This window comes from Streptomyces sp. ML-6, assembly GCF_030116705.1.
Taxonomy (GTDB): Bacteria; Actinomycetota; Actinomycetes; order Streptomycetales; family Streptomycetaceae; genus Streptomyces.
In genome coordinates this window covers 2993014-3105344 of record NZ_JAOTIK010000001.1, presented here as the reverse complement: position 1 = coordinate 3105344, position 112331 = coordinate 2993014, and the positions used below count along the sequence as shown (strand labels likewise).

The following is a 112331-nucleotide window of genomic DNA, read 5'->3' as shown; positions in this document are numbered from 1 at the left end:
GACCAGGAGCCCGAGCGCTCCTCGAAGCTGACGGCCCGGCTGGTCCTCGCCATGACGGTCGTCGTCGGACAGCTCTGGGGGCTGACCGTCACCATCGACGCGTGGATGGAGGGCACAACCGGCACGGCTTGGTGGGGCGCTGGTTTCCTCTGTCTGTCGTTCCTCGTCGTCCTCGGGCTGTGGCTGCTCGACCCGGAGGATCGCTGACCGTCGCCGTACCCTTGATGTATGAGTACCGCCCCCGCCCCCGGCCCGCGTGAGTCGAAGCCGTCCCAGCCGGAACAGCCGAAGCCGAAACCGGCTCTGATCTTCGATGATCCGCTGGACCAGCAGTCCGCGGACGATACGGACCGAGGGTGGGGCGAGCGGGCCCCGGCCGGTGGCAGCGCCGCCGATCTGGCGCGCTTCCTCGACGAGAAGCCGCCCCACCACATCTGAATTCCCCGCTCCGTGGTGGTTCGACGACGCCGCTGCCGGCGCTCTCGCCGCACGCAGCGCTCCCGCCGCCCGCGCCACTCCCGCTGTGCGTACCGCTCCCGCCGCCCGCGCCACTCCCGCTGTGCGTACCGCTCCCGCCGCCCGCGCCACTCCCGCTGTGCGTACCGCTTCCGCCGCCCGCGCCACTCCCGCTGTGCGTACCGCTCCCGCCGCCCGCGCCACTCCCGCTGTGCGTACCGCTCCCGCCGCCCGCGCCACTCCCGCTGTGCGTACCGCTTCCGCCGCCCGCGCCACTCCCGCTGTGCGTACCGCTTCCGCCGCCCGCGCCACTCCCGCTGTGCGTACCGCTCCCGCCGCCCGCGCCACTCCCGCTGTGCGTACCGCTTCCGCCGCCCGCAGCGCTCCCGCCGTTCCTGTCGTACGTACCGCTACTGGTCGGGACCGCGCCCGGGGTCCTGACCACGGGTCTCGCCCGTCGGGCCGCCGCGCTGGGCGACGAGGGCGTCGCGGATCTCCTTCAGGACCTCCAGCTCGCTCACCTCCAGCGTCTCCTGCACGCCCTCCTTCGCGGCCTGCATCGCCGCTCGTCTGGCGAGGTACTTGGCCATGGGCAGGACCATCAGGAAGTAGACGACGGCGGCCGTGATCAGGAAGCTGAGAGTGGCGCTGAGCACCGAACCCCACAGGATCCGGATGCCCTCGGTCGCCTCGCCCGTCTTCGGGTCGGTGACGCACGGCCCCTTGAGGCAGGAGCTGTAGCTCTCCAGATCCTTGGTGCCGAACGCGCCGACCAGCGGGTTGATGACGCCCTTGACGATCGAGTTCACGATCTGGGTGAACGCGGCACCGATGACGACGGCGACCGCCAGATCGATCACGTTGCCGCGCAACAGGAAGGCTTTGAACCCCTCCAGCAGACTGACCTTCTTCTCGCTCACGGATGAGCCTTCCTTCGCGTGTGCCGTAGGCGGAATAAATTCCTCCGCAACTTACGGCAGCACCCGACGGAATCCCCCAATTCCTGGAGTTTGTCAGGTGACTTGACCGATCGTCAGTACGAATCAGCACAGTGCCACCGCCAGTCGGGACGAGATGCCGGCACCGGCCAGCGAGGCGGCCGTCTCCCGGGGGACGGAGAGCACGACGAGCGCGCCGTCCCCCGCGGCGCCGTCCGCCGGGGCCTGCGGCACCTCCGCCACCCGCGCGCCCTTCGCCAGGACCCGGACGTCTGCTCCGGAGCCGCTCCCACCGGCGGCGATCACGTCGACGCGGTCGCCGGGCCGCAGCAACCGCACCGCCCCCGCGTCCGCGATCCGTACCGGCGCGGACACCAACCGGGTCGTCGGCCGCCGCACTTGCCCCGGAGTCGCGCCGCCCGCCCCTGCGCCGCCCGCCCCTGCCCCGCCCGCCCCGTACGCCGGGGCGCCGCCCGTGCCCGCGCCGGTACTGCCCAGCCCCGTGGCGACCAGAGCGGCAGCGGTCAGGGCCAGACCGGCCGCCAGGGCCCGGCGCTGCCGCCACACCGCCCGCCGCAGCCCGCGCCCGCCCCCGCCGCGTACCCGCAACGGCTCGAACGCGGGCACCCCGCAGGGCGGCGGCGCCGACGCCGGGGGCAACGCGTGAGGTGACGCATGGGGCGGCGGAGGCGACGCGGAGGCCCGGAACGGCACGGACGGCGACGCCGGCAACGCGCCGGGCGAGGCACTGGGCAACGCGCCGGGCACCGCGCCGGACGCTGCCGCGCGCGACGGCGTGAACGGGGGAAACAGGGGCGACGGAGGCATGGTCGACACCACCTCGGACGAAGGGATCTCGCACGGACACCCCCCACCATCCCCCGCCCGCGAACTTCCCGCCCGAGCCTGTGGACGGCCCCGGCGTTGTGGACAACTCCGTCACCCACACACGCCGCAACCGTCACGCCACAAAAGTTCAGGGAAGCCCCCAAGCCTCCCAGCCCCAAAGTCAGGGACGTCCGGAAGCCCCCAAGCCCCAAAGGTCAGGGAAGCTCGATCCCCGTCTCGAGCCCGTCCAGCGCGTGCGAGCACGGGCAGTCCCGGTCCGCCTCCGCGGGCAGCGCGGCCACCACGTCGAAGAGCACCGCGCGCAGCCGGTCCACATTGGCGGCGAACACCTGCAGCACCTCCGCGTGCGAGACGCCCTCGCCGGCCTCCGCGCCCGCGTCCAGGTCCGTCACCAGGGTCGTCGTCGTGTAGCAGAGGCCCAGTTCCCGGGCGAGGACGGCCTCCGGGTGGCCGGTCATCCCGACCACCGACCAGCCCATCGCCGCATGCCAGCGCGATTCCGCCCGGGTCGAGAAGCGCGGTCCCTCGACGACCACCAGTGTCCCGCCGTCCACCGGCTCCCAGTCCTTCGCCCGCGCCGCCGCCAGCGCCGCCCGGCGCCCATCGGGGCAGTACGGGTCGGCGAAGCCCAGGTGGATCACGTTCGGCTGCGCGCCGTCCGCCCGGGTCTCCCCGTCGTAGTACGTCTGCTTGCGGGTTTTGGTGCGGTCCACCAGCTGGTCGGGGACGAGCAGGGTGCCCGGTCCGTACTCCGGGCGCAGGCCGCCCACCGCGCACGGGCCGAGCACCTGGCGCACGCCGACGGAGCGCAGCGCCCACAGGTTGGCCCGGTAGTTGATGCGGTGCGGGGGCAGGTGGTGGCCCCGCCCGTGGCGCGGCAGGAAGGCGACCCGGCGACCGCCCACCTCGCCGAGGAAGAGGGAGTCGCTCGGCTGTCCGTACGGGGTGTCCACACGCACCTCCGTGACGTCCTCCAGGAAGGAGTACAAGCCCGAGCCGCCGATGACACCGATCTCTGCGTTCGCCATGCGCTCACAGTAGCGGCGCGGGAAAACGCGCAGGACCCCGCCGAGGTGTCGGCAGGGTCCTGGGGAAACGTAGAAGCGTGGAAGTGCGGACCGGACCGAACCGGACCGGCTCGGGCAGCCGAAGGCGCCACTCGTCGAGGAATCAGGCGGCCGAAGTACCGCTCGCCGAGGCCGAAGGGGCCGAGGAGGCCGACGCCGCGGTGGACGTGGACGACTTCGAGTCGGAGCCCTTCGAGGACGACGAGGAGTCGGCCGAGGCGGAATCGGACGACTTCGCCGAGGACGACGCCGGCGTGCTGCTCGACGAGGAGCCGCGGCTGTCGTTCCGGTAGAAACCGGATCCCTTGAAGACGATGCCGACCGCCGAGAACACCTTCTTCAGGCGTCCGTCGCAGCTCGGGCACACGGTGAGGGCGTCATCGGTGAACTTCTGCACCGCCTCGAGGCCCTCGCCACATTCGGTGCACTGGTACTGATAGGTCGGCACTTGCTCCTCCTGGCACTCTGACTCGATGAGTGCTAACGACGCTCCATAGTGACGTATTCCGCTGCGTCAGTCCACCGTGACCGGCTTCCGGTGACCGACACCACGCGCCACGGTCCGTCCCGGAGCGGTGGGTGAGAGCCGCGAACGCAGGGTCATCAGGGTGATCAGCGCCAGCACGGTCCCCACCAGCGGCACCAGGAATCCGGTCGAGGCCCCGTGGGCGTCCGCGAGCCGTCCGGCCACCGTCACAGCGGCCGCCTGGCCGAGCGCGACCGAGCCCGTCAGCCAGGTGAACGCCTCGGTCCGGGCGGAGCCCGGCACCAGGGCCTCGACCAGCGTGTATCCGCTGATCAGGGCCGGGGCGATGGACAGCCCGACCAGCAGTCCGAGCCCGGCGAGCAGGGGCACCGAGTGCATCGCCCACAGGCCGGACGCGGTCAGGGTCAGCGCCGTGTACCCGACGAGCAGGCGCCGTCGCGGGCCGCTCTTCCAGGCGATGGCCCCGCAGACGATTCCGGCCAGCATGTTGCCGGCCGCGAAGACGCCGTACAGCAGGCCGTTCACGCCGGGGCGGCCGATCTCCTCGGCGAAGGCGGTCAGCGAGACCTGCATGCCGCCGAAGACGGCGCCGATCCCGAGGAAGGCCACCGCGAGCACCCGTACGCCGGGGACGGACAGGGCGGAGGCGTGCCGCCGGTCCGTGCCGGACGGGGCGGTGCGCACCGCGGGCTGGGTGCGGTGCTGGGCGGCGAAGAGCAGCCCGCCGGCCAGCGTCAGCGCGGCCTCGGCGACCAGACCGGCCGCCGGGTGCACGCCCGTGCACAGCGCGGTGGCGAGCACCGGTCCGATGACGAAGGTGAACTCGTCCGTCACCGATTCGAAGGCGGCGGCGGTGGACAGCAGCGGCGATGCTTCGCGGCCCGGTGCCGCCCCCAGTACGGCCGCCCAGCGGGCGCGCACCATCGGGCCGATCTGCGGGACGGACGCGCCCGTGGGCACGGCCGCAGCGAACAGTGCCCACAGGGGCGCGTCCGCCAGTGCGAGGGCCGTCAGCGCCGACACCGACGCGGCGTGCACCAGGACGCCGGGCAGCAGCACGGCGCGCTGGCCGAAACGGTCGGCGAGCTTGCCGGTCTGCGGCGCGAACAGGGCCATGGCGACACCGGTCACGGCGGCGACGGCCCCCGCGCTGCCGTACGAGCCGGTGGTGTGCTGGACCAGCAGGACGATGCCGATGGTCAGCATCGCGAAGGGCTGCCGTGCGGCGAAGCCCGGAAGGAGAAAAGTCCACGCACCCGGGGTGCGCAGCAACTGCCCGTAACCGGGGCGGTCGGAGACCGTGGACGCCACGGTCCATGCCTTTCTGCCGCCTGGTGGCCGGGCTCCCGCGGGCGGGCCCGGACGGGTGGGTGCGGGCTCGTGCGGATGCGGCCGAGAGCTGTCCTCTTCGCGCGGAACTGCGGTAGATGCCGGGCGCTCAGCAGGGGCGGAGGACGCCACGACCGCCATACGGTCGCGCCAGCTCTGCATCAGGCAGAGTTGGTCGTTCAGATTTCCTTCAGGATACAGGCATTTGTCCCTGCCTGGCTGTGATTGTGTGCCGGGCCACCCTGCCAGCGCGCAGACATGGCAAAACGCACCAAGACGCAGCAAGGCCCACCAAGGCCCACTAATGCCTACCAAGACGCACCAATGGTGAGCGAAAATGCGCCAGGCCCATGAAATGCCTTCGGAGTGAAGTGCCTTCGGAGTCCGGAAGCCCCGGCTCCCCGAAGGCGTGCCTCAGCGGTGCGCCTTCGGGCCGTCGGACCTGCCGAGCCTCGTCACGGCCTTCAGCGCGTGCGCCACCTCGTGGCGCCGGTCCTGCTTCGCGTGCGGCGCCGCGGGGCCGGGGCCCTCGCCGCCCTTGGCGCCGGTGCCCAGCCAGCCCGCGAGCTTGCCGCCCTCGCCGACCGCGCGCAACCGCTCCTCCGCCGCGTCGCGCACCGGATCGGTGGTGACCACCAGCAGCTCGTCGCCGTGTCGCAGCACGGTCGACGGCGCCGGTACGAAGCTCTTCCCGTCCCGTACGACCAGGGTGACCGCGGCCCCGGCGGGCAGTCGCAGCTCCCCGACCTCCACGCCGTGCATCTTCGAGCCGCCGGGGATCGCCACCGACAGCAGATGGCCGCGCAGCCGCTCCAGGGGCGCCGACTCGATGCCCAGGTCGGCCGTCTCGGAGGGGTCCTCGGCGATCTTCAGGGCCTTCGCCAGCCAGGGCAGGGTCGGCCCCTGGATGAGGGTGTAGACGACGACGAGGACGAAGACGATGTTGAAGACGCGGGTGGAGCCCTCGACCCCGGCGACCATCGGGATGGTCGCCAGGATGATGGGCACGGCCCCGCGCAGCCCCGCCCAGGACATGAGGGCCTTCTCCTGCCAGGGCAGCCGGAACGGCAGCAGCGAGATGAAGACCTCCAGCGGGCGGGCCACCACGGTCAGCACCAGGCCCACGACCACGGCGGGCCAGAAGTCGTCGAGCAGATCGTGCGGGGTGACCAGCAGGCCGAGCAGGACGAACATGCCGATCTGGGCCAGCCAGCCGAGCCCGTCGGCGAAGCCGCGGGTGGCGGGCCAGTGCGGCAGCTTGGCGTTGCCGAGGATCATCGCGGCCAGGTAGACGGCGAGGAAGCCACTGCCGTGGACCAGGGCGCCCACGGCGTACGCGCTGACCGCGATCGCCATCACGGCGATCGGGTAGAGACCGGACGCGGGCAGTGCCACGTGGCGCAGGCCGAACGAACCGAGCCAGCCGACGGCGATGCCCACGGCGGCACCGATGGCGAGCTCCAGGGCTATCTCCCCGACCAGTACGTACCAGCTGTCCACCGGTCCCCGGGTGGAGAAGGCCACCACCAGGATCACCACCGGGGCGTCGTTGAAGCCGGATTCGGCCTCCAGTACGCCGGTGACCCGGGCGGGCAGCGGCACCTTGCGCAGTACGGAGAAGACCGCGGCGGCGTCCGTCGACGAGACGACCGCACCGATGATCAGTGCCTGCCGCCAGTCGAGACCGACCAGGTAGTGCGCCCCGGCCGCCGTGACGCCCACGCTCACCGCGACGCCGACCAGCGAGAGCATCGCCGCGGCGGGCAGCGCGGGTCTGATCTCTTTCCACTTGGTGCCCAGACCGCCCTCGGCGAGGATCACGACGAGCGCGGCGTAGCCGATGACCTGGGTCAGCTCGGCGTTGTCGAACTTGACGTCGAAGAGGCCGTCCTGCCCCATGGCGACCCCGATGCCGAGGTACAGGAGCAGGCTGGGGAGCCCGCTGCGCGAGGAGATGCGCACCGCCGCCACTGCGACGAGCAGTACGAGTGAGCAGACGAGCAGGAGTTCGTTGAGCGTGTGGACAGTCAGTGGCCGTTCCTTCCCCGCGTGCGCCTGCCGAGCCGAACGATTCGAACGAAACGACCGGATCGGGCCGGTCGAGCCTCGGTATCGGCCATGAGTGGCCGGTACTTCGTTACCTTACCTAATCTTTAACGCTTTCTTGACGCGGCCGAGCGTCCGTACGATCACTACTCAATTCGAGCCATCCCGATACCGCGTCGGAGCCGCCGGGCCGCTGCGCCTATGGTTGCTCCTGCACTCCCAGGACCACCTGCCCCTCGAAGGACAGCGATGCCCGCCAACACAACCGCCTCTTCCGGCTCCACCGGGTCCGCCGGTGCGAAGACCGGCAGGAAGAAGGGGCGACGTGCCCGCCTGATCGTGCTCGTTCTGGTGCTGGCGCTCGTCGCGGGTATCGGCTACGGCGCGTACTGGTCCGTGTCGACCGTGCGGGCCTCGTACCCGCAGACGACCGGATCGATCAAGATCGACGGCCTCGAAGGCACGGTCGACGTCAAACGCGACGGCTACGGCATCCCGCAGCTGTACGCGGACTCCGACGCCGACCTCTTCCGCGCCCAGGGCTTCGTCCACGCGCAGGACCGCTTCTGGGAGATGGACGTCCGCCGTCACATGACCGCGGGCCGGCTCTCCGAGATGTTCGGTTCCGGGCAGGTCGAGACGGACACCTTCCTGCGCACGCTGGGCTGGCACGAGGTCGCGCAGAAGGAGTACGACACCGTCCTGTCCGAGGAGACCAAGAAGAACCTCCAGTCGTACGCGGACGGTGTGAACGCCTACCTGGAGGGCCGGGACGGCAAGGACATCTCCGTCGAGTACGCGGCCCTCGGCTTCACCAACGACTACAAGCCGGGCAAGTGGACGCCGGTCGACTCCGTCGCCTGGCTCAAGGCCATGGCCTGGGACCTGCGCGGCAACATGCAGGACGAGATCGACCGCTCGCTGATGAGCAGCAGGCTGGACGCGAAGCAGATCCAGGATCTGTACCCGGCCTACCCGTACGACAAGAACGAGCCGATCGTCGACCGGGGCGCGATCTCCCCGGTCACCGGGAAGTTCGACCTGGACGCGACGCCGTCCGACGACATCGGCGCCGCGGACACCGCGCAGGACGCCACCCAGGGCCTGAACACCCAGCTCGCCTCGCTCTCCGACACCCTCGACCAGATCCCGGCGCTGCTCGGCCCGAACGGCAACGGCATCGGGTCCAACTCCTGGGTGGTCTCCGGCGAGTACACGACCACGGGCAAGCCGCTGCTCGCCAACGACCCGCACCTGGCCCCGCAGCTGCCCTCGCTCTGGTACCAGATGGGGCTGCACTGCCGCGAGATCAGCGCCACGTGCCAGTACGACACCGCCGGTTACACCTTCTCCGGGATGCCCGGCGTGGTCATCGGCCACAACCAGGACATCGCCTGGGGCCTCACCAACCTCGGCGCGGACGTCACCGACCTCTTCCTGGAGAAGGTCTCCGCCGACGGCTACCTGTACGACGGCAAGGTCAAGCCCTTCACCGTCCGCGACGAGATCATCAAGGTCGCGGGCGGCAAGGACCGGCCGATCACCATCCGCGAGACGAACAACGGCCCGCTGGTCTCCGACCGCAGCAGCGAACTGGAGAAGGTCGGCCAGAAGGCCCCCGTCACCAACGAGGCCCCGGACCGGGCCGAGGGCTACGCGGTCGCCCTGAAGTGGACCGCGCTGGAACCCGGCCGCTCCATGGACGCCGTCTTCGAGCTGAACCGCGCCAAGGACTTCACGTCCTTCCGCAAGGCGGCCGAGCACTTCGAGGTCCCCTCGCAGAACCTCATCTACGCCGACAACGACGGCAACATCGGCTACCAGGCACCGGGGAAGATCCCGGTCCGCATGGAGGGCGACGGCACGATGCCCAGCCCCGGCTGGTCCTCGAAGTACGGCTGGGAGAAGGAGCCGATCCCGTTCGACGAGCTGCCCTACGAGTACAACCCGAAGCGCGGCTACATCGTCACCGCCAACCAGGCCGTCATCGGTAAGAAGTACCCCCATCTGCTCACCAAGGACTGGGGCTACGGCAGCCGCAGCCAGCGGATCAACGACCTCATCCGGGCGAAGCTCAAGGACGGGGGGAAGATCTCGACCGAGGACATGCAGAAGATGCAGATGGACAACACCAGCGAGATCGCCGCGAAGCTGGTGCCCGAGCTGCTGAAGATCAACGTCTCGGACAAGAGCGTCCGTGAGGCGCAGAAGCTGCTGGAGGGCTGGGACTACACCCAGGAGCCCGACTCGGCCGCGGCGGCGTACTTCAACGCGGTCTGGCGCAACATCCTCAAGCTGGCCTTCGGCAACAAGCTCCCCAAGGAGCTGCGGGTCGAGGGCGAGTGCCTCAACGTTCCCCGGGCGGGCGGCTCCGGTCCGGTCGACGAGCAGAACAAGCTGGTGCGCGAGTGCGGTCAGCGCGCCGCGGACTCGGCGCAGCCGGACGGCGGCGACCGCTGGTACCAGGTGGTCATCAACCTGCTGGACGACCAGGACAACGACTGGTGGAAGACGCCGAAGAGCGGCCGGGACCTGGCGACGGAGAACCGTGACGAGCTCTTCGCCCGCGCCCTGGAGGACGCCCGCTGGGAGCTGACCGCCAAGCTCGGCAAGGACGTCAGCACCTGGAGCTGGGGCCGGCTGCACCAGCTGACGCTGAAGAACCAGACCCTCGGTACCGAAGGCCCCGATCTGCTCCGGCGGGCCCTCAACCGTGGTCCGTGGGACCTCGGCGGCGGCGAGGCCGCGGTCAACGCCGCCGGCTGGAACGCGGCGGGCGGCTACGAGGTCGTCTGGGTGCCGTCGATGCGCATGGTGGTCAACGTGGGGGACTGGGACAAGTCCCGCTGGATCAACCTCACCGGCGCCTCCGGGCACGCGTTCAGCGCGCACTACACCGACCAGACCGAGAAGTGGGTCAACGGCGAACTGCTCGACTGGTCCTTCGGCACGAACGCCGTCTCCAAGTCGACGGTCGACACCCTGACGCTCAAGCCGTAGAAGACGCTCGAGCCGTAGGACGCGTCCGCGGAGCCCTCGGGCGGCCCTCGGAGCTCTCAGGAGCTCCCGGGGGCCGCCCGAGGCCGTTCCAGGCGCCCGGGGGATCACGGAGGTCTAACGCGGTCGCTCGCGTCCGCTCCGGGCCGCTCTCGGGGCCGTTCAGGGCCGCTCGGGGTCGCTCGGGGTCGCTCAGGGCTCCACCGGGTCCGCCCGGTGGACCGCGGCCGGGGTCACCGCCACGTCCACGGGGCGGTCGTGCGGTTCCTCCGGAACCCGTGCGACCACCTCGTCGTCGTACAGCAGGACCACCAGCGCCGGATGCGCGCCGGCCGCCGCGAGCCGGGCCAGCACCCGGTCGTAGCTGCCGCCGCCGCGCCCCAGCCGCATCCCGCGCCCGTCCACCGCGAGCCCCGGCAGCAGGACCGCGTCGGCGGCCAGGACCGCGTCCGGGCCGAGGCGCTCCCCGGCGGGCTCCAGCAGCCCGCGACCGGCCCGTACGAGCCGCGCGGCCCCCTCGTAGGGCGCCCAGTCCAGGTCGTTGTCGGGAAGCAGCACCGGCAGCAGCACCCGCACGCCCCGCGCGCGCAGGGCGTCCAGCAGGGCGCGGGTGCCCGGTTCGCTCCCCACGGAGACGTACGCGGCGACGGTGCGGGCCCCGGACAGCTCCGGCAGATCCAGGGCGCGCCGGGACAGAACCGTCGCGGCGTTTTCCACGTCCTCCTTGGTCAGAAGGCGTCGCGCGGCCAGCAGTTCATGCCGGAAAAGTGTCTTTTCGGGCTGATTTGCACTCAAGGAACACCTGTGAATCACTCGAATATGCCTATAGGCGTACAAAGTTAACCGGAAACTCATCTTTCGCTCGTGCGGGGCAGTTATCGTTCTGCGCATGACTCAGTCGCCCCCCAGGATCAGCAAGGCTGTCATTCCGGCCGCGGGACTCGGCACCCGCTTCCTGCCGGCCACCAAAGCCACTCCCAAGGAGATGCTGCCTGTCGTCGACAAGCCGGCGATCCAGTACGTCGTCGAGGAGGCGGTGACCGCCGGTCTCTCCGACGTCCTGATGGTCACCGGCCGCAACAAGCGTCCTCTCGAGGACCACTTCGACCGCAATTACGAGCTGGAGTCCGCGCTCACCCGCAAGGGAGACGCCGAACGGCTCAAGAAGGTCCAGGAATCGAGCGACCTGGCCACCATCCACTACGTCCGGCAGGGCGACCCGCGTGGCCTGGGCCACGCGGTGCTGTGCGCCGAGCCGCACGTGGGGGACCAGCCGTTCGCGGTCCTCCTCGGCGACGACCTGATCGACCCGCGCGACCCGCTGCTGGCCCGCATGGTCGAGATCCAGGAGCGCGAGGGCGGCAGCGTCGTCGCGCTGATGGAGGTCGCGCCGGAGCAGATCCACATGTACGGCTGCGCCGCCGCCGACCCCACCGCAGAGGGCGACGTGGTGCGCGTCACGGGCCTGGTCGAGAAGCCCGAGGCGCACGAGGCGCCCAGCAACCTCGCCATCATCGGCCGCTACGTCCTGGACCCCGCCGTCTTCGACATACTGCGCAGGACCGAGCCGGGCCGCGGCGGCGAGATCCAGCTCACCGACGCCCTCCAGCTCCTCGCCGAGGACGAGAAGATCGGCGGCCCCGTGCACGGCGTCGTCTTCAAGGGCCGCCGCTATGACACCGGCGACCGGAGCGATTACCTCCGTGCCATTGTCAGACTCGCGTGCGAACGTGAGGACCTGGGCCCGGACTTCAGGGCCTGGCTTCGCGGGTACGTCACGGAGGAGATGTAGCACCTTGAGCGACACGCTGTGGTCGGTGGACGAGCACCTGGCAGACATTCTCGAAGCGGTGCACCCGCTCGAACCCATCGAGTTGCAGTTGCACGACGCCCAGGGCTGCGTCCTCGTCGAGGACGTCATGGTGGAGGTCGCCCTGCCGCCCTTCGACAACAGCTCGATGGACGGGTACGCGGTCCGGGTCGCCGATGTCGAGGGCGCCGACGAGGAGTTCCCCGCGGTGCTCACGGTCATCGGTGACGTCGCGGCCGGGAGCGACGGGCTGCCCGAGGGCCGCGGGGTCGGCCCCGGCGAGGCCGCCCGCATCATGACCGGCGCCCCGCTGCCGGCCGGGGCCGAGGCCGTGGTCCCGGTCGAGTGGACCGACGGGGGTACGGGTGCCGGCCCCGTCGACACCATGCGCGCCCACCGTGACGCCCCGCAGGACGCGGGCGGCGAGGTCCGGGTGCACCGCCCCGTCGAGGCCCGCGCCCACGTCCGGGCCCGCGGCAGCGACGTGAAGCCGGGCGATCTGGCGCTGAAGGCCGGGTCGGTGATCGGCCCGCCGCAGATCGGCCTGCTCGCCGCGATCGGCCGTGCGACGGTGAAGGTGCGGCCCCGGCCGCGCGTCGTCGTCATCTCCACCGGCAGCGAACTGGTGCAGCCCGGCGAGGAGCTGACCCCCGGCCGGATCTACGACTCGAACAGCTTTGCGCTCACGGCCGCCGCCAGGGACGCCGGAGCGATCGCCTACCGGGTCGGCGCCGTCACCGACGACGCCGACACCCTGCGCGCCACGATCGAGGACCAGCTGATCCGCGCCGACATCGTCGTCACCACCGGCGGCGTCAGCGTCGGCGCGTACGACGTCGTCAAGGAGGCCCTGTCCTCGGTGGGCGACGAGGACGAGCCGGGCGGCGGCATCGACTTCCGCAAGCTCGCCATGCAGCCGGGCAAGCCGCAGGGCTTCGGCTCGATCGGCCCCGACCACACCCCGCTGCTGGCGCTCCCGGGCAACCCCGTCTCCTCGTACGTCTCCTTCGAGCTGTTCGTGCGGCCCGCGATCCGGGCCCTGATGGGCCTCCCGGACGTGAACCGCCCCACCGTCCGGGCCGCCCTCGACGTCGAGAAGGCGCTGACCTCCCCGGCCGGCCGCCGCCAGTTCCTGCGCGGCACGTACGACGAGGAGGCCGGTACGGTCACCCCCGTCGGCGGTGCCGGTTCGCATCTGATCGCCGCGCTCGCCCGTGCGGACGCGCTGATCGTGCTGCCCGAGGACGTCACCTCCGCCGAGCCCGGTACGGACGTCGAGGTGGTCCTGCTCCGCTGATTCCCGGGCGGTGGCGGTACGGTATCTGCCGCTGTGCCTTCCCGGGGAACCCCTCCCGGGGCCCCGGGCCCGCACCCGGTGCGGGCCGCGCGGGGAACGGCGCCCTACCGCGAGGCGGAGTGAGTGAGTACGCAGAACAGGCTGACGCACATCGACGAGGCGGGCGCGGCCCGGATGGTCGACGTCTCCGAGAAGGACGTCACCACGCGGACGGCCCGTGCGAGCGGCCGGGTGCTCGTCTCGCCGCGCGTGGTCGAGCTGCTGCGCGGCGAGGGGGTCCCCAAGGGCGACGCCCTCGCCACCGCCAGGATCGCCGGGATCATGGGGGCCAAGCGCACCCCCGACCTGATCCCGCTCTGCCACCCGCTCGCCGTCTCCGGCGTGAAGGTCGACCTGGGCGTCACGGACGACGCGGTGGAGATCACGGCCACGGTGCGGACCACGGACCGCACCGGCGTCGAGATGGAGGCCCTGACCGCCGTCTCGGTCGCCGCGCTCACCGTGATCGACATGGTCAAGGCGGTCGACAAGGCCGCGGTCATCACGGACGTACGGGTCGAGACGAAGACCGGCGGCAAGTCCGGCGACTACCGGCGTACCGGGGCGGCCGGAGCGCATGAGCCGGACGAGCCGGACGGAGCGGACGCGTGACGGCGCCCGGACCGGGACACCCGGAGGACACCGCTCCGGAGGACACCCCTCCGGACAACACAGCTCTGGACGCCACCGCCCCGTACGCCGCCCTCGTCGTCACCGCCTCCAACCGGGCCTCGGCGGGGGTCTACGCGGACCGGGGCGGCCCGATCGTCGCCGAGGGGCTCGGCCGGCTCGGCTTTTCCGTGGACGGGCCGCAGGTGGTGCCCGACGGCGACCCGGTCGAACAGGCCCTGCGCGCCGCCGTGGCCGCCGGGTACGACGTCGTCGTCACCACCGGCGGCACGGGCATCTCACCCACCGACCGCACCCCCGAGGCCACCCGCCGCGTCCTCGACCGCGAGATCCCCGGCATCCCCGAGGCGATCCGGGCCGAGGGCCGCGACAAGGTCCCCACCGCCGCGCTCTCCCGGGGCCTCGCGGGCGTCGCCGGCGGCACGCTCATCGTGAACCTGCCGGGCTCCACCGGCGGGGTGCGCGACGGCCTCGCGGTCCTCGAACGCCTCCTGGTGCACGCCGTCGACCAACTGCGCGGCGGCGACCACCCCCGACCCGGGAGCCCGAGCTGAACGTCTCGACCTGGCCGGTGGTCCTCCGCGACGGCGATGTCGTCCTGCGCCCGATCAAGCTGCGCGACCAGCGGGTGTGGCGCGAGGTCAACCGGCGCAACCGCGAGTGGCTGCGGCCCTGGGAGGCGACCGTGCCGCCGCCGGCCCCGGGCGGCCCGGTGGCCCGGCGTCCCACGTACCGTCAGATGATCCGGCACCTGCGCACCGAGGCCAACGCGGGCCGGATGCTGCCCTTCGCCATCGAGTACCGGGGCCGTCTGGTGGGCCAGTTGACGGTCGCCGGGATCACCTGGGGATCGATGTGCTCGGGCCACGTCGGTTACTGGGTCGACCAGGAGGTGGCCGGGCGGGGCGTGATGCCGACGGCGGTCGCCCTCGTCGTCGACCACTGTTTCCGCACGGTCGGACTGCACCGCATCGAAGTGTGCATTCGGCCGGAGAACGGGCCCAGCAGAAGGGTCGTCGAGAAACTGGGATTCCGCGAAGAGGGACTGCGTCCGCGATATCTCCACATCGACGGCGCCTGGCGCGACCACCTGATCTACGCGCTCACCGCGGAGGAAGTGCCCGAGGGGATGCTCCGCCGCTGGCACCGGAAACGGCCGGGAACACCACGGGAAATAAAATAAGTGTTCGATATTGGTCGGTAGTTGGAGTCGTCGATCGGACATCGGGCGCGCACAAACCTCCACGGGCGATCCGAACATTCACAAAAAAACTCCTTGATATCAGCCGGATCGTGCGACACACCGGTCCAATTGGCGGATGCCTCCGCGCAAACCCCTCTACGGTGTGAGATGTGAGCAGCAGCGGCCTCATCTACGCAGTCATCGTCGGGGCCTGGGCCGCCTACTTGGTGCCGATGTGGCTCCGCAGGCAGGACGAGCTCAACGAAGCCCGTCCGACGGAACGCTTCAGCACCGCCATCCGGCTGCTGTCCGGACGGGCGGGAATGGAGCGCCGGTACGCCAAGGAGTTGCGGGGGCGCATTGCCGAGGAGGCGGAGCCCGACGTCGACCCGGACGCCGAAACGGACCGATTGGAATCCGTGGACGTCCGGGCCTTCGCCGCGCCCGACGCGCATACCGAGGCACGGGTGCACGACCCGGCGCGTGCGCCCGAGCACGCGGCCGAGAAGCGCCCCGAGCCGGTCCCCGCGCGGCGCGCCCGCCCGCGCCCGGGCGCGACGGACGCCGAGCGCGTCCGGCGGGCCCAGCGCCTCCAGGTCCTCGCGCGCCGTCGGCGCACCACCGTGGTCCTCTTCCTGGCCTTCACCCTCGGCGCGGTCGTGGCGGCGGTCGGCGGTCTCCACTTCCTGTGGGCACCCGCGGTCCCGGCCGTGCTGCTGAGCGCGTACATCGTGCATCTGCGGACCCAGGAGCGGCGCCGGTTCGCCTTCACCATGGACCGGCGACGGGCCGAGGTGGCGGCGCAGCACCTGCGTGAGAACCGTCACCGCGGCCACCGGCCGGCCACGGCGACGGCCCCCGTCGAACCCGACGAGGAGCCCGAGGCGCGCCACCCCGAGCCGGAACCCGCCCCCGCGGTCTCCCCGCAGGAGGCCGGCCGCCGCGCCCTGGTCGAGCAGACGGACCACGCGGAATGGGTCGACCAGCAGCGCGAGCGCGGCCGGGCCCAGGGCGACAGCTGGGAGCCGGTCCCGGTCCCGCTGCCGACCTACGTCACGGCCCCGGTCGCCCCGCGTGCCACGGGCGGCGTCGAGGTCGGCAACCCGGAGACCTGGAGCGCGGCCCGCTCCAGCGCCGCGGAGCCCAGCCAGACGGGCACCTCGCACCCCACCGTGCCCCCCGTCGAGCCGGCACCGCGCCAGCGCACCACCCAGTCCCGCCGCAATCGCGACCGCGGCCGGACCCCGCTCTTCGACCAGTACGAGGACGGGGAGCGGCCCCGTGCCGCCAACGAATGAACCCGCTCCCGGCCCGGCCGCGACACCGACTCGGCTGACCAGCACGGACCGGATTTCCGAGCACCCCATCAGGGGTGCTAGAGTTTCACTCGTTGCAAGGGCCTGTGGCGCAGTCTGGTAGCGCACCTCGTTCGCATCGAGGGGGTCTGGGGTTCAAATCCCCACAGGTCCACAACAACGCAAGATCCCGTCCGATCGAAAGATCGGGCGGGATCTTCGTCGTTTCCGGGGCCGGCCGCGATCAGTTGTCGGCATTGATTCGTCTCGTGGAGTTTCGCCGGGCGGGCTTGCATGTGGCGATCCACACATCAATGCCGGGTGCCTGGGCGAGTGGTCAACGACGCCTGGAAGGCGACATGTCCTCGATCCGGATGGCCCAGCTCATGGAGGGCACCGACCTCGCCGCCCTTGAGGCGGTGGTGCCGGGGGTGCGGCGCGGTCGCCGCGGCCCGCAGTCATGCGACGTCCCGGGGGTCCGACACCGGGCCGTAGCCCTCGCCCTGCTCTTGAGTCGGCGCGGCCAGCAGTTCGGGGTCGGAGTAGACCTCGGCATTCCGTCCGATTTGATTGAACGGGCGGGATCTTGGTGTTTCCGAAGCGTGGTTGTTGCCCGGTGGGAGACCCGGCTGCGGGAGGCACGGTGCTCCCTCCGGCAGAAGGGCTCCGAGGCCGGTGTGCGGGGTGTCCTCCTGCCCGGCGCCGAGGGCTGCCAGGCGGGTGAGGGAGAGCGGGGCTCTGCTTCGCGCGGGCTGTCGGGACGGAGACGGGTGGTCGAGCGAGGGCGACGCGGTGCTCAGGGCGCCTTGACGGACTCGATGAACGGCGTCCACGCGGACGCGTTCACGACGAGCACCGGACCCTCGGGACGCTTGGAGTCGCGGACGGGGACGATGCCGGGGTGACCGTCCGCGACTTCGAGGCAGTCGCCGCCGGAGGTGTTGCTGTGGCTGCTCTTGCGCCAGTGGGCGAACTCCTCCGCGACTTCGAGGCAGTTGCCGCCGGAGGTGTTGCTGTGGCTGCTCCTACGCCATGTGACGGCGCTCAAGTCGAACTGGCTGCAGACCATTTCGGTAGTCCTCTGCCGCTTCCTCGATCATGGTGAGGGACACCCCCGGCGGCGAGGCGGCGGCCCTCAGGAGATCGTACGACCTCCGGTACTGCTTCACGAGGGCCGGATCGTCGACGGTATTCCCGTGGTGCTGGCCCTCCATGTAGACCAGCGGGGGAGCGTCCGCGAAGTCCAGCACCATGGCGTTGCTCAGCATCAGGGCGTGCGCTCCCGCGTTCCACGGGAGGATCTGCGTGAAGATCCGGCCCCTCCTGATGAGGGCGGCGATGTGGTCCAGCTGCTCGGCCATCTGCTGCGGTGGCAGGATCGGCAGGCGCAGCAGGGATTCGGGAAGGATCGCCCAGTACTGCGGGGTCCGGTGATCGGCTTCGAAGAGTTGTGCCCGCGCCAGGCGTCCGTTGACCTTTTCGTCGATCTCCTCCGGGAGCTCCAGGATCCGCTCGGCATGGAACAGGGCCCGTGCGTACGCCTCTGTCTGGAGCAGGCCGGGGAAGACGCCCGGTGACCACTCCTCGATGGTCTCGGCGCGCTTCTCGGCATCCAGCACGCGCTCGAAGTATTCCGCGTGGCCCTTGCGCTTGGCCTTCCGTACGTCGTCGCAGCCGCGTGCGAAGTAGCCGTCCGTGCCGAGTACCCGGTCGGCGTGCTGGGCCAGGTCCGGCGGCATGCTGCGGTTGCCGTGCTCGATCTCGCTGAGGAGCGTGATGCCGTAGAAGCTGCCTTCTGCCAGTTTCTCCAGGGTCATTCCGGCTTTCTCCCGTTGGTAGCGGAGTTCCTTGCCGTAGAACTGGGGTACGCCTGCCGAGCCGTCGATCTCCTTGCGCGTAGCCACCGTTGACCACCTTTCGTGCCGTGCGTCGTGAGGCGGGAAACCCTTTCAAGGTAGGGATCCGTGTGGCAGTGCGTGAGGATTTCGTCACAAGGCGCAACGGAAGGTGTACGGCTTCTCGGGACGGCCGGACAACGTGGGGCGGAGACGGTTCAGGAACGCTATTTTTCTTGCAGGTCTTGCAGGTCTTGCAGGTCTTGCAGGTTTTGCAGGTCTTGCAGGTTTTGTTCGGAGCGCAGCCCGGGAGAAGGGGAGACGCAGTGCTGGGAGAAGCGGGGGAGCTGGCGGCGTTAGGCGCCGCGGCATTGGTCAACGCCGCATCGACCGACGTGTGGCAGACGGTGCGGACCGGCTTCATGCGGTTGTTCGGGAGAGGCGAGGGCGGGGGCGAGGGCGACGAGGAGCGCGGCCTGCAGCTCCGGAACCGGCTCGACGACACCGCGGCGGAGATCGAGGGGCTTCCGCCGGCCGACCGCGACGAGGTGCGACGGCAGCTCGAAGGTCTCTGGGCCAGCCGGTTGGGTGTTCTGCTCGCGGCCAATCCCGAAGCGGCGCAGGAGTTTGCCGCCCTGATCCGTCACGTGCAGGCGCAGCTGCCCGCGGGCCCGCAGTCGTCGGGGCAGACCAACATCGCGCAGAGCGGTGGGGTCCAGTACATCAGCCAGCACGGTGACATCCATGTCGGCGATGGCGGGGCGGCGCGTCCGTGAGCGTGGAGGAGCCGTCGTCCCAGCGCAACATCGCGGGCAGCGGAGGCGTCTCGAACGTCACGCAGTTCGGGAACATCATCAATCCCCCGCCGCCCCCTCGCCGGCGTCGTGGCGTCGTCCTGGGCGCGGTCGTGGTCGTCGCGGCCACCGCGGTGGTGGCCGTGGCGGGCGGTGTGCTGCTGCGGGACTTCGTGGGGCGCGGCAACGAGCACCGGTCCCCGTTCGCCGGCGCGCCTTCGGGCTCGTACGCCCCCACGCCCTCGGTATCGGCGTCGCCGTCCTCCAAGAAGTCGGCCACACCGCCCGATCCGCCCTCCGCCGATCCTCCGCCCGCCGATCCGTCGCCCAGGACCACCCCTTCCAAGGAAGGGAAGGCCAGGATCTCGCCGGTCGGCGAATGGATGTGCAAGGAAGCCGGTTTCAAGTACCCGACCTCGTACGGTTACGGGCTGCGGCCCTGTTTCCGCGCCGCCGACGGCACCCTTCAGTACACCGTCAGGGTCCAGGTGAAGCGCGCCCAGAAGATCACCATTCACTACTGGCTGTACCGCTTCGACAAAGGAGCGGATCAGAGTGTCGACAAGCCGGTCATCGGGAGCAGACACAGCTGCGAACTGTCCCTCGTCCCGGGCCGGGACGAGCAGTGCGGTGTGCAGTCCCTGGATCCGGCCGCGGATGACTACGCGGTGGCGGCCACCGCCGACTCCGGCAGTTACGACGGGGTCGACAGCGAAGTCAAGCACTGGACCGGCAACGACCTTGTCGCATGGGGTGGTTGACGCCACCCACGGCATCCGGCCGGTGGCCGCGCAGAGAAGGCTCAGTGCGCGGCGTCCAGGCGGGCCCGCTGATCGTCCGTCAGTTCCAGGTCGCCCGCCGCCAGGTTCTCCTTCAGCTGCGCCACCGACGACGCCCCGGCCAGGGGGACGATGGGCAGCCGGTGGCCGATCTGCCAGGCCAGGACGACCTGGTTGAGGGTGGCTCCGGTCTCGGCGGCGACCTCGCGCAGCACCGCGAGCCGGGCGGGGGTGCCGGGGTGGTCGTAGTCCTGGGGGACCGGCTTGTCGGGGCGGGTGTACGCGCCGGCGAGCAGCGGGGAGTACGCGACCAGGGTCAGCGCGGGTTCGGCGCGCAGGTAGCTGAGCAGTTCGGGCCCGGCGTGGCCGAGGCTGCCGTCCTCGAAGAGCGGGCTGGGGACGTCGTACCGGGGGCGGAGGTGGCTGTGCTGGTACTGGAGCACCTCGTAGCCCGGCAGTCCGGCCGCCGCCGCGAGCGAGCGGGCGCGCTCCACCCGCCAGACGGCGTGGTTGCTGACGCCCAGCAGGCCGACCGTCCCCTCTGCCGCCAACTCCCCGAACGCCTCGACGGTCTCGCGGAGCGGGACGGTCCGGTCCTCGATGTGGGCGTAGAGCAGGTCCAGCCGTTCCACCCCGAGCCGTTCCCGGCTGCGCTCGGCGGCCTCGCGGACCGCCTTCGCCGAGAGTCCTTCCGGGTTGTCGAGGTACCCGGTGCCGGGGGCGAGCGGCGCGGCGCCCAGCTTGGTGGCGATGACGATCTCGTCGCCGACGCCTCGGCTGCGCCGCCACTTCCCGAGCAGCCGCTCGCTCTGGCCGCCGAGGTCGTCGCCGACCCAATAGGCGTAGTTGTCGGAGGTGTCGATGAAGGTGCCGCCCGCCTCGACGAAGTGGTCCAGGACGGCGAACGAGGTCTTCTCGTCGGTCACCGATCCGAAGAGCATCGCGCCGAGCGCGAGGACGCTCACCTCGCGGCGGGTGGCGGGATCGATTCCGATGGTGCGGTACTTCATGACTGTCCCCTCCGGTCGCGGCCTCCGCCGGTCGGTGGCCGCGGGGAGAGTTTGCTTGTTGAAGTGCACTCCAACGCAAGGGCGTTGTGGCCGCGCCGGTGTGCGTGGGGGTGGAGCAGCGGGCGTGGCCTTTCGGGAGGGTTTTCGGTGGGGCCGTTCCGCGGAGGTTTTACGTGGGGGGCGTTCCGCGGGGGTTTTACGTGAGGGGCGTTCCGCGGGGGTCGTTCGACGAGGGCCGTTTCCGCCGGACGCGGCATCGGTCCCGGAGGAGGGGTCGCCTACCCTGAACGCGTTCCCCCCCGCTTTCGCTCATGAAATCTCCGTTCCGAGAGGAGCGCCCCGTGACGGTCGGCAGGCCCGAGCCCCGGATCGACACCAGCAAGCCCCATCCCGCGCGCGTCTACGACTGGCTTCTGGGCGGCAAGGACCATTACCCCGTCGATCAGGAGGTGGCGGAGAAGCTGCCCGCGGAGGCGCGGGGCAACGCGGCGCGGAACCGGGCCTTCATGCACCGGGCCGCCGCCTGGCTGGCGCGGTCCGGGGTCGACCAGTTCCTCGACATCGGTACCGGCATCCCCACCGAGCCCAATCTGCACCAGGTCGTCCAGGCCGTCGTGCCGGGCGCCCGGGTCGTCTACGCGGACAACGACCCGATCGTCCTGCGCCACGCGGAGGCGCTGCTGATCAGCAGCCCCGAGGGCGCCACCGACTACATCCACGCGGATGTGCGGCAGCCGGAGACGATCCTCGAACGCGCCGCCGAACTGCTGGACTTCGACCGGCCGGTCGCGCTGTCCCTGATCGCGCTGCTGCACTTCCTGCCGGACGACCAGGACCCGTACGGCATCACCCGCACCCTGGTCGACGCGTTGCCGTCGGGCAGCTTCCTGGTGCTCTCGCACGGCACGGCCGATCAGCACCCGGAGCTGAGGGAGAAGACCGAGGCCGCGTACCGGAAGGGAGCGATCCCGTTGCGGATGCGCACCCGGGGCGAGGTCGAGCCCTTCTTCGAGGGGCTGGACCTCGTCGAGCCGGGCCTGGTCTTCGCCACGGAGTGGTACCGGGAGGCGCCCGCCCCGGTCCAGGAGCGCAGTGGTTTCTACGTGGGGGTCGGCCGGGTGCGCTGAGCCGCCGGGGGTGGAGAGCGGCGGCGGGGAGTGGGTGCGGAGGGGAGGGGTGCGAAGGGGGCGGGCGGGGTACGGCTAGCGCAGCGGCTTGGCGTAGCAGCGGCTGCTCTCGTACGTACGGTAGTGGCCGAACTTCTCGCACGGGGTGTACCCGCTGGACGTGTACAGCGCGATCGCCTCGGGCTGCTGGTCCCCGGTCTCCAGCACCATGCGGATGCGGCCCGCAGCCCGTGCGTCGTCCTCCAGGGCGGCCAGGATGCGGCGGGCCAGCCCCTTGCCGCGGCCCTCGGGGATCACGAACATCCGCTTGAGCTCGGCGTCGCCGTCCGAGTAGCCCAGGTCGTTGCGGTCCTGGGCGCGCCAGCCGCCGGTGGCGACCGGGCGGTCCCGCGCATCGTAGGCGAGGAGGTACAGGCCGTTCGGCGGCCGGAACATCGACGCGTCGAGCGGTGTGACGTCGCCCTCGTCGCCGTACCGCTCGGCGTATTCGAGCTGCACCTGGTCGTTGAGTTTGACGGCGTCCGGGTGATCGAAAGGTCGAGGGCGAATATTCATGCGTTGAATGGTACATGTATGCGAGCGGTCGATGTCGGTATCGTGCCGGAATGCTCACTGTCACCACGGTCAATGTAAACGGGCTCCGTGCCGCCGCCAAAAAGGGCTTCGTCGAGTGGCTGGCCCGTACCGAAGCCGATGTGATCTGCCTGCAGGAGGTGCGGGCCGAGCCGCAGCAGCTCCCCGACGAGGTGCGCGACCCCGAGGGCTGGCACACCGTGCACGCGCCGGCCGCCGCCAAGGGCCGGGCCGGTGTCTCCCTCTACACGCGACGGGCGCCCGAGCGGGTGCAGGTCGGGTTCGGCGGCTTCGGGATCGCCGGGAGCGAGGAGTTCGACACGAGCGGCCGTTACGTCGAGATCGATCTGCCCGGCGTCACGGTCGCGAGCCTCTACCTGCCCTCCGGCGAGGTCGGCACGGAGAAGCAGGAGGAGAAGGAACGGTTCATGGCCGCGTTCCTGCCCTACCTGAAGGGGCTGAAGGAGCGTGCCGCCGCCGACGGGCGGGAGGTGGTGGTCTGCGGCGACTGGAACATCGCCCACCGGGAGGCCGACCTGAAGAACTGGAAGGCCAACAAGAAGAACTCCGGCTTCCTCCCCGAGGAGCGGGAGTGGCTGACCCGGGTCCTCGACGAGGCCGGGTACGCCGACGTCGTACGGGAGCTGCATCCCGACGTGGAGGGGCCGTACTCCTGGTGGTCCTACCGGGGCCGGGCCTTCGACAACGACACGGGATGGAGGATCGACTACCAGATGGCCACGCCGGGGCTGGCCGCCCGTGCGGTGAAGGGTCTGGTCGAGCGGGCCGCCACGCACGGCGAGCGGTGGAGCGACCACGCACCGGTGACGGTGGTGTTCGAGCACTGACCCCGGGTCCGCCCGGTCCGCCCGGTCCGCCCGGTCCGACCGGTCCGACCGGAGCGGTGTCGGCGAGGGCGCCGGGGAGATCGGTGCTTGACCTCAACTCTGGTTGAGGGGCGAGGGTCGGGTCATGACCACTCACGACTCGACAGTTCTCCTCTTCCGGAACACCATGCGCATCACCGACGGTCACCTGCAGGGGTTCCGCGACGCCATCGCCGGGGCAGTGGCGTTCGCGGAGCAGCACGGGCCGCAGCTGATGGTGGAGACGTTCCTGGACGAGGAGCGGATGCTCGCCCACAGTTTCCAGCTCTATCAGGACTCCGAAGCGGTCCGCCTCCACTGGAAGCTGGCGGACCCGTACATCCAAGAGGTGATGAAGCACTGCCGGGTGGAGCGCTTCGAGGTGTTCGGTGAACCGGACGCCGATGTGGCGGCGGGCGTGCGTTCGGCGCTCGGCGAGCAGTGTGAGCTGACCTTCAGTCCGCGCATCGCCGGCTTCGTCCGCTTCGGCACCGGACTCCGCCCCTAGCGGTCGGCCGCTTACCGCCCGGCTGCTTACCGCTCGGCGTCGGCGGACATGCCCGGCGTCGGCGGTCCGACCGGCTTCGATTCCGCCGGACGTCGGGGCGGGGACTTCGAACGAGGGATCGCGCGAACGTGAGTTCGTACGAACTGGAGGGCGTACGAGGCAGTCCGGGCCGGGCAGTATTCCGGCGTGCGATCAAGATCAAGGGTGGCGGCCGGTGGCCGGGACTCCGCGGTGAGGGGCCCGGCCTTCAGGAGGCGGGGCTCTGCGACGGCTCCCCGGCGCTTTCCGGGCTCTCGGGGCTTTCCAGGCTTTCCGGGTTGGTGGGGCCGCCCCGGTTCTCCCGGTTCTCGTGGCCCTCTTGGTTCCCTCGGCCCTCCCGGCCTTCTTGGCCCTCCCGGCGTAGTCGCCGGTCCAGTGCCATGGACAGTTCGGCGTCCATCACCGCCCGTGCCAGCGGCCGGAGTTGGGGCGGTTCGGCCTCGTCGCTGTGTTCCCGCAGGACGCTCACGAAGAGTTCCGCGAGGGCGTCCGCGTGCTCGCGGACCCGGCGCCCCGTCGCGAGCACGGTGGCGAGCGGCACGCCCTCCCGCACCAGCTCGGACGACACGTCCAGCAGGCGACGGCTGATGTGGACGATCTCGTCGCCGTCGGTGGCGAGGTAGCCGAGGTCGAGGGCGGTGGCGAGGTTCTCGGCGCTGGTCTCGCCCTGGAAGTAGTCCGCGAGCTGCTCGGGGGTGAGGCGGACCGGCGTCTCCTCGGTCGGCTCGCCCAGACCCAGTACCTCGGCGACGTCCCGGCCGCTCTCGAAGGTGCGGGCCAGGTCGGCGATCCCGGTGAGGGTGTGGCCGCGTTCCAGCAGGCCCGTGATGGTGCGCAGCCGGGCCAGGTGGTGATCGTCGTACCAGGCGATGCGCCCCTCCCTGCGGGGCGGCGAGATCAGTCCGCGCTCCCGGTAGAAGCGCACGGTCCGCACGGGGATGCCGGCCTCCTTGGCCAGCTCCTCCATGCGGTATTCACGGTGCTCGCGTCCTTCAGCCACAGCCGAACCCTATGTTGTACCGCCGGTAACTTTCCCGCGCCGTACCCCTACCCATCGGTACGGAGCTGTTCTACCCTCCCCACAATGCCAGTGATTGCTGGCAGAGTCGTGTGACGTACCGCGGGAGGCGGCAGCATGGCCCAGCACGAGCACGTACGGGTGGCGGTGATCGGATCCGGATTCGGGGGCCTCGGGGCCGCGGTCCGGCTGCGCCGCGAAGGCATGACCGACTTCGTCGTCCTGGAGCGGGCGGACTCCGTCGGCGGCACCTGGCGCGACAACAGCTATCCCGGCTGCGCCTGCGACGTACCGTCCCACCTCTACTCGTTCTCGTTCGCGCCCAACCCCGAGTGGCCGCGCACCTTCTCCGGGCAGGAGCACATCCGCGCCTACCTGGAGCACGTCGCGGACACCTTCGGGCTGCGCCCGCACCTCAGGTTCAATCATGAAGTAACGATCATGCGCTGGGACCGCGACGAGCTGCACTGGGTGATCGAGACGGCGAACGGGGCCACGTTCACCGCCGATTTCGTCGTCTCCGCGAGCGGCCCGCTCTCCGACCCGAAGACGCCGGACATCCCCGGTCTCGCCGACTTCCCCGGCAAGGTCTTCCACTCGGCCCGCTGGGACCACGACGCCGAACTGGCGGGCAAGCGCGTCGCGATGGTCGGCACCGGCGCCTCCGCCATCCAGATCGTGCCCGAGATCCAGCCCGAGGTCGGCAGGCTGACGCTCTTCCAGCGCACCCCGCCCTGGGTCATGCCGCGCATGGACCGGAAGATCAGCGGCGCCGAGCGCCTGCTGCACCGCGCGGTCCCCGTCACCGGCACCATCCGCCGCGGACTGCTCTGGGGCATACGGGAGTTGCAGGTCAGCGCCTTCACCAAACACCCCGGCGAACTGGGCCTGGTCGAGAAGATGGCCAGGGCCAACATGGCGCGGTCCATCAAGGACCCGGAGCTGCGCGCCAAGCTGACCCCCTCGTACCGCATCGGCTGCAAGCGCATCCTGCTCTCCAACACGTACTATCCGGCACTCGCGCAGCCCAACGTGGACGTGGTCGCCTCGGGCCTGGCCGAGGTGCGGGGCTCCACCGTCGTCGCATCGGACGGTACGGAGGCCGAGGTCGACGCGATCATCTTCGGCACCGGCTTCCACGTCACCGACATGCCGATCGCCGAGCGGGTGGTGGGCGCGGACGGCATCACGCTCGCCGAGCACTGGAAGGACGGCGTGCAGTCGCTGCGCGGGGCGACCGTCTCGGGCTTCCCCAACTGGATGACGGTCATCGGCCCCAACACCGGGCTCGGGAACTCCTCGATGATCCTGATGATCGAGTCCCAGCTGAACTACATGGCCGACTACCTGCGCCAGCTGAACGTGCTGGGCGGACGCGTCGCCCTCGACGCGCGGCCCTCGGCGCTCGGGGTGTGGAACCGCCGGGTCCAGGAACGGATGAAGCGCACCGTGTGGAACACCGGCGGCTGCAACAGCTGGTACCTGGACGCCAACGGGCGCAACACCACGGTCTGGCCGGGCACCACCGCCGAGTTCCGCAGGCTGACGCGGTCGGTGGACCTCTCGGAGTACGCGGTCGTACGGGCGCCGAAGCAGCCGGCCGCGCCGACCGTCGGACAGCAGTGCGGCGCGCAGGAGCCCGCCATCGGGAAGGCCGCAGGGAAGGCCGGCGAGGAGTCGGCCGGGCAGCCCGCCGGGAAGTCCGCGGGGAAGTCCGTCGCCGAGGAGGTCGCGGGATGAGCCGGCTGCTGCGGCGCGACGGCGCGCCGCCGGTACCCGCGCGCGAACTCACCGTCCGTTCCGCCGACGGCGCCCGCATCCACGTCGAGGTGCACGGCCCGGACGGCGCCCCCGCCGTGGTCCTCGCGCACGGCTGGACGTGCAGCACCCGCTTCTGGGACGCCCAGACCAGGGCCCTCGCGGCGGACCACCGGGTCGTCGTCTACGACCAGCGGGGCCACGGCGGTTCGCCGGTCGTCGACCGCGGCGGATACGGCACCGACGCCCTCGCCGACGACCTCGAAGCGGTACTGGCCGCCACCCTCGCCCCGGGGGAGAAGGCCGTGCTCGCCGGGCACTCCATGGGCGGCATGACGATCATGGCCGCCGCGCACCGCGCCGGGCTGCGCGAGCACGCCGCCGCCGTACTGCTGTGCAGCACCGGGAGTTCGCGGCTGGCCGCCGGGTCGGTCGTGGTGCCGATGCGGGCCGGGGCGGTACGGACCCGGCTGCACCGCGCGATCCTCGTGGCGTCGGCCCCGCTGGGACCGGTCACTCCGATTACCAGGCGGGTGCTCAAGTACGCCACGATGGGAGCGGGATCGGCCCCGGAGCGCGTGGAGACCTGCGCCCGGATCGTGCACGCGTGCCCGAGGAAGGCCAGGGCCGCCTGGGGGCGCGTACTCGCGGACCTCGATCTCGACGCGGGCGTACGGGAGTTGCGGGTGCCCACGGCGGTGATCGCGGGTACCGCGGACCGGCTGACGCCGCTCGGCCACGCACGGACGATCGCGGCGGCACTGCCCGAGGGCCTGGGACTCACCGAGCTGACGGGGATGGGACACATGACACCGGTGGAGGCGCCGGAGGCGGTCACGGAGCGGATCCGGGAACTCGTCGCCGCGTACCTCCCGGCGGGCGGCGCGAGCGCGGACACGGCTGCGGGCGCGCGTACGGGCGCGGACACGAGTACGAGTACGGGTACGAGCGCGGGTTCGGAGACCGGCTCGGACACCGGCGCGGAGACGGACGGCACGGCCGAGAAGGAGGAGGTCGCATGAGCGGCAGGCGGAGTCTCGAAGGGCAGGTCGTCGTCGTTACGGGCGCGGCGCGCGGCGTGGGCGAACTGCTGGCCCGCAAGCTCTCGGCACGCGGCGCGAAGCTCGCACTGGTGGGCCTGGAGCCGGACGAGCTGAAGAAGGTCTCCGAACGGCTGCACGCGGAGAGCGACCACTGGTTCGCGGACGTCACCGACCACGAGGCGATGGCACGCGTCGCCCAGGAGGTGAAGGAGCGGTTCGGGAAGATCGACGTCGTCGTCGCCAACGCCGGTGTCGCGGCGGGCGGTCCGTTCGTCGACTCGGACCCCGACGCGTGGCGGCGGGTCATCGAGGTCAACCTGATCGGCGGCGCGGTGACGGGGCGGGCGTTCCTGCCGGTGCTGATGGAGAGCCGCGGGTACTTCCTCCAGATCGCCTCGCTCGCCGCGATGACCCCGGCGCCGATGATGACCGCGTACTGCGCGTCCAAGTCGGGCGTGGAGGCGTTCGCCCACAGCCTGCGGGCCGAGGTCGGCTACCGCGGGGTGAAGGTCGGGGTCGGCTACCTCTCCTGGACCGACACGGACATGGTGCGGGGCGCCGACCAGGACGACGTGATGCGGGAGCTGCGGCAGCGGCTGCCCTGGCCGGCGAACCGCACCTACCCGCTGGGCCCCGCGGTCGACCGGATCGTGGCCGGCATCGAACGCCGCTCCCCGCACGTGTACGCGCAGTGGTGGCTGCGCGGGATGCAGTCCGTGCGGGGCTTCCTGCCCTCGGTGATAGGCGTCGTCGGCCAGCACGAGGTCCGGAAGTTCGGGTCGCGGCTGGACGGCGTGAGCAGGGGACTGGTGGGCGCCGGGGGCGCGGCGGACCAGGAGGCGAGGGCGGCGCGTACGCAGAGTGACTGATCGACATGCGGTGGGCGCGAGGGGCTGCGACGCTGGACGAGGTCCTCACGGACCGTCCCCCACACACCCACGAGGAGTGAACGGCATGGGTATCGCAGACCAGTTCAAGGACAAGGCGCAGCAGCTCGCCGACGAGGCGAAGCGGAAGGCGGGCGAGGGCCGGGAGGAGGGCCGCGAGCGGACGCAGGACGCGTCCGGGCGGGCCTCGGAGGCGTCGCGGCAGGGCCGTGACAGGGCCCGGGAGACCGCGGACGACCTCCGCGAGCGCCGCGACCGCTGACCTTCTCGGCGCTCCCTGACGCGTATGTTCCGTGGTCGTCGGTGTTGTCCGGCGAGCACTGGACCAGTGGACCACTGACGCGTTTCGCGACCGCCGATCCGGCCTGCGCGCTCGCGCGTTGTCCGACAGAGGTCTGGCGAAGGCCTGACGAGGGCCCGAGGAAGGCCCGACGGGGGCCTGGCGAAGGCCCGACGAAAGGGCGTGTCCGGGAGATCGGGCGCGCCCTTTCGGCATGCGTACCGGCAGGGCCGGGCGCGCCCTGGATCTCTGGCTCCCCAGCTTCCCGGCTTCCCGGATCCCTGGATCAGCCGGTGAAGCACTCGGGGCGGCTGCCCGGTACCTCCAGGCAGATCCGGCTGCCCGCCCCGCTGTCGCCCGCCGTCATCGGGGTGGCCAGGTACTGCCTGGTGTCACGGCCTCCCGTGGCCGTGACCCATTGGGTGTGCCCGGTCGGCAGGGACAGCTCGACCCGGTCGCCCGGCCGCAACCCCGTGGTGCGTACCCACAGGGTGCGGCACAGCGCGGCGTGGCGGAGTTCCAGGCGCCGCCCGCCGGACGCGGTGTGGGTGGCGAGGGTGGTGATCATCCCGGCCCCGCCGCAGCCCATGACCACGGGGTCCTTGCCCTCGCAGCCGTCGGCCCTGCACCCGGGGTTGCGCACGAGCGGCTCCGTGACGGCGTGGGACCGCCCGTCCGGCTCCGTGCCGGGGCGGGCGGACCCGGCACCGAGGAGGGCGGCCCCGGCCAGCCCGGCCGCCACCACCCCGATGACGGCCGCGCCCACCGCCCACCGCCGCATGTCCGCACGGGTGGCGGGGTCGGACGGGGTGGCGGCGGCGAGACGTTCCGGTTCGGCCTCCGCCGGCCCGGCCTCCGCCGGTTCGTCCGGAACCTGCGGCGCGGACACGGGCCGCGCCCGGCCGCTCCACTCGGCGTCCGCCAGTTCCCAGAGCGCCAGCAGCCGGCCGGACGGCGTCCCGGTGAGCGCGCACAGCGCCTCGACCGCCTGGCGGGGAGCGGGCTTCTTCCCGTTGAGGTACCGCTCCCAGGACGATTTGCTGTACGGGGTACGAGCCGCCAGCGCGGCCAGGCTCAGCCCGGACCGCTCCTTGACGCCCCGTAGTTCCTCCGCCAGTTGACCGCCCACGGTGGAAGCAGTCATTTGCGCAGCTCCCTCCAGGTGTCCGGGCCGATGATGCCGTCGACGACCAGGTGGCGGGCCTGCTGGAACTTCTTCGCGGCCTCCTTGGTCCGCTCGTCGTACAGCCCGTCGAAGACACCGGGGTCGAAGCCCTGCTCGCGCAGCAGGCACTGGGCCTCCACCACGTCGAAACCGGTGCTGTTGATGTCGAGCAGCATCTCGCGGGTGTCGCTGTGCCCCGCCCGCAGCGTGCCGCCCTTCCGCTGCACCGTGCACTCGTAGGTCTGGCCGCGCAGGTACCCCGTTCCGGCCGCCACGGGGCCGGTCTTCTTCGCCGGGGCGTCGTCGTCCCACGCCCGCGCCGTCAGCAGCCCGGCCCCGAAGGACACGGCGACGGCCAGGACCACCGCGGCGACCAGCCACCCCAACGGCACGGTGCGGCCCGGCCGTCGGGGCGTTGGCTGCTGAAGCTCCGGCTGCTCAGGCTCCGGTGTCGCCTTCGGCTCCGGAGCGGCGGCCGAGGCCGCCTCCCGTTCCTGCCCCCGGTTCTGTCCCCGGCCCTGTTCGGGCTCCTGCCGGGGCTCCGTTTCCGGCTCCATTTCCCGGGTGGGGTCGAGAGGCCGCGCGGACTCCGGGGACGCCGACGAGGGTTCGTCCGTACGCCCGGTCGCGGTCGTCCGGGGGCGGGACCGCTCGGCGACGTCGTACAGCACGAGGAGGCGCGTCGGCTCCGTACCGCAGACCTGGGCCAGTTCCTCGACGGCCTTGCGCGGTACGGGCTTCTTCCCGTTCAGGTACCGCTCCCACGAGGAACGGCTGTAACTGGTCCGGCCCGCCAGCGAGGCCAGGCTCAGCTCACTGTGGTCCTTCAGCCTGCGCAATTGGACGAGCAGTTGGCGTTCGCTGGTGGAGATCTCTGCGGGCAGCTCTTTCCATCGCGGCATGCGGCTTCCCCCCGATGCTTCTGGCTGATGCCATAAATAGTGAGGCATCGGGCCACACAGAAGAAGTCGTGGCGTGTCGGCCACGGACCACCGTCCCGCGAACGCCTCTTGAGAAGACGCGTCCCAGCAGCTCAGAACGTGGGACGTCCCACGCGAACCCAGATCGTCCAGCAGGGCTGGCCATGCGGAAGTTGGCGCATCAGAGTCGTTGCCGAGCCCGGGTCCGGGCCGCTGCCGGAGGCCGGTGCGAAGAAGGACGGGGGTCTACTTCGTACCGGCCGATCGGCCACGCGGCCGGGGACCTCACCGACGTCCACACCGCCGCCGACCTCTTCCGCGTGATCTGACGGGCCGGGCGCGCGCGAGAGCGTCGTCAGCGGCGCCTGGCGTTGATGGCCAGGGCCCCGACCACTGCCGACGGGCTCAGGAAACGCAGCGGACCGACCAAGCGGGCCGCGACAGGTACAGATGCCAGGCCGTCCACACGTCGCGCGCCGCCGTCAAGAACATCAGCCATTCCACGGGGCTGAACGGGCGGGACATGGTGTAGCCGGCGGTCAGGCGCTGGTATCCGCTCAGTCGGCGCCGGTGGGTGCGGGCGTACGCCGCGAGCGACCTGCACCGTCCGCCTGGCCGCCCGGATCAGCCCGGCGTCGGCAGCAGCGGGAAGAAGGCCAGATCGGAGTGGAAGGCCCTGTCCGGGAGCCGGATCTCGTAGCCGTACCCGTGCTCGGCGATCTGCTGATGCCAGACGGAGTTCCGGCGCTTCGTGAGCTGGTGCATCCCGTCCTTGTCAGGGGCGGCGCTGATCAGAGAATCCCGACGTCGACGGAGGCCGGACACGGAGCCCGACCGCAGGGCGGCAGCCCGGGGGAGGGGAACATTCTTGATCCCGGGCATGCCGAAAGTGTCGCGCGTTGGTAATCGCCGACGGAGGCCGACGGCAGCGGCTCCGGCTCCGACGGGTTGGCCTGTGGCGATGGCATCGAACAGGCCGTTCTCCTTCCTTCACCTGACACCCTGCAACGTTGCTGTAGGTGTGCGGTGTTGGCGTGATCTCGTCTCCTTCCGCTCAGTGGTGACAGTTTGTGTGTATCTTGTGACCGCTCGCATGGGAAGTGTGGGTGTCATGGGTCATTCGTGACTCATGAGGGGGCCCTGGGGAGGGACGGCGTGCGCATGCGCGGCGAACGGTTCGGAACAGGTGTGTCCACACGTTGGCGAGCAATCACGGTGGGGGCGCTGGGGCTGGCCTTGTCGGTCGGGCTGGTGCCCGCAGAAGCGGCTCCGTCCGCTCCCTTGTCGGCAGTGTCCACCCGGACTCAGGGCAGCACCCTCGACGACTCGCCGCCCGTTGACAGCCCGGCGGGTCCGACCGCACCTGCGGTCGTCGAGCCGGTCACGAACAACGCGGTGTACGCCTACGATGCGGCATCCCGCCTCGTCGGTGTCACGGACCCGGCCGGCGAGACCGCCCGCTACCGCTACGACGCGGCGGGCAACCGCCTTGGTGTGGACCGTTTCGCGTCGAGTGACCTGTCGGTTCTCTCCCTGGTACCGGCCAGTGCGGCAACCGGTGCGACTGTGACGATTTCCGGTACGGGTTTCGCTACGACACCGACGTCGAACACGGTCACGTTCGGGGCGGCGGCGGCCGAAGTCGTGTCCGCTGCCACAACCCAGCTCAAAGTAAAGGTGCCTGCCGGGGCGCCTGCCGGACGTGTCTCAGTCACGACCGGCGGTAAGACTGTTCAGTCCACGGAGTCCTTCAGCCCGGCCGCGCCTGCACCCTCAGTCGTCAAACTGACTCCAGCATCTGGAATGGTGGGTGCCGAAGTCGTCCTTGCCGGATCAGGTTTTGCACCAACAATGACGGACAATGTGGTCCGGTTCGGCGGGGGAGTGCTTGCCCAGGTCAAGTCCCGTACGGATAGCGCACTGACCGTAGTCGTGCCTGCGGGGGCTGTCACAGGACCGGTCGAGCTCGCCACTCCAGCCGGCACCACTGCCAGCTCTTCGAGTTATCAGATTCTGCCGAGCGGCTCCGAGATCGAGTCATCGGAGAAGACATCGGTGACAGACGAAACACCCCCTACGGTATCGGTGACGACACCGGGTAACCGTGCCGAGGTGCTGTTCGACGCTGATCAAGGCGACAACATCAGCTTCGGATTCACCGGATCGACGTTCGACGTGCCTGTTCGGGTGCAACTCATGGCACCGACCGGTGAACAGGTCGGCACCGCATCGTTCTCCAAGCCTACGGGAGACTGGCAGGTCAGAGACCTGCCAGTGGTGGGACGCTACGTCCTGATGCTGATCCCCGGCTCGAACAATATCGGCGAGGTGACCGTAACGGTCTCGAAGACCAAGACCGGTGTGGTCGACACGATTGGCCCCGCCACCGATGTGAGTCTGACCAGAGCCGGCCAGAAGGCGCTGCTCACCATCGACGCTCAGCTCGGGCAGTCGCTGAACGTGGGCGTAGACGCAGCAGCCATGACCACGTCCGTCAATACACGGCTGTATTCACCGTCCGGCAAACAACTGGATCTCCTCTACACAGCAGCCAAAGGAAAGGCATCATCGGTCATCACGTCACTGACCGAGTCCGGCCAGTACCTGTTGTCCGTCGAACCCGGTCAGGCCGGAACCGGAGCGGTCCGGATCACCGGATCCCACCCCATCCAGGCGGGCGAGCTGAGCGACACAGGACCAGAAGTCGCGATACCGATCGGAAGGCCAGGACAGAGCGGCTCCGCCACCTTCGCCGCTCAGGCAGGGCAGCGCATCTCGCTGGGCGCCACCGCGGGCGACTTCTCCTCATTCAACACGCTGGAGGTTCGGGGGCCGGCCGGGGAACTCATCGGCAGTAAGTTCGCGGTTCCGGCGAATTCACGTCTGCAGTGGGACAGTCCGAAGCTCCCGAGCTCTGGAACCTACACGGTCACCACCAAACCGGATGGGCTCGGAACGGGGACGGTCACGCTGCTTCTGTCGGCCCCAGTTGCTGTGGGAGCCGTCTCCGCCGGAGGTCCCGCAGTCTCCGTCGACATCCCGCGCTTCGGACAGGATGCAGAAGCGACACTCCAGGCTGAAGCCGGCGACGACCTGGCGCTGGGCATCAACAGCAACACCTTCACCACCGCTGTGAACATTACGGTGACGGCCCCGTCGGGACTGAAGGTCGTCAGCGCACAGTATGTAGGCCCCGGTGCCGCCAGTACGGTAGACCTGTCCGGTCTACCTGAATCCGGCACCTATCAGATCACTGTTGCCCCGAACCTGGGCGGGACCGGATCCCTTCAACTCACGCTGTCACCGGACGCCACTACAAGCCTGCAGCCCGATGGGGCCTCCGTACAGGCGTCCCTCTCACGGGTCGGCCAACGACTCCGCGTCGAGTTCACTGCCCCGGACACGGTCTCCCTGGGCTTTGCTGTCACAGCGAACACCGTCACCCAGGGCATGGACGTGCGCCTGATCGGACCGGAAGGTGGGAGTGGTAGCTCTGTAGGGACGGTGCCTGCCGCCGCGTCCGCGATCAGCTACCTTTCCGGGCTGACTCCGGGAGCCAAGTACGCCCTGCTTCTCGCCCCCGGTGGCGCGGCAACCGGCACCATGACCCTCTGGCTCTCGAAGCCCACCCTCGCTTCTCTCTCGGCATCCGACCCGAGCGCGACTGCTGAGATCACCCGGCCAGGGCAGCAGCTTGCGCTGGTCATAACGGCCGCAGCAGGCGACGGATCCGCTGTCGTGTTCACCGACACCACACTCACGGAGACCGCCCAAGTCGCGCATCAGGCGCCCGGTGCCACCACCAGCGCGTACCTCACGTCGGTATCCAGGGCGCCGTCGGACGCCGACCTCCTTGCCCCACTGGCAGCCGGCACCCACTACGTATTCGTTCGGCCCAACAAACCCGCAACAGGCAGCACCACCGCCACACTCGTACCGGACGCCGACGGAGGCACCCTTCAGGCCGATGGGCAGAAACGCCCGGCAAAACTCACCCAGGCTGGACAGAACGCGCACTACACCTTCACTGCCACCAAAGGCGACAAACTCACGCTCGCTCTCGACGCCCCACCGCATCCCTACTGGACTCTGTACGTCTACGGCCCAGACGGCAAGCCAGTGATCAACGGCCGGTACATGTCCAAGACAACCCTGACGACCGACCTGCCGGCGCTTACAGCTACTGGTACCCACACCCTCGTCGTGGAGCCGGGGCCGATGGAGACCGGTACCTACAACCTCGGCCTCAAGCCAACCGGCACCACCGTCGCACCCACCCCTGCGTCAGCCCGGAACAATAAGCCCACAGAACGGGAAAATACGACCAAAGTCTTCCCTTCCGGTAAGGATGCCTGGCAACCCGGCAAGCCTCAACTGGCAGGACAGGACTGGATCACGGCACGCGGCAAGACGTCCAAGACCCCGTCGGCCCTGCGTGCCCCGGCCCGTTCTACTGCCATGGCCGGGCATGTTCTGCGACTCGACGGCACACCACTGCCCAAGGTCACCGTAACTGTCGGCCGGAAGACAACCCGCACCGACAGCCAGGGCAGGTTCCTCCTGGCCGGAATTAGTCCCGAGGCCACGACCCTGGTAGTCGACGGGGCCAGCGCGAACACAAAGAAGCGAAGCTACGGCCGGTTCGACATCCACATCCGCCCCAGGGCCGGCACTACCACGGACCTTGGGTTCCCCGTATGGATGACACCGCTGGACACCAAGCACACCGTGCGATTCTCCGCCCCGGCCAAGGCCGAGATCGTACTGAAGACCCCGAAAATTCCCGGCCTTGAGGTGCGGATTCCCAAGGGGTCCGTGGTCCGGGATGACAAAGGCAAGCCGGTAACCGAACTCGGGATCTCGGCCATCCCGCTCGATCGACCGCCGTTCCCGCTCCCGAAGAACAGCGTGGTGCCCGTCTACTTCACCGTCCAGCCGGGCGGAACGTACGTCTTCCCCGAAGGTGCACGGGTCATCTACCCCAACTACACGCACGAAGCCCCGGGCACTCGTGTCGAGTTCATGGACTACGACCCGAGCGAGAAGGGCTGGTATGTCTACGGACACGGCGAAGTCTCCGCAGACGGCCGTCAGGTCGTGCCGGATGCCAGGACTCGCGTCTGGTCCTTCCACGGCGCCATGTTCAACGTAGGCAGTCTGGTTCCCTGGGACACGTCCTGGCTGGCGGATGTCATCGACTGGTTCTCCGGAGACCCCGTCGAGCTCACGACCGGTATGCTCACGGACTCCCGCACCGACCTGGCAGTCTCCGACCCGCGAGGCTCGGCAGAGATCACCCGCACCTACTGGCAGGGTGACACCCGTCAGCGCGCCTTCGGCATCGGCCGCGATCTCTCGTACAACGCCTTCTTCCACTCCGAGAAACAGTGGCAGGAAGTCGACCTCTACCTGCCCGGTGGCAACAAAGTCCACTTCACCAGGACATCACCGGGCACAGGAGTCTCCGACGCGGTCTTCGAACCTCTGGACACGCCAACCGGGTTCCGCGGCTCAAAGATCATCAACAACGGTGACGGCGAGTGGGAGCTGCGCTTCCGTGACGGAGCCGTATGGGTCTTCCCGCACTACTCGCCTCTGAAGGAGATCCGCGACCGGCACGGCAACACGCTCAAGCTGACCCGCCTGGCCGGGACCAAGGGCGAGATCACCCGCATCACGACACCGGGAGGCCGCTGGATCTCCCTTGCCTACGACACCGAGCATCGGGTGAAGACGGCCACCGACAACACAGGCCGCACCACCTCCTACGCCTACGACACCGCAGGCCGGCTGAGCACGGTGACGGACCCGGCCGGCAAGATCAGCCGCTACACGTACGACGGCACGTCCAACCGCATCAGGACAGCAGTGGATGCCCGTGGCATCACCTACATGTCCAATGTCTACGAGAGCGGGCGGGTCAAGGAGCAGACGCTCACCGAAGGAGCCAAGTACACCTTCGAGTACACGCTGACCGGCGCGGGCAAGGTGACCTCCACAACGGTCACACAGCCCGGCGGCTCCCTGAGGCGGGTCGAGTTCGACGCCGACGGCTACGGAGTCAAGGACACCCAGGCATACGGCAGCACCCTGGCCCGCACCACCCAATACCACCGGGGACCCCGCCACCGCGTGGACGCGGTCACCGACCCGTACGGCCGTCGCACCGAATTCACCTACGACGCCAACGGATACGTCACCCGCACCACCGAGCTCGCAGGTACGCCACAGGCACGCCAGTCCGGCACCGCGGTCTACAACGGTCCGTACGACCAGCCCACCACCCTCACCGACCCGCTGGGCAACACCACCACCCTCGGCTACGACGCCGTGGGCGACCTGCGGAAGATAACCGACCCCGAAAAAAGGGAAACCACTCTCACCTACACCTCCGACGGGCAGGTGAAGACGGTGACCGACGCCTCCGAGGCGGTGACCGAGTACACCTATCTGAACGGCGAGATGGTGTCGGTCAAGGACGCGGAGGGCCGCACCAGCGGCCAGTTCCTCGACGCGGCAGGACGGCCGTCCGCTCTGACCGACGCGGCAGGATCCCGTACGACGCTCACGTACGACTCCCTCAACCAGACCCGCAGGATCACCGATCCGCTCGGCCAGGTCACCGTCCTGGACTACGACGAGAACGGCAACCTGACCACCCTCACCGACGCCCGCCAGAACGCCACCGTCTGGGCGTACGACAATGCGGACCGGGCCAAGTCGGCGACGGATCCGCTGGGAGCGCAGGCGCTGTTCGCCTATGACGCCGCAGGCAACCTGGCGAAGGTGACCAGCCGCTCGGGCCAGGTCGCCACCACTGAGTACGACCTGCTGGGACGGGCGAAGAACACCAAATACGGTGTGAACGTGGCCGGTACGGCCGAGTCCACCGTCGCCTACGCCTACGACGCGGTCGACCTGCCGAAGACGATCACGGACACCCAGGCGGGGACACAGACCCTCGGATACGACGAGTACGACCGGACGAAGACGGTCACCGGACCCACCGGCACGGTCGCCTACGTCTACGACGCGGCGGATCGACGCAAGGAGATGACCGCAGCAGGGAAGACCACGCTCTACGGCTACGACACCTCGAGCATCCTCACCTCCGTCACCTCAGGCGACCAGACGGTCACCTTCGGCCTGGACGCGGTGGGCCGCGAGAAGACCGCCACACTGCCGGGCGGGATCACCCGCACCACCACCCTGGACAAGACCGGCACCATCAAGAACATCGGCTACACCAAGGGCACGGCCGACATCGGTGACCTCTCCTACACGAGGGACGCACGCGGCCTCCAGACCGGCCTGTCCGGCAGTCTCACCTCGGTGGCACTGCCGGCGGCAGAGACGGGCGCGGTGTTCGGGAAGGACAACCGGCTCACCACCTTCAACGGCCGCTCCTTCACCTACGACGCGGACGGCCGGCTCAAGACCGACGGGAAACGCACCTACACCTGGAACGCCCGCGGCCAGCTGGCCGGGCTCACTGCCACCGGCGGGGCTTCGAGCCTGTTCACGTACGACGCACTGGGCACACGCGCCACCACAACCCTCGGTGACACCACCAAGAAGTTCCTGACCGACGGCTCCAACCCGCTGGTGGAACAGGACGCCACGGGAGCCGAAACGGCCACGGTCGCGGCGTCCGGCCTGGACGAGTATCTGACCCGGACCGAGAACAACGCGACGCAGATCTACCTCACCGACGCGCTGGGCACGGTCGTCGGACTGGCCGACACCGACGGCACGGTCACCACCCGCTACACCTACGACCCCAACGGCCAGTTCACCGCCTCGGGCGCCGCGTCCTCCAACCCCTACACCTTCACCGGACGCGAGTCCGACGGAACAGGGCTCCTGTACTACCGCAACCGCTACTACGACCCCGAGACCGGCCGTTTCATCTCCCAGGACCCGATCGGTCACGCGGGCGGCACCAATCTCTATCAGTACGCGCTCAGTTCACCCACCACCTACACCGACCCGTCGGGCAACAGCCCGCTGCTCGCGGGCTGCGTCTTCGGCGGGCTCTCCGAGGCCGGCCTCGACTGGCTCGGCCAACGCCTGTCCGGCCGCAAGGTCGACTGGGGCCAGGTCGGCACCTCCGCGGCCATGGGATGCGCGACCGGCATGCTCGGCGCTGCGGGCGCGACCAAGTGGGCATCTCTCGGTAAGTGCCGCAAGGCCGGCAACAGCTTCACCTCGGACACCCCCGTTCTCCTCGCGGACGGCACCCGTAAACCGATCAAGGACATTCAGATCGGTGACGAGGTCCTGGCCACCGACCCCGAAACCGGCGAAACCGGCTCCCGTCCGGTCACGGCCCTGATCAAGGGCACAGGCGACAAACAACTGGTCGACATCACCCTCGACACGGGTGCGTCCCACTCCCTGACGGCCACGGACGGCCACCCCTTCTGGGTCCCCGCCCTGAACCGCTGGATCGAAGCTGACGAACTCACCGCCGGCCAGTGGCTCCGGACGAGCAGCGGCACCTGGGTACAGATCACCGCAGTCACCCGCCGCACCACATCCACCACGGTCTACAACCTCACGGTCGCGAACTTCCATACGTACTATGTGCTGGCGGGATCCACGCCGGTCCTGGTTCACAATTGCAACAAGAATCAAGGCGTCTATATATTCGACGATAAGTCGAAGCCCAGCCACGTTTATATCGGCAAGACCAACAACTTTAACGTTCGACTGAACAAGCATGCAGACTTGGGCAGGCGAGACAAGGATGGGCCTGTCATTTGCATCCATGTGTGCGGAGATGACACGGCTCTGAGAATCCGAGAGCACATCATGAAGGTTCAGTTCGAAAAAATGGGCTTTAAGCTCAGTAGCGGCATTGAGGGGTTTGGTCGAAACCTCTACAACAAGCGCCAGGCGACTCAGCCTGAGCTCCCGTTCGAGTAGGGCGATATGGGGAAATGGGGATACGGGCCATTCGATAACGATGGCGCCGCGGACTTTGCTGGCGATTTGGATGGCACTCCGCCGTCTAGGCGAATTCAGGCGATCCGAGCTGCCCTTGCCTCGGTGGCGGGCGACGGTAGCCCGCATATCGATGGTGGTAGAGCAGAGCTGGCAATCGCTGCCGCTGCGTTGACAGTCCGAGGGGTTGAGGGCGGCGATGAATTTCAATCTGCGACGTGGGGGCCGAATGCGGAGATTCCGCAGATTCCGAAAGAGCTGGTACCCCTGGCGCTCGAAGCGATTTCTCGCCTGCTCACCACAAGCAATGACTTGCGGGATGACTGGAGCGTGGAGGAGGAAGGTGCTGAATGGCTTGCAATGCTCCGAAGGCTGAAAGCAGTGCTTGACAGAGAAAGTACTGCAGGGGTTCCCCTCTCCGCTCCAGGCGCCGAAGGTCAAAAGCAAGGGCCACAGAGAGCTAGACGAGCTGCGCATGAGGATGAATCCATCCAGGAAGGTCTTTGGTAATACCTTCAAGGTGGCTATTTGAAGGCGTGAGCCGTGACTTCGTTACGTCATCTGATCATGGAGAATTCGGTAGCCCGGCAAATGCGAGGGTCCCCTCCGCGCTTCTGCGCGGAGGGGACCCTCGGGTCGTTTGACGGCAACGGTGACGGCAACGTCAGCGGACGACGGCTGTGGCGGGTGGGTCGTCGGGGTCGTTGCTGGTGAGGCTGAGCGCGTTGCTGAGGGCGTCGATGGCTTGGCGTTGGAGTCGGAGTCGTACGTGGGCATAGACGCCGGCGGTGACGCCTATGTGGGCGTGGCCGAGGAGTTCCTTGATGACGACGAGGTCGACGCCTTGTTCCAGGAGGAGGGTGGCGGTCGAGTGGCGGAGGTCGTGGAAGCGGATGCGCCGGAACCCTGCCCGGTCGAGGAAGCGGCGGGTGAGGTTGGCAGGGTCGAGAGGTCTGCCGGCCGGGGTGGTGAAGACGTGGCCGCCGTCGCTCCAGGCCGACCCAGCCGTTTCGCGCTCCCTGTCCTGCCGCTCCTTGTGCTTCTTGAGAGAGTGGAGGCATTCGGCCGGGAGCGCGATACGGCGCTCGGACGCCCGGGTCTTGGTGGGCAGATGGGTGAGTCCGCCGGTGCAGGTGCGCTGGAGCGAGTGGCGGATGCTGGCTGTTCCGGCGTTGAGGTCGAGGTCTTCCCAGTGGAGGCCGAGGAGTTCGCCTTTACGGAGTCCGGTTCTCAGGGCGAGTTCGTACAGCGCGTGCAGCCGGTCGGCGTAAGCCGCGTCGAGGAACTTGCGAGCCTCTGTCGCCGTGAGGGGCCGGAAGCGCCTGGGCCGGTGCGTGGTGGTCTTGACGTTCCGGGCGACGTTGCGCGGCAGCTCGTCTTCGCGGACGGCGTGTTCGAGGGCGGACTTGAGGACCGAGTGCACGTAGGTCACGGTCAGGGCGGACAGCCGTTTCTGGCGGCACTCGCCGATGGCGCAGCACCTCTTCCCTTCGGTGTCCAGGCCCTTGGGTGCAGCACTGGCAGGTGGTGCGGAGCCGGTCGAGGAAGGCGCGTACGTCCCTGGCCGTGAGGCGGGCGACCTTCTTGGCGCCGAGTCCGGGGATGAGGTGGAGGCGGACGCAGGCGGCGTAGCGGGTGTGGGTGTTCTTGCGGAGCCGGTGGACGGCGACGCGGCCGAGCCAGTAGGTGAGGTAGTCGTCGACGGTGCTGTCGGCGGTGGCGACGGGGAGGCTGCGGTTGCTGGTGGCGGTCTTCTCGGCGAGCTTGTCGGCCGCGTTCTTGCGCGTGGTGCCGTAGACGCGGACGCGTTTGCGGGTGCCGTTGGCAGCGAGGACGTAGCCGGCGGCTTCCCAGCGGTCGTCCTTGCGCTGGTAGATGGTGCCTTCGCCGTTGGCGCGGGCCTTCTTGCGCTTGGGGGCGGTCATCGGGCGGTTTCTTCCAGGTGGCGGGTGCGCATCAGGTCGTAGAGGGCGGAGCGGCCGATCTTGAGGCGGGCCATGGCCTCGGGGACGGTGAGGAGTTCGTCGTCACGCACCGGCTGTCACCGCCTCTGCTCGCGTCGGGCCGCCTCCGATGAGGGCGGCGAGGCGTTCGAGGTCGGGGGTGAGGCCGGTGCCGTCGTAGGCCCAGTGGGCGAGGACGAGGGTGGTCGGTGAGGGCGGAGGGGTGTGGCGGCGGTGCCAGGCGGCGCGGGCGGCCCGGAGGGCGCCGAGGGCCCAGGCGGTGATGATCACCGGCGGGTGGCAGGGTACCGCTGACGTTCGAGGTCGTTGCCGAGACCGTGCGCGAGAGGATCCGCTCCGGCGGGCTGCGGCCGGGGAACGCGCTGTCGACGCAGGCCATGCTGATGCAGGAGTTCGGGGCGTCGAGCCTGACCGTGCAGAAGGCCATGGCCCTGCTGAAACAGGACAGGTGGGCGGTCTCCCGCCCTGGCAAGGGTGCCTTCGTCGCCCACCGAGACCACGGCGTAGACGATGCTGATGGCCTCGACAGCCCGGAGGTGACCGCACTCGTCAGCGGGGCGGTGGCCCGCGTCGAGGCGTTGGAACGGGCACTGGCCGACGCCGTCGAGCAGATCGCCGACCTTTGTGTTCGTGTCGTGGTGCTGGAGTCGGGCGGTGGCGGGCGGGGCCGTTGACTCGCCGTACCGGGCGGCCCGGGCGGCATGGGCGGCCCGGGGTGTGCGTTCAGATTTTCTCTTCGAGGTTCAAGGTGGGCCCCGCCCCTCTGAGCTGGCCGAACATCGCCGCCCGACCCGCCGTCGGGCGAGCAGCCGACGCCCGCGCGAGGCGCAGGCAGACGGCCAGACCCGGGCGCGAGCGGGAGCTGACTTGGGGCCGCCGGAGCCAAGTTGTGGGCGTTGAAGCCCTCGCGCTTCGCACAGCAAGTTGTCGCCTACGACCGTCCTACGGCCGGATCGCAGGCAAGGGCCGACCAGGGGGCCGACCCTTCGCGTCCATCGTCGGCTCATCGAGGGCAGTGGCCGACGTTGCCGTCGGCGGGGAGCGCGAAGCTCCTGGTGCCCCGCCATCGGCCGATCCCTCCCCGCCCGGCCCGGAACATGCGCTCGGCCGTTCGTCGCGGTCGGCTTCAGGCGCGACCCGCAGACGCGCGGCGGGCCTTGAGCCACGACCGACTCTGGATCCGTCGACGGCTGGTGACCGCGCTGACCAGAACCTGGCTCCCGGCGTGGCAAGCCGTCCGGGCGGACGCGCCGATGTAGCAGGACCAAGTGCCTGCCCCGTTCGTTGGCCCGGTGTATGGCCCCTGCCCGTACCCGACCACACCCCCAGGCAGACCATCGGCCCAAGATCCCGCCGGCATCCGCGAGGGCCGGCGCGCACACGTTCGGAGATCGGCTGTGGGGTGAAGCCCGGTGTCGGCGCGGGGTAGCCTCCGTATGCTGGCCTCTGTAGCTGCATCCCATCCCGTGGAGGTCCCGATGAGCACACCCGACGCGGAGTACTCCGGCTACCCACCGCTTCGGCCCCGCGTTTCGGTCGAGGAACTGCTGGCCGCGAAGAACACCCAGCCGATCCGGTCCCTGGACGACCTCGCCGCCGACACCTTCGAGTCGGACGAGGAACTGGAGGAGTTTTTGGCCTTCACTTACGCCGAGCGTCACCGCGAAGTCGCCTGAGTCGCCGCCGTGCAACCCGTCATCCTCGACACCGACGTCGCCTCGCTGTCCCACAAGCGCAAGCTCACCGGCCCGCTCGCCACCAGGCTGATCGGCCGCAAGCCGCTGATCACCTTCGTGACCTTCGGCGAACTGACCAAGTGGACCGAGATCCGTCACTGGGGCACCCGCAGCCGCCAGGAACTCGCCGACTGGCTCTCCGGCATCCCGATCCTGCCCGGCGACGAAGCCGTGGCCGCAACCTGGGGCCGCCTGTCAGCCGCAGGCATCCAGCGCGGACGACCACGCCCGATCAACGACATGTGGATCGCGGCCTGTGCCCTCACCTACGACCTGCCGCTGGCCACGCTCAACCTCAAGGACTACGAGGACTTCCGAACGCACCACGGTCTGCGCATCCTCGGCACGGAGTAGCCGCCGGCGCAGCCGGACCGGGCTCCCGGACGAGGCAGCGGCCGTGACCAGGCTGACCAGAAACGGGCTATCGGCGCGTCGCCTCCGACGGGGAGCGAAGCCGGCCCTTCCAGGCGGCGAATCCGTCCCGGCCCCGCACTGCCGGACCGGCGGACGGCCGAGCCGCCGCGAGGCCCCAGCCCTGCCTGAGGGGGCAAGACCCTTGACGGCAGTAGTGACGGCAACAACCACGAACAACCCCGGCCGAACCCGCCCCTCAGCGGACTGCCGGGTATCACTTGACCTGCGAAAATGCAGGTTGGGCGGGGTTGCGTAGCACACGTACTATGTGCTGGCGGGCGCTACGCCGGTTCTCGTTCACAATTGCGGTCCGAACGCAGATGCGCTGGCGGCCTCATCTGGCGAGGCGATTGTCCATCTCGATCGCCCCAATGGGCATGCCTTGATTACCATCCGCTCTGGAGATGAGGTCTTGAGCACTCATCAGTTCGGCGGAGTTGATCTTCCGACGAACGGTGTCGCCACATTCGATCCGGCAACGCTCTCCCCGACAACGATCAACGTGAGGATTCCGCTGCCGAATACGGAAGGCTCCATGGCGTACGCCGAAGTCATGATGTCTAAGACTGCGAGAGGCGCCTATCCGGCGTACAACCTGGAAAGTCAGAGTTGCGTCACATATTGCGCTCAGGTCCTTCGAGCGGGCGGCGTTTCCGGCATACCGTTGGACACGTTCAGTGTCACGAGATGGTTGATTCGAAGGCACGGTTAGGGTGGTCGAGGTGGATTTGCGTAACTTGCAGAAAGGGGAGTGACCTCTAACGTGTCGATGCCAGAAGGGTGGGAGTGGCTCGAAGAGGTGCCTGATGAGTGGCATCCGCCGGAGGAACTGCGAGGACCCTCGAACGCTGCCGAGATCAACCTCGCCATTCAGATCCTGTCGTGCGACGCCGTCAGTCTGGAGATCCGAGCCCTCGTGGGGAGATTCATCACCGAGCAGTCGCAGTTCACATCTTGGTTCCTTCGCGAAGTGAAGGGTGCCGGACGCGACCTTCGGGAGGTCGCATTGATCTCGCAGTCGTCTCTAAAGCAAACCCGTTTGGTGTTCGAGGCTTGGAAGGCCCTCCAGGAATCTCTGAGCGCCAAGGGGCGGGATGAGGACCTTTTTCCGGTGATTGCGGCCAAGAAAGATGCTCTTGCTGGAGCTCTGACGGACGCTGCTGATGCCCTCGCGGAGGCGCAGCGACCCTGATGTCAATCCGAATTACGTGGGAGTGGGTCGCGATCCGCTTTCATGAGGAAGGCATCCTGCTTTCTTCACTTGCCTGAAGTCGATAGCCCGCTCGCCCCCGGCGCAAATGCACCGGGGGCGAGCGGGCTTCTGACGGCAACGCTGACGGCAACGTCAGCGGACGATGGCTGCGACGGGCGGGTTCTCGGGACTGTTATCAGTCGGGCTGAGCACGTGGTCGAGGGTGTCGATGGCCTGGCGTTGGAGGCGGAGCCGTACGTGGGCATAGACGCCGATGTGAGCGTGTTCCAGCAGCTCCTTGATCACGACGAGGTCGACACCTTGCTCCATAAGCAGGGTGGCGGTCGAGTGGCGGAGGTCGTGGAAGCGGATGCGGCGGAGCCGGGCCCGGTTGAGGAAGCTGCGGAAGCGACGGGTGAGGTTGGCAGGGTCGAGCGGTCCGCCGGTCGGAGTGGTGAACACGAGTCCGGTGTCCTGCCAGGCTGACTCAGCGGTCTCTCGCTCCTGGTCCTGCCGTGCGCGTGCTGCCGTAGACACGGACGCGTTTGCTGGTGCCGTCAGCGGCATAGATGATCGAGACTGCCGACGAGTTCGTACGGCTGCGCAACAGTTCAGATCCACAGGAATGCCGCAGGGCGGCAGTTGAGGAAGCGCCTGCGCAGGTATGGGTGGAGGTCGTCGATCGATATCCGGAAGAACGGGTGGCAGTTGTTCAGAACAAGACGGTGCCGTTGGCTGTTCTGGAAATACTGATCGACGACCCTGATGCTCGCGTCCGTTTCATGGTGGCCATGAAGCGGAAACTGTCACCGGACCTTCTCGAGCGCCTCGCTCGTGATGTGGATGAATCGATCAGAATTAGGGTCGCGCAGCACAGGAATACGTCGAGGGAGACATTGGAATCCCTTCGGAAAGACTCCTGGAGCGAGGTTCGCGCAGCTGTGGACGACCGACTGGGCGGCACCGGAAGTGATCTCTTTTGAGGGGAGTCGATCGGCCTGAAGAGCCCCACAGAGTTGTGTTTCGGTGGGGCTCTTCAACGGTTTGACGGCAACATCAGTGGACGGCTGCTGTGACGGGTGGGTCGCCGGTCAAGCCGAGAGAGTATGGCCGAGGATGTTGATTGCTCTTCCTGCCTCACGGGCCGCAGCATGCGCACTAGCTGAGCGTGTCGATCCACTTGTCGCCGTGCGGGGGAGCGAAAAAGTATCCGCCGCCTGTGGTCAGCAAGTACTTTGCCAGGGGTTCCCCTTCCAGGCGTTTCTGGGCCGCTTCGAATCCTTGGGCCAGGTCCCGCTGGAAACAGGAGAAGATGATTCCCGTGTCGCCGTTGCCCCGGTCGTAGCTGTAACTGCGCCGCACGATCGGTGGGGGAGTGCGGCGGTCGGGGGCTGCGAGGCGTACGTGGGAATCAAGCGGGGTGAGCCTGCCGGTCGGATCGGCCGCGAAGTTGGGCTGCTCGTCGGCCGGTGTGCCGTCGAGCCATCCTCCGTCGCGGCGGCGGCCGATGATCCGTTCCTGTTCTCGTACCGAGTCCTTGTCCCACAGGTCGGTCGCGAACCGGACGATGCGTACAACCTGATAGCTGCCGCCCACGGCCCACTGAGGTTCGCCCTGATCGGCAGAAGTGAGTGCGCGGTCGAGGCTTTCCCGCTCGGTGCCCGGATTGCCGAAGCCCTCGGTGAAGTGGAACGGGTTACGGGACAGGCCCCTGCCGTCCTCGACCCGGTTGGCGGGACGGGAGCCGTTGATGTGCCACCGAACTGTCCAGCGCGGGGAGGCGGCGTTCCTGATGCGCTCAACGGTCTTCCGTATCGCCGCGGCCTTGTCGCTCGCGACGTGGGCAAGAACGTCTCCGTGCGACAGGGTGGGATCGAGAAGGTCGCCGGTGAAGTGCGGCATCTCCTTCAGTTGGCGAGGAATCGACTTCTCGGATCCGAAAAGTGTCGCCCCGAGGGCGAACCCCACGGACGTGTCCGGATCGGCGGCGGTGCGAACCCGTTTCACCAGTTCTCTCAGCGCACCATGCGACCGCCCGACGTCGAGCGATATCAACGCCACGTATTTTTCCGGCAGAAGTCCACGCAACTGGACCGGAACATCGGCGGAGTCGTCAGAACCGGCACCGTCTCCTGCGATGCCTCCGCCGGTCAGACCGTAAGCAGCCGCGCCCCCACCTGCTAAAGCAACCGCCACGCCCGAAGCCATCAAGTTCCTGCGTCGTATCACTTCGACCTCGCTCGCTTCGATCTGGCTGATGCCTCATCAACTTCACATCCTTTCAATCAAAGTGCGTCCGCGACAGTTGTGCCCCGAGCCCGAGTCCAGGGCTTCTCGTGGGGCCGCTCAGGCGTGTCTGTCAGACCCGTCTGTCAGGCTCGGGGCATGGAGATGACCGTGCAGCTGACGATCGACTGTGCCGATCCGCAGAGGATGGTGGCGTTCTGGAGCGAGGCTCTGGGGTACGTGCCCGAGCCTCCGCCGGCCGGGCATGCCACGTGGCGGGCGTACTGGGCGGCCATGGGGGTGCCCGAGGAGGAGTTGCCCGCGGGCGCGGGTGACATACCGGAGTCGATCATCGATCCTGCGGGACGGGGGCCGCGGGTGTGGTTCCAGCAGGTTCCGGAACCCAAGACCGCCAAGAACCGCATCCACTTCGACCTGAAGGTCGGCGGTGGGCGCGACGTCCCGTTGGAGGTCCGCACGCAGCGGGTCACCGCCACGGTGGAGAGGCTGGTCAAGGCCGGGGCCACCGTGGTTCGGATCGCGGACGAGCCGGACATGGGACAGTACGCCGTCCTGCTCCAGGACCCGGAGGGCAACGAGTTCGACGTCGTCTAGACCGCGCTGTGGGGGAGGTGCCCTCGGCCTCGCTCTCGCCTTCTGGCCTGAGAGGATTACGTGCGTGGAACAAGTACATGCGGCGGTTTCCTCGTCGGCGCGGAGTGGGCCCCTTCTCGTCGTTGCGGCAGCAGTCGTCCAGGACGGGCGGCTCCTGGTGGTGAGCAAGAAGGCGGCCCCCGAGATCTTCTACCTCCCGGGCGGAAAGCCCGACGCCGGTGAAGGGGCGCGGGAAACCTTGATACGGGAATTCGAGGAGGAGCTCGGCGTCCAGCCCCTGGATCCGCAGTTCCTCGCGGATGTCGAGGCCGTCGCGGCTCTGGAAGGGGTCCCCATGCGGATGACCGTCTTCCGGGCGCGCCTCGGTGGGACGCCGTTCCCTGCCGCGGAGCTGGCACGGATGCGTTGGGTGTCCGGGCACGAGGAGGGCCTTCAGCTGGCTCCGGCCGTGCGGGATCACGTGCTCCCGCTCCTGCGGCAACGGGGTGTGCTCGCGGGGTAGGCCCGTTGGTCTGCGGAAATGCTTGGCGCGGAGAGTCGGGTGGGGGTGGGGGTGGGGGAGGGGCTGGGGGGCCGGGGAGCGGGTCAAGTGGGCGGCGGTTCACGAGCGACGACACCGATCCGAACCCGCCGCTCCGGCTCGACGGCCGGTAACCGGTGGTTCCGGAGCGGTTTCGGGCGCGGACGAGGCTGCGGGCGGGCCTGTTCGGCCTGCCGGATGGGACGATTTCCCGGCGGGTCGCCCGCAGCGTCGCGGGTCAGTGGGCCTGGTCGTGCCGGGCGAAGACCTCGCGGAGGGTGAGCAGGTCGGCTTCCTTCTGCTCCTCGTCCTCGTACCGGAAGTCCTTGTCCCGGGCCGCCACGATGGCCTCCGGGGTGAAGTCCTGGCCGAAGAGGTAGGAGCCCAGGCAGTAGTTGAAGCCGGAGTCGGCGAACAGGTTCGCGCCCTCGCTCTCGCAGTACTCCGTCAAGCCGTCGGCCACGTGCCAGCGGGTGCCGTCGTACCAGAAGACACCGCCCGCGTAGTGGATCGTCCGGCCCGTCCCGGGGTCCGTGAGGTTCAGCGACTCGTAGTTCTCGGGCTGGTCGCGGACCAGGGCGACGAGGGACTCGGGGGCGCCCTTGTAGAAGGACTCCTGGAGGTCGTAGTCCTCCTCGGCGTACAGGTTCAGATCCGACTCGTGGTCGAACGTCAGCAGCAGCGCGCGGCCGTCCTCCGCGAAGTACCAGACGGCGGACTGGCCGCCGCGGTCGTTCCAGGCCAGGCGGTCTGCGCCGGGCACCGTCACCGGTGCGACCTCGGCGAGCTCGTTCATGACGGCCGCGCGGCGGCGCACTTCCGGGAGGGGCGTCGCTGCCAGGGCGTTCCACGTTGTTGCATTGTTCATTCCCGCAGGGTAGCCACCGCCTGTGACAAGGCCCTCGTCAACCGCTCGGCACTCCCTTCGCCCGGAGAAGAGGGATCGCCCGGAGGAGCGGGGCGGGGCAATTGGATCGCGGGAGGCGGTCACCCGCTGGCACGCTTTCCTCATGGACCACGCGGAAGTGCTGCTCATCGGAGGACGGGCCGGTGTCGGCAAGACGACGGTGGGGTGGGAGGTCTCGGCGCTGCTGCGTGCCGCGGAGGTCTCTCACGCGATCATCGAGGGCGACTTCATGGGGCAGGTGCATCCGGCGCCGGAGGGAGATCCGCACCGCGCGGAGATCACCGAGAGCAATCTGACCGCCGTGTGGGCGAACTACGCCCGGCGCGGCTACCGACGTCTGATCTACACGAACACCGTGAGCGTGCTGCCCGAGACGGCGGGCATGTTCGAGCGTGCCATGGGGGCCGGGGTCGGGGTCGTACGAGTCCTGCTCACCGCCTCCGACGTCACCGCCCGCGAGCGGCTGACGGGTCGGGAACTCGGTTCGGAGCTGGAGCAGGAGCTGGAGGGCAGTGCCCGCAAGGCGCGGCTCCTGGACCGGCATGCCCCGGCGGGGACGGTGCGGGTGGTGACGGACGGGCGGTCCGTCGTGGAGATCGCGCGAGAGGTGGTGGCCGCCACCGGCTGGGTCGGGCCGGACATCGCCCGCAGAAGGTCGTGACGGTGTCGGCAGGGTGGCCTTCGTGACGGTGCCGGCGGGGCGGTCTTCGTGACGGTGCCGGTGGGGTGGTCTTTGTACGGGTACGGCCCCCGGTGCGCGTCCGAGCCTCGGGAGTCGAGCTTCGGGACTCGGGAGTCGGGGTTCGAAGTTCGGGGTTCGAGGCTCGGGGAGGGGTGTTCACTCGTTCGGGGGTACGGGGAGGGGGTCGGCGCCGGGGCTTGAGCTTCGGGATTCGGGAGCCGAAATTCGAGAGCCGGGATTCGAGCTGTGGTGTTCACGCGGTTGGTTTTACTGGGGGGTTGGGGAAACCCCCCTCCCCTCCCATACCCGTATCGGCCAGCAAGTATGACTAATCGTGACCGAGTTGCGGCGCAGAGTCGCGACTGTCTACCGTGCCAAAGGAACGACCCCGGACGCGGTGTTAGAGCACCGGCCGGGGCCTGACCCCAAGATCGAAACCGAGAGAAAGCGATCCCGTGGCTGTCTCAGACTTTAGCTCCGCCCCGTGCGCGCCCGCATCCTCGCGCGCCCCCCGGAAGGCCCGTCCGGGGTACGGGAAGCGTTCCGTTCCGGTGCAACGCCCGCCGCTCGAAAGCGATTTCGCCTTCCTTCCCGAGCGCGAGCGGCACATCGCCGGCTTCATCGACGCGTTGCCCGAAGGCGCGGTGATGGACATCAAGTCCCTGGCCAAGGTCCTGCCCCTGTACGGCCAGATGGCCGTCAGCAGCGCGTTACGCGCCCTCGGCGTGGCCGGCCACCTGCGGCGTGTCCGGGAGCGGAGTGGCAAGGCCGACCAAGGAGGCCCGGTCCGTTGGGTCACCCGGACCTACTGGTCACGCATCGCCCGCGACAACGAGTGGTGGAACGCCTTCCTCAACGACGAAACCGAGCCCGCCCCCGAGCCCGAGCCTGTACCCGTTCCCGAGTCCGCGCCCGTGTCGGCGTCGGTTCCGCAGCAGCGCACCGAAGAGCCGCAGCCGGTACGGGAGTTGGAGCCGGAACTCCGGCCCCAGCCGGAACCCCGGCCCCAGCCGGAGCCGGAGCCGGGGCCGGAAGCGGGGAGCGAGGAGCAGCGGCCTTCGAAGGCATACGTGGCCCTGGCCCGGTTGGGTCGGGCCGATTCCCGGTTGGCGCTCTCGGCGGCGGACTGCGCGGAGCTGGAGCCGTTGGCGGCCGAGTGGTTCGAACGGGGCGTGGGCGCCGAGTACCTGACGAGCGCCCTGGCCGCCGGACTCCCCGATGCCATCGGCTCACCCTTCGGCTTCGTACGCCGCCGGCTGCGCGACAAACTCCCGCCCCGCATGCCCGCCCCCACCACCAGTCGGCCCGCATCGGAGGCCCCGGTGCGCCGCAGGATGGTCGAGTGCACCGAATGCCGCGCCCCCGGCCGCCCCGAAGCGTTCCGCGACGGCCTGTGCAAGACCTGCCGCCAGTCCGGTCCCGACTTCGGCCCCGGCCCCGACCCCGTTTTCTGACCGTCACCGACCCGCCGCCCCTTCCCCTCTGCGTGGCGTGGTCCGTGCGGTGTCGGACACCGAACGGATGAAGGCGATCGTGCGTGAACGCAAGCCTTCGCGGCGTGCCTCGATGCTTTCGCCGACCGGAAGACCGAAACCTTGGCGGATCGGCTTGGCGTTCACCTTGACCGCGCAGTCGAGATCGGTGCACAGAAGAAGACCCGCCGCATTCAGGCGTTCGCGTTTGTCGCGCGACGGGCGGCGAGCGGTGAACAACGAAACCTCGTTGAACCGGCGGCTGGACCGGCACAGGTCGCACATCACCGCCCGCGAGGCGAGGGCGGCCTCGTTCGGTGCCTGCCGCAGCAGCATTCCCAACGCCTGGCCGTCGGCCTCGGTGACGAGGTAGGCGCGCTTCGGGGTGCGCAGATCCCGCCACCCCAGGTAGTCGATGCGGTCCCACCGGACCTCGTCGAACCAGGCCGGCAGCCGGAGCCTTTTTTCGGAGGGTTCCGGGTTCACGATCGCGTTGCGAACTTCTTCCCTGGTCATGGGGCGCATGGCTTCTCCTGAGGAGCTGGGCACGGTTGCGGCCGTGCACAGAAGGGAGGGGAGGGGAGGGGAGGGGACTGAAGGAATGCGTGGGTGGTGGAGGCGTCGGCGTTCTGACGCACGACGCCGGAAGGCAACGGGTCAGAGCGCGCGCAGCGCCCGATGGGCGATGCTGGTGTCCCGCAGCGGTTTGAGTGCCAGACGCACCAGTGCCAGGGCGTTGTCGTCCCCGGCGATGCGGTTGGCGCTGAGCTCGCCGCAGGCCAGGCACTGGTGGATGATCAGCCATTCGCCGTCGGGCCGTACCGACATGCTCAGGGCTTCCATCCGGCCGTGGCAGTCGGCGGCCCGGTCGCCGGGGATGCGCCGGTCGACATGCAGGCTGTCGAGGCAGTTCGGGCAGTGATTGCGGTGGGTGGTGCCGGGCGCGTCCAGGGACACGTCCAGCCGGCAGCCCACGCACCGGAAGTCGTGTCCCCGGTGGCCGCCCCGGCCGTGCAGGACGTCCTTGTGCCGTTGCGGCCTGCGTGTTCCCTGCATGCGTCCGCGGGGGTTCTTGCGTCGTGGCATGGTCAGCTCCCTGTTTCCTCGGAGCGGTTCACAGGGTGCCGAACGCTTCGAGCGGGAACGGTGGTTGTGCCAGCGGACGCACCGCCATGCGCATCAGGATGAGCTGGTTGTCGTCCGCGCAGACGGGGTTGGAGGTCAGCTCGTCGCAGCGCACGCAGCGGTGGACGACCATCCAGTCGCCGGTACGCAGCACGGCTATGGAGATCGGCGACATCCGGCCGTGGCAGTCACTGGGACCACCCTCGACGTGGTCGAGGACGTGCTGGGAGTGCAGGCACGACGGACAGTGATTGCGCCGTGTGCCGTCACCGGCGAAGGCGGACACCGTCAGGCCGCACCACGCGCACGTGAAGGTGTCGATTTTGAGGGTGTTGTGCGGGGTGGTGCTCGACGAAGGCTTGTTGCGGGTGGACACCCGGGGTGCTCCTTGCTGAGAGGGTTCTGATGACAGCAAGAGCAGGCCGAGCGGCCTCGACGAAAAGGCGACCAGCTTCACATGCCCGGATCGCGCGCTCGGACGGACCGGTAGGGAGTGAAGGCTGAGTCAGGGCACCGGAGACTCGTGTCCGGCCGCCGTCCAGCGGGACGGCTTCAACGGACGAACGGACGTTACGCGGTGCAGCGAGGCGCGCTCAGCGCGGGCCGGGTCATAAAATCTCTTTTCCAGGGCACACAGCCCAGAGCAAGCCGAAAGAACTCCGCCAGGCTAACCACCGCTCCGCAGCGGCGCCAATGAATTAATTCGGACCTTCCTCCAGCCGTTGTGAGCAGCGAAGAGCATCTCTGGGCCGCGACGCCCCCTCTGGGCGGCCCGGCTCAAGCCCCGGTCGACGGCTGTCGCTCCACCTCGGCGAGGGCGGGGCCGTCGATCCGGCCCGCGCCCGCGCCCTCCACCATCCGTAGGTGGTCAGTCAGGAAGCCTTGACGGATTCCACGAACGGCGTCCACGCGGACGCGTTCACGACCAGCACCGGCCCCTCGGCGCGCTTGGAGTCGCGGACGGGGACGATGCCGGGGTGGCCGTCCGCGACTTCGAGGCATTCGCCGCCGCTGCCGTTGCTGTAACTGCTCTTGCGCCAAGTAGCCAGGTGGAGATCAAGACCGATGCTGGCCATTCCGGTACTCCTCAGCCGCCTTCTCGATCAGGTCGAGGGACACCTCCGGCGGCGAGGCGGCGGCCCTCAACCGATCGTATGCCTTGCGGTACTGCTTCACGAGGGCCGGATCGTCGATGGTCTGGCCGTGGTACGGGCCTTCGGAGTAGAGCAGTGGTGGTTCGTCGTCGAACTCCATGAAGAAGAGCGGCAGCTCGGTGAAGGCTCGGGTGGGGCCGTTCCACGGGAGGATTTGCGTAACGATGCGGCCGCGCCGTGCCAGGGTGGCGATGTGCTCCAGTTGTTCGGCCATCTCCTCGGGTGAAAGAAGAGGGGGATGCCACAGCAAGGACTCGTGCAGGACCGCCCAGTACTCGGGCTTCCCGGGGTTGTCGAAAAGCCGGGCCCGCTCCAGCCGGGCGGTGATTTTGGCCTCGATGTCCTCGGAAGCTTCCAGAGGGTGCGTGGAGCGGATGACGGCATGTGCGTACGACCTCGTCTGAAGCAGCCCTGGGACCAAGGTGTTGGACCAATGGTCGATGGTTCGAGCCCGGGTCTCCGCCTCCACCACCGGGGCGAAGGACGGGGCATGGGCGCCTCGCTTGGCCTTTCGTACGTCGTCGCAGCCGCGCGCGAAATAGCCGTCCGTGGCGAACACCTGATCCGCGTGGTGGGCCAGGTCCAGCGGCATGCTGCGGTTGCCGCGTTCGATCTCGCTGAGAAGCGTGATGCCGTAGAAGCTGCCCTCCGCCAACTCCTCCAGGGTCAGTCCGGCTTTCTCCCGTTGGTAGCGGAGTTCCTTGCCGTAGAACTGGGGCACGCCCGCCGAGCCGTCGATCTCCTTGCGCTTAGCCACTTTTGACCACCTTTCGCGCTGTGCGCCGTGGAGCGGGAAACCCTTTCAAGGTAGAGGTCCGTGCGGCAGCGTGTGAGGGGTTCGTCACAGTGTGCAACGAAAGGTGTGCGGCTCCTCATGAACGACAAGCCCGACGGCAGGCATGACGGCGCGTCCGCGTCGGACGGCGCATCCCTGCACGACATTCCCGCCCACGATGTCGGCGCGGCCATCGACGCGTTGCGGGACGCGCTCGCCGCGCACGGCATCACGCTGCCGTCGCTCGGGGCCGATCCGCTGACCTTCGCCGGGTGGACGACCCGGCCGCCGTTGATCGCGCTCGGCAACTGCAACGCGGGCACCGCGCACCGGCTGGCCGAGGTGCTGCGTTCGGCGGCCGGGGGATGAGCCCGTTGCCGGTCGCGCTGGACCTGATCGCCGTGCCGAAGGCCGTACCGGAAGTGCGGCGGACGCTGCGGGAGCGGTGCGGAGGTGCGGGTTCGCCCGAACTGCTGCTCTGCGTCAGTGAGTTGCTGACCAATGTGATCGTGCACCTCGGGGAGGGGACGCCGGTGACGCTCCGGGTCAGCGGTACGTGCACGGGCCGGGTCCGCGTCGAGCTGAGCGATCCCCGGCCGGGGGTCTGGCCGGTGATACGGAGCGCGGCGGGCGGTGACGAGTCGGGGCGGGGGCTGGCGCTCGTGGACGCGCTGGCGTTGCGGTGGGGCGTCGAGCAGGGGCCGCGCGGCAAGACGGTCTGGTGCGAACTGCGGGCCCCCGGTCCGTCCTCCGGCGAAGGACGGACCGGGGCGGGAGGTCAGCGCAGGGTGAGCGAGGTCTCGGAGCCGACGCGGGTCAGCTTCTCCGGGTTGCGCACGTAGTAGAGGCCGGTGATGTGGGCGCCCTCGATCCGGAACGCCACGACGCCGTCGATCTCGCCGTCCAGGCGCAGCAGGAACGCCGGGCTGCCGTTGGCCAGGGTGGGGTCGATGGTGATCGTCTCGGTGGTCTTCCGGGTGCCGCCGACGAGGTAGCGGGCCACCTTGTCCGCGCCGATGATCGGCCGCCGGGACGCCTGCTTGACGCCGCCGCCGTCGCCGAGGAGGACGACATCGGGGGCGAGCACGTCCAGGAGGCCCTGGAGGTCCCCGGTCTCCAGGGCGCGCCGGAAGGAGTCCACCGCCGCCCGGGACACGCTCGCCGAGACCGCCGCGCGGGGGCGGCGGGCGTCGACGTGGCGGCGGGCGCGGTGGGCGATCTGGCGGACGGCCGCCGGGCTCTTGTCGACGGCGGCGGCGATCTCGTCGTAGTCGACGGCGAAGACCTCCCGCAGTACGAAGACGGCGCGTTCCGTCGGCGACAGGGTTTCCAGGACGAGCATCAGGGCCATCGACACGCTCTCGGCGAGTTCGACGTCCTCGGCCACGTCCGGGGCGGTGAGCACCGGTTCGGGGAGCCAGGGGCCGACGTACGCCTCCTTGCGGCGCGACAGCGTGCGCAGCCGGTTGAGGGCCTGGCGGGTGGTGATCCGTACCAGGTAGGCGCGGTGGTCGCGGACCTGTTCCAGGTCGACCTCGACCCACCGCAGCCAGGTCTCCTGGAGGACGTCCTCCGCGTCGGCCGCCGAGCCGAGCATCTCGTAGGCGACGGTGAAGAGGAGGTTGCGGTGGGCGACGAATGCCTCGGTCGCCGGGTCGGTGGTGGCGATCTCGTCGTGGTCGCCGCGGTCGTCGTTCACGTCTTGTGGCCTCTCTGCAACTCTGCGACTCTCTCGGCCGGCGGGTTTTCGGTTCTTACGCCGTACGCCCGGCGGTGGCCGGTGCCTCGTCGCGTGCGGGGCGCGGACCGTTCCGGTGTGCCTTGTGCGTCTTGTGTGCCTTGTCTGCCTCGTTCGTCAACTGCTTGACGGTGGACTTGCAGACGAACTCCTTGAGCTTCGCACCGGGGCCACCCGCCAGGAGGAGCGGGATCGCGCGGTCGCTCTTGGTGGCGAACTGGAAGATCCCGGCCCGGCGGCCCAGGCTGAGGCACTGTCCGGCGAAGAACAGCCTGAGGGGGTCGGGGCGTTCGCCCGCGATCCGGCTGAGCACCGTGCGGGCGGCGCGCGAGCCCAGCTGGCCCGCGGCCTGGCAGCTCATCCGGAACGGCATGCCGGCCGGTGCCGCCGCGTCCCCGGCCGCGATGATCCGTACGTCGCCGACGCTGGTCAGCGTCTCGTCCGTGAGCAGGCGGCCCACGGCGTCGGTGCGCAGTCCGCTGCGGGCGGCCAGGTCCGGCACGCCGAAGCCGGTGGCCCAGACGGTGACCCGGCTGGGGAGTTCGCGGCCGTCGTCGAGCCGTACGGCGTCGGCGGTGACGGCCGCGACCCGCGCGCCGGGGCCCGCGACCACGGTCACGCCGAGGCCGGCGAGGGTCCGGGCGACCGAGCGGCGGCCCCGGGGGTGCAGGTACGGGCCGAGCTCCTCGCCGCAGACCAGGGTCACGGACCGGCCCTCCTCGGCCAGTTCGGCGACGGTCTCGATGCCGGTCGGGCCGGAGCCGACCACGGTCACCGGGGCCGTCGCGGGCGCGGCGGCGAGGACCGGCCGCAGCCGCCGGGCCTCCTCCAGGGTGGCGATCGGGTGGGCGAACTCCGCCGCGCCGGGCACGTCCGGTTCGGCGCTGCCGCTGCCCACCGCGTAGATCAGGTAGTCGTAGCCGACCGTGTCGCCGCCCGCCAGTTCCAGCCGGCGCCCGGCCGCGTCGATCGTGGTGACGCTGTCGACCACCAGCCGGACGTTTCCGGCCAGGACCTCCCCGTAGCCGACGACCGCGTCGTCGTTCCCGCCGGCCAGCTGGTGCAGGCGGATGCGCTCGACGAACTCGGGGCGAGGGTTGACCATCGTCACGGTCACGTCGCCGTGGTGGGCCAGCCGGTTGGCGGCGGTGACGCCCGCGTAACCCCCGCCGATGACGACCACGTCGGTGTTCTTGTTCATGGTGTCCACGTCTCCGTCCGTTCCGTCTGTTCCATCGGTTCCGGCAGTTCCGTCGGTTCCGTCGGTCGCTTTCGGCATCAAGACACCGGGTGGGTGACGGTTGTGACGGGAAGTGAGGCAGGTCACTCCTGTCGCCGTGACGGCCGCGTACACGAGTTGCGAAGGACCTCTGGACCCGCTGCCCGGACCGGGTGGGGCAGGGGTTCCGCATGAACAGCCACACGGTCCCTGTCAAGCTCATCGGCAGCAACGGGAATGTCCTGCGGGAGCTGCCGCCGGGAGGCGGCATAGTGGGCTTCGACTGGTCGGCGGTGTGGGCGATCCGCCTCTGCTGACGGACCGTGCGGCCTGACACGGACGGTTCCGTCGCGCAGTCGCCGATCCGGTGCGCAGGCATCGGTCGGCGGACGCCCGGCCAGTGGGGCCCGTCGGTGCGGGACCGGTGGGTCCGGGGCGGGCGGTGCGAGCCCGCCCCGGACCCGTACCGCCCACCTCGGCGGATGCCCGTGCCGTCTACCTCGGGGGCAGGGGCGGGCGTCGGCGGTCCGGGACGTTGTCGTACGTCGGCGGGGTCGCCGCCGGTTGCGCGGCCAGCAGGTCCAGGGCCAGTTGTACGGCGTCGTCGAGCACCGCGTACCGGCCCTCGGCCCAGTCGAGGGGGGTGCGCAGGGCCTCCAGGTCCGGTTCGACGCCGTGGTTCTCGACCGACCAGCCGTACGTGTCGAACCAGGCGGCGTTCATCGGCACGGTGATCACCGTGCCGTCCACCAGCCGGTGCCGGCCGGTCATGCCGACCACGCCGCCCCAGGTCCGCTGACCCACCACCGGGCCCAGCTTCAGCAGCCGGAACGCGGCGGTGATCATGTCGCCGTCGGAGGCCGTCGCCTCGTCGGCCAGGGCGACCACCGGGCCCCGGGGGGCGTTGGAGGCGTAACTGATGGGCTGGGCGTTGCGGGTCAGGTCCCAGCCGAGGATCGTACGGGTCAGCTTCTCCACCACCAGCTCGCTGATGTTGCCGCCCGCGTTGCCGCGCACGTCGACGATCAGGGCCGGGCGGGACACCTCCAGGCGCAGGTCCCGGTTGAACTGGGCCCAGCCGGAGCCGCCCATGTCCGGGATGTGCAGGTAGCCGCACTTGCCGCCGCTCAACTCCCGTACGACCTCGCGGCGTTTGGCCACCCAGTCCTGGTAGCGCAGGGGGCGTTCGTCGACCAGCGGGACGACGGCGACGCGGCGGGAGCGGCCTCCCTCGGCGGCCCGGAAGGTGAGTTCGACCGTGGTGCCGCCCGCCGCGGACAGCAGCGGGTAGGGGCCCGCGACGGGGTCCACCGGGCGGCCGTCGACGTGGGTGAGGACGGCGCCCTCCCGGATGCCCGTACCGGCCAGCGGGGAGCGGGCCTTGGAGTCGGAGGAGTCGCCGGGCAGGATGCGGCGGACCGTCCAGTCGCCGTCCCGGCACACCAGGTTCGCGCCGAGCAGGCCGATCGCCCGCTGGTAGTGCGGCGGGCCCTCGTTGCGGCGGGCCGGGGACACGTACGCGTGCGAGGTGCCCAGTTCGCCCAGGACCTCGCGCAGCAGATCGGCGAACTCGTCGGGGGAGGCGACCCGTTCGAGGAGCGGGCGGTACTGGTCGAGCACGGCGTCCCAGTCGATGCCGCACATGTCCGGTTCCCAGAAGTACGCGCGGATGATGCGGCCGGCCTCCGCGTACGCCTGCCGCCACTCCGCGGGCGGCTCGACCTCGTGCAGGATGCGGCGCAGGTCCAGGTAGACCGTCGAGTCGCCGTCGGCGATCTCGGTCGCGGGCACGGCGCGCAGTTCGCCCTCGTCCATGACGACCAGCCGGGTGGCGTCGCCGCTGACCGCGAACCAGTCGAGGTGGGCGACGAGTTCGGTCCTGCGGGCCTTGGAGATGTTGAAGTGTTCGAGGGTGGGGCGGCCCGACATGTCCGCCGGGTTGGCGAAGGTCTCGCCGAGCGCGCCCGAGATCGGCCAGCGCAGCCAGACCAGCCCGCCGCCGCTCACCGGGCACAGGGCCGAGTACTTCGACGCGGAGACCGGGAACGGCGTCACCCGGTTCTCCAGGCCCTCGAACTCGACGGTGACCGTGGACGGGCCCTCGCCGGTGACGGCCTCCGGGGGTTCGTCGACCGGGTCGAGACCGCCCGCCGCCGGGCGGCCCTCGGGGGACAGGGCGAACGGGGAGGGGGTCGCCGAGGAGAGCGGCACCAGGTAGGGGCGGCAGCCCAGCGGGAAGGACAGGTCGCCGGTGTGGACGTCGTAGACCGGGTCGAAGCCGCGCCAGGAGAGGAAGGCGAGGTAGCGGCCGTCGCCCGTGAAGACGGGGTTCTCGTCCTCGAAGCGGCCGTTGGTGACGTCGACGATGACGGGGGCGCCGGTGCCCAGGATGCGGGCCAGTTTGATCTGCCGCAGCGAACGGCCGATTCCGGGGTGCGACCAGGTCAGCCAGGCGCCGTCCGGGGAGAACGCCAGGTCGCGGACCGGGCCGTTGATGGAGCGGATCAGCTCGGTGGGCTCGTCGGTGGCGGCCTCCTCGTCGGTCTCCAGGAGCAGCAGCCGGCCGTCGTCGGTGGCGATGGCCAGGCGTTCGCCGTCCGGGTCGGCGGCCATCTCCTCGACCCGGCCGATCCGGCCGGAGGCCAGCCGGCGCGGCTCGCGGGCGCCGCTGGCGCGCGGCAGGGTGGCGATCTCGACGGCGTCCGCGCCGTCCGCGTCCGTGACGTAGGCGACCTGGGCGCCGCTGCCGAGCATCTCGGGCAGCCGGACCCGGACGCCGGGGGTGTCGGCGATGGTCCGGGCGGGGCCGTCGCGGTGGGTGAGCCAGTACAGGCTGCCGCGTACGGCGACGGCGCTGGCCCGGCCCGTCTCGTCCACGGACAGCGAGTCGATGTTGCTGGAGGCCGGGATCTGGTACGTGCGGCGCCCGGTGCGCGGGCCGCCGAGCCGGACCTCCAGCTTCCGGGGCACCGCGTCCGGCGAGGCCAGGTCGTCCACCAGCCACAGGTCGCCCGCGCACTGGTAGACCACCCGGTGCCCGTCGCTGGAGGCGTGCCGGGCGTAGAAGGGGTCGTGGTCGGTGTGGCGGCGCAGGTCGCCGCCGTCGGGCCGGCAGGAGTACAGGTTGCCGACGCCCTCGTGGTCGGAGAGGAACGCGATCCGCCCGGCGACGAACATGGGCGAGTCGAGATGGCCGCCGATGTCCGGGAGCAGCCGTTTGCCGTGCAGCCACAGCCGGCCCGTCGCGCCGCCCCGGTACCGCTTCCAGGAGGCCGGTTCGTGCGGCGGGGTGCCGGTGAGCAGCAGGGTGCGGCGTTCGCCCTCGACGTCGGCGATCGCGATGTCGGAGACCGGGCCCCAGGGCAGCTTGCCGCCGGGGCTGCCGTCGGTGGGCAGGGTGTAGGCCCAGGAGACGTGCGAGAACGGCTGGCCGTGCGAGGACACGGCGAGGATCTGGGCGGCGTCCCCGGTGTCGGGGGTCCAGCCGCAGACCCGGGCGTCGGTCGATCCCCAGTAGGTGAGCCGGCGGGCCGGGCCGCCCTCCACCGGGGCGAGGTGGATCTCGGGGTCGAGGGTGCGCCAGGTCGTGTAGGCGATGCGGCTCCCGTCGGGGGAGAAGCGCGGGTGACCCACCCTGGTCCGGTCGGCGGTCACCCGCCACGCGCGGCCGGGCCGCTCGCCCTCCGGCGCGAGAGGGGCGACCCAGAGGTCGTCCTCGGCCGCGAAGCAGAGCAGGTCCTCGTGGAGGTGCGGGAAACGGAGATACGCGACGTCGTCACTCACCCTCCAATGCTTTCCGCGCGGAAGGGCCCCGGCAACTCGTGGTGCGGGGGCGCGCCGGAGCGCGGGGCGGGGGTGGGGGGCGACGCGGGCTGTGGTGCGGAACACAAGCGAAACGATTTCGTTTCGCTGGGTGGGGCGGGTACCGTCGAGGTGTACGAAACAGTTTCGTTCGACCGACTGATGTTCGAGTCGGTCGGCGAGGCTCGTGTGCGCATCCAGAACATCCGCGTACGCACCCGAGGACAGAGGAAGGAGGTCGGCACATGGCACGCACCAGACTCACGCCCGAGCGCGAGGACGAGATGTACGCCGCCGTGCTCGACCTGCTCCGCGAGGTCGGTTACGACGCCCTGACCATGGACGCCGTCGCCGCCCGTACCCGTTCCAGCAAGGCCACCCTCTACCGTCAGTGGGGGAGCAAGCCCGAGCTGGTCGCCAAGGCTCTGCGGAGCAACAAACCGGTGTCCCTCGACGAGATCGACACCGGTTCGCTGCGCGGAGACTTCCACGCCATGCTGGGCCGTGCCGACGACTGTCAGATGGAGAAGGACTCCGCGTTGATACGGGGTCTGAGCCAAGCCGTCCACGACAACCCCGATCTGCGCGAGGCCCTGCGCGAGCTGCTGATCGAGCCGGAGATGAACGGCCTCGACCAACTGCTGCGCCGAGCCGTGGACCGGGGCGAGGTGCGGCCGGACAGTCCGGCGCTGAAATACCTCCCGCACATGCTGATCGGCGCCTTCGCCGCCCGGCAACTGGTCGACGACCGCTCCGTCGACCAGGCGTTCCTGCTCGATTACGTCGACTCCGTGGTTCTCCCCGCTCTCGGAGTCTGAGGTACCGATTCCCCTCGGACCGACCCCGCGCGGCCGGTCCACCCGCACGGCCTTCTCCCCGCTCCACCTGACACGCCGCTCTCGTCGTCGGGCCGGCTCCACACGCCCTTTTCCACTCACACGACCTGACCGGGAGTACGCCCCCGTGGCCACATTCCTCTACAAACTCGGACGGCTCGCCTTCCGACGGCGCCGCTACGTCGCCCTGATCTGGGTGGCGCTGCTGGCGCTCGCCGGATTCGGCGCGGCCTCCGCGTCCACCGCCACCTCCAGCTCCTTCTCGATACCGGGCACGGAGGCGCAGCGCGCCTTCGACCTGCTGGAACAGCGCTTCCCCGGAGCCAGTGCCGACGGCGCGACCGCCCGGGTCGTCTTCAAGGCGCCCGGCGACGAGAAGATGACCGACCCGGCCAACAAGGCCGAGGTGAACAAGGTCATCGGCGAGCTGAAGTCCGGCTCGGACCAGATCGCCTCGGTCACCGACCCGTACACCGCCGGTGCCGTCAGCAAGAACGGGTCCACGGCGTACGTCTCGGTGTCCTACAAGGTCAACTCGATGGAGCTGACCGACGCGACCCGGGAGTCCCTGGAGGACGTGGGCCACGCGGCGCAGAAGAGCGGGCTGACCGTCGAGATCGGCGGTGACGCGCTCATGGTGATCCCCGAGACCGGGGCCACCGAGATCATCGGCGTCGCGGTCGCCGCGGTGGTGCTGGTCATCACCTTCGGCTCGCTGGTCGCCGCCGGACTGCCGCTGCTCACCGCCCTGATCGGCGTCGGCATCGGCGTCTCGACGATCACGGCGCTGGCGAACGTGCTCGACCTCGGCTCCACCACCTCCACCCTCGCGATGATGATCGGCCTCGCGGTCGGCATCGACTACGCGCTGTTCATCGTCTCCCGCTACCGCGCCGAGCTGGCCGAGGGCCGCGAGCGCGAGGAGGCGGCCGGGCGGGCCGTCGGCACGGCCGGGTCCGCGGTGGTCTTCGCCGGTCTCACCGTCGTCATCGCGCTGGTCGGCCTCGCCGTCGTGAACATCCCGATGCTGTCGAAGATGGGCTTCGCCGCGGCCGGCACGGTCGTGATCGCGGTCCTCATCGCGCTCACCCTGGTCCCGGCGATGATGGGCTTCGCGGGCAAGCGGGTCATGGGCCGCAAGGCGCGCAAGGCCGCTGCCGAGGCCCCGTCCGGGGCCGAGGGCAAGCCGAACATGGGCACCCGTTGGGCGCGGTTCGTGCTGCGCAGGCCGGTGGGGGTGCTGCTGGTCGGCGTCATCGGCCTCGGCGCGATCGCCGTCCCGGCCGCCTCCCTGGAGATGGGCCTGCCCGACGAGGGCTCCCAGCCCACCAGCACCACCCAGCGGCGCGCCTACGACCTGCTCTCGGAAGGCTTCGGCCCCGGCTTCAACGGGCCGCTGATGGTGGTCGTCGACACCGCGAAGAGCTCCGACGGCAAGGCTGCGGCCAAGCAGGTCTCCGACGAGATCTCCGGCATCAAGGGCGTCGTCGCCGTCACCCCGGCCCAGTTCAACAAGGCCGGCGACACCGCGATGATCACCGTCATCCCGAAGGACCGGCCCAGCTCCGTCGACACGGAGAACGTCGTCCACTCGATCCGTGACGCGGGCCAGGACATCAAGTCCGACACCGGCGCGGAGGTCCTGGTCACCGGCTCCACGGCGATGAACATCGACTTCTCGCAGAAGATGAACGACGCGCTGCTGCCGTACCTGGCGCTCGTCGTCGGCCTCGCCTTCCTGCTCCTGATGCTGGTCTTCCGCTCGGTGCTGGTGCCGCTGAAGGCGGCCCTGGGCTTCCTGCTCTCGGTCGTCGCGGCCCTGGGCGCGGTCGTCGCGGTCTTCCAGTGGGGCTGGCTCGGCTCGCTCTTCGGCGTGGAGCAGACCGGCCCGATCATGTCGATGATGCCGATCTTCATGGTGGGCGTGGTCTTCGGCCTGGCCATGGACTACGAGGTCTTCCTCGTGACCCGGATGCGCGAGGCGTACGTCCACGGCGAGAAGCCCGGCCAGGCGATCGTCACCGGCTTCCGGCACGGCGCCCGGGTGGTGACGGCCGCGGCCGTGATCATGATGGCGGTCTTCGCCGGCTTCATCGGCTCCAGCGAGCAGATGGTCAAGATGATCGGCTTCTCGCTCGCCATCGCCGTCTTCTTCGACGCGTTCGTGGTCCGGATGGCGATCGTGCCCGCGGTCCTCGCCCTGCTGGGCAGGCGCGCCTGGTGGCTGCCGGGCTGGCTGGACCGGATCCTGCCGAACGTGGACGTGGAGGGCGAGGGGCTGCGCGAGCAGCTCGGCGAGACGCCCGCGGCGGGCCGCGGTCCCGGCGGCGACGCCGAGGGCGAGCGCGAGCTGGCCCGGGTCTGAGCCGGGTCCCCGGGCCTCCGGTCTCCGGTCTCCGGGCCCGGATCGGGAACAGGGACTCCGGGGCCGCGTCCGAGCGGGACGCGGCCCCGGAAGCGCCGGTCACCTGTGGGGACGGGGGCCGGGGCGACAACGGAAGCCCCCGTGCGAGCGGCACGGGGGCTTCCGCCATGGGGGCTTGCGCCAAGCGGGTGGACCGGGCGGGGCACCTGGCGAACAGGCCATACAGGGATGTCGTGCGGCTGCCGTCCCCCGCCGGTCACGCGGGGATGTCGTGCGGCTGCCGTCCCCCGATGCCCTCGTCGTCGGCGGTCCCGTCATGGGTGCGGTGCAGGAAACGGACCAGCGGTGCGCTGTCGAACTGCACCACCTCCACTCCCTTCTCCGAGTGGAGCTCCACGACCAGCTGGGTCCGCCCGCACGGCCACACCCGGAAGCCGTCGCGCTCGGCGGGGGAGAGCAGGCCGCGTTCCAGCAGGTCGCGGCCGAAGGACCAGTCGATGCCGCCGGGGAAGGCGACCCGGACGGTGCGGGGGTCCTCGTCGGCGTCGTACAGCAGGTCGACCGGCACCGCCGGAAGGTCGGGGGTGTCGTTGACGAGCCAGGCCTCGGTCTGTTCATGAATCACGGGGGGCATGGCCAATTCCTCCTGCTTTTTCTCCTCTGTCATTAAATGTCGCACATTTTGCGCCAAGGGTGCGGGCGTTTTGCGCCAAGGGGGTGGGTGGCCAGTGGTGGCGAAGGCACTCCTGCGAGGGCTCTGCCGCAAGTCCCCGTGGTTGAGCGGTTCACGACACGTTGGTGGCGGCAGCGGGGTCGCGGAAAGCGGAGCTTCGTCATGCATGCATCCGACATGTGCCCGACATGTACCCGACATGTGTGCGACGGATTCATCGACGCATCCGTCCCGGCCGTCACCGGGGTCGTCGCCGCGTCCGTCCTCGCCGGGCGGATGCCGAACTTTCCGGCCGCAGCGGGCGCCCGTGAACGTGCCGTGACCATGAACAACGGGTGACCCGGCCCCCGCCCCACCCGTGCGGGGATGCACCATGGGGGGATGAGCGGGAGCGCGGGAGCAGACGTGGACGTACGCGGCACGGTGGCGGCCGGATTCGAACCGGTCCGGGACGCGTTCGTCCGCAACTTCGAGCAGCGCGGCGAACGCGGCGCCGCCGTCGCCGTCTACCGGGACGGGCACAAGGTCGTCGACCTGTGGGCGGGCACGAGGGACGTGGACGGCGCCGAACCCTGGGCCGTCGACACCGTGCAGATCGTCCGCTCGGCGGGCAAGGGCATCGCCGCCGCCGTACCACTGCTGCTGCACCAGCGCGGCCAGGTCGACCTCGACGCCCCCGTCGGCACGTACTGGCCGGAGTTCAAGACGGCCGGCAAGGAACGCGTCCTGGTCCGGCACATCCTGTCCCACCGGGCCGGACTCCCCGCGCTCGACTGCCCGCTGACCCCCTCCGAGGCGGCCGACGGGAACTCCGGGCCGCAGGCCGTCGCCGCCCAGCGCCCCCAGTGGGAACCCGGCACCGACCACGGGTACCACGCCCAGACCTACAGCTGGCTCGTCGGCGAACTGGTGCGCCGGGTCACCGGCCGCACCATCGGCCGCTGGATCGCCGAGGAGATCGCCCGCCCCCTCGGCCTGGACTTCTGGTTCGGCCTCCCGGCCGACGAGGCGCACCGGGTGGGCCGGATCGGGCCCGTCGAACCGCCCACCGACGGGAGCGGCGCCCTGCGGCTGCGACCCAAGCGCTCCGTCACCGAGGCGTACCGCGACCCGCAGTCCCTCACCCGCCGCGCCTTCGGCGCCATCGACCCGCTGCCCGACGAGAACGACCCCGGCTACCGGGCGGCCGAACTCCCCGCCTCCAACGGCATTTCCACCGCCCGCGCCCTGGCCCGCTGCTACGCCGCGATGATCGGCCCGGTCGACGGCCACCGGCTGTTCGCCCCCGCCACCCTCACCCTGGCCCGCACCGAGGAGTCGGCGGGCCCGGACCGGGTCCTGGTCGTCAACACCCGTTTCGGCCTCGGCTACATGCTCCACGGCCCGGCGGCCCCGCTGCTGGCCCCCGGCTCCTTCGGCCACCCCGGCCGGGGCGGCTCCCTCGGCTTCGCCGACCCCGAATCCGGCATCGCACTGGGCTATGTGACGAACGGTCTGCAGAAAGGAGTCACCGCCGACCCCCGTGCCCAGGCCCTGGTCAGGGCAGTACGGTCGGCGCTATGACTCCTCCTCGGCCTTCTCGGCCTTCTCGGCCTGCTCACCCCGCCACCCCTGCACCCTCCGCCGCAGGCCCCCGATTCGACGGGCACGCCGCGCTCATCACCGGAGCGGGCCGGGGCATCGGCGCCGCCACGGCCCGCCGACTGGCCGCCGAGGGCGCCCAGGTCCTGGTCACCGACCTGGACGGTGACCGCGCCGAACGCACCGCCGCGGCGATACGCGAGACGGGCGGCACCGCCGAGGCGCTGCCCTGCGACGTGGGCGACCGGGCGTCGGTCGAGGCCGCGGTGGCCCACGCCGTCGCCCGCTTCGGCCGGCTCGACGTGCTGGTGAACAACGCGTACTCCTGCTCCTCGGACCTCCCGCTCTTCGAGGACGAGCCGGACGAGGCGTGGGAACGCGACCTGGACATCTCGCTCTCCGGCCCGTACCGCTGCTCCCGCGCCGCGCTCCCGCACCTGATCGCCTCCGGCCGGGGCGCGATCGTCAACATCGGTTCGGTCAACGGCGAACAGGACTTCGGCAACCACGGCTACAGCGCGGCCAAGGCGGGCCTCGCCAGTCTGACCCGCACCCTCGCCGGGCACGCCGGGCCGCGCGGCGTGCGCGTCAACCTGGTCGCCCCCGGCACGGTCCGCACGGACGCCTGGGCGGGCCAGGACGTGGCGCTGGCCCGGGTCAGCCGCATCTACCCGCTCGGCCGGGTCGGCGAGCCGGAGGACATCGCCTCCGCCGTCGCCTTCCTCGCCTCCCGCGACGCGGCCTGGATCACGGGGACCACACTGCGGGTGGACGGTGGACTCACGGCCACGAACTACGGCTTCCAGCACGCGATTTCGGGGGAGTAGGCCCCCGTACCCCCGGCGCCCCGGAGCGGAGCGGCAGTTTCGTGCCGTTCCGCTCCGGGACGCCCCCACGCGGTTGTGCCGGCCCCGCCGGGAAGGAAGGATTCGTTCCGAGGACCGCTACGGGGGAAGGATCGACCGGCATGGCACGGAAAGCGATCGGGACGGTGGCCGCACTGGCCGCGGCACTCGCACTGGTGTGGTTCGGCTACCTGGCCTTCTTCGACGAGGAGGAGAAGCCGTTCGTCACCTACCGCTACCGGGCCATGTGCGAGGAGCCCCAGAAGTTCGCCCAGGCGGCCCCCCGCTCCGACAAGGGCCCCCGCCCCGTGGTCATCGACGACTACTGGCTCGAGGCGGACTCCGGCTCGGACAAGCCGACCGCCGCCGACCTCCGGGTCTGGAACCCCGCGAAGCCGGAGACGGTGCAGCTCGTCGCCTGCGTCGACCGCACCGGCCGGGGCGAACAGGTCAAGCGCTGCATCTACCAGACCATGCCCGACGTCCTCGGCGGCACGGGCAGCGGCGAGACCAGGCAGCACCCGTTCTCCCTCTACCTCTACAAGGGCGTCTACAAGGTGACCGTGTACGAGGCCGCGACCGGCAAACGGCTGGGCAGCAAGGAGATCCACGGGGAACGCTTCCGCTCGGACGACCCGAACGGATCGATGGCCGACCCGTGTCCGCCGCGCACCATCGCCCCGAAGCCGGGCGAGGACGACGAGGAGGAGTCGGAGCCGACGCCCGCCCAGCTCCGAGAGTTCCTCGACCCGTACGTACTCGGCTGAACCGGCTCGCGGATCAGGTCACTTCGGCTGTTCGCGCACGTCCACCACGGTTCCGCCGGCGTGCTCGATCAGCGTCTTCGGGTCGAGCGGGAAGACCGTGTGCGGGGTGCCCGCCGCCGCCCACACCACGGCGTGGTCCAGCAGTCCGCGGTCGGCCAGCACCCGGGTTTTCGTACGGTGGCCGAAGGGCGGCACGCCCCCGATCGCGTAACCGGTCGTCTCCCGGACCAGGCCGGCGTCGGCCCGCCCGACCTTCCCGGCGCCCAGCTCCACGCGCACGCGCTCCACGTCGACGCGCGAGGAGCCGTCCATCAGGACCAGTACCGGTACGCCGTCGGCCTCGAAGATCAGCGACTTGACGATCTCGCTGAGCTCGCAGCCGATCGCGGCGGCGGCCTCGGCGGCGGTCCGGGTGGCCTCGGGGAACGTGCGGATCTCGACGTCGAGACCCAGTTCCCGCAGGGCCTCGGCGAATCGGGGGCGGGCCTCGGCGGCGGCCGTGGCAGGGGTGGCGGTGGTGTCGGTGGTGGTGTCGGGAGCGCTCATGCCCCGCACGCTAGCGAACGCGGTACGGGGCCTGCGACGGAGTTGCCGGGACACGCGGCGGTGACCCGGGCCAGGTGTGCCGGGCCAGGTGGGCCGGGCCGGGTTCCGGACCTGTCCCGGGCCCGGCCTCTGTCCCTCCCCGCTCCGGTTCAGGGCCCGGCGCGCAGGACCGTCGCGACCACCGGGCCCGCCGCATCGCCGCCGTGGCCACCGGCCTTGACGACCGCGGCGGCGGCCAGGTCGTTGCTGAAGCCGGTGAACCAGCTGTCGGACGTCTCCTGGTTGTCCACCTCCGCCGAGCCCGTCTTGGCGCCCTTGTCGCCGCCGACCGTGGCCATCGCCGCCTTGGCGGTGCCCCAGGCCGCCGTCTGGCGCATCATCTCGGTCAGCTGCCGGGAGACGTTCGGGGACAGCGACCTGGCGGCGGTGGCGATCACCCGGCCGTCGAGGTCCCGGTCCACGATGACCGGCTGGCGGAAGGTGCCGGTCCGCGCGGTGGCGGTGATGGACGCCACGTTGAGGGCGTTCATCTGGACCGTGCCCTGGCCGATGTACTGGGCCGCCGCCTCGCCGCCGGTCGCCTCGGGGACGCTGCCGTCGTAAGTCACCACGCCCGTCTGCCAGTTCAGGCCGATGCCGAAGACCTCACGGGCCTCCTCGGCGAGCGCCGCGTCGTCCTTCGTGTCGTCGATCAGCTTGATGAAGGCCGTGTTGCAGGACCGGGCGAAGCTGGTCGTCAGGGTGCCCTGCGGGATGTCGAAGCCGTCCAGGTTGTGGAAGGTGCGGCCCTGGTACATCGCGTTCTTCGGGCACTCGATCGGCTGGCCCGCCGAGGCGAGGCCCTTCTCGATCAGCATCGCGGCGGTCACGATCTTCATCGTCGAACCGGGCGCCTGCTTGCCCTGCAACGCCGCGTTGAAGCCGTTGGCCGGGCTGTTGGCGACGGCGCGGATCGCACCCGTGGACGGCCGGATCGCGACCACCGACGCCTGGCCGTACCTCTTCACCGCTGTCTCGGCCGCCGCCTGGATCCCGGCGTCCAGGGTGGTCACCAGCTTCCCCGGCTTGCCCTTGGTGAGCTTCAGCAGGGTCTTGTCGGGGGTCTTCCCGTCCGCGTTCTCGATCCAGGTCTCGATGCCCGCGGTGCCGCCGGCCTTCTCGCCGTACTTCTTGCGCAGCGCCTCCAGGATCGGCCCCAGCGAGGGGTACTTCTCCTTGGTGAGCACCTTGCCGTTGTGGTCGACCGCCTCGATCGCCGGGGTCGACGCCTCGCCCGTCCGCAGCGAAGCGCCGTCCGTCAGATCCGGGTGGACCACCGCGGGGGACCAGTCCACCAGCGGCCTGCCGGTGGTAAGGCCGCGCACCACGGTCAGCTCGGAGGCGTACGACCAGGGCTTGGACTTCCCCCCGAACGACACGGTGGCCTTCACCGTGTACGGCACCTTCGAGCCGACCGCCGGGCCCGGCGTGATCACCGCCTCGGTGACGTGGGCCACCTCGCGGTAGGCGGCGAGGACCGGTCCGGCCTCGCCCGCGTTGTTGGTCAGCTGGGACGCGGCGGCCGAGTCGCCGCTCGCCCACGCCTTCAGGAACTTCTTCGACGCCTCGCCGATCTCCTCCTCGGTGACCGGCCCCGTCTTCACCTCGGCGGACGCGGAACGGCTCTCCGCGCCGCTGCCACCGCCCCCGCCCAGGTCGTCCAGGATGTTGTACGCCCCGTACCCCACCCCGCCGACCACGACCGCGAATATTCCGCCGACCAGGGCGACCTTCGCTCCACTGCGCATCCTGCAGTCCCCTCCCCAGGAGCCCCCTTGAACGTGTTCAAGGGGATGCTGGTCGGCACACTACGGGAGGGGAGGGGCGGTCGAGACGGTTGTTATAGGAACGGGATACGCGATACCTGCACCCTGAACACGCAGCTCGGGCACGCCATTCGGGCAGGGCATTCCGCTGCCGAACGGCATGTTTCAGATGGTTCGTGCCACTGGTCAGGACGAGATGACCTGCTGGGCCAGGAACAGCGCCAGCGGGCCGCCCTGAAGGAGAAAACGTCCTTCGGCGGCGGCCTGGATCGCGTGGGTCATGGGCCACCACATCAGCTTGAAGTCCGCTTCGCCGGGCATGAGTTGCCGGGGGCCGCAGGTGAGTCCTTCGGCCAGGAAGAGACTGATGCGGGCGGGGGAGTCGAGGGTGATGGCGTAGGAGCCCAAGTGGCGCCAGGCGGCGGCGGTGACACCGGCTTCCTCGCGCAGCTCACGCCGTGCGCACTGTTCCGCCGTCTCCCGGCCCTCCCGGCGTCCCCCGGGCAGGAACACGTACGCGCCGCCGTGCTGGGGAAAGTCCGAGGTCAGGATGGCGACCCTGCCGTCCGTGTCACGGGCCACGATGACGGAGGCGTCGGACCGTGCCCCCCGGTCGGGTGCTGTGGTCATGGCCCGTGAGCGTAGCCACTCACTCCGACAGCAGGGCTGCGTACGGCACGTCGAGCACGGTCGGGTGAGCGATGCCGCGGCCGTGCCCGTGGGCACCGACAGTTGGGGCCGTTGCCATGACAACGGCCCCCGCCATGTGGCGAGGGCCGGTCGAGCAGAAGAGGGTCGAGGTCACAGGGCGCGGAACTCATCGTGCTGCAGGGCAGTGACGAACGACGACCACGCCGACGGTTCGAAGACGAGCGCGGGGGTCTCGGGGGACTTGCTGTCGCGAACGGGGACGATGCCCGAGTCGACGTGGGACGGTGCCCACTCGACGCAGTTGCCGCCGCCGTTACCGCTGTAACTCGACTTGACCCACTCCGTGCGGGAGGGGGCAGGTGCGGTACTCATGTTGGAAGTGCCTCCATTACGGACCGGATGAACGCCGCCGAGTCCCCCGGCGACAGGGCAGAGGCCCTCAGCAGATCGTATGCCCGCTGATGGTCGACGACGCTCTCCAGATCTTCCGTCAACGTGCCGGTCGTGATGCCTTCCTCGTAGGCGATCCGGGCACCGTCGTTCAAGGTCATCAGCATGAGGGAGCCACCGACCAGCGCATGTCCCATGAGGTCGAACGGGAGGACCTGAACCATGGTCACCCGGGTATGCGTCAGTTCTACGAGGTGCGCGAGCTGTGCCCGCATTACGGCCGTCCCGCCGAAGCCCCGTCGGAGCATGGTCTCGTCCAGTACTGCTGAGTAGTCCATCAGGGGGCCGGACCGGAACACCGACTGTCGGCTCAGACGGGCGGTGACCAGCTCTTCGATCCCGTCTTCCGATTTCCAGGGGTTGGCCATTCTGAACTGGGCCCGTGCATAGTCCTCCGTCTGCAAGAGCCCCGGCACGATCTGGCCGCTGTACTCCCCGATCACTCGTGCTCGCGCCTCAAGTTCCATGCGGCGTTGGAACTGGTCGGGGTGGATCTCCTTGCTCGCAAGCCGGTACAGCTCCTGGAAGATCCCGTCCGTACCGAAGGCGGCGTCCAGTCGGGGCGGCAGGTCCGGAGGTGGCATGGATTCTGCCGTCTCGATGCGGGACAGATGGCTGCGGCTGATGTTCACCACGTTGGACAGCGCCTCAAGGCTCATGTCTGCCAGCTCTCTGTGAGTGCGCATTTTCGCGCCGAACAAGTGCCGGGCGCTTCGGTCGGGGGTCAGTTCGCACGGACGTGCAGCCATGGTGCAACTCCCATCTCCCCAGTAGCGGCAGGGGACATGAATGCCTGTTGATCTCCGTCATGGAGAGCGACGCTTGAGGCACGCAACGTAGCGGATTCCCGTCAGGGCGGCAGACGAACGCAGGGAGTGTCGAGCATGGCGACGGCAGACAGGCAGCAGACAGTGCGGGACGAGGACGTAGACGCCGAGCGGGCGCGCGACGAGTTGAGGGATGTGCTGAGGGTGGCGGGGGTGAAGCTGCCGTCCCTGTCCCTCGATGCCGTTTCCTGTGCGGGGACCGCCCCGGGTGTGCTGGTCGACCTGGGGCGGTGCAATGTGGAGACGGCCCGTGCGCTCGCTGTCGCGCTCCGGCGGGGGGTGGGGCGGTGACCCGGCGGGTGTTCCGTTACGTTCCGTTCTCCGTCGAGCAGGACGTGACGGCGGAGCCGGAGTACGGGGCGCGTTGTGTGTCCGGTGACGAGACCGAGTGCGGTGCGGAGTCCGGTGCGTACGGCGGTCCCGGGCCGGTGGAGGAGTGGCAGCGCGGGCACACGCAGGAGACGGGGCACCGGCGCTGCCGCCGGAACTTCGGCGACTACGCGGTGCTGCGGCCGTTGACCGACGAACCGGCCCGGCTCGCGCGGACGCACGGGGGCGCGCCGTGAGGTTCGCCCCTGCCGCAGGGCGGCCGTGGCGCGATGCGTGGCCGCCGGTCGCGCGGGCGGATGACGGCAACGCGTGGGTGGAGGGGGCCTGTTGGTTGTACTGCCGACGCGAGGGCGTGCGCGTGCTGTGGATCGGTTCCGTGCACACCCCCGGCGCGACGGGCGACGTGTACGCGTGCGGCCCGTGCCTGATGGAGATCGACCGCATAGTGCGAGCCCAGACCCACCACCGCGACGCAACCGACAGCCGCGCCGCACGCCCCGCACGGACCGTGCGGCCCGCGAGACTCGCCCTGCCCGCCCACACACCGCCTGCGGGCGGGCCCGGGACGACGGCGTGCGAGCACCGGCAGACCGAGAACCGCGCCGGAAAGACCTTCTGCCGGACCTGCGAACGACAGCTCTACCTGTGAAGACTCCTGTCCTGGCTGGATCATCTGTCCGAAGCACGCGGACCGGCTCAGGGCCCGGCCGCCCGTGGGTCATCAGTGGACACCGGGTGAGTGCCTACCTGAGTGACGGCGCTGACGCACACAGAGCTTCCGCCAACTTGAAGTCGCAGGTCAAAGGGCTGGTGTGATCGACCCCCGGGGTGCTCGTGCTGGTCGTGGGCGGGAGTCCGCGGAGTAGATCGTCCGTCAGCACAAGCGATTCACCGGTTTCTGCTCGCTGTGGCCGGGCGGCCTTCCACGATCCGCTGTATGGATCCCGAGCTGCTGGAACGGATCACCGCGCGGCGGGCGGAACTGGACGAGCTCGAAGAACAGCTGGCCAAGCAGTTGGCTGAGGTGCGGACAGAGCAGGACGAACTCGCCATCGCTGAGCGAGTCCTTGAACGTGTGATTGAGTAGCTCGCTGATGAGCGCGCCTCGACCGCGCTGGCGCCCGGGCAGGTGGGTGGCCGGGCAGTGATGCTGATTCCGCACCGTACGTCAGGTGCGGAGGAGGTTGTTCTCCCGCCGGACTATCAGCGCATTCTCACGGTCGTGCGGCAGGGCGCCGGACCTGTCATGGCTCGGCAGGTCGGTGAAATGCTGGGGGGTGGATGTCAGCGTGCGGGCCAAGCTGGAACCGCTTCGAGCGAAGCTAGTCCGACTGGCCGATCGGGGCTGGCTGCGCAAACAGCCCGACGGCGGTTCGCTCCTCGCCTGTAGGAAGGGGCCGGTTCTCACGGCTCCTGTCCGCCCGTCAGTGTGTTGGCCGGCGCTTCGGAGCGCAGCCACCCGCACTAGCTTTACGTAGCCAATCTGCTACTTTCCGTGCATGACCTTCGAACCAACACGCCGCCAAGCGCTCCGGGTCATGCTCGGGGGCCTTGCTGCGTCATGCCTTGCAGGCCACGGGCGCCCCGCAGTGGCCGCACCCCGCCACAAGAAGGGTCTTCCGGAGTACCAGGCTCGCTACCGCGAGCTGTTCAAAGCATGCGGTAAGGACCCGGACAAGAAGGCACTTGTCGGGCAGCAGCTACTTGACAACTACGAGCGCGACGCGCGTGCCTATCACGTACCCGATCGTGCCGCCGTGGTGCGCATGCACGCCGCTCTCGTGCGTCAGCGCCAGGCCCGCCGGACCGGCGGGAGTTCCTGCCCCGCAGAGCGGTGAAGGTTCACTTCCGGAAGTGGCTGGGGTAGTCGTTGGCCTCCGCCTTCCGCCGGAGCTCGGCGTCATCGGGGTGCAGGCTCAAGGATCGGTTGATCAGGACCTCCTCGGCCTCCACCCTGTCCGGATCCGTCAGGCAGCATTCCACCGGGCACACCGCCTGACACGCGAGCTGGTCGTAGAAACCTACGCACTCCGAGCAGGCGCTGGGGTTGATCACGTAGATCTCGTCACCCGCCTCGATCGCCTCGTTCGGACACTCGGGCTCGCAGGCGCCGCAGTTGATGCAGTCTTCGGTGATCTTGATGGCCATGACGGCTCGCTCCTGTCGCTTGGTGCAGTCCGATGACCAACGAGCGAACAGCCGGGCAGTGCCGCGTGGTGCCTCCGTATGGGGCCCGCCGGCCAGTGCTTCTCCAGCGACCACCAGGGCTGCCGGTCCGTCGTCCCGTCTGAACATCCTGTGACAGACAGGCCGCAGCCTGAACAGTGAGGCATGGGGGTAACCACAGTGCCCCCGGCAGCCGTTGGAGTTGTGTGACGAAAGCCAAGGAACGCGCCGAGAACACCTGCCCGCTTGTCTACCAGTGCCGTCTGCCGCTGTCCACGCACACCGTCAACCATCTCGCCGGCCTGCTGCGGCACCACCTGAAGGCGATACGGTCCCGGTGGCGGATCCTGCCACCCGGACGGATCGCAGTGATCGTCCTGGCCGTACTGCGCCACGATCAGCGCCTGGCCGACATGCCCGGCGGCAACGACGTGTCCGAGTCCACCGTGCGCCGCTGGCGGGACGAGCTGATCGGACTGCTCGCCGCCCAGGCACCGCGCTTGGACCGTGCCCTACGGAAGGTAGCCAAGCCGGGCGGGGAGGTGGTCCTGATCGACGGCACCCTCATCCGCACCCAGCGCCGCACCGGAAGAGCCGACCGACGGAACTACTCCGGCAAGCATCACAGCCACGGCCTGCACTTCCTCGCTCTGACCGACGAAAAGGGCCGCCTGATCTGGATGTCCGCCGCCCGCCCCGGCCGAACCCACGACAACACCGCCGCCCACCACGACCACATCCTGACCCACCTGCGCGCCGCCAGCCTCGGGGCGTTGGCCGATCTCGGCTTCCGCGGACTGGACAACGACATCCTCGACCCCGTGATCGTCACCGGCCACACCGCCGGCCGAACCCACAAGCTCACCCCAGGCGAGAAGGAAGCCAACCGCGTCCTCGCCGTCGGACGCGCACCGGTCGAGCACGGCTTCGCCCACCTCAAGAACTGGCGGATCCTCATCAAACTCCGCGCCAACCCCGCCCGCGTCCCCAACTGCTCTGCGCTCTGCTCGTCCTGACGGACCTCGAAGTCAAACACTGACAGATGATCTTCTCTGCGGACTCCCGCCCATGACCAGCACGAGCACCCCGAGGACCAATCACACCAGCCCTTTGACCTGCGACTTCAAGTTGGCGGAAGCTCACAGTGGTGCAATCGCGGACGCCTACGAACCATCACGCGAGGCGAGACGTACAGCGACCCAAGAGCCAACACGTACCCAGGTTGCTTCGGGGTGAAGAGGCCACGGGTTCAAATAACCCGGCCCTGCCAGCAGAGCCTGCTGGCAAAGGTCTTGCTTGATCCACCTGGGTCTCATCGCGGGCCCAGGTGGCAGCTCGGACCCGGCCAGTTGGCATTTAGCTCGATCAGTACCTTCTTGCGTCCGAAAGGGAAGCCGCAGCACTCCGAATGTTGTCGACTGCGCCGTTGAGAGCTTCCGGCAGATTTGCTACTTGCTTCAAGGCCTGAGCTGCGGAGGTCAGCAAGCTGATGTCTTGCAGATGAGCGAGCTCGTCACCGGCCTCCAGCAGCAACGGCGCGTTGTCCTGAAGGTGTGCCAGGTCTCGGCTGGCCTGGTAAACCATCCAGGCTGTGTCTTCCGAAATGTCAGGTGTACGCCCCTGGGTGTACTCAAGATCCGTCTTGAGGATCTTGAGGAGGGACGACAATTCCGGCATTTGTTTGGCGATGGCTCCCAGTAATGGAGCGAGCCGATCAACGTATTGATCCTGAGCCTCTTGGATCATCTTGACCAACCGGGCCTCAGTCAGCCCGCTCAATCCGGCAAGGGCATCCTGAACCGCCCCGGGTTCGGTAGAGATCTCAGATTGTGGTTGTGACCTGGGGTTTCGTGGATTCCATGTAGTGATTGGCCTCGTATTCGGCGGGCGGGACGTGGTCTATCTCACCGTGAAGTCGGCGGTGGTTGTACCAGTCGACGTACTCGGCGGTGGCGAGCTCGACCTGCGAGAGCGTCTTCCAGGGCCTCTGGGGCTTGATCAGCTCGGTCTTGAACAGGCCGATCGTGCTCTCCATCAGGGCATTGTCGTAGGCGTCCCCGACCGATCCGATCGAGGCGGCGATGCCGGCGGCGTCCAGGTGCTCGGCGAGCCGGAAACTCGTGTACTGCGAACCCGCATCGCTGTGATGGATCAACTCTCCCGGCCGAATGGGGTGTTGGTCGCGGTCGCGTTGCCAGATCGCCATCTCCAGGGCGTCCAGCACGAAGACCGTCTCCTTCACGGTGGCCGCGGACCAGCCGACGATCCGGCGGGAGAAGGTGTCCACGACGAAGGCGACATAGACGACACTGGCCCAGGTCTTTACATGCGTGAAGTCCGCGACCCAGCAGCGGTTCGGGGCGCTCGCGACGAAGTCGCGGTCCACCAGGTCCGGGGCCCGCTCGGCCTGGCCGCCGGGAAGCGTGGTGATCACACGTCTGCCGCGGACCGCGCCGGCGATGCCGAGCTCGCGCATCAGGCGTTCGACGGTGCAGCGGGCCACGACGTGGCCCTGCCGGTTCAGCTCCCTCCAGATCTTCCTCGCCCCGTAGACACGGTAGTTGGAGTCGTGGACGTGCTGGATCAGTTCCTTCAGCTCGCCGTCCCGCACGGTCCTGGCGGACGGCACGGTCCGGCGCTTGTGGTGGGCGTAGTAGGTGGAGGGGCGATCTTGCAGTCGTGTGCGCTCAGCACACGGCAGATCGGCTCGACGCCGCCGAAGCGGTCCCGGTGCTCGTCGATGAACGCTACGAGCGTGTGTGTGGCCGGTCGAGCTCGGCCGCGAAGAAAGACGCCGCGGCCTTCAGGATCCCGTTGGCCCGCTTCAGCTCGGCGACTTCCTTCTTCAGAGCCTTGACCTGGGCGGACTCCTCCGTCGTGGTCCCCGGACGGGTCCCCGCGTCGATCTCGTGCTGCTTCACCCAGTTCCGCAGCGTCTCGCGGGAGCCGATGTCCAGCTTCTCGACCACCGCCTGCAAGGCCGCGGTATCGGTCGGGTGGTCGCCGCGGACCTCGGCGACCATGCGCACCGCACGTCGGCGCAGCTCAAGCGGGTAACGGGAAGGTCGTGCCATGACTCGATCCTTTCATGAAATCGAGTCTCCACTTCACCCGGGGCGGTTCATCCTGTCCGTCGGCTTCGCGGACGCGCTTCCATCCCTCAAGGATTTCCACGGTGTACTTCTCACCGTCCACGCCGTCGACGCGCTTGTGGTGCACATTGCACAACAACAGCAGGTTGGCGAAGCTGTTCCTTTTGTCCAGGTTCCAGGAAGGGTCGTACCGTTTCCCGCCAGCTTTCAGAGCGCGAATGTGAGCGATGTCCAGGTTCAGGACAGGCTTGCCGTCGATGATGCGCACCGTTGGTGCTCCACAGCGGGGGGCGTAGCAGCCGCCCCTCGCTAAGGTCATGAGTGCGGCGATGGTGGTGTTGTCGTACTTCCTGTGCGTTTCTTCGGCCATGGTGTCTTCCTCTAATCGACAGGACTGCTTGGGATGATAGGGAGAGACACTGACAACTGGTTTAGATCGGTTGAGGGCGAGGGTGGCTCGGGCGGTGGCGTCGATGCGGCCGAGGCTGAGGGTGATCCGTTTGAGGGAGCGCCAGCACTCCTTGAGTTCGGCGGCGGTGCGTTCGCCGAGTGCCCGGATGGTCCACAGGGGGCGTTGCAGGTCCTTGCGCCGGGGTGGAGCCGTTGGCGGAAGCTACCGCGTGACTTCTTCACCGGGTGAAGTTCCCCCAGTGAAGTGCATCAGCTCCAGCCCCGAACCGACCAGCTCGCGGAGGATGTTCACGTAGTCGGCAGTGGCCAGTTCCCGCACCCGGGCCCTGACCTTGTACCGATCGTTGCCCCAGCAGACACGTGGGCTCGATGTGCTCGGCGGCGCGCTCGGAGTTCCGGCCTGACCACGAGCGTCCTTGAACGCGGAGGCGGGCGGTCCGGCCCGTGCCCGGGCGGCGCGTCCCGGCCGGGAGGTCACCGGGGTGCCGGGTCCAGCCAGGGCCGTCGTCCCGGGCCGGTCGGGTGGGTGCCGGTGACGCCCATGACCACCGAGTAGAGGCTGGTCCCGGCGGTGATGAAGAGGCGGTTGCGCTTGGCGCCGCCCCAGGAGATGTTGGCGACCGTCTCGGGGACGTCCAGGCGGCCGATCAGGGCGCCGTCGGGGTCGTAGCAGTGCACGCCGTCGTCCAGGGCGGCGGCCCAGAGCCGGCCGCCGTCGTCGAAGCGGAGGTTGTCGAAGCGGGCCTTCTCGCGGGCTGCCGCCTCGGCGAAGACCTCGCCGTCCGACAGCGTGCCGTCGTCCCGCACGTCGAAGACCCGGATGAACCCGGCCCGGGTGTCGGAGACGAACAACTGCCGCTCGTCCGCCGAGAAGACCAGCCCGTTCGGGGCGCCGAAGCAGTCCGCGGCCAGGCGCACCTCGCCGGAGGCCGGGTCGATCCGGTAGACGTTGTTGGAGCCGATCTCGCTCTGCGCGCGGTGGCCCTCGTAGTCGCTGGTGATGCCGAAGTCCGGGTCGGAGAACCAGATCGAGCCGTCGGACTTCACCGCCGCGTCGTTCGGACTGTTCAGGCGCCTGCCCCGCCAGCGGTCGGCCAGCACCGTGATCGTGCCGTCGTGTTCGGTCCGGGTCACCCGGCGGTTGCCCTGCTCGCAGGTGATCAACCGGCCCTCGCGGTCGAGGGTGTTGCCGTTGGTGTGCCCGGCCGGGCGGCGGAAGACGCCGACCGCGCCGGTCTCCTCGTCCCAGCGCAGCATCCGGTCGTTGGGGATGTCGCTCCAGACCACCTGGCGCCAGGCGGGCAGATAGACCGGTCCCTCGGCCCAGCGGCAGCCGGTGTACAGGACCTCCAGCGCGTCGTCGCCGTTCATGCACCGCCCGGTACGGAACCGGTCGTCGAACATCTCGTACAGCCCGGGGCGTTCACCGCTCACAGGATCCACTCCTCACGAAAGGCACCGTGCGCCGAATGAAAATCGGCCCGAAGTGAAGATTGTGAGATGAGATATGGTCACCGCAAGGGAAATCCGAACGGAGAGTTGTGGATCACATAGACCGCGAGCTGCTGGACCTGCTCCAGCAGGACGCCACCCAGTCCTACGCCGCGCTGGGGCAGGCCGTCGGCCTGTCCGCCGGCGCCGCCCACGAGCGGGTGCGGAAGCTGCGCGAGCGCGGCGTCATCCGGCGGACCACGGCCGAGGTGGACCCGGTCGCCGCGGGCGGTGCCGTGCTGGCCTACGTGATGGTCGACTCGACGTCCTGGATGGGCGATTCGGCACAGGACTTCGCCGCGCTCCCCGAGATCCTGGAGGCGCACGTCATCGCCGGCAGCGCCTCGGTGCTGGTGAAGGTCAGGACCGCGACCACCGAGCAACTGCAGGACGTGCTGCGCCGGATCTACGCCATCGACGGGGTCAGCGGGACGCAGGCCACGGTGGTCCTGGAGACCTTCTTCGAGCGGCAGCTCTCCCCGCTCGCCGCCGACCCCTCCTGATCCGGACGGGGCGGGCCCTCAGGGGACGGTGAGCACGATCTTGCCGGTGGTGCGGCCCGTCTCGCCGAGCGCGTGCGCCTTCGCCGCGTCCGCGAGCGGGAAGACGGCCTCGACGTGGGGACGCAGGGAACCGGCGGCGGCCAGTTCGGCGACCGCGTTCATGCCGGCGTGGTCGGCCTCGACGAGCAGGGTCCTGACACGGACCCGGCGGGCGGCGGCCTTCCCGGCCTCGTCGGGATCGGTTCCCGGCAGGAGCGACACGAGGACGCCGCCCGGCCGCAGGACGTCGAGGGAACGGGCACGGGTGTCGCCGGACAGGGGGTCGAGCACCACGTCGACCTCCCGGACGGCGTCGCGGAAGTCGGTGGTGCGGTAGTCGACCACCTCGTCCGCGCCGAGGGAGCGGACGAAGTCGTGCTTGGGGACACTGGCGGTGCCGATCACGTACGCCCCGCGGGACTTGGCGATCTGGACGGCGAGATGGCCGACCCCGCCGGCCGCCGCGTGGACCAGGACGTGCTGCCCGGCCCGTAGCGCGGCGGTGTCGACGAGTGCCTGGTGGGCGGTGAGGGCGGCGAGCGGCAGGGCGGCGGCCCGGACGTGGTCGAGGCCGGCGGGCTTGTGCGCGAAGGCGCGGGCGGGGCCCGTCACGTACTCCGCGTGGGAGCCGACGCCGTGCGGGTAGGGCAGCATCCCGAAGACCTCGTCGCCCGGCTCGAACAGGGTGACGCCGAAGCCGACGGCCTCGACGACGCCGGACACGTCCCAGCCGAGGACGAGCGGCAGGCGGTTCAGGAAGAGGCCGGCGGCGCGGTGCTTCCAGTCGGTCGGGTTCATCCCGGCGGCGCGCACGGCGACCAGGACCTGCCCCGGGCCGGGCACGGGCCGCGGCAGCACGACCTCCTTCAGCACCTCGGGGGTGCCGTGGGTGTCCTGGCCGATGGCGCGCATGGTGGTGGGGTTCGTCATGTGCTCCAGCCTCGCCCCGGACCCCGGGGCCGTACCATGGCATGAATGCCATCTTCCGACGGGATCGTGCCATGGCTGTCCATCGTGTCGTCGTCCTCGCGCTGGACGGGGCGTACCCCTTCGAGCTCGGCATCCCGAGCCGGGTCTTCGGTGCGCTCCTGGACCGTTACGAGGTACTGACCTGTTCCGTCGACGGCGGCCCCGTCGCCACGAACGCGGACTTCTCGGTCACGGTGGGGCACGGGCCCGAGGTGCTCGCGACGGCGGACACGGTGCTGCTGCCGCCCTTCGACATCTCCCGGCTCTCGCGCGAGCTGCCGCCGGGAGCGGCCGAGGCGCTCGCGGCGGTACGGCCCGGAGCGCGGATCGTGTCGATCTGCACGGGCGCCTTCGTACTGGCGGCCGCGGGGCTGCTCGACGGCCGACCCGCCACCACCCACTGGGCCGTCGCCGACGTCTTCCGGTCCTGGTACCCGCGGGTGGCGCTGGACCCGGACGTGCTGTTCGTGGACGACGGGGACGTGCTGACCTCGGCCGGTGCCGCCTCCGGCGTCGACGTCTGCCTGCACCTCGTGCGGCGGGACCACGGCACCGCCGTCGCCAACCACGTGGCCCGGGCCTGCGTCGTGCCGCCGTGGCGGGACGGCGGCCAGGCCCAGTACATCGAGCACCCGGTGCCCCCGGCGTCCGCGAACGGCACCTCGGCCACCCGCCAGTGGGCGCTGGAGAACCTGCACGAGCCCCTGACGCTGACGGAGCTGGCGGGGCACGCCCGGATGAGCCTGCGCACCTTCGCGCGCCGGTTCCACGACGAGGTCGGCACGAGCCCCGGCCGCTGGCTGATCCAGCAGCGCGTCTCCCGGGCCCAGCACCTCCTGGAGACCACCGACCTCGCCGTCGACGACATCGCCGGACAGGTCGGCTTTGCCACCGGCACCTCGCTGCGCGAGCACCTGCACGCCGCGATCGGCGTCTCCCCGCTCGCGTACCGGCGCACCTTCCGGGGCGCCGGTACGCCGGGCTGAACCCTCCCGGACGGAGGGTCCTGGACCGACGGAGGGTCCTAGATCCAGGTGTCCAGCCACATCCGGTCGCGCCACGAGCCGTCGGGGATCGGCGAGCCCGTGTAAATCGGCCAAAAATAGATGAAGTTCCAGATGATCAGCAGCACCAGGACGCCCGCCCCGATCGCGCCCAGCGTCCGCCGGCGTTCCAACGCCGGGTCGTCGCCCACCGGGACGGCCTCCACCGGGAGAGCCTCCACCGGGCCGATTCCCGCCGGACCGGTTCCCGTCGGGACGGCCTCCACCGGACCGGTTCTCGCCGCCCCGGTTCCCGCCGGGCCGGCTCCCACCGGGCCGGCTCCCACCGGGCCGGTTCCCGTCAGGCCGGGCACCGCTCTCGCCCCCGGCCCCAGCATCGCGCCGATCATCATCGTCACCGCCAGACACAGGAACGGCACGAACACGACCGCGTAGAACAGGAAGATCGTCCGCTCCTGGTAGAAGAACCAGGGCAGCCAGCCCGCCGCCACACCGCAGACGATCGCGCCCGCCCGCCAGTCGCGGCGGAAGAACCACCGCCACAGCACGTACGCCAGGGCGAAGCACGCCGCCCACCACAGCAGCGGCGTCCCGATGGCCAGCACCTCGCGGGCGCACTTGCCGCTGCCCGACGTCGTGCAGCCCGGCTGCTCCTCCCAGAAGTACGAGACGGGCCGGCCGAGCACGATCCAGCTCCAGGGGTTGGACTGGTAGGTGTGGCCGGACGTCAGGTTCACGTGGAACTCGTAGACCTGGTACTCGTAGTGCCACAGGCTGCGCAGCCAGTCCGGCAGCCACGTCCAGTTGCCGCCCTGCCCGTCCGTCGCCGCCCAGTTCCGGTAGTAGCCCTTGCCGGTGACGATCCACCCGGTCCAGGAGACGACGTACGTCAGGATCGCGACCGGCACCGTCGAGACGAAGGCCGGCAGCAGGTCCCGCTTCAGCACCGCCGTGTACGGCCGGATAGCGCCCGCCGTCCGCCGCGCGCCCACGTCCCACAGCACCGTCATCAGACCGAAGGCGGCCAGCACGTACAGGCCGTTCCACTTGGTGGCGAAGGCCAGCCCCAGCATCAGCCCGGCGACGATCCGCCACGGGCGCAGCCCGAGCCGCAGCCCCTCCGCGACCTCCACGTCGGGACGCAGCACCCCCTCCTCGTCGACCGGCAGCGCGGCGGCCAGCCGGCGCCGCGCCCAGTCGCGGTCGATCAGCAGCGCACCGAACGCCGCCAGCACGAAGAACATCAGCACCAGGTCGAGCAGCGCGGTGCGGCTCATCACGAAGTGCAGGCCGTCCACGGCGAGCAGCGTGCCCGCCAGGCAGCCCAGGAACGTCGAACGGAACAGCCGTCGGCCGATCCGGCACAGCATCAGCACCGACAGCGTGCCGAGCACCGCCACCATGAACCGCCAGCCGAACGGCGTGAAGCCGAAGAGCTGTTCACCGAAACCGATGATCCACTTGCCGACCGGCGGGTGGACCACGTAACCCGGATCGACCGGGATCTCCACCTTCGACGGGTCTTCCAGGATCAGCTTGTCGATGTCCTTGGGCCAGTCGCCCTCGTACCCCTGGTTGACCAGCGCCCAGGAGTCCTTCGCGTAGTACGTCTCGTCGAATATCAGCGCGTGCGGGCTGCCCAGGTTCCAGAACCGCAGCACCCCGGCGACCAGCGCCACCAGCAGCGGTCCGCCCCAGGCCGACCACCGCACCAGGCGCTCGGCCATCGGTGGGGAGACCCCGAGCACCGCCCACAGCTGGGCGCCGGGCCGGGTGTACGGCGGAACAAGCCGTTCGCGCAGCCCGATGCCGGGCCGGGGCGAATGACCGAAGCGGCGCAGCCGCTGCTGCCAGGATGCCGACTCTTCGCCGTGCGGTTCCCCGGCGTCTTGGCCCGGCCGGGCTTCGGGCGCAGTACTCGTCACCGCGCCATCGTAGGGAACGCGCCCGTGCGAGCGCTGGCACCCGGGCTGGGAGGATGATTCCTGTGACTGGAACGACTGGAACGCTGGTACTGGCAGGAACCCCCATCGGTGACGTGGCGGACGCCCCGCCGCGGCTCGCCGCCGAACTGGAGACGGCGGACGTCGTCGCGGCCGAGGACACCCGCAGGCTGCGCCGCCTCACCCAGGCGCTCGGCGTCCACACCACGGGCCGGGTCGTCTCCTACTTCGAGGGCAACGAGGCGGCCCGCACGCCGGAGCTCGTCGAGGCGCTGACCGGCGGGGCCCGGGTGCTGCTGGTCACGGACGCCGGGATGCCGTCCGTCTCCGACCCCGGCTACCGGCTGGTGGCCGCCGCGGTGGAGAAGGACATCAGGGTCACCGCGGTCCCCGGCCCCTCCGCCGTGCTCACCGCGCTCGCCCTCTCCGCACTGCCCGTCGACCGGTTCTGCTTCGAGGGCTTCCTGCCCCGCAAGGCGGGCGAGCGGCTCGGCAGGCTGCGCGAGGTCGCCGCGGAACGCCGCACGATGGTCTTCTTCGAGTCCCCGCACCGGATCGGCGACACCCTCGCCGCGATGGCCGAAGTCCTCGGTGCCGACCGGCGGGCGGCCGTGTGCCGGGAACTGACCAAGACGTACGAGGAGGTCAAGCGCGGCCCGCTGGGCGAACTGGCGGCCTGGGCGGCCGACGGGGTGCGCGGCGAGATCACCGTCGTCGTCGAGGGCGCGGCCGACACCGGCCCCGGGGAACTGGACGCGACGGAGCTGGTGCGCCGGGTGCGGGTGCGCGAGGAGGCGGGGGAGCGGCGCAAGGAGGCCATCGCCGCCGTCGCCGCCGAGGCGGGGCTCCCCAAGCGCGAGGTGTTCGACGCCGTCGTCGCGGCAAAGAACGCGGCTCGGACCGGCCCCGAAGAGGCCAAGGGACTATCGTGAAAAGCAAAGCGAGAGCCGCGCGCGGACCCTTTTCGCCACGAGAAGACCAAAACCGCTCCAACACTCGACAGGGACCGATGCGCTCCCGCCGGTAAAGGCGTCCACTGGGTCAGGGACGCATTCTCCGGAGTGCTTTGTCCGGCGGACAAAGGAGCAGGGCATGAGCGAGACCGCAGTGACCACCGCGCACGAGGCGTACGCCTTCGCCTGCATGAGGTGCGGGTACGGGTGGGAGCAGGCCTATGAGATAGAGCACCACCTCGACGGTTCCAACAACGACTTCGTCATATACAAGGCGGACGGGGAGCGGGTGCCCTCGCCCCTCTCCAGGCCCACCTGCATGAACTGCGGCGGCCACGTGGTCCGGATCATGCGGGCGGGGCGGGTCTCGACCGTCCAGCAGCTGCTCCACAACCCCCAGCCGTCCCGGTCGGCGGCCCCGCCGGCACCCGCGACCACGTCCGGCCAGAACGAAGCCGACACCGAGGCCAAAGCCGACGCCGACGCCCGGCAGGCCTCGGCCGCCACCGCCGCGCCCTCGGACCCGGGGCGCCACCGGCACCTGTCCGACCTGCTGCACCCCTTCCACCACCGCAAGTAAACGGGCGGCGGCGGACGACCGGGGGCTTCGGACGTACAGGGGCTTCGGACGTACGGTCGTGGGCTCCTGTGCAGTCGTGGGCTCCCGGGCAGTCGTGGGTTCTCGTACGGGCACGGGTCCTGGCGTGGGCCCCGGCGCGGTCCTCGTACGATCGTCGGCATGAGCCGTACCGAAGCCCCGCCGCTGCCCGAACCCCTCCGGGTGCCGGTCGCCGATTCGCACACCCACCTGGACATGCAGGACGGCACCGTCGAGGAGGGCCTGGCCAGGGCCACCGCGGTGAACGTCACCACCGTGATCCAGGTGGGCTGCGACGTGGCCGGGTCGCGCTGGGCCGCCGAGACCGCCGCCGCGCACGCCTCCGTGTACGCCGCCGTCGCCCTCCACCCCAACGAGGCGCCGCGCATCGTGCACGGCGACCCGGACGGCCGGTCGCGCCAGGGCGTGCGCGAGGCCGGCGGGACGGCCGCGCTGCACGAGGCGCTGGCGGAGATCGACGCGCTGGCTGCTCTCGACCACGTGCGCGGCGTCGGCGAGACCGGACTCGACCACTTCCGCACCGGCCCCGAGGGCATGGCCGCCCAGGAGGAGTCCTTCCGGGCCCACATCGAGATCGCCAAGCGGCACGGCAAGGCGCTGGTCATCCACGACCGCGAGGCCCACGCGGACGTGCTGCGCGTCCTCGCCGACGCGGGCGCCCCCGAGCGGACCGTCTTCCACTGCTACTCCGGCGACGCCGACATGGCCCGGATCTGCGCGGACGCCGGGTACTTCATGTCCTTCGCGGGCAACGTCACCTTCAAGAACGCCCAGCCGCTGCGGGACGCCCTGGCCGTCGCGCCGACGGAGCTGGTGCTGGTCGAGACGGACGCCCCGTTCCTGACCCCCGCCCCGTACCGGGGACGGCCCAACGCGCCCTACCTCATCCCCGTCACGCTGCGGGCCATGGCCGAGGTGAAGGGCCTGGACGAGGACACCCTGGCGGCGGCGATCGCCGACAACACCGCGCGAGCCTTCGACTACTGAGGAGGCATTCGACTACTGAGAGGGCCTTCAAACACTGAGGAGCCTTCGACCGCTGAGGAGGCCTTCGACTACTGAGGGGGGCGGGCTCAGAACTTGAGCCCCTTAAGCTTGAAAAGTGAGCACCACTGAGCCCGACGCCCTCCTGGGCCCCGCAGACATCCGCGAGCTGGCCGCGAAGCTGGGCGTGCGCCCGACCAAGCAGCGCGGCCAGAACTTCGTCATCGATGCCAACACGGTCCGCCGGATCGTCCGCACGGCGGAGGTCCGCCCGGAGGACGTCGTCGTCGAGGTCGGTCCGGGGCTCGGCTCGCTGACCCTGGCGCTGCTGGAGGCGGCGGACCGGGTCGTCGCCGTCGAGATCGACGACGTGCTGGCGGCGGCGCTGCCGGCCACCGTCGCCGCCCGGATGCCGGAGCGCGCCGACCGCTTCGCCCTGGTGCACTCCGACGCGATGCTGGTCCGGGAGCTGCCGGGCCCGGCGCCGACCGCGCTGGTCGCCAACCTCCCGTACAACGTCGCCGTGCCGGTCCTGCTGACGATGCTGGAGCGCTTCCCGTCCATCGAACGCACCCTGGTCATGGTCCAGGCCGAGGTGGCCGACCGGCTGGCCGCCCGGCCGGGCAACAAGGTCTACGGCGTGCCGTCGGTGAAGGCCAACTGGTACGCGGAGGTCAAGCGGGCCGGGGCCATCGGGCGCAACGTCTTCTGGCCCGCCCCGAACGTCGACTCCGGACTGGTCTCGCTGGTCCGCCGCACCGAACCGGTCACGACGAGCGCGAGCCGGGCCGAGGTCTTCGCGGTGGTCGACGCGGCCTTCGCCCAGCGCCGCAAGACGCTGCGGGCGGCCCTGTCCGGCTGGGCGGGCTCCGCCCCGGCCGCCGAGGCCGCGCTGGTCGCGGCCGGGATCTCGCCGCAGGCCCGCGGCGAGGCACTGACGATCGAGGAATTCGCGGCCATCGCCGAGCACAAGCCGGCCGCCGACGTTCCTGAGCCCGACGCCGCCACGGGCAGCACCGGGGGTGCCGCATGAGCACGGCCGTCACCGTCCGCGTCCCCGCCAAGGTCAACGTCCAGCTCGCGGTCGGCGCCCCGCGCCCCGACGGCTTCCACGACCTGGCCAACGTCTTCCTCGCCGTCGGCCTGTACGACGAGGTCACCGTCACCCCCGCCGACGGACTGCGGATCACCTGCTCCGGCCCGGACGCCGCCCAGGTCCCGCTGGACGCGACGAACCTCGCCGCCCGCGCCGCGATCGAGCTGGCCGAGCGGCACGGCATCGCCCCCGACGTGCACATCCACATCGCCAAGGACATCCCCGTCGCGGGCGGCATGGCGGGCGGCAGCGCCGACGGCGCCGCCGCGCTCCTGGCCTGCGACGCCCTGTGGGGCACCGGCGCCACCCGGGAGGAGCTGCTCGACATCTGCGCACGGCTGGGCAGCGACGTCCCGTTCAGCCTGGTCGGCGACGCCGCCCTCGGCACCGGACGCGGCGAGAAGCTGACCCCGATCGAGGTCGGCGGCACCTTCCACTGGGTCTTCGCGGTCGCCGACGGCGGGCTCTCCACCCCGGCCGTCTACGGCGAGTTCGACCGGCTCACCGCCGGCACGGACGTACCCGCCCCCGTCGCCTCCCCGGCGCTCCTGGCCGCGCTGCGCTCCGGCGACACCACCGCGCTCGCCGGCGCCCTGAGCAACGACCTCCAGCCCGCCGCGCTCTCCCTGCGCCCCTCGCTGGCCGACACCCTCGCCGCGGGCACCGGGGCCGGCGCCCTGGCCGCCCTGGTCTCCGGCTCCGGCCCGACCACCGCGTTCCTGACGGCGGACGAGGAATCGGCCCGGAAGGTCGCCGACGCGCTGACGGCATCCGGGACGTGCCGCAAGGCGCGCACCGCGGTGTCGCCCGCACCGGGTGCGCAGCTCGTCTGACGGGGGTGCCGCTACCGCCCGTAGTGGTAGCGGCACGAGGCGATGCGCACCTCGTCCTCGACCACGCGGTGCACGAGCCGGTGTTCGTCGCTGATCCTGCGCGACCAGTACCCGTGGAAACCGTGCCGCAGGGGCTCGGGTTTGCCGATGCTCCCGTTCCTGTTCCCGTTGCGGGCTCGTGCCGGACGAACTTCATTCGACGAGCTCCCGCACCGTGCCGCCGCCGTTCTCGAGGTCGTCGATCGCAGCCAGGACACGACGCGCGTTCTCCGGGCTGCGGTAGAGGTAGGCCGTCTCCTTCATGGCCTCGTACTCGTCGAGCGCCACGATCACCACGGGCTCGTGGCCTGCACGCGTCACTACGACCTCTTCGCGGTCATCGACGACGGAGCTCAGGGTCTCGGCGTACTTGGCGCGCGATTCCGTGTAGGTCATGGTGCGCATGCTCGTCTCCCGGTACGTCCGACGTAGAGGAACCCGTACGTACGGAAAACCGTACATTCGGGCCCATCGGGCGGCAGGGCCGCCGCGCGGAACCCCGTCCGCCGCCCCGTACCCTGGGAAGTCGATCGATCCCACGGGGCAGGAGTGAAATGGCCGTCAATCTGGTCAATGTCGAGCAGGTCAGCAAGGTGTACGGCACCCGTGCCCTGCTCGACGGCGTGTCCCTCGGGGTCTCCGAGGGGGACCGGATCGGTGTCGTGGGCCGCAACGGCGACGGCAAGACGACCCTCATCCGGATGCTCGCCCGGCTGGAGGAGGCCGACAGCGGGCGCGTCACCCACAGCGGCGGGCTGCGCCTGGGCGTCCTCACCCAGCACGACTCGCTCGACCCGGGGGCGACCATCCGCCACGAGGTGATCGGCGACCTCGCCGACCACGAGTGGGCGGGCAGCGCCAAGATCCGCGACGTCCTCACCGGACTCTTCGGCGGGCTCGCGCTGCCGGGCTTCGAGCACGGCCTGGACACCGTCATCGGCCCGCTCTCCGGCGGCGAGCGGCGCCGCATCGCGCTGGCCAAGCTGCTCATCGCCGAGCAGGACCTGATCGTCCTCGACGAGCCCACCAACCACCTCGACGTCGAGGGCATCTCCTGGCTGGCCGGCCACCTCCGGGCCCGCCGCTCGGCCCTCGTCTGCGTCACCCACGACCGCTGGTTCCTCGACCAGGTCTGCACCCGCATGTGGGACGTCCAGCGCGGCACGGTCCACGAGTACGAGGGCGGCTACAGCGACTACGTCTTCGCACGCGCCGAACGGGAGCGGATCGCCGCGACCGAGGAGGCCAAGCGGCAGAACCTGATGCGCAAGGAGCTGGCCTGGCTGCGCCGCGGCGCCCCGGCCCGCACCTCCAAGCCCCGCTACCGCATCGAGGCGGCCAACGAGCTGATCGCCGACGTGCCGCCGCCGCGCGACACCAGCGAGCTGATGAGGTTCGCCAACGCCCGGCTCGGCAAGACCGTCTTCGACCTGGAGGACGTGACCGTCCAGGCCGGCCCCAAGACGCTGCTCACCCACCTCACCTGGCAGCTCGGCCCCGGCGACCGGATCGGCCTGGTCGGGGTCAACGGCGCGGGCAAGACCTCGCTGCTGCGGGCGCTGGCCGAGGCGGCCCGCACCCAGGGCGACGTCCAGCCCGCCGCCGGGCGGATCGTCGTCGGCAAGACCGTCAAGCTGGCCTACCTCTCCCAGGACGTCGCCGAGCTCGACCCGGACCTGCGGGTCCTGGAGGCCGTGCAGCAGGTGCGCGACCGGGTCGATCTCGGCAAGGGCCGGGAGATGACCGCCGGCCAGCTCTGCGAGCAGTTCGGCTTCACGAAGGAGAAGCAGTGGACCCCGGTCGGGGACCTCTCGGGCGGTGAGCGCCGGCGGCTCCAGATCCTGCGCCTGCTGATGGACGAGCCGAACGTCCTCTTCCTCGACGAGCCCACCAACGACCTGGACATCGAGACCCTGACCCAGCTGGAGGACCTCCTCGACGGCTGGCCCGGGTCGATGGTCGTGATCTCCCACGACCGGTTCTTCATCGAGCGGACCACGGACCGGGTGATGGCGCTGCTCGGCGACCGCACGCTGCGGATGCTGCCGCGCGGGATCGACGAGTACCTGGAGCGCAGGCAGCGGATCGAGGAGGCGGCGACCCCCTCCGCCGCGCCCGCGCCGGCCAAGGAGAAGGAAGCCCCCGCCGCCACGACGCTCTCCCCGCAGGCCGCCCGCGCGGCGAAGAAGGAACTCCAGAAGGTCGAGCGGCAGCTCGACAAGATCTCGACGCGCGAGACCGCGCTGCACGCCCAGATCGCCGAGCACGCCACGGACTTCGAGAAGGTGGCGAAGCTCGACGCGGAGCTGCGCGAACTGGTCGCCGAGCGCGACGAGTTGGAGATGCGCTGGCTCGAACTGGCCGAGGACGCCTGACCGTCGGAGACGGCCGACGCCCCGCCGGGCAGCCGTCGGGAGCTTGCCGGGCGGCTGACCGGAGCCGGTCGGGCGGTCGGCGGGAGCCTGTCGGGTCGCCGGTGGGGGCGTGCTTGGCGTGGGCGTTGGGGCTGGTGGGGCGGGTGGTAGAAAGAAACCTTGCCCCGGCACCGCAGCCGGACGGGGCCCGTACGCAGCACGAAGGGGGACGCGCCGATGACCCAGCCGCCCGGCCAGCAACCACCGCAGGGAGGCTTCGGGGCTCCGTACGACCCCGCGACCGGACCGGACCAGCCGTCACCTGCCGCACCACCGGCCCCGGCGCCGGCGCCAGGGCCGGGGTACGGCACCCCGGCCCAGCCCGGCCCGTACAACGCGCCTTCCCAGCCGGGCCCGTACAACGCCCCCGCCCAGCCCGGCCCGTACAACACCCCCGCCCAGCCCGGCCCGTACGGCAACCCGGCCCAGCCCGGTCCGTACAACGCCCCCGCCCAGCCGGGCCCGTACAACGTGCCGACCCAGCCCGGTCCGTACAACCTCCCCGCGCAGACCGCGCCGTACGGCGGTCCGGGGCAGCCCGGGGGGCCGGCGGGGAACGGCGGCGGCGGGTTCTTCCGGGGTCGGCGGGGAGCGGTCCTCGGTGCCGTGCTCGCCGTGGCGCTGCTGGCCGGGGGCGGCGTGTGGCTGGCCGTCGGCGGGGACGACGGGAAGAAGTCCGGGGCGAACGGGAGCACCGGCGCCGACCAGGGCTCCTCGTCCGGCGGGAAGGGCGGCGGGAAGAACGACAAGTCCGGGGACGCGGACGCGGACAAGGCCGCGGCCGAGCGCGCGGAGGCACTGCGCGCGGAGGTCGCCGGGATCAACGACGGGCGGAAGACCGGCGAGGCGAAGGCCCTCTGGCTCCAGGAGGGCGGCGTCGACCTGCCGCGCAACGGCTCCGACGTGTACGGGCCCTGGATCGTCGGCGATACCGTCGTGAAGGCGATGTACCGCACGGTCTCCGGCTACTCCGTCGGCGACGGCAGGCAGAAGTGGAGCCTGCGCCTGCCGGGTTCCATGTGCGCGGCCCCCTCGCAGGCCACCGCCGACGGCAGGATCGTCCTCGGGGTCATGAGCGGCAGCGGCACCGAGGAGTTCTGCGACGCGCTCCAGATGGTCGACCTCAACACCGGCAAGGCCGGCTGGTACAAGAAGTACAAGCGGGTGGGCGCCTGGGACGGCCTCTCCGACCCCGCGATGGCGATCAACGGGGACACCGTGACCGTCGGGCGCAAGACCAGGACGGACGCCTTCCGGGTCTCCGACGGCAAGGTGCTCTTCGGTGAACTGCCGGGCAACTGCCAGCCGTTCGGCTTCGCGAGCGGCCCCGTCGCGGTGGCCGCGGCCAGCTGCCAGACGGCGGCCGACGACCACAAGGAACAGCAGGTCAAGCGGATCGACCCGGCCACCGGCAAGGTCCTGTGGACGTACAAGGTCAAGAAGGGCTGGGAGATCTCGCAGTTCTACTCGGTCAGCCCGCTGGTCGTCTCGCTACGGAAGCCGGAGGAGAAGAAGTGGGCCGTTCTCCTGCTCAACGACAACGGGACCTACCGCTCCCAGCTGGTCGGTGACGACCCGAACTACCGGACCCGGTGCGACACCGACCTCCTCACCTCCGGCAAGGCCCTCGACGGCTGCCTGGGCGTGACGGCCGACGAGCACGGCGTCTACCTGGCGACCGAGCCCGAGTCCGGGCTCGACCCCACCAACAAGGTCGTCGCCTTCGACCTGAACACCGGCAAGGTCAAGTGGAAGGCGGACTCCCCGGCCGGGCAGACCCTGATGCCGATGCGGGCGGAGGGCGGCAGGCTGCTGATGCACCTGGGCGCGGTGAAGGGCAAGGGCGGCGGCATCCTCTCCCTCCCGCCGACCGGCGGCACCCCGCAGACGGTGCTGCGGCACCCGGCGTCGGGAGCCGACGCCGAACGGGAACTCTTCGAGCCCAAGGTCGCCTACGCCGACGGGCGTTCCTTCCTCATGTCCTCCAGGATCAGCGGCATCGAGGACGGCGACGAGGAGAAGGCCAAGTCCATGGGGGTCTACGGCAACTGACGCACCGGGGCGCACGGCCGGTGCGCGGCAGGGCGCACGGTTCGGGCACGCCGGGGCGTACGGACCGGTGCGCGGCAGGGCGCACGGCCGGTGCGCGGCAGGGCGTCGGAAGCCCGCTCCCCGGCGTTCCCCGGGGCGTAACGGAGGCATCACGGGCCGGTTCTCCCTTGGGAACAGGGAGTGGACCGCCCCGGTGCCCCGGGTGTTGCGGGTGGTACAAAGAAGGCCCGCTCGACTGACGCAACGCCGCGGGATCCATGCCCGATTCGCTCCATTCCAAAGGGTTCGGGGGTTTTGGCCCCGGGGGCCCCGAGGAATCGCGGGGGAGATCGGAACGGGCACAGGACCGCACGAAGGGGGACGTGCTGATGACCCAGCCGCCCAGCCAGCAACCGCCGCAGGGCGGCTTCGGCGCGCCGCAGGAGCCGCAGGGAACGCCGCAGCCGCCCCAGGGCCCGCCGCAGACCCCGCCCCAGCCCGGCTACGGCCACCCGCAGGCACCCGGTCAGGCCCCCGGCTACGGCTACCCGCAGCAGCCGGGCCAGCAGCCGGGCCCCTATGCCCAGCAGCCCGGCCCCTACGGTCAGCAGCCGGGACCGTACGGCCAGCAGCCCGGCCCGTACGCCCAGCAGCCGGGACCGTACAACGCGCCCGCGCAGCCCGGCCCCTACGGTCAGCAGCCCGGACCCTACGCCCAGACGCAGCAGTACCCCGGCGCCCCGACCCCCGGCGGGCCGGGCGGCGGCGGTGCCAGGCGCAAGCCCGCGGTCATCATCGGTGCCGCGGCGGTCGCGCTCCTGGTGATCGGCGGCGGCATATTTTTCGCCATGAGCGGGGACGGCGACAAGAAGAAGGACCCCGTCGCCCAGCAGAGCAAGGGCGCCGAGCCCAACAGCTCGCCCTCCGTGAACGAGGGCGACGGCAACGGCGACGGCAACGGCGGCGGTGACGAGGACCTCAACGCCGGCCGCAAGAAGGGCGAGGCGAAGGTCCTCTGGCTCCAGAAGAACGACATCGACCTGCCCCGCAACGGCTCCGACGTCCGCGGCCCCTGGGTGGTCGGTGACACGATCGTCAAGGGCATGTACCGCACGGTCTCCGGCTACTCCGTCAGCGACGGCAAGCAGAAGTGGACGCTGAAGCTGCCCGCCGACCTGTGCGCGGCCCCCGTCCAGCCCGCCACCAACGGCAAGATCGTCATCGGTGTCAAGAACGGCACCACCGACAAGGCCGACTGCGCGGACCTCCAGATGATCGACCTCAACACCGGCAAGGCCGGCTGGAAGAAGTCGATCCAGAAGAACGGCACCTGGGACTTCCTCTCGGACATCTCCCTCGCCATCAGCGGCGACACGGTGACGGTCGGGCGCACCGGCAACTCCAGCGCCTACCGGGTCAGCGACGGCAAGGAACTGTTCGGCAAACAGCCGGGCAACTGCCAGCCGTTCGCCTTCGCCGGCGGCCCCAAGCTGATCGCCGCCGCCAACTGCCGCACCGGCGACGTCGACAACCCGCAGCACCAGATCCAGGAACTGGACCCGGTCACGGGCAAGCCCAAGTGGACGTACCAGCCCAAGCGCGGCTGGGAGATCGACCGGGTCTACTCGGTGACCCCGCTCGTGGTCTCCCTGAAGAAGGAGAAGGAGTGGAGCATCCTCGCCCTGAAGGAGAACGGGCAGCTCCGCACCGGCATCACCAGTGACAAGGGCGACAAGTTCGCACCGGACTGCGGCAGCGCCTTCGCGATCTTCGGGAAGTCCCTCGACGGCTGCACCGGGGTCGCCGCCGACGCCAACACCTTCTACATGGCCACCGCCCCGGACTCCAGCGGCCTCGCCCGCACCAACAAGGTCGTGGCCTTCGACCTGAACACCGGCAAGTCCAAGTGGAAGGCCGCGGCCCCGAGCGAGCGCATGGTGAAGCCGCTGCGCATGGAGGGCGGCAACGTGCTGCTCTACGTGGAGGCGGGCTTCAACAAGGGCGGGGGGATCGCCACCCTCGCACCGACCGGCGGCACCCCGAAGATGCTGCTCCAGCACCCCGAGTCGACGTCCGAGATCGAGAGCACCTTCTACAACTCGAAGGTCGTCTACGCGGACGGCCGCTCCTTCATCGCGAGCGGCCGGGTCAGCGCCAGGAACGACAAGGAAGAGCTGGAGACGAAGACCATGATGGCCTTCGGCAACTGACGGCTCACCGAGCCCTCGACGGCGACACCGAGCCGTCGGACCCGACGCCTCACGACCGGCAGCGGCCGGAGCACCACCGGCCGCCGCCGGCCCCGACCCACCGACTCCCTTTCCCCCCAGAGGTACGTACGCCATGACGCAGCCGCCCCAGCCGCCCAACGATCCGCCCCAGGGCGGATTCGGCGCCCCGCAGGACCCGCCGCCGGGCGGGTTCGGTGCCCCGCAGGACCCGCCGCCGGGCGGGTTCGGTGCCCCGCAGGACCCGCCGCCCGGTGGGTTCGGCGCCCCCACCCCGCCGCCCGCCGACCCGATGGCCAAGCAGCCGGACACCCCGCCCGCAGGCGGCGGCTTCGGCGCTCCCACCCCGCCGCCGCCCGCCGCCGGGCAGCCCCCGCAGCCGCCGGCCGGCTACGGCTACCCGCAGACCGGGGCCCCGCAGCAGGGGTACGGCTACCCGCAGACCCAGCAGGGGTACGGCTACCCGCAGGCACCCGTGCCCGGACAGCCGCAGCAGGGCTACGGCTTCCCGCAGGGCATGCCGCCCGGCCAGCCGCCGCAGCAGGGCTACGGCTACCCGACCACGCCGATGCAGCAGCAACAGCCGTACCCGCCGCAGCAGGGCGGCAACGGCGGCAAGAAGTTCAACACCCAGATGCAGATCATCGTCGCCGCCGCGGTCGCCGTGGTGCTGATCGTGGGCGGCGGTGTCTGGTACGCCGCCAGCGGCGACGACGACAAGACGGACAAGACGTCCCAGGCCGGCGGCACCACCGGTGGCAAGGGCGGCACCGAGAAGGGCGGCGTCCTCGGGGGCGGCAAGGAGAAGGCCCCCGAGGACCCCAAGTCCAAGGTCGCCTTCCAGCTCCCGCTGCCGAAGGTCACCGACGTCACCAGGGTCGACGGCTCCTGGCTGACCGACAAGGCGTACGTGAAGACCGGGCTGAACGAGATCGTCGGCTACGACGCGGCCAAGGGCACCAAGCTGTGGTCCATCCCGCTGGCGGGCCAGCTCTGCGCCGCCTCGCGGCACATGTCCAAGGACTACAAGACCGCGATCGCCTTCCAGGAGAGCAAGCCCACCAAGGAGACCAAGTACCCGCCGTGCAACCAGGTCGGCGCGCTCGACCTGAACACCGGCAAGATGCTGTGGAGCAAGTCGATCACCGCCGCCACCAGCGGTGACGCGGCGGTCAGGTTCGACGAGATCACGGTCAGCGGCGACGTGGTCGCCGCCGGCGGCACCGAGGGCGGCGTCGGCTTCGACCTGAAGACCGGAGCCGAGCGCTGGAAGCCCAAGGCCGGCACCGACGGCTGCTACGACAGGGGGTACGGCGGCGGCGAGGCGCTCGTGGCGGTCCGCAAGTGCGGTTCGTACGACGACCCGCAGCTCGTCATCCAGGCGCTGAACCCGGCCGACGGGGCCCCGCTCTCCTCGTACAAGATGCCGCCCGGCGTCGACTACGCGAGCGTCGTCTCCACCAAGCCGCTGGTCGTCGCGGCCGACGTCGGCGACACCGCCGGTGACGGCAGCGGCATCTCGGACTTCTTCTCCATCGACGCCTCCACCGGCAAGCTGCTCACCCGGATCGCGGCGGACGCCGAGAAGTACGCCGCGCGCTGCGCCTCCACCAAGGTCGAGAGCTGCAGCCAGCTCGCCGTCGGCAACAACCGCATCTACGTGCCGACCGAGGACCACGAGGGCAGCGGCGAGTACGGCGACACCAACGAGATCGTCTCCTTCGACCTCAAGACCGGCAAGCCGACCGGTGACCGCGCCGACGCGGGCGACCGCTACACGATGTTCCCGATCCGCATGGACGGCGGCAACATCATCGCGTACCGGGTGCCCCCGTACGACAAGGGCGGCCAGATCGTCTCCATCGACGGCGGCACGTTCAAGCAGACGGTGCTGATGGAGAACCCGAGCGACGAGTCGATCCGTGACGCGGAGACCAGCTTCACGCCGGACTACTCCGAGTTCCGCTACGACAACGGACGCCTGTACCTGGCGAGCACGATGGTCAGCAAGCCGCACGGCTCGCTGGACGAGGACCGCCGCCTGGTGGTCGCTTTCAGCCGGGACTGAGCGACCGGCCGCACGGACCGGAGGGGTGGTGCCCGCAGGACGGGCACCACCCCTCCGGCGTCCGGCCGGTTCCGGACGCACACGGCACCGGCGATCCCGAGCCTTTTGGCCGGTAAGAGCCCGCGACGTCGAACAAGCGTGTAGCTTGCCGGGTCAGGAAGGCCGGGGGGACCGGTGCGACCGGTGGCTACGGGGGTGTGCTCGATGGGCGTGCGGCTCATGGTGGTCGACGACCACAGACTGCTCGCCGAGGCACTCGCCTCGGCGCTGAAGCTGCGGGGCCACCGGGTCCTCGCGGCGGCCGCGCCGACGGCGGGAGCGGCGGAACTGGTGGTCAGCAGAGCCCCGGAGGTCTGCCTGTTCGGCACCGCGACACCCGCCGAACCCGGGGCCTTCGACCCGATCGTGCGCATCCGGCGCGAACGCCCGCAGGTGGCCGTCGTGGTGCTCGGCCCGGTGCCCAGCCCCCGGGGGATCGCGGCGGCCTTCGCCGCGGGCGCCGCGGGGTACGTCCGCCACGACGAACGCATGGAGGGCGTCGAGCGGGCCATGGCCAAGGCGCGGGCCGGCGAGGCGGCGGTGGCGCCGCAACTCCTCCGGAGTGCCTTCGCCGAACTGCTCAACCCCGCCATCACCCCGGACGACGAGGGGCAGCGGCTGCTGCGGCTGCTCACCCGGCGCGAGGTCGAGGTCCTGATGCGGGTCGCCGAGGGCGAGGACACCCGCCGGATCGCGGCCGGGATGCGGATCGCGCCGAGCACCGCGCGCACGCATGTGCAGCGGGTGCTGATGAAGCTGGGCGTCGGCTCCCGGCTGGAGGCCGCGGCGCTCGCGGCCCGTACGGGACTGCTGGACCGCGCGGCACCGGACGGACGGCCGGACCCGCTGCTCCCCTGAGAGCCGTCCCTCCCGTTCCCCCAGAACCCAACAAACTCCGAACCGCCGAACCGCCGAACCGCCGAGCACCGAACATCGAAGGTCGACCGCCGACCGCCGACCGCCGAACGTCGAAGACCGACCGGCGACCCGCCCATGCGTGCCGTGCCCGGCACCGGATCACTCATTGACGCGCCTGTTGACTTGTGATTCATTGTGTTCGGTTATGTTTGGAGGAATTCGGTGAAGAAGACGGTCACGACGCTCGCCGACGGCCGGGAGCTGATCTACTACGACAGCCGCGACGACACGGTGCGCGCGGCCGTCGACCGGCGCCCCCTGGACCCCGTGTCGACGTCGTCCGAGATCCGCCGCGACCCGTTCCTCGGGGACAGCGTCGCCATCGCCTCGCACCGCCAGGGGCGCACCTACCATCCGCCGGCCGACGAGTGCCCGCTGTGCCCCTCGCGGGACGGCAGGCTGAGCGAGATCCCCGAGGCGGACTACGACGTCGCCGTCTTCGAGAACCGGTTCCCCTCGCTCGCCGGCGACGCCGGCCGCTGCGAGGTCGTCTGCTTCACCTCCGACCACGACGCCTCGTTCGCCGACCTCACCGAGGAACAGGCCGCCCTGGTCCTGGCCGCGTGGACCGACCGCACCGCCGAACTCGCCGAACTCCCGCAGGTGAAGCAGGTGTTCTGCTTCGAGAACCGGGGTGCCGAGATCGGCGTCACGCTCGGCCACCCGCACGGCCAGATCTACGGCTACCCCTTCGTCACCCCGCGCACCGAGCTGATGTTCCGCTCGATGGCCGCCCACCGTGCCGAAACCGGGGGCAACCTCTTCGACGACGTCGTGGCCCGGGAGGAGCAGGACGGCTCGCGGATCGTCATCGAGGCCGAGCACTGGATCGCCTTCGTGCCGTACGCCGCGCACTGGCCGTACGAGGTCCACCTCCACCCCCGCCGCCGCGTCCCCGACCTGCGGGAACTCGACGAGGCGGCGCGCGCGGAATTCCCCCGGGTCTACCTGGAACTCCTGCGGCGGTTCGACCGGATCTTCGGCCCCGCGGAGCCGCCGACCCCGTACATCGCGGCCTGGCACCAGGCCCCGTTCGGGGTGTCCGGGCGGGAGGAGTTCGGGCTCCATCTGGAGCTTTTCACGATCCGGCGCACCTCCGGCAAGCTGAAGTTCCTCGCGGGTTCCGAGTCCGGCATGAACGTGTTCATCAACGACGTGCCGCCGGAGGCCGCGGCCCGGCGACTGCGAGAGGTAGCGAGCCAGTGAGCAAGCCCCCGAAGAAATACCTGGTCACCGGCGGTGCGGGATACGTCGGCAGCGTGGTGGCCCAGCACCTGCTGGAGGCCGGCCACGCGGTCACCGTCCTCGACGACCTGTCGACCGGGTTCCGGGAGGGCGTTCCGGCCGGCGCCGAGTTCATCGAGGGCCGGATCCAGGACGCCGCGAAGTGGCTGGACGCCTCCTACGACGGGGTGCTGCACTTCGCCGCGTACTCCCAGGTCGGCGAGTCCGTCGCGGACCCGGAGAAGTACTGGGTGAACAACGTCGCCGGGTCCGTCGCGCTGCTCGCCGCGATGCGCGACGCCGGGGTGCGCACCCTGGTCTTCTCCTCCACCGCCGCCACCTACGGGGAACCGGCCACCACCCCCATCACCGAGTCGGACGCCACCGCCCCCACCAACCCCTACGGCGCCACCAAGCTCGCCGTCGACCACATGCTCACCGGCGAGGCCGCCGCGCACGGACTGGCCGCGGTCTCGCTGCGCTACTTCAACGTGGCCGGTGCGTACGGCGGTTGCGGGGAACGGCACGACCCCGAGTCGCACCTGATCCCGCTGGTCCTCCAGGTCGCCCTCGGCCGCCGCGAGTCGATCTCCGTGTACGGCGACGACTACCCGACCCCCGACGGCACCTGCGTCCGCGACTACATCCACGTCGCCGACCTCGCCGAGGCCCACCTGCTGGCCCTGGACGCCGCCACCCCGGGCGAGCACCTGATCTGCAACCTCGGCAACGGCAACGGCTTCTCCGTCCGCGAGGTCGTCGAGACGGTCCGCGAGGTCACCGGCCACCCCGTCCCGGAAGTCGTGGCCCCGCGCCGGGCCGGCGACCCCGCCGTGCTGGTCGCCTCCGCCGACACCGCCAGGCAGCGGCTCGGCTGGACCCCCTCCCGCCCCGACCTGACCGGAATCGTCGCCGACGCCTGGGCGTTCGCCCGCCGAGAGGAAACCACCGCACCATGACCGGGAACAGCGAACCGGCCACCTCCTCCGTCGAGTTGGCCGCCGCATCCGTCGAGTCGGCCACCTCCTCCGCCGAGTCGGCCGCCGCATCCGTCGAACTGACCGCCTCCCTCACCGAGTTTGCCGCCTCCTTCACCGAGCTGTACGGCAGGGAGCCCGAGGGGATCTGGGCCGCCCCCGGCCGGGTCAACCTGATCGGCGAGTACACCGACTTCAACGACGGCTTCGTGATGCCGCTCGCGCTGCCGCACACCGCCCGCGCGGCCGTGGCCCGCCGCACCGACGGCGAACTGCGGCTCCACTCCACCGACGTGCCCGGCGGCGTCGTCCGGCTCCGGGTCGACGAACTGGCCCCGGGGCAGGGGCACGGCTGGGCCGCGTACCCGGCCGGGGTCGTCTGGGCGCTGCGCGAGGCGGGCCACCAGGTCACCGGCGCGGACATCCAGCTGACCTCCACCGTCCCCACCGGCGCCGGCCTGTCCTCCTCCGCCGCGCTGGAGACCGTCACCGCGTTCGCCCTGAACGACCTGTTCGGGCTCGGCCTCTCCGCACCGGAGCTGGCGGTGCTCGGCCGCCGCGCCGAGAACGACTTCGTCGGCGTGCCGTGCGGAATCATGGACCAGATGGCGTCCGCCTGCTGCACCGAGGGCCACGCCCTGTACCTCGACACCCGCGACCTCACCCGGCGCCAGGTCCCCTTCGACCTGCCCGCCCACGGGCTGCGGTTGCTGGTGGTCGACACCCGGGTCAAGCACGAACTCGGCGACGGCGCCTACGCCGAACGACGGGCCGGCTGCGAGGCCGGGGCCGCGGCGCTCGGCCTGCGCACGCTGCGCGAACTGCCGTACGAGGGCCTCGCCGAGGCCCTGGGCACCCTGGCCGCCTCCGGCGTGGACGAGTCCGTGGTGCGCTACGTGCGCCATGTGGTCGGCGACAACGAGCGGGTCGAGCGGGTCATCGCGCTGCTCGACGCCGGCGACGTGCGGGCCGTGGGCCCGGTCCTCGACGCCGGACACGCCTCGCTCCGCGACGACCTGCGGGTCTCCTGCGCCGAACTGGACCTGGCGGTGTCGGCGGCGGTCGGGGCCGGTGCGCTCGGCGCCCGGATGACCGGCGGCGGCTTCGGCGGCTCGGCGATCGTGCTGGTGGAGGAGGACCGCGCGGACGCGGTCGCCGAGGCCGTGCGGGAGGCGTTCGCCGCGGCGGGCCACACCGCGCCGGGCATCTTCCCGGCGGTGCCCTCGGCAGGCGCCCGCCGCCTCGCCTGAACCCCTCGCACCCCTCACGCCCCACGGGTCACCCCCGAACACCCGAACGACACCGGCCAGTTCTGCGAATCGCCTTCCGTCGGGGCCCGTCGGCCTTACTCTGATGCACAGCACCGGTGGGGGCCGGTGCTGATTCAGGGGTACGAGACAGTCGGGTACGGCGCCCGGGGCGGGTGGCAGTCGACAACACGGCGGCGGCCGTGGGACTGCGGTCCAACTCCCCGAACCGGGCACCGTACCCGTACTGATCCGTCTCTCTGATCCGTCTCTTCGAAAGGGCCCGGGAGAGGCCCGGGAACAGACGCGGCATGGGGGTGCCTGTGGTTCGTATCCGGGTTCTCGTGGTGGACGACCACCGAATTTTCGCCGAATCGCTCGCGGCGGCGCTCACGGCCGAGCCCGACGTCGACGTGTCGGCCACGGGCAGCGGCCCCGCCGCCCTGCGCTGTCTGGAACGGGCCGCCGCGGAGGGGCGCGGCTACGACGTGGTGCTGGTCGACGCCGAACTGGGCGCGCTCGCTCCGGGGGCCCGGCCCGCGCCCGTCCCGGTGCCGAACGGCGGGGGGAACGCCCCGGTGGACGGCCTCTCCCTGGTCGCCGGGGTCCACGCCGCCCGGCCCGCGGTGCGCACGGTGGTGCTCGCCGAGCGGGACGACCCGCACCGGGCCGCGCTGGCCCTCCAGGCCGGGGCCTCGGGCTGGGTCGCCAAGGACTGCTCGTTGCAGCGGCTGCTCGCGGTCGTGCGCGGCGTGCTGCGCGGCGAGACGCATCTGCCCCCCGCCCTGCTCACGGGCGTGCTGAAGGAGCTGACGGCGGCGCGCAAGCACCGTACCGAGAGCGAGCGGCTGGTCGAGTCGCTGACCCCGCGCGAGCGCGAGGTGCTGCGCTGCATGGTGGCGGGGCTGGGGCGCAAGGCGGTGGCGGAACGGCTCTTCCTCTCCCCGCACACGGTCCGCACCCATATGCAGAACGTGCTGGGGAAGCTGGGCGTGCACTCCACACTGGCCGCCGTCGCGCTGGCCCGGCGGGCGGGCGTGGGACCGGCCGAGACGGCCCCGGCGCTAGCCGGGGATGTTGTCGAACGGAGCGGTCAACTGGCGTAGCAGGCCCGCCAGTTCACCCCGATCGCGGGAGGACAGTCCACTCAGGATGGCGCGCTCCTGGGCGAGCAGGCCGGCCAGCGACTGGTCGGCCTTGTCGCGCCCCTCGGCGGTGAGCCGGACGAGCACGCCGCGGCGGTCGTTGGGATCGGGGAGCCGCTCGACGAGGTTCTTCTTGGTGAGCCGGTCGATGCGGTTGGTCATCGTCCCGGAGGTGACCAGGGTCTGGGTGAGCAACTGGCCGGGGGAGAGCTGGTAGGGGGCGCCGGCGCGGCGCAGGGAGGTCAGCACGTCGAACTCCCACGGTTCGAGATCGTGCTCGGAGAAGGCGATCCGGCGGGCCCGGTCCAGATGACGGGCCAGGCGGGAGACGCGACTGAGCACCTCGAGCGGTTCCACGTCGAGGTCGGGGCGCTCCCGGCGCCATGCAGCGACCAATCGGTCGACCTCGTCCTCCATGCGGATCAGTGTAGAGGGTCTGTCGACATGAAGTCTCTTGAAACCGAGTCTCTTGAAACCAAGCCTCTTGGGGGCAAATCTCTCGCAATCAAGCTTCTCGAACTCAAGTGTCTTGACATCAAGAGAATTATGACGTGATCCTGACTGCCATGACCCCACCCACCTCACCCACCTCGCCCACCTGGGATCCGAGGCAGTACCTGCGCCACGCCGACCACCGCACCCGCCCCTTCCACGACCTCCTGGCCCGGATCCCCGACCCGCCCGCCCCCGCCCCGCGCATCGCCGACCTCGGCTGCGGGGCGGGAAACGTCACCGCGCTCCTCGCCGACCGCTGGCCCCGGGCCCGTATCACCGGCTACGACAACTCCCCGCAGATGCTCGAACGGGCCGAGGCCCACGCCGGTCCCCTCCTCGACTTCGCCGAGGCCGACGCCGCCACCTGGACCCCCGGCGAACCGTACGACCTGATCGTCTCCAACGCCCTGCTCCAGTGGGTCCCGGCCCACGCCGCCCGCTTCCCCGACTGGCTGGCCGCGATCACCCCCGGCGGGACGTTCGCCCTCCAGGTCCCCGGCAACTTCGACCAGCCCACCCACGTCCTGATGCGGGAACTCGCCGACTCCCCGCGCTGGCGCGACCGCCTGGGCGGCACACTCCGCCACGCCGACGCGGTCCTCGCCCCCGCCGCCTACCTCGACGCGCTGACCGGCCCCGGCCTCGCGGCGGACGTCTGGGAGACCACGTACCTGCACCTGCTGCCCGGCGAGGACCCGGTGCTCGACTGGGTCAAGGGCACCGGCCTGCGCCCCGTCCTGACCGCCCTCGCCGACGACCCCGACGCCCGCGAGGCGTTCCTCACCGAATACCGCGACCTGCTGCGCACCGCCTACCCGGCCGGCCCGCACGGCACGGTCCTCCCGTTCCGCCGGATCTTCGCCGTCGCCCACAAGGACGCCGTCGCCCACAAGGAGAAGTGATGATCGCCGCCCTCGACCACGTACAGCTTGCCGCCCCGGAAGGCTCGGAGGACGCCCTGCGCGCGTACTACACGGGCGTCCTCGGCATGACGGAGATCCCCAAGCCACCGGTGCTCGCGGCCCGCGGCGGCTGCTGGTTCGGCGCCGGACCGGTCCAGCTCCACCTCGGCATCGAACGGGACTTCCGCCCTGCGAAGAAAGCCCACCCCGGACTGCGCGTCACGGACATCGAGGCGTTCGCGGCCCGACTGGAGGAACGGGGCGCCGAGGTCCACTGGGACGACAACCTCCCCGGCCACCGGCGCTTCTACAGCCACGACCCGGTGGGCAACCGACTGGAGTTCCTGGAACCGGCCGGACGGCCTCCGGCCGTCACAGCGCGTCCAGCGTCTCCCGCATGATGTCGATGTCGATGGGGAACGGCACATCCGTCTTGAGCCGGTTGTGGTGGATCCCCGTGAGGGCGTACGTCCTGGACACCGGGTCCAGCTCGTACACCCGCACCACCGGGTGGTTGTCGGTGCCGGCCACGTCCACCAGCCAGAAGTTCGGGATACCGGCCGCCGCGTACTTCCGGGGCTTGGCGTCGCGGTCACGGGCCTCGGAGTCCGGCGAGACGACCTCCACGGCGAGCAGCAGGTCGGCGGCGTGGAAGCGGGTCTGCTCGGGGCCGGTGACCGCGTCGGAGCGGACGACGGAGATATCGGGCTCGGGCACGTTGCGGCTGTCGAGGACAACCGCCATCTCGCGCTCGGCCTTCAGATCGGCCGGGACCGTGGCACGCAGGCCGTTCATCAGCAGGTCGATCATCTTGGCGTGGAAACGCCTCTGTGGACTCACGAAAACCAGGCTCCCGTCGAGCAACTCCGTGTGCGGCGGGAGATCGGGCAAGGTGAACAGGTCGTCCACCGTGTATCCGTCCTGGGGCGGCACTGGCCAGCGGTTGCTGTGTCCGGCGATCGACTCGGCGGTCATGATTCCTCCCATGGACGGGATTCCTGGCCCTACGGACCACAGTAGGGGCCGCTTCCCCCGGTCGTCATCACAACGGGTGACCGGCCCCCCGTTCAGCTCTTGCGGTGCCCTATCAGGCGGGGCTTCGACTCCAGGTTCTCCAGGCCGTGCCAGGCCAGATTCACCAGGTGGGCCGCCACCTCCGACTTCTTCGGCTTGCGGGCGTTCACCCACCACTGGCCGGTCAGTGCGACCATGCCCACCAGGGCCTGGGCGTACAGCGGGGCCAGCTTCGGGTCGAAACCGCGGGCCTTGAACTCCAGGCCCAGGATGTCCTCCACCTGGGTGGCGATGTCGCTGATCAAGGAGGCGAAGGTGCCCGTGGACTGGGCCACCGGCGAATCGCGGACCAGGATGCGGAAGCCGTCCGTGTACGTCTCGATGTAGTCCAGCAGGGCGAACGCGGCCTGCTCCAGCAGCTCCCGCGGATGGCCCGCCGTCAGCGCGCTCGTCACCATGTCGAGGAGCCGGCGCATCTCGCGGTCCACCACCACCGCGTACAGGCCCTCCTTGCCGCCGAAATGCTCGTAGACCACCGGCTTGGACACCCCGGCGCGCGAGGCGATCTCCTCGACCGACGTCCCCTCGAAACCCTTGTCGGCGAACAGGGTGCGGCCGATGTCCAACAACTGCTCGCGGCGTTCCTTGCCCGTCATCCGCACCCTGCGGGTACGCCGGGAGGAGGACGTACGGTTCTTCTCGCTGCTGGTACTGGAATCGGTCGCCACGTCGTCAATCATGCCGCGTCGGCGCGCGCACGGTCGCGCCGGGCGTCGATACGCCGGGACTCGATCCGGGCGGGGTCCGGCCAGCGCACGTCGTGCGCCCAGCCCAGCTTCTCGAACCAGCGGATCAATCGGGCACTCGAATCGATCTGACCCCGCATCACGCCGTGCCGGGCGCTCGTCGGATCGGCGTGGTGCAGGTTGTGCCAGGACTCGCCGCAGGACAGCACCGCGAGCCACCACACGTTCCCCGACCGGTCACGGGACTTGAACGGCCGCTTGCCGACCGCGTGACAGATCGAGTTGATCGACCAGGTCACGTGGTGCAGCAGGGCCACCCGTACCAGCGACCCCCAGAAGAAGGCGGTCGCCGCACCCCACCACGACATCGTCACCAGCCCGCCCACCAGCGGCGGAAGTGCCAACGACACGATCGTGAAGGTCATGAAGTGCCGGGAGATGCCCCGGATCGCCGGATCCTTGATCAGATCCGGGGCGTACTTCTGCTGCGGCGTCTGCTCCTCGTCGAACATCCATCCGATGTGGGCCCACCACAGGCCCTTCAGCAACGCCGGCACACTCTCGCCGAAACGCCACGGCGAATGCGGATCGCCCTCCGCGTCCGAGAAACGGTGATGCTTGCGGTGATCGGCCACCCACCGCACCAGCGGACCCTCCACGGCCAGCGAACCCGCCACCGCCAGCGCGATCCGCAACGGCCGCCTCGCCTTGAAGGAACCATGGGTGAAATAACGGTGGAAACCGATCGTGATCCCGTGACAGCCGATGAAGTACATCGCCACGAGCAGGCCCAGATCGAGCCAGCTCACCCCGCGGCCCCAGGCCAGCGGCACCGCCGCGACCAGCGCCACGAACGGCACCACGATGAACAGCAGGAGGGCGACCTGCTCGATGGTCCGCTTGTTGTCCCCGCCGAGCGTGGCGGAGGGAAGAGCCTGATCGGCGGCCGCCGACGGCTGCGCGTCGTCGATCACGGAGGGGCGGGTGTTCATGGGGGGTCCCCCGGGGAAGAGGAATACGAGGACAGCCCTGGCTACGCTTCCGTAACCTACGGCGACGTAAGTATGGCAGCGCGAAGGCCCGCGGCACGAGAGCGCGACGGGCCCCCGCCGAGCGGAGAACCCGATCGGGGCCGGACGGAAACCCGATCGGGGCCAGAGCGGCGCCGACGACATGGACACCTATCCTGGTGGGGTCGGACAGCGCGGTCCGCAACTCTGCTTTCCCCTGGGCGGCCCGTCGGCACCGCCGCCGACCGCAGCCCCGGAGAAACCGCCCACCCGTCTCACACCACCCCGTGGGGAGACACCGAGCGCCGCTACCTCCTCATTCACTGCAAGGAGCCGCACACCGTGAGCAGTGCCGACCAGACCCCCGCCGCCAGCACCGAGCTGCGCGCCGACATCCGACGCCTCGGCGACCTGCTGGGCGAGACCCTCGTACGCCAGGAGAACCAGGAACTCCTCGACCTCGTCGAACGCGTACGCGCCCTCACCCGCACCGACGGCGAGGCCGCCGCCGAACTCCTCGGCGACACGGACCTGGAAACCGCCGCACAACTCGTGCGCGCCTTCTCCACCTACTTCCACCTGGCCAACGTCACCGAGCAGGTGCACCGCGCCCGCGAGATGCGCGACCGCCGCGCCGCCGAGGGCGGACTCCTCGCCCGCACCGCCGACCGGCTCAAGGACGCCGACCCCGAGCACCTGCGCGAGACCGTCAAGAACCTCAACGTCCGCCCCGTCTTCACCGCACACCCCACCGAAGCCGCGCGACGCTCCGTCCTCAACAAGCTCCGCCGCATCGCCGCCCTCCTGGAGACCCCCGTCGTCGAGGCCGACCGCCGCCGCCAGGACCTGCGCCTCGCCGAGAACATCGACCTCATCTGGCAGACCGACGAACTCCGCGTCGTACGCCCCGAGCCCACCGACGAGGCCCGCAACGCCATCTACTACCTCGACGAACTGCACGCCGAAGCCGTCGGGGACGTACTGGAGGACCTCGCCGCCGAACTGGAACGGGTCGGCATCGAACTGCCCGCCGGCACCCGCCCCCTCACCTTCGGCACCTGGATCGGCGGCGACCGCGACGGCAACCCCAACGTGACCCCCGCCGTCACCTGGGACGTACTGATCCTCCAGCACGAACACGGCATCACCGACGCCCTGGAACTCGTCGACCACCTGCGCGGACTGCTCTCCAACTCCATCCGCTACACCGGCGCCACCGACGAACTCCTCACCTCCCTCGAAGCCGACCTGGAACGCCTCCCCGAGATCAGCCCCCGCTACAAGCGGCTGAACGCCGAGGAGCCCTACCGGCTCAAGGCCACCTGCATCCGGCAGAAGCTCGTCAACACCCGCGAACGCCTCGCCGCCGGCACCCCGCACCGCCCCGGCTGCGACTACCTCGGCACCGCCGGACTCATCGCCGACCTGCAACTCATCCAGACCTCACTGCGCGAACACCGCGGCGGACTCTTCGCCGACGGACGGATGGACCGCACCATCCGCACCCTCGCCGCCTTCGGCCTCCAGCTCGCCACCATGGACGTCCGCGAACACGCCGAGGCCCACCACCACGCCCTCGGCCAGCTCTTCGACCGGCTCGGCGAGGAATCCTGGCGCTACGCCGACATGCCCCGCGACTACCGGCAGAAGCTCCTCGCCAAGGAACTCCGCTCGCGCCGCCCCCTCGCCCCCACCCCGGCCCCGCTGGACGCCGCCGGACAGAAGACCCTCGGCGTCTTCCACACCATCAAGGAAGCCTTCGAACGCTTCGGCCCCGAAGTCATCGAGTCCTACATCATCTCGATGTGCCAGGGCGCCGACGACGTCTTCGCCGCCGCCGTCCTCGCCCGCGAGGCCGGCCTGATCGACCTCCACGCCGGCTGGGCCAGGATCGGCATCGTGCCGCTCCTCGAAACCACCGACGAACTGCGCGCCGCCGACGTCATCCTCGACGAGATGCTCGCCGACCCCTCCTACCGCCGCCTCGTCTCCCTGCGCGGCGACGTCCAGGAGGTCATGCTCGGCTACTCCGACTCCTCCAAGTTCGGCGGCATCACCACCTCCCAGTGGGAGATCCACCGCGCCCAGCGCCGCCTGCGCGACGTCGCCCACCGCTACGGCGTCCGGCTGCGCCTCTTCCACGGCCGCGGCGGCACCGTCGGCCGCGGCGGCGGCCCCTCCCACGACGCGATCCTCGCCCAGCCCTGGGGCACCCTCGAAGGCGAGATCAAGGTCACCGAACAGGGCGAGGTCATCTCCGACAAGTACCTCATCCCGGCCCTCGCCCGGGAGAACCTGGAACTCACCGTCGCCGCCACCCTCCAGGCATCCGCGCTGCACACCGCGCCCCGCCAGTCCGACGAGGCCCTGGCCCGCTGGGACGCCGCCATGGACACCGTCTCCGACGCCGCCCACGCCGCGTACCGCAAGCTCGTCGAGGACCCCGACCTGCCGACGTACTTCCTCGCCTCCACACCGGTGGACCAGCTCGCCGACCTGCACCTGGGCTCGCGGCCCTCCCGCCGCCCCGGCTCGGGCGTCTCGCTCGACGGACTGCGCGCCATCCCCTGGGTCTTCGGCTGGACCCAGTCCCGCCAGATCGTCCCCGGCTGGTACGGCGTCGGCTCCGGCCTCAAGGCACTGCGCGAGGCCGGCCTGGACACCGTCCTGGACGAGATGCACGAGCACTGGCACTTCTTCCGCAACTTCATCTCCAACGTGGAGATGACCCTCGCCAAGACCGACCTGCGGATCGCCCGCCACTACGTCGACACCCTCGTCCCCGACGAGCTCAAGCACGTCTTCGACGCCATCGAGGCCGAACACGCCCTCACCGTCCGGGAAGTCCTCCGGGTCACCGGCGAAACCGAACTGCTCGGCAACAGCCCCGTCCTCCAGCAGACCCTCGCCATCCGCGACGCCTACCTCGACCCGATCTCCTACCTCCAGGTCTCGCTGCTGGCCCGCCAGCGCAAGGCTGCGGAACGCGGCGAGGAAGCCGACCCGCTCCTGTCCAGGGCCCTGCTGCTCACCGTCAACGGCGTCGCCGCGGGCCTGCGCAACACCGGCTGAGTCACAACCGACCGGGACGCGGGCGCAGCCCCGCTCCCGCTCCCGGTCACGACACGCGATGCGCACTGTGGGCACGGTCCACCACGGTGCGCATCGCGCTGTGCGGAGGCGTGCCGCCGGGAACGTCACCAGGAACAGCGCGACTCGCGGCACGCCTCACAGCGCGAAGAACGTCGCCGCGAGCAGGACCGCCCCCGCGATCCCCGTGCCCCAGGCGATCCGGGGCAGCCGCAGACCGCCGCCGATGATCAGCCCCGCCAGCAGCAGCGCACCGCCCAGCGGTACCCACGCATGGAGAAAACCGGCTGTCCCGGTGCGCACCACATCGTCCGTGCCCGGCTTCACCACGACGGAGAACCGATCGCCCCGCCGGGCCGCGACCGACTTCTCGATCACCACCCGGGAACGCGCGGCGGCCTGCCCGGAGGGCGTGAAGGGGCCGGTGCACAGGTCGGCGCCGCACCCCGTCACCGTCATCGTGCCGTGCTCACGGCCCTTGGACAGGATGATGTGGTGCGCTTTGTCCCAGGAGGTCCACACACCCGCCACGAGCAGCAACAGGGCGACGCAGCCCATGGCGGCATTGCGGGCGTGGACCAGGACGCGGGGGGAGGAGCTCCGCTTCATGGGGAGCGATCCTTCGGCAGAGCGCCGCCGCGGTCAACTCATGGCCGGAAATCATCGGCTTGTCGGTGGGAATGTCAGAGTTGCCCCCACGAACAGGCCCTACGAACAGGCTCCACGGACAGGCCCCGGGAACACCCGGGAGCCCCTCCGGCCGGCCTCAGGAGTTGTACGCGCTCTGCGCCCGCTCCAGCCCCTCCGCGAGCAGACACTCCACCGAGTCGGCCGCCCGGTCCACGAAGTAGGAGAGCTCCTTGCGCTCCGTGGACGAGAAGTCCTTCAGCACGAAGTCCGCGACCTGCATCCGCCCCGGCGGCCGGCCGATCCCGAACCGCACCCGGTGGTAGTCCGGACCCATCGCCTTCGTCATCGACTTCAGCCCGTTGTGCCCGTTGTCCCCGCCGCCCAGCTTCAGCCGCAGCGTCCCGTAGTCGATGTCCAGCTCGTCGTGGACCGCCACGATGTGGTCGACCGGCACCTTGTAGAAGTCGCGCAGCGCGGTGACCGGGCCGCCGGAAAGGTTCATGTACGACATCGGCTTGGCCAGGATCACCCGGCGGTTCGCCGGCCCGGGCGGGCCGATGCGGCCCTCGACGACCTGCGCCTGGGCCTTCTGGGCCCGCTTGAACTTCCCGCCGATCCGCTCGGCCAGCAGGTCGGCGACCATGAACCCGACGTTGTGCCGGTTCGCCGCGTACTCGGGGCCGGGGTTGCCGAGGCCCACGACGAGCCAGGGTGCGGTGGCATCGGACATCTCTGCTCGGTCTCCTCGTGTGCGACGGCTGAGTACAGGGAAACGGGACGGCGGACCCCGGAAGGGTGACCGCCGCCCCGTCAGTGAAGCAACA

107 protein-coding genes, 1 tRNA gene and 5 pseudogenes (1 of these 113 running past the window's edge) are annotated in these 112331 nt (G+C 70.3%); 63 read left to right on the top strand and 50 right to left on the bottom strand.

From position 1 onward, the window contains the following. Together OCT49_RS13470 and OCT49_RS13465 are read left to right on the top strand one after the other, a co-directional pair. Nucleotides 1-207, top strand: partial view of a hypothetical protein gene (locus OCT49_RS13470; protein WP_283852114.1) — the final stretch only. Its footprint begins 294 nt before the window's first position; the window shows 207 of its 501 coding nt (coding positions 295-501); its start codon lies beyond the left edge, outside the window; its stop codon occupies nucleotides 205-207. A 21-nt stretch (nucleotides 208-228) separates the two neighbouring features. Beyond that, nucleotides 229-438 carry a hypothetical protein gene (locus OCT49_RS13465; protein WP_283852113.1) on the top strand — a complete coding sequence of 70 codons (210 nt, stop codon included), beginning with the start codon at nucleotides 229-231 and terminating at the stop codon, nucleotides 436-438. Between the two features lie 428 nt (nucleotides 439-866). On the opposite strand, the gene OCT49_RS13460 is transcribed toward OCT49_RS13465, so the two are convergent. The 6 genes from OCT49_RS13460 to OCT49_RS13435 all read right to left on the bottom strand — a co-directional run bounded on the left by OCT49_RS13460 (nucleotide 867) and on the right by OCT49_RS13435 (nucleotide 7097). After that, a complete protein-coding gene (locus OCT49_RS13460; protein ID WP_283852112.1) occupies nucleotides 867-1376 on the bottom strand; it encodes an MscL family protein in 510 nt (169 codons plus the stop codon). A gap of 123 nt (nucleotides 1377-1499) precedes the next feature. Next, a complete protein-coding gene (locus OCT49_RS13455; protein WP_502963463.1) occupies nucleotides 1500-2126 on the bottom strand; it encodes a hypothetical protein in 627 nt (208 codons plus the stop codon). Nucleotides 2127-2437: 311 nt separating this feature from the next. Continuing rightward, nucleotides 2438-3271, bottom strand: a complete 834-nt coding sequence (locus OCT49_RS13450; protein ID WP_283852110.1) for an S-methyl-5'-thioadenosine phosphorylase — start codon at nucleotides 3269-3271, stop codon at nucleotides 2438-2440. Between the two features lie 142 nt (nucleotides 3272-3413). Then, nucleotides 3414-3758: an FmdB family zinc ribbon protein gene (locus OCT49_RS13445; RefSeq protein ID WP_283852109.1), complete on the bottom strand. Its 345-nt coding sequence runs from the start codon at nucleotides 3756-3758 to the stop codon at nucleotides 3414-3416. Nucleotides 3759-3824: 66 nt separating this feature from the next. Continuing rightward, the gene (locus OCT49_RS13440) at nucleotides 3825-5108 is read right to left on the bottom strand and encodes an MFS transporter (RefSeq protein WP_283852108.1); all 1284 of its coding nucleotides are present in this window, start codon (nucleotides 5106-5108) and stop codon (nucleotides 3825-3827) included. A gap of 432 nt (nucleotides 5109-5540) precedes the next feature. Further along, nucleotides 5541-7097 (bottom strand): potassium/proton antiporter, encoded by a 1557-nt coding sequence (locus OCT49_RS13435; protein WP_283852107.1) that lies wholly within the window; start codon nucleotides 7095-7097, stop codon nucleotides 5541-5543. 324 nt (nucleotides 7098-7421) lie between these two features. Here OCT49_RS13435 and OCT49_RS13430 point away from each other — a divergent pair, with 324 nt between their 5' ends. Then, on the top strand, nucleotides 7422-10172 hold the full coding sequence (locus OCT49_RS13430; RefSeq protein WP_283852106.1) for a penicillin acylase family protein: 2751 nt from the start codon (nucleotides 7422-7424) through the stop codon (nucleotides 10170-10172). A 189-nt stretch (nucleotides 10173-10361) separates the two neighbouring features. Here the strand turns inward: OCT49_RS13430 and OCT49_RS13425 are convergent, their stop codons facing one another. After that, nucleotides 10362-10964, bottom strand: coding sequence for a 5-formyltetrahydrofolate cyclo-ligase (locus tag OCT49_RS13425; RefSeq protein WP_283852105.1), 603 nt, complete (start codon nucleotides 10962-10964; stop codon nucleotides 10362-10364). Between the two features lie 94 nt (nucleotides 10965-11058). Here OCT49_RS13425 and galU point away from each other — a divergent pair, with 94 nt between their 5' ends. From galU to OCT49_RS13390, 7 genes are all read left to right on the top strand, one after another. After that, the gene (gene galU, locus OCT49_RS13420) at nucleotides 11059-11961 is read left to right on the top strand and encodes a UTP--glucose-1-phosphate uridylyltransferase GalU (protein ID WP_283852104.1); all 903 of its coding nucleotides are present in this window, start codon (nucleotides 11059-11061) and stop codon (nucleotides 11959-11961) included. A 4-nt stretch (nucleotides 11962-11965) separates the two neighbouring features. Then, on the top strand, nucleotides 11966-13276 hold the full coding sequence (gene glp, locus OCT49_RS13415; protein WP_283852103.1) for a molybdotransferase-like divisome protein Glp: 1311 nt from the start codon (nucleotides 11966-11968) through the stop codon (nucleotides 13274-13276). Between the two features lie 123 nt (nucleotides 13277-13399). Beyond that, complete coding sequence (moaC, locus tag OCT49_RS13410) at nucleotides 13400-13927, top strand: cyclic pyranopterin monophosphate synthase MoaC (protein WP_283852102.1); 528 nt, start codon at nucleotides 13400-13402, stop codon at nucleotides 13925-13927. 65 nt (nucleotides 13928-13992) lie between these two features. After that, entirely contained in the window at nucleotides 13993-14499 is a 507-nt protein-coding gene (locus OCT49_RS13405) for a MogA/MoaB family molybdenum cofactor biosynthesis protein (protein WP_283855786.1), read from the top strand. Nucleotides 14500-14516: 17 nt separating this feature from the next. Beyond that, nucleotides 14517-15128 carry a GNAT family N-acetyltransferase gene (locus OCT49_RS13400; RefSeq protein ID WP_283852101.1) on the top strand — a complete coding sequence of 204 codons (612 nt, stop codon included), beginning with the start codon at nucleotides 14517-14519 and terminating at the stop codon, nucleotides 15126-15128. Nucleotides 15129-15298: 170 nt separating this feature from the next. Beyond that, nucleotides 15299-16426, top strand: a complete 1128-nt coding sequence (sepX, locus tag OCT49_RS13395) for a divisome protein SepX/GlpR (protein ID WP_283852100.1) — start codon at nucleotides 15299-15301, stop codon at nucleotides 16424-16426. A 98-nt stretch (nucleotides 16427-16524) separates the two neighbouring features. Further along, nucleotides 16525-16598: transfer RNA gene (locus tag OCT49_RS13390), tRNA-Ala, on the top strand. Nucleotides 16599-17219: 621 nt separating this feature from the next. Here OCT49_RS13390 and OCT49_RS13385 read toward each other — a convergent pair. Both OCT49_RS13385 and OCT49_RS13380 read right to left on the bottom strand, forming a co-directional pair. Next, a complete protein-coding gene (locus OCT49_RS13385; protein ID WP_283852099.1) occupies nucleotides 17220-17471 on the bottom strand; it encodes a DUF397 domain-containing protein in 252 nt (83 codons plus the stop codon). Then, nucleotides 17449-18327: a helix-turn-helix domain-containing protein gene (locus OCT49_RS13380; protein ID WP_283852098.1), complete on the bottom strand. Its 879-nt coding sequence runs from the start codon at nucleotides 18325-18327 to the stop codon at nucleotides 17449-17451. Before OCT49_RS13380 ends, OCT49_RS13385 begins: the two co-directional genes overlap by 23 nt. A 257-nt stretch (nucleotides 18328-18584) precedes the next feature. Here OCT49_RS13380 and OCT49_RS13375 point away from each other — a divergent pair, with 257 nt between their 5' ends. Both OCT49_RS13375 and OCT49_RS13370 read left to right on the top strand, forming a co-directional pair. Further along, on the top strand, nucleotides 18585-19034 hold the full coding sequence (locus OCT49_RS13375; protein ID WP_283852097.1) for a hypothetical protein: 450 nt from the start codon (nucleotides 18585-18587) through the stop codon (nucleotides 19032-19034). Then, complete coding sequence (locus OCT49_RS13370) at nucleotides 19031-19813, top strand: hypothetical protein (RefSeq protein ID WP_283852096.1); 783 nt, start codon at nucleotides 19031-19033, stop codon at nucleotides 19811-19813. Before OCT49_RS13375 ends, OCT49_RS13370 begins: the two co-directional genes overlap by 4 nt. A gap of 41 nt (nucleotides 19814-19854) precedes the next feature. Here OCT49_RS13370 and OCT49_RS13365 read toward each other — a convergent pair whose 3' ends face one another. Beyond that, the gene (locus tag OCT49_RS13365) at nucleotides 19855-20841 is read right to left on the bottom strand and encodes an aldo/keto reductase (RefSeq protein ID WP_283852095.1); all 987 of its coding nucleotides are present in this window, start codon (nucleotides 20839-20841) and stop codon (nucleotides 19855-19857) included. 341 nt (nucleotides 20842-21182) lie between these two features. Here OCT49_RS13365 and OCT49_RS13360 point away from each other — a divergent pair, with 341 nt between their 5' ends. Then, nucleotides 21183-21968, top strand: coding sequence for an SAM-dependent methyltransferase (locus OCT49_RS13360; RefSeq protein ID WP_283852094.1), 786 nt, complete (start codon nucleotides 21183-21185; stop codon nucleotides 21966-21968). Nucleotides 21969-22043: 75 nt separating this feature from the next. On the opposite strand, the gene OCT49_RS13355 is transcribed toward OCT49_RS13360, so the two are convergent. Next, nucleotides 22044-22523, bottom strand: a complete 480-nt coding sequence (locus OCT49_RS13355; RefSeq protein WP_283852093.1) for a GNAT family N-acetyltransferase — start codon at nucleotides 22521-22523, stop codon at nucleotides 22044-22046. A 50-nt stretch (nucleotides 22524-22573) separates the two neighbouring features. Between OCT49_RS13355 and OCT49_RS13350 the strand changes: the two genes are divergently transcribed. Together OCT49_RS13350 and OCT49_RS13345 are read left to right on the top strand one after the other, a co-directional pair. Next, a complete protein-coding gene (locus tag OCT49_RS13350; protein ID WP_283852092.1) occupies nucleotides 22574-23389 on the top strand; it encodes an exodeoxyribonuclease III in 816 nt (271 codons plus the stop codon). A 124-nt stretch (nucleotides 23390-23513) separates the two neighbouring features. Further along, the gene (locus OCT49_RS13345; protein ID WP_283852091.1) at nucleotides 23514-23915 is read left to right on the top strand and encodes a hypothetical protein; all 402 of its coding nucleotides are present in this window, start codon (nucleotides 23514-23516) and stop codon (nucleotides 23913-23915) included. A gap of 247 nt (nucleotides 23916-24162) precedes the next feature. Here OCT49_RS13345 and OCT49_RS13340 read toward each other — a convergent pair whose 3' ends face one another. Further along, nucleotides 24163-24921: a MerR family transcriptional regulator gene (locus OCT49_RS13340; RefSeq protein WP_502963462.1), complete on the bottom strand. Its 759-nt coding sequence runs from the start codon at nucleotides 24919-24921 to the stop codon at nucleotides 24163-24165. A 168-nt stretch (nucleotides 24922-25089) separates the two neighbouring features. Here OCT49_RS13340 and OCT49_RS13335 point away from each other — a divergent pair, with 168 nt between their 5' ends. From OCT49_RS13335 to OCT49_RS13320, 4 genes are all read left to right on the top strand, one after another. Then, entirely contained in the window at nucleotides 25090-26712 is a 1623-nt protein-coding gene (locus OCT49_RS13335) for a flavin-containing monooxygenase (RefSeq protein WP_283852090.1), read from the top strand. Further along, complete coding sequence (locus OCT49_RS13330; RefSeq protein ID WP_283852089.1) at nucleotides 26709-27752, top strand: alpha/beta fold hydrolase; 1044 nt, start codon at nucleotides 26709-26711, stop codon at nucleotides 27750-27752. Before OCT49_RS13335 ends, OCT49_RS13330 begins: the two co-directional genes overlap by 4 nt. Next, on the top strand, nucleotides 27749-28642 hold the full coding sequence (locus tag OCT49_RS13325) for an SDR family oxidoreductase (protein WP_283852088.1): 894 nt from the start codon (nucleotides 27749-27751) through the stop codon (nucleotides 28640-28642). Before OCT49_RS13330 ends, OCT49_RS13325 begins: the two co-directional genes overlap by 4 nt. Before the next feature lie 85 nt (nucleotides 28643-28727). Next, nucleotides 28728-28922 carry a hypothetical protein gene (locus OCT49_RS13320; RefSeq protein ID WP_283852087.1) on the top strand — a complete coding sequence of 65 codons (195 nt, stop codon included), beginning with the start codon at nucleotides 28728-28730 and terminating at the stop codon, nucleotides 28920-28922. Between the two features lie 304 nt (nucleotides 28923-29226). On the opposite strand, the gene OCT49_RS13315 is transcribed toward OCT49_RS13320, so the two are convergent. From OCT49_RS13315 to OCT49_RS13305, 3 genes are all read right to left on the bottom strand, one after another. Further along, a complete protein-coding gene (locus tag OCT49_RS13315; RefSeq protein WP_283852086.1) occupies nucleotides 29227-30084 on the bottom strand; it encodes a helix-turn-helix domain-containing protein in 858 nt (285 codons plus the stop codon). After that, a complete protein-coding gene (locus tag OCT49_RS13310; protein WP_283852085.1) occupies nucleotides 30081-31007 on the bottom strand; it encodes a helix-turn-helix domain-containing protein in 927 nt (308 codons plus the stop codon). The genes OCT49_RS13315 and OCT49_RS13310 overlap by 4 nt, the downstream gene beginning before the upstream one ends. A 642-nt stretch (nucleotides 31008-31649) precedes the next feature. Next, the gene (locus tag OCT49_RS13305) at nucleotides 31650-31790 is read right to left on the bottom strand and encodes a hypothetical protein (protein ID WP_283852084.1); all 141 of its coding nucleotides are present in this window, start codon (nucleotides 31788-31790) and stop codon (nucleotides 31650-31652) included. A 396-nt stretch (nucleotides 31791-32186) separates the two neighbouring features. On the opposite strand from OCT49_RS13305, the gene OCT49_RS13300 reads away from it, so the two are divergent. After that, the gene (locus tag OCT49_RS13300; RefSeq protein WP_283855785.1) at nucleotides 32187-39953 is read left to right on the top strand and encodes an RHS repeat-associated core domain-containing protein; all 7767 of its coding nucleotides are present in this window, start codon (nucleotides 32187-32189) and stop codon (nucleotides 39951-39953) included. 6 nt (nucleotides 39954-39959) lie between these two features. After that, nucleotides 39960-40481, top strand: a complete 522-nt coding sequence (locus OCT49_RS40095; RefSeq protein ID WP_502963368.1) for a DUF4259 domain-containing protein — start codon at nucleotides 39960-39962, stop codon at nucleotides 40479-40481. A gap of 154 nt (nucleotides 40482-40635) precedes the next feature. On the opposite strand, the pseudogene OCT49_RS40090 reads toward OCT49_RS40095, so the two are convergent. The 3 genes and pseudogenes from OCT49_RS40090 to OCT49_RS13280 form a co-directional block, all read right to left on the bottom strand. Beyond that, nucleotides 40636-41896 (bottom strand): annotated as a pseudogene (locus OCT49_RS40090) (tyrosine-type recombinase/integrase). A 14-nt stretch (nucleotides 41897-41910) separates the two neighbouring features. Beyond that, a pseudogene (locus OCT49_RS13285) lies at nucleotides 41911-42006 on the bottom strand (excisionase); the annotation flags it as partial. Further along, nucleotides 41999-42205, bottom strand: a complete 207-nt coding sequence (locus tag OCT49_RS13280) for a hypothetical protein (RefSeq protein ID WP_283852082.1) — start codon at nucleotides 42203-42205, stop codon at nucleotides 41999-42001. The pseudogene OCT49_RS13285 and the gene OCT49_RS13280, both read right to left, overlap by 8 nt. Before the next feature lie 20 nt (nucleotides 42206-42225). Between OCT49_RS13280 and OCT49_RS13275 the strand changes: the two genes are divergently transcribed. From OCT49_RS13275 to OCT49_RS13260, 4 genes are all read left to right on the top strand, one after another. Continuing rightward, nucleotides 42226-42609: a winged helix-turn-helix domain-containing protein gene (locus OCT49_RS13275; protein WP_283855784.1), complete on the top strand. Its 384-nt coding sequence runs from the start codon at nucleotides 42226-42228 to the stop codon at nucleotides 42607-42609. Between the two features lie 804 nt (nucleotides 42610-43413). After that, a complete protein-coding gene (locus OCT49_RS13270; RefSeq protein WP_283852081.1) occupies nucleotides 43414-43611 on the top strand; it encodes a hypothetical protein in 198 nt (65 codons plus the stop codon). Between the two features lie 9 nt (nucleotides 43612-43620). Next, a complete protein-coding gene (locus tag OCT49_RS13265) occupies nucleotides 43621-44025 on the top strand; it encodes a type II toxin-antitoxin system VapC family toxin (RefSeq protein ID WP_155057998.1) in 405 nt (134 codons plus the stop codon). Between the two features lie 811 nt (nucleotides 44026-44836). Continuing rightward, nucleotides 44837-45277, top strand: a complete 441-nt coding sequence (locus tag OCT49_RS13260; protein WP_283852080.1) for a hypothetical protein — start codon at nucleotides 44837-44839, stop codon at nucleotides 45275-45277. A 153-nt stretch (nucleotides 45278-45430) separates the two neighbouring features. On the opposite strand, the pseudogene OCT49_RS13255 reads toward OCT49_RS13260, so the two are convergent. After that, nucleotides 45431-45799: pseudogene (locus tag OCT49_RS13255) on the bottom strand (tyrosine-type recombinase/integrase); the annotation flags it as partial. Nucleotides 45800-45846: 47 nt separating this feature from the next. Between OCT49_RS13255 and OCT49_RS13250 the strand changes: the two are divergent. After that, the gene (locus OCT49_RS13250) at nucleotides 45847-46260 is read left to right on the top strand and encodes a hypothetical protein (RefSeq protein ID WP_283852079.1); all 414 of its coding nucleotides are present in this window, start codon (nucleotides 45847-45849) and stop codon (nucleotides 46258-46260) included. A 175-nt stretch (nucleotides 46261-46435) separates the two neighbouring features. On the opposite strand, the gene OCT49_RS13245 is transcribed toward OCT49_RS13250, so the two are convergent. Continuing rightward, a complete protein-coding gene (locus tag OCT49_RS13245; protein WP_283852078.1) occupies nucleotides 46436-47485 on the bottom strand; it encodes a Dyp-type peroxidase in 1050 nt (349 codons plus the stop codon). A gap of 177 nt (nucleotides 47486-47662) precedes the next feature. Here OCT49_RS13245 and OCT49_RS13240 point away from each other — a divergent pair, with 177 nt between their 5' ends. Together OCT49_RS13240 and OCT49_RS13235 are read left to right on the top strand one after the other, a co-directional pair. Next, nucleotides 47663-48118: a VOC family protein gene (locus OCT49_RS13240; protein ID WP_283852077.1), complete on the top strand. Its 456-nt coding sequence runs from the start codon at nucleotides 47663-47665 to the stop codon at nucleotides 48116-48118. Nucleotides 48119-48182: 64 nt separating this feature from the next. Beyond that, nucleotides 48183-48620, top strand: coding sequence for an NUDIX hydrolase (locus tag OCT49_RS13235; protein WP_283852076.1), 438 nt, complete (start codon nucleotides 48183-48185; stop codon nucleotides 48618-48620). 256 nt (nucleotides 48621-48876) lie between these two features. Here OCT49_RS13235 and OCT49_RS13230 read toward each other — a convergent pair whose 3' ends face one another. Then, nucleotides 48877-49506: a hypothetical protein gene (locus OCT49_RS13230; RefSeq protein WP_283852075.1), complete on the bottom strand. Its 630-nt coding sequence runs from the start codon at nucleotides 49504-49506 to the stop codon at nucleotides 48877-48879. Nucleotides 49507-49648: 142 nt separating this feature from the next. Here OCT49_RS13230 and OCT49_RS13225 point away from each other — a divergent pair, with 142 nt between their 5' ends. Together OCT49_RS13225 and OCT49_RS13220 are read left to right on the top strand one after the other, a co-directional pair. Next, on the top strand, nucleotides 49649-50206 hold the full coding sequence (locus OCT49_RS13225; RefSeq protein ID WP_283852074.1) for an ATP-binding protein: 558 nt from the start codon (nucleotides 49649-49651) through the stop codon (nucleotides 50204-50206). A gap of 572 nt (nucleotides 50207-50778) precedes the next feature. Continuing rightward, nucleotides 50779-51681 carry a MarR family transcriptional regulator gene (locus OCT49_RS13220; RefSeq protein WP_283852073.1) on the top strand — a complete coding sequence of 301 codons (903 nt, stop codon included), beginning with the start codon at nucleotides 50779-50781 and terminating at the stop codon, nucleotides 51679-51681. Between the two features lie 3 nt (nucleotides 51682-51684). On the opposite strand, the gene OCT49_RS13215 is transcribed toward OCT49_RS13220, so the two are convergent. The 5 genes from OCT49_RS13215 to OCT49_RS13195 form a co-directional block, all read right to left on the bottom strand. After that, entirely contained in the window at nucleotides 51685-52215 is a 531-nt protein-coding gene (locus OCT49_RS13215) for an FBP domain-containing protein (protein WP_283852072.1), read from the bottom strand. Nucleotides 52216-52356: 141 nt separating this feature from the next. After that, a complete protein-coding gene (locus tag OCT49_RS13210; protein WP_283852071.1) occupies nucleotides 52357-52785 on the bottom strand; it encodes an RNHCP domain-containing protein in 429 nt (142 codons plus the stop codon). A 28-nt stretch (nucleotides 52786-52813) separates the two neighbouring features. Continuing rightward, nucleotides 52814-53200 (bottom strand): RNHCP domain-containing protein, encoded by a 387-nt coding sequence (locus OCT49_RS13205; RefSeq protein WP_283852070.1) that lies wholly within the window; start codon nucleotides 53198-53200, stop codon nucleotides 52814-52816. Between the two features lie 496 nt (nucleotides 53201-53696). After that, nucleotides 53697-53900 (bottom strand): DUF397 domain-containing protein, encoded by a 204-nt coding sequence (locus OCT49_RS13200; RefSeq protein WP_283852069.1) that lies wholly within the window; start codon nucleotides 53898-53900, stop codon nucleotides 53697-53699. Further along, nucleotides 53881-54735, bottom strand: coding sequence for a helix-turn-helix domain-containing protein (locus OCT49_RS13195; RefSeq protein WP_283852068.1), 855 nt, complete (start codon nucleotides 54733-54735; stop codon nucleotides 53881-53883). The genes OCT49_RS13200 and OCT49_RS13195 overlap by 20 nt, the downstream gene beginning before the upstream one ends. A 117-nt stretch (nucleotides 54736-54852) precedes the next feature. Between OCT49_RS13195 and OCT49_RS13190 the strand changes: the two genes are divergently transcribed. Beyond that, complete coding sequence (locus OCT49_RS13190; RefSeq protein ID WP_502963367.1) at nucleotides 54853-55122, top strand: hypothetical protein; 270 nt, start codon at nucleotides 54853-54855, stop codon at nucleotides 55120-55122. Then, nucleotides 55119-55595 carry an ATP-binding protein gene (locus OCT49_RS13185; RefSeq protein ID WP_283852067.1) on the top strand — a complete coding sequence of 159 codons (477 nt, stop codon included), beginning with the start codon at nucleotides 55119-55121 and terminating at the stop codon, nucleotides 55593-55595. Before OCT49_RS13190 ends, OCT49_RS13185 begins: the two co-directional genes overlap by 4 nt. On the opposite strand, the gene OCT49_RS13180 is transcribed toward OCT49_RS13185, so the two are convergent. After that, nucleotides 55532-56452: an RNA polymerase sigma-70 factor gene (locus OCT49_RS13180; protein WP_283852066.1), complete on the bottom strand. Its 921-nt coding sequence runs from the start codon at nucleotides 56450-56452 to the stop codon at nucleotides 55532-55534. The two genes, OCT49_RS13185 and OCT49_RS13180, sit on opposite strands and share 64 nt — an antisense overlap. A gap of 55 nt (nucleotides 56453-56507) precedes the next feature. Continuing rightward, the gene (locus OCT49_RS13175; protein ID WP_283852065.1) at nucleotides 56508-57692 is read right to left on the bottom strand and encodes an NAD(P)/FAD-dependent oxidoreductase; all 1185 of its coding nucleotides are present in this window, start codon (nucleotides 57690-57692) and stop codon (nucleotides 56508-56510) included. Between the two features lie 209 nt (nucleotides 57693-57901). Here OCT49_RS13175 and OCT49_RS13170 point away from each other — a divergent pair, with 209 nt between their 5' ends. Next, nucleotides 57902-58027, top strand: a complete 126-nt coding sequence (locus OCT49_RS13170) for a hypothetical protein (RefSeq protein WP_283852064.1) — start codon at nucleotides 57902-57904, stop codon at nucleotides 58025-58027. Nucleotides 58028-58205: 178 nt separating this feature from the next. On the opposite strand, the gene OCT49_RS13165 is transcribed toward OCT49_RS13170, so the two are convergent. Further along, nucleotides 58206-61493, bottom strand: a complete 3288-nt coding sequence (locus OCT49_RS13165) for a S41 family peptidase (RefSeq protein WP_283852063.1) — start codon at nucleotides 61491-61493, stop codon at nucleotides 58206-58208. Nucleotides 61494-61756: 263 nt separating this feature from the next. On the opposite strand from OCT49_RS13165, the gene OCT49_RS13160 reads away from it, so the two are divergent. Next, nucleotides 61757-62329, top strand: coding sequence for a TetR/AcrR family transcriptional regulator (locus OCT49_RS13160; RefSeq protein WP_283852062.1), 573 nt, complete (start codon nucleotides 61757-61759; stop codon nucleotides 62327-62329). A gap of 145 nt (nucleotides 62330-62474) precedes the next feature. Next, a complete protein-coding gene (locus OCT49_RS13155) occupies nucleotides 62475-64712 on the top strand; it encodes an MMPL family transporter (RefSeq protein WP_283852061.1) in 2238 nt (745 codons plus the stop codon). Nucleotides 64713-64968: 256 nt separating this feature from the next. Here OCT49_RS13155 and OCT49_RS13150 read toward each other — a convergent pair whose 3' ends face one another. Continuing rightward, nucleotides 64969-65346: an SsgA family sporulation/cell division regulator gene (locus tag OCT49_RS13150; RefSeq protein WP_283852060.1), complete on the bottom strand. Its 378-nt coding sequence runs from the start codon at nucleotides 65344-65346 to the stop codon at nucleotides 64969-64971. A 444-nt stretch (nucleotides 65347-65790) separates the two neighbouring features. Between OCT49_RS13150 and OCT49_RS13145 the strand changes: the two genes are divergently transcribed. The 3 genes from OCT49_RS13145 to OCT49_RS13135 all read left to right on the top strand — a co-directional run bounded on the left by OCT49_RS13145 (nucleotide 65791) and on the right by OCT49_RS13135 (nucleotide 68578). Next, complete coding sequence (locus OCT49_RS13145) at nucleotides 65791-66948, top strand: serine hydrolase domain-containing protein (RefSeq protein ID WP_283855782.1); 1158 nt, start codon at nucleotides 65791-65793, stop codon at nucleotides 66946-66948. Beyond that, nucleotides 66945-67793 carry an SDR family NAD(P)-dependent oxidoreductase gene (locus OCT49_RS13140; protein WP_283852059.1) on the top strand — a complete coding sequence of 283 codons (849 nt, stop codon included), beginning with the start codon at nucleotides 66945-66947 and terminating at the stop codon, nucleotides 67791-67793. The genes OCT49_RS13145 and OCT49_RS13140 overlap by 4 nt, the downstream gene beginning before the upstream one ends. A gap of 140 nt (nucleotides 67794-67933) precedes the next feature. Further along, complete coding sequence (locus OCT49_RS13135; RefSeq protein WP_283852058.1) at nucleotides 67934-68578, top strand: hypothetical protein; 645 nt, start codon at nucleotides 67934-67936, stop codon at nucleotides 68576-68578. Between the two features lie 18 nt (nucleotides 68579-68596). Here OCT49_RS13135 and OCT49_RS13130 read toward each other — a convergent pair whose 3' ends face one another. The 5 genes from OCT49_RS13130 to OCT49_RS13110 form a co-directional block, all read right to left on the bottom strand. Further along, nucleotides 68597-69124 carry a YbaK/EbsC family protein gene (locus OCT49_RS13130; protein WP_283852057.1) on the bottom strand — a complete coding sequence of 176 codons (528 nt, stop codon included), beginning with the start codon at nucleotides 69122-69124 and terminating at the stop codon, nucleotides 68597-68599. Nucleotides 69125-69273: 149 nt separating this feature from the next. After that, the gene (locus OCT49_RS13125) at nucleotides 69274-70911 is read right to left on the bottom strand and encodes a penicillin-binding transpeptidase domain-containing protein (RefSeq protein ID WP_283852056.1); all 1638 of its coding nucleotides are present in this window, start codon (nucleotides 70909-70911) and stop codon (nucleotides 69274-69276) included. A gap of 204 nt (nucleotides 70912-71115) precedes the next feature. After that, nucleotides 71116-71559, bottom strand: a complete 444-nt coding sequence (locus tag OCT49_RS13120) for an NUDIX hydrolase (protein WP_283852055.1) — start codon at nucleotides 71557-71559, stop codon at nucleotides 71116-71118. A 171-nt stretch (nucleotides 71560-71730) separates the two neighbouring features. Then, the gene (locus OCT49_RS13115) at nucleotides 71731-71952 is read right to left on the bottom strand and encodes a DUF397 domain-containing protein (RefSeq protein ID WP_283852054.1); all 222 of its coding nucleotides are present in this window, start codon (nucleotides 71950-71952) and stop codon (nucleotides 71731-71733) included. After that, complete coding sequence (locus OCT49_RS13110) at nucleotides 71949-72779, bottom strand: helix-turn-helix domain-containing protein (RefSeq protein ID WP_283852053.1); 831 nt, start codon at nucleotides 72777-72779, stop codon at nucleotides 71949-71951. The genes OCT49_RS13115 and OCT49_RS13110 overlap by 4 nt, the downstream gene beginning before the upstream one ends. 135 nt (nucleotides 72780-72914) lie before the next feature. Here OCT49_RS13110 and OCT49_RS13105 point away from each other — a divergent pair, with 135 nt between their 5' ends. The 5 genes from OCT49_RS13105 (at nucleotide 72915) to OCT49_RS13085 (ending at nucleotide 75025) form a co-directional block, all read left to right on the top strand. After that, nucleotides 72915-73148: a hypothetical protein gene (locus tag OCT49_RS13105; RefSeq protein WP_283852052.1), complete on the top strand. Its 234-nt coding sequence runs from the start codon at nucleotides 72915-72917 to the stop codon at nucleotides 73146-73148. Next, nucleotides 73145-73423, top strand: coding sequence for a DUF7848 domain-containing protein (locus tag OCT49_RS13100; RefSeq protein ID WP_283852051.1), 279 nt, complete (start codon nucleotides 73145-73147; stop codon nucleotides 73421-73423). The genes OCT49_RS13105 and OCT49_RS13100 overlap by 4 nt, the downstream gene beginning before the upstream one ends. A gap of 95 nt (nucleotides 73424-73518) precedes the next feature. Continuing rightward, a complete protein-coding gene (locus OCT49_RS13095) occupies nucleotides 73519-73836 on the top strand; it encodes a hypothetical protein (protein ID WP_283852050.1) in 318 nt (105 codons plus the stop codon). Between the two features lie 288 nt (nucleotides 73837-74124). Continuing rightward, nucleotides 74125-74274 (top strand): hypothetical protein, encoded by a 150-nt coding sequence (locus tag OCT49_RS13090; protein WP_283852049.1) that lies wholly within the window; start codon nucleotides 74125-74127, stop codon nucleotides 74272-74274. Between the two features lie 412 nt (nucleotides 74275-74686). Next, the gene (locus tag OCT49_RS13085; RefSeq protein WP_283852048.1) at nucleotides 74687-75025 is read left to right on the top strand and encodes a hypothetical protein; all 339 of its coding nucleotides are present in this window, start codon (nucleotides 74687-74689) and stop codon (nucleotides 75023-75025) included. A gap of 4 nt (nucleotides 75026-75029) precedes the next feature. Here the strand turns inward: OCT49_RS13085 and OCT49_RS13080 are convergent, their stop codons facing one another. Further along, nucleotides 75030-75335 carry a YfhL family 4Fe-4S dicluster ferredoxin gene (locus tag OCT49_RS13080; protein WP_283852047.1) on the bottom strand — a complete coding sequence of 102 codons (306 nt, stop codon included), beginning with the start codon at nucleotides 75333-75335 and terminating at the stop codon, nucleotides 75030-75032. Nucleotides 75336-75559: 224 nt separating this feature from the next. Between OCT49_RS13080 and OCT49_RS13075 the strand changes: the two genes are divergently transcribed. Continuing rightward, nucleotides 75560-76369, top strand: coding sequence for a transposase family protein (locus tag OCT49_RS13075; protein WP_283852046.1), 810 nt, complete (start codon nucleotides 75560-75562; stop codon nucleotides 76367-76369). Between the two features lie 349 nt (nucleotides 76370-76718). Here OCT49_RS13075 and OCT49_RS13070 read toward each other — a convergent pair whose 3' ends face one another. The 4 genes and pseudogenes from OCT49_RS13070 to OCT49_RS13055 all read right to left on the bottom strand — a co-directional run bounded on the left by OCT49_RS13070 (nucleotide 76719) and on the right by OCT49_RS13055 (nucleotide 80290). Next, a complete protein-coding gene (locus tag OCT49_RS13070; protein ID WP_283852045.1) occupies nucleotides 76719-77132 on the bottom strand; it encodes a hypothetical protein in 414 nt (137 codons plus the stop codon). Nucleotides 77133-77175: 43 nt separating this feature from the next. Beyond that, nucleotides 77176-78427: pseudogene (locus tag OCT49_RS13065) on the bottom strand (IS3 family transposase). Beyond that, on the bottom strand, nucleotides 78399-78815 hold the full coding sequence (locus OCT49_RS13060; protein ID WP_283852044.1) for a hypothetical protein: 417 nt from the start codon (nucleotides 78813-78815) through the stop codon (nucleotides 78399-78401). Before OCT49_RS13060 ends, OCT49_RS13065 begins: the two are co-directional and overlap by 29 nt. A 515-nt stretch (nucleotides 78816-79330) precedes the next feature. After that, on the bottom strand, nucleotides 79331-80290 hold the full coding sequence (locus OCT49_RS13055; RefSeq protein ID WP_283852043.1) for an SMP-30/gluconolactonase/LRE family protein: 960 nt from the start codon (nucleotides 80288-80290) through the stop codon (nucleotides 79331-79333). A gap of 107 nt (nucleotides 80291-80397) precedes the next feature. Between OCT49_RS13055 and OCT49_RS13050 the strand changes: the two genes are divergently transcribed. Continuing rightward, entirely contained in the window at nucleotides 80398-80850 is a 453-nt protein-coding gene (locus OCT49_RS13050; RefSeq protein ID WP_283852042.1) for an Lrp/AsnC family transcriptional regulator, read from the top strand. 18 nt (nucleotides 80851-80868) lie between these two features. Here OCT49_RS13050 and OCT49_RS13045 read toward each other — a convergent pair whose 3' ends face one another. Beyond that, the gene (locus OCT49_RS13045) at nucleotides 80869-81801 is read right to left on the bottom strand and encodes an NADP-dependent oxidoreductase (RefSeq protein WP_283855781.1); all 933 of its coding nucleotides are present in this window, start codon (nucleotides 81799-81801) and stop codon (nucleotides 80869-80871) included. A gap of 59 nt (nucleotides 81802-81860) precedes the next feature. Between OCT49_RS13045 and OCT49_RS13040 the strand changes: the two genes are divergently transcribed. Next, nucleotides 81861-82844 carry a GlxA family transcriptional regulator gene (locus OCT49_RS13040; protein WP_502963366.1) on the top strand — a complete coding sequence of 328 codons (984 nt, stop codon included), beginning with the start codon at nucleotides 81861-81863 and terminating at the stop codon, nucleotides 82842-82844. 38 nt (nucleotides 82845-82882) lie between these two features. Here OCT49_RS13040 and OCT49_RS13035 read toward each other — a convergent pair whose 3' ends face one another. After that, complete coding sequence (locus OCT49_RS13035) at nucleotides 82883-84787, bottom strand: dolichyl-phosphate-mannose--protein mannosyltransferase (protein ID WP_283852040.1); 1905 nt, start codon at nucleotides 84785-84787, stop codon at nucleotides 82883-82885. 53 nt (nucleotides 84788-84840) lie between these two features. Between OCT49_RS13035 and rsmI the strand changes: the two genes are divergently transcribed. The 5 genes from rsmI (at nucleotide 84841) to OCT49_RS13010 (ending at nucleotide 89290) form a co-directional block, all read left to right on the top strand. Beyond that, complete coding sequence (rsmI, locus tag OCT49_RS13030) at nucleotides 84841-85737, top strand: 16S rRNA (cytidine(1402)-2'-O)-methyltransferase (protein WP_283852039.1); 897 nt, start codon at nucleotides 84841-84843, stop codon at nucleotides 85735-85737. A gap of 160 nt (nucleotides 85738-85897) precedes the next feature. Continuing rightward, complete coding sequence (locus OCT49_RS13025) at nucleotides 85898-86338, top strand: hypothetical protein (RefSeq protein ID WP_283852038.1); 441 nt, start codon at nucleotides 85898-85900, stop codon at nucleotides 86336-86338. Between the two features lie 159 nt (nucleotides 86339-86497). Beyond that, entirely contained in the window at nucleotides 86498-87364 is an 867-nt protein-coding gene (locus OCT49_RS13020) for a TatD family hydrolase (protein WP_283852037.1), read from the top strand. 115 nt (nucleotides 87365-87479) lie between these two features. Continuing rightward, complete coding sequence (gene rsmA / locus OCT49_RS13015; RefSeq protein WP_283852036.1) at nucleotides 87480-88394, top strand: 16S rRNA (adenine(1518)-N(6)/adenine(1519)-N(6))-dimethyltransferase RsmA; 915 nt, start codon at nucleotides 87480-87482, stop codon at nucleotides 88392-88394. After that, entirely contained in the window at nucleotides 88391-89290 is a 900-nt protein-coding gene (locus OCT49_RS13010; RefSeq protein WP_283852035.1) for a 4-(cytidine 5'-diphospho)-2-C-methyl-D-erythritol kinase, read from the top strand. The genes rsmA and OCT49_RS13010 overlap by 4 nt, the downstream gene beginning before the upstream one ends. Nucleotides 89291-89301: 11 nt before the next feature. Here the strand turns inward: OCT49_RS13010 and OCT49_RS13005 are convergent. Together OCT49_RS13005 and OCT49_RS13000 are read right to left on the bottom strand one after the other, a co-directional pair. Then, nucleotides 89302-89463: pseudogene (locus tag OCT49_RS13005) on the bottom strand (Txe/YoeB family addiction module toxin); the annotation flags it as partial. Between the two features lie 19 nt (nucleotides 89464-89482). After that, a complete protein-coding gene (locus OCT49_RS13000) occupies nucleotides 89483-89734 on the bottom strand; it encodes a type II toxin-antitoxin system Phd/YefM family antitoxin (RefSeq protein WP_283852034.1) in 252 nt (83 codons plus the stop codon). A 149-nt stretch (nucleotides 89735-89883) separates the two neighbouring features. Here OCT49_RS13000 and OCT49_RS12995 point away from each other — a divergent pair, with 149 nt between their 5' ends. From OCT49_RS12995 to OCT49_RS12955, 9 genes are all read left to right on the top strand, one after another. Then, the gene (locus OCT49_RS12995) at nucleotides 89884-91704 is read left to right on the top strand and encodes an ABC-F family ATP-binding cassette domain-containing protein (protein ID WP_283852033.1); all 1821 of its coding nucleotides are present in this window, start codon (nucleotides 89884-89886) and stop codon (nucleotides 91702-91704) included. 216 nt (nucleotides 91705-91920) lie between these two features. Then, complete coding sequence (locus OCT49_RS12990) at nucleotides 91921-93795, top strand: outer membrane protein assembly factor BamB family protein (protein ID WP_283852032.1); 1875 nt, start codon at nucleotides 91921-91923, stop codon at nucleotides 93793-93795. Between the two features lie 368 nt (nucleotides 93796-94163). Further along, the gene (locus OCT49_RS12985; protein WP_283852031.1) at nucleotides 94164-95984 is read left to right on the top strand and encodes an outer membrane protein assembly factor BamB family protein; all 1821 of its coding nucleotides are present in this window, start codon (nucleotides 94164-94166) and stop codon (nucleotides 95982-95984) included. 133 nt (nucleotides 95985-96117) lie between these two features. Then, nucleotides 96118-98070, top strand: a complete 1953-nt coding sequence (locus OCT49_RS12980) for an outer membrane protein assembly factor BamB family protein (RefSeq protein WP_283852030.1) — start codon at nucleotides 96118-96120, stop codon at nucleotides 98068-98070. Between the two features lie 204 nt (nucleotides 98071-98274). Next, nucleotides 98275-98967: a helix-turn-helix transcriptional regulator gene (locus OCT49_RS12975; RefSeq protein ID WP_283855780.1), complete on the top strand. Its 693-nt coding sequence runs from the start codon at nucleotides 98275-98277 to the stop codon at nucleotides 98965-98967. 222 nt (nucleotides 98968-99189) lie between these two features. Continuing rightward, a complete protein-coding gene (gene galT, locus OCT49_RS12970; RefSeq protein ID WP_283852029.1) occupies nucleotides 99190-100233 on the top strand; it encodes a galactose-1-phosphate uridylyltransferase in 1044 nt (347 codons plus the stop codon). Next, the gene (gene galE / locus OCT49_RS12965) at nucleotides 100230-101210 is read left to right on the top strand and encodes a UDP-glucose 4-epimerase GalE (protein ID WP_283852028.1); all 981 of its coding nucleotides are present in this window, start codon (nucleotides 100230-100232) and stop codon (nucleotides 101208-101210) included. The genes galT and galE overlap by 4 nt, the downstream gene beginning before the upstream one ends. Next, nucleotides 101207-102478: a galactokinase gene (gene galK, locus OCT49_RS12960; protein ID WP_283852027.1), complete on the top strand. Its 1272-nt coding sequence runs from the start codon at nucleotides 101207-101209 to the stop codon at nucleotides 102476-102478. Before galE ends, galK begins: the two co-directional genes overlap by 4 nt. 308 nt (nucleotides 102479-102786) lie before the next feature. Beyond that, on the top strand, nucleotides 102787-103581 hold the full coding sequence (locus OCT49_RS12955; protein ID WP_283852026.1) for a LuxR C-terminal-related transcriptional regulator: 795 nt from the start codon (nucleotides 102787-102789) through the stop codon (nucleotides 103579-103581). Here the strand turns inward: OCT49_RS12955 and OCT49_RS12950 are convergent. Continuing rightward, entirely contained in the window at nucleotides 103540-104037 is a 498-nt protein-coding gene (locus OCT49_RS12950; RefSeq protein ID WP_283852025.1) for a MarR family winged helix-turn-helix transcriptional regulator, read from the bottom strand. The genes OCT49_RS12955 and OCT49_RS12950 overlap by 42 nt on opposite strands. Nucleotides 104038-104186: 149 nt before the next feature. On the opposite strand from OCT49_RS12950, the gene OCT49_RS12945 reads away from it, so the two are divergent. Together OCT49_RS12945 and OCT49_RS12940 are read left to right on the top strand one after the other, a co-directional pair. After that, nucleotides 104187-105017: a trans-aconitate 2-methyltransferase gene (locus tag OCT49_RS12945; protein WP_283852024.1), complete on the top strand. Its 831-nt coding sequence runs from the start codon at nucleotides 104187-104189 to the stop codon at nucleotides 105015-105017. Further along, the gene (locus OCT49_RS12940) at nucleotides 105017-105418 is read left to right on the top strand and encodes a VOC family protein (protein ID WP_283852023.1); all 402 of its coding nucleotides are present in this window, start codon (nucleotides 105017-105019) and stop codon (nucleotides 105416-105418) included. Before OCT49_RS12945 ends, OCT49_RS12940 begins: the two co-directional genes overlap by 1 nt. Here OCT49_RS12940 and OCT49_RS12935 read toward each other — a convergent pair. The 3 genes from OCT49_RS12935 to OCT49_RS12925 form a co-directional block, all read right to left on the bottom strand. After that, nucleotides 105390-105992 carry a Uma2 family endonuclease gene (locus tag OCT49_RS12935; protein WP_283855779.1) on the bottom strand — a complete coding sequence of 201 codons (603 nt, stop codon included), beginning with the start codon at nucleotides 105990-105992 and terminating at the stop codon, nucleotides 105390-105392. The two genes, OCT49_RS12940 and OCT49_RS12935, sit on opposite strands and share 29 nt — an antisense overlap. A 92-nt stretch (nucleotides 105993-106084) precedes the next feature. Further along, complete coding sequence (locus OCT49_RS12930) at nucleotides 106085-106771, bottom strand: TetR/AcrR family transcriptional regulator (protein ID WP_148836518.1); 687 nt, start codon at nucleotides 106769-106771, stop codon at nucleotides 106085-106087. Then, the gene (locus OCT49_RS12925; RefSeq protein ID WP_283852022.1) at nucleotides 106768-107769 is read right to left on the bottom strand and encodes an acyl-CoA desaturase; all 1002 of its coding nucleotides are present in this window, start codon (nucleotides 107767-107769) and stop codon (nucleotides 106768-106770) included. Before OCT49_RS12925 ends, OCT49_RS12930 begins: the two co-directional genes overlap by 4 nt. Before the next feature lie 360 nt (nucleotides 107770-108129). On the opposite strand from OCT49_RS12925, the gene ppc reads away from it, so the two are divergent. Beyond that, complete coding sequence (gene ppc / locus OCT49_RS12920; protein ID WP_283852021.1) at nucleotides 108130-110859, top strand: phosphoenolpyruvate carboxylase; 2730 nt, start codon at nucleotides 108130-108132, stop codon at nucleotides 110857-110859. A 156-nt stretch (nucleotides 110860-111015) separates the two neighbouring features. Here ppc and OCT49_RS12915 read toward each other — a convergent pair whose 3' ends face one another. Next, nucleotides 111016-111486 carry a hypothetical protein gene (locus OCT49_RS12915; protein WP_283852020.1) on the bottom strand — a complete coding sequence of 157 codons (471 nt, stop codon included), beginning with the start codon at nucleotides 111484-111486 and terminating at the stop codon, nucleotides 111016-111018. 157 nt (nucleotides 111487-111643) lie between these two features. After that, complete coding sequence (gene pth, locus OCT49_RS12910) at nucleotides 111644-112237, bottom strand: aminoacyl-tRNA hydrolase (protein ID WP_148836515.1); 594 nt, start codon at nucleotides 112235-112237, stop codon at nucleotides 111644-111646. Nucleotides 112238-112331 lie beyond the last annotated feature (94 nt).

Excerpts from the sequence above, each read along its gene's own strand:
- OCT49_RS13120 (WP_283852055.1), bottom strand. The coding sequence starts at position 71,559 with ATGACCACAGCACCCGACCGGGGGGCACGGTCCGACGCCTCCGTCATC.
- OCT49_RS13340 (WP_502963462.1), bottom strand. The coding sequence starts at position 24,921 with ATGGAGGAGCTGGCCAAGGAGGCCGGCATCCCCGTGCGGACCGTGCGC.
- OCT49_RS12945 (WP_283852024.1), top strand. The coding sequence starts at position 104,187 with ATGACCCCACCCACCTCACCCACCTCGCCCACCTGGGATCCGAGGCAG.
- OCT49_RS12940 (WP_283852023.1), top strand. The coding sequence starts at position 105,017 with ATGATCGCCGCCCTCGACCACGTACAGCTTGCCGCCCCGGAAGGCTCG.
- OCT49_RS13170 (WP_283852064.1), top strand. The coding sequence starts at position 57,902 with ATGAACAGCCACACGGTCCCTGTCAAGCTCATCGGCAGCAACGGGAAT.
- OCT49_RS13320 (WP_283852087.1), top strand. The coding sequence starts at position 28,728 with ATGGGTATCGCAGACCAGTTCAAGGACAAGGCGCAGCAGCTCGCCGAC.
- OCT49_RS12930 (WP_148836518.1), bottom strand. The coding sequence starts at position 106,771 with ATGATTGACGACGTGGCGACCGATTCCAGTACCAGCAGCGAGAAGAAC.
- OCT49_RS13080 (WP_283852047.1), bottom strand. The coding sequence starts at position 75,335 with ATGGCCATCAAGATCACCGAAGACTGCATCAACTGCGGCGCCTGCGAG.
- OCT49_RS13175 (WP_283852065.1), bottom strand. The coding sequence starts at position 57,692 with ATGAACAAGAACACCGACGTGGTCGTCATCGGCGGGGGTTACGCGGGC.
- OCT49_RS13125 (WP_283852056.1), bottom strand. The coding sequence starts at position 70,911 with ATGCGCAGTGGAGCGAAGGTCGCCCTGGTCGGCGGAATATTCGCGGTC.
- OCT49_RS13225 (WP_283852074.1), top strand. The coding sequence starts at position 49,649 with ATGGACCACGCGGAAGTGCTGCTCATCGGAGGACGGGCCGGTGTCGGC.
- OCT49_RS13215 (WP_283852072.1), bottom strand. The coding sequence starts at position 52,215 with ATGACCAGGGAAGAAGTTCGCAACGCGATCGTGAACCCGGAACCCTCC.
- OCT49_RS13465 (WP_283852113.1), top strand. The coding sequence starts at position 229 with ATGAGTACCGCCCCCGCCCCCGGCCCGCGTGAGTCGAAGCCGTCCCAG.
- OCT49_RS13090 (WP_283852049.1), top strand. The coding sequence starts at position 74,125 with ATGGATCCCGAGCTGCTGGAACGGATCACCGCGCGGCGGGCGGAACTG.
- OCT49_RS12980 (WP_283852030.1), top strand. The coding sequence starts at position 96,118 with ATGACGCAGCCGCCCCAGCCGCCCAACGATCCGCCCCAGGGCGGATTC.
- OCT49_RS13310 (WP_283852085.1), bottom strand. The coding sequence starts at position 31,007 with ATGCCGCGATGGAAAGAGCTGCCCGCAGAGATCTCCACCAGCGAACGC.
- OCT49_RS13010 (WP_283852035.1), top strand. The coding sequence starts at position 88,391 with ATGAGCACGGCCGTCACCGTCCGCGTCCCCGCCAAGGTCAACGTCCAG.
- OCT49_RS13305 (WP_283852084.1), bottom strand. The coding sequence starts at position 31,790 with ATGCACCAGCTCACGAAGCGCCGGAACTCCGTCTGGCATCAGCAGATC.
- OCT49_RS13250 (WP_283852079.1), top strand. The coding sequence starts at position 45,847 with ATGATCGAGACTGCCGACGAGTTCGTACGGCTGCGCAACAGTTCAGAT.
- OCT49_RS13110 (WP_283852053.1), bottom strand. The coding sequence starts at position 72,779 with ATGGCTGCACGTCCGTGCGAACTGACCCCCGACCGAAGCGCCCGGCAC.
- pth (WP_148836515.1), bottom strand. The coding sequence starts at position 112,237 with ATGTCCGATGCCACCGCACCCTGGCTCGTCGTGGGCCTCGGCAACCCC.
- rsmI (WP_283852039.1), top strand. The coding sequence starts at position 84,841 with ATGATTCCTGTGACTGGAACGACTGGAACGCTGGTACTGGCAGGAACC.
- OCT49_RS13060 (WP_283852044.1), bottom strand. The coding sequence starts at position 78,815 with ATGGCCGAAGAAACGCACAGGAAGTACGACAACACCACCATCGCCGCA.
- OCT49_RS13115 (WP_283852054.1), bottom strand. The coding sequence starts at position 71,952 with ATGAGTACCGCACCTGCCCCCTCCCGCACGGAGTGGGTCAAGTCGAGT.
- OCT49_RS13315 (WP_283852086.1), bottom strand. The coding sequence starts at position 30,084 with ATGACTGCTTCCACCGTGGGCGGTCAACTGGCGGAGGAACTACGGGGC.
- OCT49_RS13240 (WP_283852077.1), top strand. The coding sequence starts at position 47,663 with ATGGAGATGACCGTGCAGCTGACGATCGACTGTGCCGATCCGCAGAGG.
- OCT49_RS12955 (WP_283852026.1), top strand. The coding sequence starts at position 102,787 with ATGGGGGTGCCTGTGGTTCGTATCCGGGTTCTCGTGGTGGACGACCAC.
- OCT49_RS13140 (WP_283852059.1), top strand. The coding sequence starts at position 66,945 with ATGACTCCTCCTCGGCCTTCTCGGCCTTCTCGGCCTGCTCACCCCGCC.
- OCT49_RS13150 (WP_283852060.1), bottom strand. The coding sequence starts at position 65,346 with ATGCCCCCCGTGATTCATGAACAGACCGAGGCCTGGCTCGTCAACGAC.
- OCT49_RS13335 (WP_283852090.1), top strand. The coding sequence starts at position 25,090 with ATGGCCCAGCACGAGCACGTACGGGTGGCGGTGATCGGATCCGGATTC.
- OCT49_RS13040 (WP_502963366.1), top strand. The coding sequence starts at position 81,861 with ATGAATGCCATCTTCCGACGGGATCGTGCCATGGCTGTCCATCGTGTC.
- OCT49_RS13245 (WP_283852078.1), bottom strand. The coding sequence starts at position 47,485 with ATGGCTTCGGGCGTGGCGGTTGCTTTAGCAGGTGGGGGCGCGGCTGCT.
- OCT49_RS13430 (WP_283852106.1), top strand. The coding sequence starts at position 7,422 with ATGCCCGCCAACACAACCGCCTCTTCCGGCTCCACCGGGTCCGCCGGT.
- OCT49_RS13345 (WP_283852091.1), top strand. The coding sequence starts at position 23,514 with ATGACCACTCACGACTCGACAGTTCTCCTCTTCCGGAACACCATGCGC.
- OCT49_RS12975 (WP_283855780.1), top strand. The coding sequence starts at position 98,275 with ATGGGCGTGCGGCTCATGGTGGTCGACGACCACAGACTGCTCGCCGAG.
- galU (WP_283852104.1), top strand. The coding sequence starts at position 11,059 with ATGACTCAGTCGCCCCCCAGGATCAGCAAGGCTGTCATTCCGGCCGCG.
- OCT49_RS40095 (WP_502963368.1), top strand. The coding sequence starts at position 39,960 with ATGGGGAAATGGGGATACGGGCCATTCGATAACGATGGCGCCGCGGAC.
- OCT49_RS13085 (WP_283852048.1), top strand. The coding sequence starts at position 74,687 with ATGACCTTCGAACCAACACGCCGCCAAGCGCTCCGGGTCATGCTCGGG.
- OCT49_RS13325 (WP_283852088.1), top strand. The coding sequence starts at position 27,749 with ATGAGCGGCAGGCGGAGTCTCGAAGGGCAGGTCGTCGTCGTTACGGGC.
- OCT49_RS12935 (WP_283855779.1), bottom strand. The coding sequence starts at position 105,992 with ATGACCGCCGAGTCGATCGCCGGACACAGCAACCGCTGGCCAGTGCCG.
- OCT49_RS13210 (WP_283852071.1), bottom strand. The coding sequence starts at position 52,785 with ATGCCACGACGCAAGAACCCCCGCGGACGCATGCAGGGAACACGCAGG.
- OCT49_RS13185 (WP_283852067.1), top strand. The coding sequence starts at position 55,119 with ATGAGCCCGTTGCCGGTCGCGCTGGACCTGATCGCCGTGCCGAAGGCC.
- OCT49_RS13350 (WP_283852092.1), top strand. The coding sequence starts at position 22,574 with ATGCTCACTGTCACCACGGTCAATGTAAACGGGCTCCGTGCCGCCGCC.
- OCT49_RS13200 (WP_283852069.1), bottom strand. The coding sequence starts at position 53,900 with ATGGCCAGCATCGGTCTTGATCTCCACCTGGCTACTTGGCGCAAGAGC.
- OCT49_RS13355 (WP_283852093.1), bottom strand. The coding sequence starts at position 22,523 with ATGAATATTCGCCCTCGACCTTTCGATCACCCGGACGCCGTCAAACTC.
- OCT49_RS13025 (WP_283852038.1), top strand. The coding sequence starts at position 85,898 with ATGAGCGAGACCGCAGTGACCACCGCGCACGAGGCGTACGCCTTCGCC.
- OCT49_RS13450 (WP_283852110.1), bottom strand. The coding sequence starts at position 3,271 with ATGGCGAACGCAGAGATCGGTGTCATCGGCGGCTCGGGCTTGTACTCC.
- OCT49_RS12950 (WP_283852025.1), bottom strand. The coding sequence starts at position 104,037 with ATGGAGGACGAGGTCGACCGATTGGTCGCTGCATGGCGCCGGGAGCGC.
- OCT49_RS13000 (WP_283852034.1), bottom strand. The coding sequence starts at position 89,734 with ATGCGCACCATGACCTACACGGAATCGCGCGCCAAGTACGCCGAGACC.
- OCT49_RS12995 (WP_283852033.1), top strand. The coding sequence starts at position 89,884 with ATGGCCGTCAATCTGGTCAATGTCGAGCAGGTCAGCAAGGTGTACGGC.
- OCT49_RS13230 (WP_283852075.1), bottom strand. The coding sequence starts at position 49,506 with ATGAACAATGCAACAACGTGGAACGCCCTGGCAGCGACGCCCCTCCCG.
- OCT49_RS13105 (WP_283852052.1), top strand. The coding sequence starts at position 72,915 with ATGGCGACGGCAGACAGGCAGCAGACAGTGCGGGACGAGGACGTAGAC.
- galK (WP_283852027.1), top strand. The coding sequence starts at position 101,207 with ATGACCGGGAACAGCGAACCGGCCACCTCCTCCGTCGAGTTGGCCGCC.
- OCT49_RS13300 (WP_283855785.1), top strand. The coding sequence starts at position 32,187 with ATGCGCGGCGAACGGTTCGGAACAGGTGTGTCCACACGTTGGCGAGCA.
- OCT49_RS13330 (WP_283852089.1), top strand. The coding sequence starts at position 26,709 with ATGAGCCGGCTGCTGCGGCGCGACGGCGCGCCGCCGGTACCCGCGCGC.
- OCT49_RS13365 (WP_283852095.1), bottom strand. The coding sequence starts at position 20,841 with ATGAAGTACCGCACCATCGGAATCGATCCCGCCACCCGCCGCGAGGTG.
- OCT49_RS13270 (WP_283852081.1), top strand. The coding sequence starts at position 43,414 with ATGAGCACACCCGACGCGGAGTACTCCGGCTACCCACCGCTTCGGCCC.
- OCT49_RS13190 (WP_502963367.1), top strand. The coding sequence starts at position 54,853 with ATGAACGACAAGCCCGACGGCAGGCATGACGGCGCGTCCGCGTCGGAC.
- OCT49_RS12985 (WP_283852031.1), top strand. The coding sequence starts at position 94,164 with ATGACCCAGCCGCCCAGCCAGCAACCGCCGCAGGGCGGCTTCGGCGCG.
- OCT49_RS12990 (WP_283852032.1), top strand. The coding sequence starts at position 91,921 with ATGACCCAGCCGCCCGGCCAGCAACCACCGCAGGGAGGCTTCGGGGCT.
- OCT49_RS13130 (WP_283852057.1), bottom strand. The coding sequence starts at position 69,124 with ATGAGCGCTCCCGACACCACCACCGACACCACCGCCACCCCTGCCACG.
- OCT49_RS13045 (WP_283855781.1), bottom strand. The coding sequence starts at position 81,801 with ATGCGCGCCATCGGCCAGGACACCCACGGCACCCCCGAGGTGCTGAAG.
- OCT49_RS13020 (WP_283852037.1), top strand. The coding sequence starts at position 86,498 with ATGAGCCGTACCGAAGCCCCGCCGCTGCCCGAACCCCTCCGGGTGCCG.
- OCT49_RS13160 (WP_283852062.1), top strand. The coding sequence starts at position 61,757 with ATGGCACGCACCAGACTCACGCCCGAGCGCGAGGACGAGATGTACGCC.
- OCT49_RS12915 (WP_283852020.1), bottom strand. The coding sequence starts at position 111,486 with ATGAAGCGGAGCTCCTCCCCCCGCGTCCTGGTCCACGCCCGCAATGCC.
- OCT49_RS12925 (WP_283852022.1), bottom strand. The coding sequence starts at position 107,769 with ATGAACACCCGCCCCTCCGTGATCGACGACGCGCAGCCGTCGGCGGCC.
- OCT49_RS13135 (WP_283852058.1), top strand. The coding sequence starts at position 67,934 with ATGGCACGGAAAGCGATCGGGACGGTGGCCGCACTGGCCGCGGCACTC.